General features: G+C 39.5%; 96 protein-coding genes, 5 tRNA genes, 1 other RNA gene and 1 pseudogene. 86 read left to right on the top strand and 17 right to left on the bottom strand.

What is annotated here, in order from left to right; genetic code table 11:
• Positions 1-155: 155 nt before the first annotated feature.
• The 3 genes from hisS (at position 156) to ssrS (ending at position 3,601) form a co-directional block, all read left to right on the top strand.
• Positions 156-1,424, top strand: a complete 1,269-nt coding sequence (hisS, locus tag JOD45_RS10190; RefSeq protein WP_205003780.1) for a histidine--tRNA ligase — start codon at positions 156-158, stop codon at positions 1,422-1,424.
• 2 nt (positions 1,425-1,426) lie between these two features.
• The gene (gene aspS, locus JOD45_RS10185; RefSeq protein ID WP_205003779.1) at positions 1,427-3,217 is read left to right on the top strand and encodes an aspartate--tRNA ligase; all 1,791 of its coding nucleotides are present in this window, start codon (positions 1,427-1,429) and stop codon (positions 3,215-3,217) included.
• A 197-nt stretch (positions 3,218-3,414) separates the two neighbouring features.
• Positions 3,415-3,601: non-coding RNA, 6S RNA (ssrS, locus tag JOD45_RS10180), on the top strand.
• A gap of 64 nt (positions 3,602-3,665) precedes the next feature.
• On the opposite strand, the gene JOD45_RS10175 is transcribed toward ssrS, so the two are convergent.
• Positions 3,666-4,319 carry an RsfA family transcriptional regulator gene (locus JOD45_RS10175; RefSeq protein ID WP_205003778.1) on the bottom strand — a complete coding sequence of 218 codons (654 nt, stop codon included), beginning with the start codon at positions 4,317-4,319 and terminating at the stop codon, positions 3,666-3,668.
• A 108-nt stretch (positions 4,320-4,427) separates the two neighbouring features.
• Positions 4,428-5,753, bottom strand: coding sequence for an AAA family ATPase (locus JOD45_RS10170; RefSeq protein ID WP_205003777.1), 1,326 nt, complete (start codon positions 5,751-5,753; stop codon positions 4,428-4,430).
• Positions 5,754-6,043: 290 nt separating this feature from the next.
• Between JOD45_RS10170 and cymR the strand changes: the two genes are divergently transcribed.
• The 15 genes from cymR (at position 6,044) to greA (ending at position 21,114) form a co-directional block, all read left to right on the top strand.
• Positions 6,044-6,466 carry a cysteine metabolism transcriptional regulator CymR gene (gene cymR / locus JOD45_RS10165; protein WP_205003776.1) on the top strand — a complete coding sequence of 141 codons (423 nt, stop codon included), beginning with the start codon at positions 6,044-6,046 and terminating at the stop codon, positions 6,464-6,466.
• A gap of 170 nt (positions 6,467-6,636) precedes the next feature.
• On the top strand, positions 6,637-7,782 hold the full coding sequence (locus tag JOD45_RS10160; protein WP_205003775.1) for a cysteine desulfurase family protein: 1,146 nt from the start codon (positions 6,637-6,639) through the stop codon (positions 7,780-7,782).
• Between the two features lie 166 nt (positions 7,783-7,948).
• On the top strand, positions 7,949-9,085 hold the full coding sequence (gene mnmA, locus JOD45_RS10155) for a tRNA 2-thiouridine(34) synthase MnmA (protein WP_205003774.1): 1,137 nt from the start codon (positions 7,949-7,951) through the stop codon (positions 9,083-9,085).
• 256 nt (positions 9,086-9,341) lie between these two features.
• Positions 9,342-10,010 (top strand): tetratricopeptide repeat protein, encoded by a 669-nt coding sequence (locus JOD45_RS10150; protein ID WP_205003773.1) that lies wholly within the window; start codon positions 9,342-9,344, stop codon positions 10,008-10,010.
• 17 nt (positions 10,011-10,027) lie between these two features.
• Positions 10,028-12,337: an SF1B family DNA helicase RecD2 gene (recD2, locus tag JOD45_RS10145; RefSeq protein ID WP_205003772.1), complete on the top strand. Its 2,310-nt coding sequence runs from the start codon at positions 10,028-10,030 to the stop codon at positions 12,335-12,337.
• A gap of 85 nt (positions 12,338-12,422) precedes the next feature.
• Entirely contained in the window at positions 12,423-12,620 is a 198-nt protein-coding gene (locus JOD45_RS10140) for a hypothetical protein (RefSeq protein ID WP_205003771.1), read from the top strand.
• 115 nt (positions 12,621-12,735) lie between these two features.
• Positions 12,736-13,815, top strand: a complete 1,080-nt coding sequence (locus JOD45_RS10135; protein WP_205003770.1) for an AI-2E family transporter — start codon at positions 12,736-12,738, stop codon at positions 13,813-13,815.
• A 298-nt stretch (positions 13,816-14,113) separates the two neighbouring features.
• Positions 14,114-16,750, top strand: a complete 2,637-nt coding sequence (alaS, locus tag JOD45_RS10130; RefSeq protein ID WP_205003769.1) for an alanine--tRNA ligase — start codon at positions 14,114-14,116, stop codon at positions 16,748-16,750.
• Between the two features lie 110 nt (positions 16,751-16,860).
• Complete coding sequence (locus JOD45_RS10125; protein ID WP_205003787.1) at positions 16,861-17,112, top strand: IreB family regulatory phosphoprotein; 252 nt, start codon at positions 16,861-16,863, stop codon at positions 17,110-17,112.
• Positions 17,109-17,534 (top strand): Holliday junction resolvase RuvX, encoded by a 426-nt coding sequence (ruvX, locus tag JOD45_RS10120; RefSeq protein WP_205003768.1) that lies wholly within the window; start codon positions 17,109-17,111, stop codon positions 17,532-17,534. Before JOD45_RS10125 ends, ruvX begins: the two co-directional genes overlap by 4 nt.
• Positions 17,535-17,537: 3 nt before the next feature.
• The gene (locus JOD45_RS10115; RefSeq protein WP_205003767.1) at positions 17,538-17,816 is read left to right on the top strand and encodes a DUF1292 domain-containing protein; all 279 of its coding nucleotides are present in this window, start codon (positions 17,538-17,540) and stop codon (positions 17,814-17,816) included.
• Positions 17,817-17,961: 145 nt separating this feature from the next.
• Positions 17,962-19,086 carry an endolytic transglycosylase MltG gene (gene mltG / locus JOD45_RS10110; protein ID WP_205003766.1) on the top strand — a complete coding sequence of 375 codons (1,125 nt, stop codon included), beginning with the start codon at positions 17,962-17,964 and terminating at the stop codon, positions 19,084-19,086.
• 50 nt (positions 19,087-19,136) lie between these two features.
• On the top strand, positions 19,137-19,778 hold the full coding sequence (locus JOD45_RS10105; protein WP_205003765.1) for an O-methyltransferase: 642 nt from the start codon (positions 19,137-19,139) through the stop codon (positions 19,776-19,778).
• Positions 19,779-19,893: 115 nt separating this feature from the next.
• Positions 19,894-20,532 carry a uridine kinase gene (gene udk, locus JOD45_RS10100; protein ID WP_205003764.1) on the top strand — a complete coding sequence of 213 codons (639 nt, stop codon included), beginning with the start codon at positions 19,894-19,896 and terminating at the stop codon, positions 20,530-20,532.
• 105 nt (positions 20,533-20,637) lie between these two features.
• The gene (greA, locus tag JOD45_RS10095) at positions 20,638-21,114 is read left to right on the top strand and encodes a transcription elongation factor GreA (protein WP_205003763.1); all 477 of its coding nucleotides are present in this window, start codon (positions 20,638-20,640) and stop codon (positions 21,112-21,114) included.
• A 45-nt stretch (positions 21,115-21,159) separates the two neighbouring features.
• Here the strand turns inward: greA and JOD45_RS16575 are convergent, their stop codons facing one another.
• Positions 21,160-21,402 (bottom strand): KTSC domain-containing protein, encoded by a 243-nt coding sequence (locus JOD45_RS16575; protein ID WP_205003762.1) that lies wholly within the window; start codon positions 21,400-21,402, stop codon positions 21,160-21,162.
• Between the two features lie 236 nt (positions 21,403-21,638).
• Between JOD45_RS16575 and JOD45_RS10085 the strand changes: the two genes are divergently transcribed.
• The 7 genes from JOD45_RS10085 to JOD45_RS10055 all read left to right on the top strand — a co-directional run bounded on the left by JOD45_RS10085 (position 21,639) and on the right by JOD45_RS10055 (position 26,450).
• Entirely contained in the window at positions 21,639-22,313 is a 675-nt protein-coding gene (locus JOD45_RS10085; protein WP_205003761.1) for a YrrS family protein, read from the top strand.
• 85 nt (positions 22,314-22,398) lie between these two features.
• Complete coding sequence (gene aroD / locus JOD45_RS10080; protein ID WP_205003760.1) at positions 22,399-23,172, top strand: type I 3-dehydroquinate dehydratase; 774 nt, start codon at positions 22,399-22,401, stop codon at positions 23,170-23,172.
• Positions 23,173-23,417: 245 nt separating this feature from the next.
• On the top strand, positions 23,418-24,122 hold the full coding sequence (mtnN, locus tag JOD45_RS10075; RefSeq protein WP_205003759.1) for a 5'-methylthioadenosine/S-adenosylhomocysteine nucleosidase: 705 nt from the start codon (positions 23,418-23,420) through the stop codon (positions 24,120-24,122).
• Complete coding sequence (locus JOD45_RS10070; RefSeq protein WP_338056074.1) at positions 24,115-24,579, top strand: S-ribosylhomocysteine lyase; 465 nt, start codon at positions 24,115-24,117, stop codon at positions 24,577-24,579. Before mtnN ends, JOD45_RS10070 begins: the two co-directional genes overlap by 8 nt.
• A 142-nt stretch (positions 24,580-24,721) precedes the next feature.
• On the top strand, positions 24,722-24,955 hold the full coding sequence (locus JOD45_RS10065; RefSeq protein WP_205003758.1) for a YrhC family protein: 234 nt from the start codon (positions 24,722-24,724) through the stop codon (positions 24,953-24,955).
• A gap of 164 nt (positions 24,956-25,119) precedes the next feature.
• Positions 25,120-25,908: an SDR family oxidoreductase gene (locus JOD45_RS10060; protein ID WP_205003757.1), complete on the top strand. Its 789-nt coding sequence runs from the start codon at positions 25,120-25,122 to the stop codon at positions 25,906-25,908.
• A 392-nt stretch (positions 25,909-26,300) separates the two neighbouring features.
• The gene (locus JOD45_RS10055) at positions 26,301-26,450 is read left to right on the top strand and encodes a YrzI family small protein (protein WP_205003756.1); all 150 of its coding nucleotides are present in this window, start codon (positions 26,301-26,303) and stop codon (positions 26,448-26,450) included.
• 53 nt (positions 26,451-26,503) lie between these two features.
• Here the strand turns inward: JOD45_RS10055 and JOD45_RS10050 are convergent, their stop codons facing one another.
• Positions 26,504-27,064, bottom strand: coding sequence for an NAD(P)/FAD-dependent oxidoreductase (locus JOD45_RS10050; protein ID WP_205003755.1), 561 nt, complete (start codon positions 27,062-27,064; stop codon positions 26,504-26,506).
• Between the two features lie 251 nt (positions 27,065-27,315).
• A complete protein-coding gene (gene hmpA, locus JOD45_RS10045) occupies positions 27,316-28,548 on the bottom strand; it encodes an NO-inducible flavohemoprotein (RefSeq protein ID WP_205003754.1) in 1,233 nt (410 codons plus the stop codon).
• 254 nt (positions 28,549-28,802) lie between these two features.
• Here hmpA and JOD45_RS10040 point away from each other — a divergent pair, with 254 nt between their 5' ends.
• The 4 genes from JOD45_RS10040 to JOD45_RS10030 all read left to right on the top strand — a co-directional run bounded on the left by JOD45_RS10040 (position 28,803) and on the right by JOD45_RS10030 (position 31,156).
• A complete protein-coding gene (locus JOD45_RS10040; protein WP_205003753.1) occupies positions 28,803-29,237 on the top strand; it encodes an RrF2 family transcriptional regulator in 435 nt (144 codons plus the stop codon).
• 101 nt (positions 29,238-29,338) lie between these two features.
• Positions 29,339-30,055, top strand: coding sequence for an RNA polymerase sporulation sigma factor SigK (gene sigK / locus JOD45_RS10035; RefSeq protein ID WP_205003752.1), 717 nt, complete (start codon positions 29,339-29,341; stop codon positions 30,053-30,055).
• A gap of 269 nt (positions 30,056-30,324) precedes the next feature.
• The gene (locus JOD45_RS16765; protein WP_275583950.1) at positions 30,325-30,456 is read left to right on the top strand and encodes a hypothetical protein; all 132 of its coding nucleotides are present in this window, start codon (positions 30,325-30,327) and stop codon (positions 30,454-30,456) included.
• Between the two features lie 598 nt (positions 30,457-31,054).
• Positions 31,055-31,156 carry a YjcZ family sporulation protein gene (locus JOD45_RS10030; RefSeq protein ID WP_205003751.1) on the top strand — a complete coding sequence of 34 codons (102 nt, stop codon included), beginning with the start codon at positions 31,055-31,057 and terminating at the stop codon, positions 31,154-31,156.
• 71 nt (positions 31,157-31,227) lie between these two features.
• On the opposite strand, the gene JOD45_RS10025 is transcribed toward JOD45_RS10030, so the two are convergent.
• The 3 genes from JOD45_RS10025 to sda form a co-directional block, all read right to left on the bottom strand.
• Entirely contained in the window at positions 31,228-32,535 is a 1,308-nt protein-coding gene (locus JOD45_RS10025; RefSeq protein ID WP_205003750.1) for an ArsB/NhaD family transporter, read from the bottom strand.
• Positions 32,536-32,594: 59 nt separating this feature from the next.
• Positions 32,595-33,065, bottom strand: coding sequence for a hypothetical protein (locus JOD45_RS10020; RefSeq protein ID WP_205003749.1), 471 nt, complete (start codon positions 33,063-33,065; stop codon positions 32,595-32,597).
• Positions 33,066-33,189: 124 nt separating this feature from the next.
• Entirely contained in the window at positions 33,190-33,330 is a 141-nt protein-coding gene (gene sda / locus JOD45_RS10015) for a sporulation histidine kinase inhibitor Sda (protein WP_205003748.1), read from the bottom strand.
• A gap of 504 nt (positions 33,331-33,834) precedes the next feature.
• Here sda and JOD45_RS10010 point away from each other — a divergent pair.
• The 8 genes from JOD45_RS10010 to JOD45_RS09975 are packed head-to-tail and all read left to right on the top strand — an operon-like array spanning position 33,835 to position 38,861.
• Positions 33,835-34,350: a YqeG family HAD IIIA-type phosphatase gene (locus tag JOD45_RS10010; RefSeq protein WP_205003747.1), complete on the top strand. Its 516-nt coding sequence runs from the start codon at positions 33,835-33,837 to the stop codon at positions 34,348-34,350.
• 2 nt (positions 34,351-34,352) lie between these two features.
• Positions 34,353-35,459, top strand: coding sequence for a ribosome biogenesis GTPase YqeH (gene yqeH, locus JOD45_RS10005; RefSeq protein ID WP_205003746.1), 1,107 nt, complete (start codon positions 34,353-34,355; stop codon positions 35,457-35,459).
• A 6-nt stretch (positions 35,460-35,465) separates the two neighbouring features.
• Positions 35,466-36,305, top strand: a complete 840-nt coding sequence (gene aroE / locus JOD45_RS10000) for a shikimate dehydrogenase (RefSeq protein ID WP_205003745.1) — start codon at positions 35,466-35,468, stop codon at positions 36,303-36,305.
• 1 nt (position 36,306) lies between these two features.
• Positions 36,307-36,603 carry a ribosome assembly RNA-binding protein YhbY gene (gene yhbY / locus JOD45_RS09995; RefSeq protein ID WP_205003744.1) on the top strand — a complete coding sequence of 99 codons (297 nt, stop codon included), beginning with the start codon at positions 36,307-36,309 and terminating at the stop codon, positions 36,601-36,603.
• A 10-nt stretch (positions 36,604-36,613) separates the two neighbouring features.
• Positions 36,614-37,186: a nicotinate-nucleotide adenylyltransferase gene (locus JOD45_RS09990; RefSeq protein ID WP_205003743.1), complete on the top strand. Its 573-nt coding sequence runs from the start codon at positions 36,614-36,616 to the stop codon at positions 37,184-37,186.
• A complete protein-coding gene (yqeK, locus tag JOD45_RS09985; protein WP_205003742.1) occupies positions 37,176-37,757 on the top strand; it encodes a bis(5'-nucleosyl)-tetraphosphatase (symmetrical) YqeK in 582 nt (193 codons plus the stop codon). Before JOD45_RS09990 ends, yqeK begins: the two co-directional genes overlap by 11 nt.
• A complete protein-coding gene (gene rsfS / locus JOD45_RS09980; protein WP_205003741.1) occupies positions 37,754-38,107 on the top strand; it encodes a ribosome silencing factor in 354 nt (117 codons plus the stop codon). Before yqeK ends, rsfS begins: the two co-directional genes overlap by 4 nt.
• A complete protein-coding gene (locus tag JOD45_RS09975) occupies positions 38,070-38,861 on the top strand; it encodes a class I SAM-dependent DNA methyltransferase (RefSeq protein WP_338056073.1) in 792 nt (263 codons plus the stop codon). Before rsfS ends, JOD45_RS09975 begins: the two co-directional genes overlap by 38 nt.
• A gap of 42 nt (positions 38,862-38,903) precedes the next feature.
• On the opposite strand, the gene comER is transcribed toward JOD45_RS09975, so the two are convergent.
• Positions 38,904-39,740: a late competence protein ComER gene (gene comER, locus JOD45_RS09970; RefSeq protein WP_205003739.1), complete on the bottom strand. Its 837-nt coding sequence runs from the start codon at positions 39,738-39,740 to the stop codon at positions 38,904-38,906.
• A gap of 134 nt (positions 39,741-39,874) precedes the next feature.
• Here comER and JOD45_RS09965 point away from each other — a divergent pair, with 134 nt between their 5' ends.
• The 3 genes from JOD45_RS09965 (at position 39,875) to JOD45_RS09955 (ending at position 43,494) form a co-directional block, all read left to right on the top strand.
• Complete coding sequence (locus JOD45_RS09965; RefSeq protein ID WP_205003738.1) at positions 39,875-40,516, top strand: helix-hairpin-helix domain-containing protein; 642 nt, start codon at positions 39,875-39,877, stop codon at positions 40,514-40,516.
• A 79-nt stretch (positions 40,517-40,595) separates the two neighbouring features.
• A complete protein-coding gene (locus JOD45_RS09960; RefSeq protein ID WP_205003737.1) occupies positions 40,596-41,165 on the top strand; it encodes a ComE operon protein 2 in 570 nt (189 codons plus the stop codon).
• A complete protein-coding gene (locus tag JOD45_RS09955) occupies positions 41,128-43,494 on the top strand; it encodes a DNA internalization-related competence protein ComEC/Rec2 (RefSeq protein WP_205003736.1) in 2,367 nt (788 codons plus the stop codon). The genes JOD45_RS09960 and JOD45_RS09955 overlap by 38 nt, the downstream gene beginning before the upstream one ends.
• 41 nt (positions 43,495-43,535) lie before the next feature.
• Here the strand turns inward: JOD45_RS09955 and JOD45_RS09950 are convergent, their stop codons facing one another.
• Entirely contained in the window at positions 43,536-43,670 is a 135-nt protein-coding gene (locus JOD45_RS09950; RefSeq protein ID WP_205003735.1) for a YqzM family protein, read from the bottom strand.
• A 418-nt stretch (positions 43,671-44,088) separates the two neighbouring features.
• Here JOD45_RS09950 and holA point away from each other — a divergent pair, with 418 nt between their 5' ends.
• Positions 44,089-45,111: a DNA polymerase III subunit delta gene (gene holA, locus JOD45_RS09945; RefSeq protein WP_205003734.1), complete on the top strand. Its 1,023-nt coding sequence runs from the start codon at positions 44,089-44,091 to the stop codon at positions 45,109-45,111.
• Positions 45,112-45,150: 39 nt separating this feature from the next.
• Here holA and rpsT read toward each other — a convergent pair whose 3' ends face one another.
• On the bottom strand, positions 45,151-45,417 hold the full coding sequence (rpsT, locus tag JOD45_RS09940; RefSeq protein ID WP_205003785.1) for a 30S ribosomal protein S20: 267 nt from the start codon (positions 45,415-45,417) through the stop codon (positions 45,151-45,153).
• 180 nt (positions 45,418-45,597) lie between these two features.
• Between rpsT and gpr the strand changes: the two genes are divergently transcribed.
• The 34 genes and pseudogenes from gpr (at position 45,598) to JOD45_RS09770 (ending at position 78,498) form a co-directional block, all read left to right on the top strand.
• A complete protein-coding gene (gene gpr, locus JOD45_RS09935) occupies positions 45,598-46,707 on the top strand; it encodes a GPR endopeptidase (protein WP_205003733.1) in 1,110 nt (369 codons plus the stop codon).
• Positions 46,708-46,815: 108 nt separating this feature from the next.
• Positions 46,816-47,166 carry a DUF3679 domain-containing protein gene (locus JOD45_RS09930; RefSeq protein WP_205003732.1) on the top strand — a complete coding sequence of 117 codons (351 nt, stop codon included), beginning with the start codon at positions 46,816-46,818 and terminating at the stop codon, positions 47,164-47,166.
• A 175-nt stretch (positions 47,167-47,341) separates the two neighbouring features.
• The gene (gene lepA / locus JOD45_RS09925; protein ID WP_239549201.1) at positions 47,342-49,165 is read left to right on the top strand and encodes a translation elongation factor 4; all 1,824 of its coding nucleotides are present in this window, start codon (positions 47,342-47,344) and stop codon (positions 49,163-49,165) included.
• Positions 49,166-49,182: 17 nt separating this feature from the next.
• Complete coding sequence (hemW, locus tag JOD45_RS09920; RefSeq protein WP_205003784.1) at positions 49,183-50,310, top strand: radical SAM family heme chaperone HemW; 1,128 nt, start codon at positions 49,183-49,185, stop codon at positions 50,308-50,310.
• Between the two features lie 89 nt (positions 50,311-50,399).
• Positions 50,400-51,422, top strand: a complete 1,023-nt coding sequence (gene hrcA, locus JOD45_RS09915) for a heat-inducible transcriptional repressor HrcA (RefSeq protein WP_205003730.1) — start codon at positions 50,400-50,402, stop codon at positions 51,420-51,422.
• A gap of 76 nt (positions 51,423-51,498) precedes the next feature.
• Positions 51,499-52,140: a nucleotide exchange factor GrpE gene (gene grpE, locus JOD45_RS09910; RefSeq protein WP_205003729.1), complete on the top strand. Its 642-nt coding sequence runs from the start codon at positions 51,499-51,501 to the stop codon at positions 52,138-52,140.
• Between the two features lie 86 nt (positions 52,141-52,226).
• A complete protein-coding gene (gene dnaK / locus JOD45_RS09905) occupies positions 52,227-54,059 on the top strand; it encodes a molecular chaperone DnaK (RefSeq protein WP_205003728.1) in 1,833 nt (610 codons plus the stop codon).
• Between the two features lie 216 nt (positions 54,060-54,275).
• Complete coding sequence (gene dnaJ / locus JOD45_RS09900; protein WP_205003727.1) at positions 54,276-55,406, top strand: molecular chaperone DnaJ; 1,131 nt, start codon at positions 54,276-54,278, stop codon at positions 55,404-55,406.
• A 21-nt stretch (positions 55,407-55,427) separates the two neighbouring features.
• Positions 55,428-56,369: a 50S ribosomal protein L11 methyltransferase gene (gene prmA / locus JOD45_RS09895; RefSeq protein ID WP_205003783.1), complete on the top strand. Its 942-nt coding sequence runs from the start codon at positions 55,428-55,430 to the stop codon at positions 56,367-56,369.
• A gap of 15 nt (positions 56,370-56,384) precedes the next feature.
• Complete coding sequence (locus tag JOD45_RS09890; protein WP_205003726.1) at positions 56,385-57,146, top strand: 16S rRNA (uracil(1498)-N(3))-methyltransferase; 762 nt, start codon at positions 56,385-56,387, stop codon at positions 57,144-57,146.
• 2 nt (positions 57,147-57,148) lie between these two features.
• Complete coding sequence (mtaB, locus tag JOD45_RS09885; protein ID WP_205003725.1) at positions 57,149-58,498, top strand: tRNA (N(6)-L-threonylcarbamoyladenosine(37)-C(2))-methylthiotransferase MtaB; 1,350 nt, start codon at positions 57,149-57,151, stop codon at positions 58,496-58,498.
• A 97-nt stretch (positions 58,499-58,595) separates the two neighbouring features.
• The gene (rpsU, locus tag JOD45_RS09880) at positions 58,596-58,772 is read left to right on the top strand and encodes a 30S ribosomal protein S21 (protein WP_132742901.1); all 177 of its coding nucleotides are present in this window, start codon (positions 58,596-58,598) and stop codon (positions 58,770-58,772) included.
• Positions 58,773-58,785: 13 nt separating this feature from the next.
• Positions 58,786-59,229 carry a GatB/YqeY domain-containing protein gene (locus JOD45_RS09875; protein WP_205003724.1) on the top strand — a complete coding sequence of 148 codons (444 nt, stop codon included), beginning with the start codon at positions 58,786-58,788 and terminating at the stop codon, positions 59,227-59,229.
• Positions 59,230-59,599: 370 nt separating this feature from the next.
• Positions 59,600-60,586 carry a flotillin-like protein FloA gene (gene floA / locus JOD45_RS09870; protein WP_380898193.1) on the top strand — a complete coding sequence of 329 codons (987 nt, stop codon included), beginning with the start codon at positions 59,600-59,602 and terminating at the stop codon, positions 60,584-60,586.
• Positions 60,587-60,591: 5 nt separating this feature from the next.
• Positions 60,592-61,038 (top strand): hypothetical protein, encoded by a 447-nt coding sequence (locus JOD45_RS09865; RefSeq protein ID WP_205003722.1) that lies wholly within the window; start codon positions 60,592-60,594, stop codon positions 61,036-61,038.
• 94 nt (positions 61,039-61,132) lie between these two features.
• Positions 61,133-61,429: a sporulation protein YqfC gene (yqfC, locus tag JOD45_RS09860; RefSeq protein WP_205003721.1), complete on the top strand. Its 297-nt coding sequence runs from the start codon at positions 61,133-61,135 to the stop codon at positions 61,427-61,429.
• Positions 61,430-61,546: 117 nt separating this feature from the next.
• Positions 61,547-62,782, top strand: a complete 1,236-nt coding sequence (yqfD, locus tag JOD45_RS09855; protein WP_205003720.1) for a sporulation protein YqfD — start codon at positions 61,547-61,549, stop codon at positions 62,780-62,782.
• A gap of 190 nt (positions 62,783-62,972) precedes the next feature.
• Positions 62,973-63,929, top strand: a complete 957-nt coding sequence (locus tag JOD45_RS09850; protein ID WP_205003719.1) for a PhoH family protein — start codon at positions 62,973-62,975, stop codon at positions 63,927-63,929.
• A gap of 67 nt (positions 63,930-63,996) precedes the next feature.
• Positions 63,997-66,129: an HD family phosphohydrolase gene (locus JOD45_RS09845; protein WP_205003718.1), complete on the top strand. Its 2,133-nt coding sequence runs from the start codon at positions 63,997-63,999 to the stop codon at positions 66,127-66,129.
• Positions 66,126-66,605, top strand: coding sequence for an rRNA maturation RNase YbeY (gene ybeY, locus JOD45_RS09840; RefSeq protein WP_205003717.1), 480 nt, complete (start codon positions 66,126-66,128; stop codon positions 66,603-66,605). The genes JOD45_RS09845 and ybeY overlap by 4 nt, the downstream gene beginning before the upstream one ends.
• Positions 66,606-66,971 (top strand): diacylglycerol kinase family protein, encoded by a 366-nt coding sequence (locus tag JOD45_RS09835; protein WP_338056072.1) that lies wholly within the window; start codon positions 66,606-66,608, stop codon positions 66,969-66,971.
• 36 nt (positions 66,972-67,007) lie between these two features.
• Positions 67,008-67,406 carry a cytidine deaminase gene (locus tag JOD45_RS09830; protein WP_205003716.1) on the top strand — a complete coding sequence of 133 codons (399 nt, stop codon included), beginning with the start codon at positions 67,008-67,010 and terminating at the stop codon, positions 67,404-67,406.
• Entirely contained in the window at positions 67,403-68,308 is a 906-nt protein-coding gene (gene era / locus JOD45_RS09825; RefSeq protein ID WP_205003715.1) for a GTPase Era, read from the top strand. Before JOD45_RS09830 ends, era begins: the two co-directional genes overlap by 4 nt.
• A gap of 156 nt (positions 68,309-68,464) precedes the next feature.
• Positions 68,465-68,605 (top strand): YqzL family protein, encoded by a 141-nt coding sequence (locus JOD45_RS09820; protein ID WP_205003714.1) that lies wholly within the window; start codon positions 68,465-68,467, stop codon positions 68,603-68,605.
• A 24-nt stretch (positions 68,606-68,629) separates the two neighbouring features.
• Entirely contained in the window at positions 68,630-69,397 is a 768-nt protein-coding gene (gene recO, locus JOD45_RS09815) for a DNA repair protein RecO (RefSeq protein ID WP_205003713.1), read from the top strand.
• Positions 69,398-69,532: 135 nt separating this feature from the next.
• Positions 69,533-70,162: a transcriptional regulator CcpN gene (ccpN, locus tag JOD45_RS09810; protein WP_205003712.1), complete on the top strand. Its 630-nt coding sequence runs from the start codon at positions 69,533-69,535 to the stop codon at positions 70,160-70,162.
• 19 nt (positions 70,163-70,181) lie between these two features.
• Entirely contained in the window at positions 70,182-70,994 is an 813-nt protein-coding gene (locus tag JOD45_RS09805) for a pyruvate, water dikinase regulatory protein (RefSeq protein ID WP_205003711.1), read from the top strand.
• 211 nt (positions 70,995-71,205) lie between these two features.
• Complete coding sequence (locus JOD45_RS09800) at positions 71,206-71,655, top strand: YaiI/YqxD family protein (protein ID WP_205003710.1); 450 nt, start codon at positions 71,206-71,208, stop codon at positions 71,653-71,655.
• Between the two features lie 55 nt (positions 71,656-71,710).
• Positions 71,711-73,513 carry a DNA primase gene (dnaG, locus tag JOD45_RS09795; protein ID WP_205003709.1) on the top strand — a complete coding sequence of 601 codons (1,803 nt, stop codon included), beginning with the start codon at positions 71,711-71,713 and terminating at the stop codon, positions 73,511-73,513.
• 35 nt (positions 73,514-73,548) lie between these two features.
• Positions 73,549-74,652 (top strand): RNA polymerase sigma factor RpoD, encoded by a 1,104-nt coding sequence (gene rpoD / locus JOD45_RS09790; protein WP_205003708.1) that lies wholly within the window; start codon positions 73,549-73,551, stop codon positions 74,650-74,652.
• Positions 74,653-74,938: 286 nt separating this feature from the next.
• Positions 74,939-76,079 (top strand): annotated as a pseudogene (locus JOD45_RS09785) (acyl-CoA dehydrogenase family protein).
• A 129-nt stretch (positions 76,080-76,208) separates the two neighbouring features.
• Positions 76,209-76,562 (top strand): cytochrome c550, encoded by a 354-nt coding sequence (cccA, locus tag JOD45_RS09780; protein WP_205003707.1) that lies wholly within the window; start codon positions 76,209-76,211, stop codon positions 76,560-76,562.
• 113 nt (positions 76,563-76,675) lie between these two features.
• On the top strand, positions 76,676-77,404 hold the full coding sequence (locus JOD45_RS09775; RefSeq protein ID WP_205003706.1) for a tRNA (adenine(22)-N(1))-methyltransferase: 729 nt from the start codon (positions 76,676-76,678) through the stop codon (positions 77,402-77,404).
• Positions 77,374-78,498 carry a Nif3-like dinuclear metal center hexameric protein gene (locus JOD45_RS09770; RefSeq protein WP_205003705.1) on the top strand — a complete coding sequence of 375 codons (1,125 nt, stop codon included), beginning with the start codon at positions 77,374-77,376 and terminating at the stop codon, positions 78,496-78,498. The genes JOD45_RS09775 and JOD45_RS09770 overlap by 31 nt, the downstream gene beginning before the upstream one ends.
• Positions 78,499-78,529: 31 nt before the next feature.
• Here JOD45_RS09770 and JOD45_RS09765 read toward each other — a convergent pair whose 3' ends face one another.
• On the bottom strand, positions 78,530-79,495 hold the full coding sequence (locus JOD45_RS09765; RefSeq protein WP_205003704.1) for a 4-hydroxy-3-methylbut-2-enyl diphosphate reductase: 966 nt from the start codon (positions 79,493-79,495) through the stop codon (positions 78,530-78,532).
• 107 nt (positions 79,496-79,602) lie between these two features.
• Entirely contained in the window at positions 79,603-80,337 is a 735-nt protein-coding gene (vrrA, locus tag JOD45_RS09760) for a VrrA/YqfQ family protein (protein ID WP_205003703.1), read from the bottom strand.
• Between the two features lie 289 nt (positions 80,338-80,626).
• Between vrrA and JOD45_RS09755 the strand changes: the two genes are divergently transcribed.
• Positions 80,627-81,520: a deoxyribonuclease IV gene (locus JOD45_RS09755; RefSeq protein ID WP_205003702.1), complete on the top strand. Its 894-nt coding sequence runs from the start codon at positions 80,627-80,629 to the stop codon at positions 81,518-81,520.
• Between the two features lie 43 nt (positions 81,521-81,563).
• On the opposite strand, the gene JOD45_RS09750 is transcribed toward JOD45_RS09755, so the two are convergent.
• Positions 81,564-81,809 carry a DUF2624 domain-containing protein gene (locus tag JOD45_RS09750; protein WP_239549203.1) on the bottom strand — a complete coding sequence of 82 codons (246 nt, stop codon included), beginning with the start codon at positions 81,807-81,809 and terminating at the stop codon, positions 81,564-81,566.
• Between the two features lie 205 nt (positions 81,810-82,014).
• Here JOD45_RS09750 and JOD45_RS16885 point away from each other — a divergent pair, with 205 nt between their 5' ends.
• The 3 genes from JOD45_RS16885 to JOD45_RS09735 all read left to right on the top strand — a co-directional run bounded on the left by JOD45_RS16885 (position 82,015) and on the right by JOD45_RS09735 (position 84,547).
• On the top strand, positions 82,015-83,391 hold the full coding sequence (locus JOD45_RS16885) for an ATP-binding protein (protein ID WP_205003700.1): 1,377 nt from the start codon (positions 82,015-82,017) through the stop codon (positions 83,389-83,391).
• Positions 83,392-83,493: 102 nt separating this feature from the next.
• Positions 83,494-83,844, top strand: coding sequence for a DUF4190 domain-containing protein (locus JOD45_RS09740; RefSeq protein WP_205003699.1), 351 nt, complete (start codon positions 83,494-83,496; stop codon positions 83,842-83,844).
• A gap of 130 nt (positions 83,845-83,974) precedes the next feature.
• Positions 83,975-84,547 carry a nitroreductase family protein gene (locus JOD45_RS09735; RefSeq protein WP_205003698.1) on the top strand — a complete coding sequence of 191 codons (573 nt, stop codon included), beginning with the start codon at positions 83,975-83,977 and terminating at the stop codon, positions 84,545-84,547.
• 56 nt (positions 84,548-84,603) lie between these two features.
• On the opposite strand, the gene ispG is transcribed toward JOD45_RS09735, so the two are convergent.
• Both ispG and JOD45_RS09725 read right to left on the bottom strand, forming a co-directional pair.
• Complete coding sequence (gene ispG / locus JOD45_RS09730; RefSeq protein WP_205003697.1) at positions 84,604-85,701, bottom strand: flavodoxin-dependent (E)-4-hydroxy-3-methylbut-2-enyl-diphosphate synthase; 1,098 nt, start codon at positions 85,699-85,701, stop codon at positions 84,604-84,606.
• Positions 85,702-85,818: 117 nt separating this feature from the next.
• Positions 85,819-86,121, bottom strand: a complete 303-nt coding sequence (locus JOD45_RS09725; RefSeq protein WP_205003696.1) for a hypothetical protein — start codon at positions 86,119-86,121, stop codon at positions 85,819-85,821.
• Between the two features lie 205 nt (positions 86,122-86,326).
• Here JOD45_RS09725 and JOD45_RS09720 point away from each other — a divergent pair, with 205 nt between their 5' ends.
• The gene (locus JOD45_RS09720; protein WP_239549200.1) at positions 86,327-86,965 is read left to right on the top strand and encodes an NfeD family protein; all 639 of its coding nucleotides are present in this window, start codon (positions 86,327-86,329) and stop codon (positions 86,963-86,965) included.
• Here the strand turns inward: JOD45_RS09720 and JOD45_RS09715 are convergent.
• Positions 86,962-87,465: a DUF1189 family protein gene (locus JOD45_RS09715; RefSeq protein ID WP_205003695.1), complete on the bottom strand. Its 504-nt coding sequence runs from the start codon at positions 87,463-87,465 to the stop codon at positions 86,962-86,964. The two genes, JOD45_RS09720 and JOD45_RS09715, sit on opposite strands and share 4 nt — an antisense overlap.
• Positions 87,466-87,758: 293 nt before the next feature.
• On the opposite strand from JOD45_RS09715, the gene JOD45_RS09710 reads away from it, so the two are divergent.
• From JOD45_RS09710 to JOD45_RS09685, 6 genes are all read left to right on the top strand, one after another.
• A tRNA-Asn gene (locus JOD45_RS09710) sits at positions 87,759-87,833 on the top strand.
• 7 nt (positions 87,834-87,840) lie between these two features.
• Positions 87,841-87,917: transfer RNA gene (locus tag JOD45_RS09705), tRNA-Met, on the top strand.
• A 5-nt stretch (positions 87,918-87,922) separates the two neighbouring features.
• A tRNA-His gene (locus JOD45_RS09700) sits at positions 87,923-87,998 on the top strand.
• A 2-nt stretch (positions 87,999-88,000) separates the two neighbouring features.
• Positions 88,001-88,077 (top strand) — tRNA-Ile (locus tag JOD45_RS09695).
• Positions 88,078-88,123: 46 nt separating this feature from the next.
• A tRNA-Ser gene (locus JOD45_RS09690) sits at positions 88,124-88,216 on the top strand.
• 229 nt (positions 88,217-88,445) lie between these two features.
• Positions 88,446-89,057: a superoxide dismutase gene (locus JOD45_RS09685; protein ID WP_205003694.1), complete on the top strand. Its 612-nt coding sequence runs from the start codon at positions 88,446-88,448 to the stop codon at positions 89,055-89,057.
• Positions 89,058-89,169 lie beyond the last annotated feature (112 nt).

The raw sequence follows: 89,169 nt of genomic DNA, 5'->3' as shown, positions 1-89,169 counted from the left end.
AGAAAAACATGAAGAAGTAGAGGTAGTCTGTCCTTTTTGTGAAGGTACTATGCGACGAGCAAAAAAGAATCCCAAGTGAAAAGGCTACACTTGGGGAGTAATTAAGTCGCGCTAGCGATTTTGTTCTTTCGATAAAAACGATAAGGAGGCTTATGATGAGCATTAAAATTCCAAGAGGGACACAAGATATTCTTCCTAATGATATTAGTATATGGCAGTATATTGAAGAACAAGCAAGGCTGGTATTCAAACAATTTAATTATCAAGAGATACGCACCCCTATTTTTGAGTCGACTGAACTCTTTCAGAGAGGTGTCGGCGATTCTACAGATATTGTCCAAAAAGAAATGTACACTTTTGAAGATCGCGGCGGCAGAAGTTTAACATTACGGCCGGAAGGGACCGCATCTATTGTCCGGTCATTTGTAGAAAATAAAATGTTTGGTTTGCCTAATCAGCCTGTTAAACTTTATTATATTGGACCGATGTTTCGATATGAGCGTCCGCAGTCAGGACGGTCACGGCAATTTACGCAAATCGGCGTTGAAGCCATTGGCAGCAGTGATCCGGCGATTGATGCTGAAGTGATTGCGTTAGCCATGACATTTTACCGTAATCTAGGGTTGAAGAAGCTGACATTAGTGCTCAACAGCCTTGGAGACCCTGAGAGCCGGCAAACTTACCGCCAAGCTCTAATCGATCATTTTAAACCGTCTATCGATGAATTTTGTCCGGACTGTCAAAAGCGTCTGGAACAAAATCCGCTGAGAATTTTGGATTGTAAAGTAGACCGGGAGCATCCCGCGATGAAAACTGCGCCATCAATCTTAGACTTTTTAAACAGCGAATCAAAGGCTTATTTCGATCAAGTCAAAAAAATGCTTGACGATATGGGAATTGATTATGTGGTCGACCCTAACCTTGTTCGCGGGCTTGATTATTATAATCACACGACCTTTGAAATTATGGGTGAAGGGTTTGGCGCTATTACAACTTTGCTCGGCGGCGGCCGCTATAACGGATTAGTCAGTGAACTAGGCGGTCCGGAAGTGCCTGGAGTCGGATTTGCATTTGGCGCAGAAAGGTTGCTGCTCGCTCTTCAAGCAGAAAATGTCAAACTTCCTGTTAACGAGACATTAGATTGCTTTCTCGTGGCGATTGGCGATAAGGCAAAGGAAAGAACCGTTCCGATTCTGTTTAACTTAAGAAAGGCCGGCTTATCTGCTGATAAAGATTACATGGATAGAAAAGTAAAAGGTCAATTCAAACAGGCAGACAGGCTGAATGCACGTTTTGTTGCCACTCTGGGTGAAACGGAATTAGAACAGAACGTCATTAATGTAAAAAATATGGCAACAGGTGAAGAAGCTCAAATCGCGATTAATGAACTGGAAGCATACTTACAAAAACATTTGAAGAGGTGACAATGATGTATCGAACTGAACATTGCGGTCAATTAAGCGAAGATCATGTCGGCAAACAGGTGAAATTGGCAGGTTGGGTGCAAAAAAGAAGAGATTTAGGCGGATTAATTTTTATTGATTTAAGGGACCGGTCAGGGCTTGTACAAATCGTTTTCAATCCTGAAGTATCAAAAGAAGCGCTTGAAATCGCTGAAAAAATTAGAAGCGAATATGTCATTGAAGCTGAAGGAAAAATTGTGTTTCGCGACAAACAGTCAATAAACGAAAATATGGCGACCGGCTCAATTGAAATGGTTGTGCAAAACGTTGCAATTATTAATAAATCAAAAACACCGCCGTTTGAAATCAAAAATAAAACAGATGTTTCAGAAGATATTCGTTTGAAATATCGTTATTTAGATTTAAGGCGGCCAGAGATGCTTGAAACATTTAAAATGCGCCATAAAATCACTAAGAAAATTCGTGATTTTCTTGATGTGCAAGGCTATCTCGAAATTGAAACCCCAATGTTGACAAAAAGCACACCGGAAGGCGCACGGGATTATCTGGTGCCAAGCCGGGTGCATCCAGGAGAATTTTACGCACTGCCGCAATCGCCGCAAATTTTCAAACAATTATTAATGGTTGCGGGCATGGAGAAATATTATCAAATTGTTCGCTGTTTCAGGGATGAGGATCTCCGGGCAGACCGCCAGCCGGAATTTACACAAGTTGATATTGAAATGTCCTTTTTTGAACAAGAACCGTTCATGCAAATGATGGAACAAATGATGGTTGAACTGGTTAAAGAAATTAAAGGTGTCGAGATCAGCCAACCGTTTGAACGGATGCCATACAGCGAAGCAATGGCCAGATATGGCAGCGATAAGCCGGATACACGTTTTGGCATGGAACTCATTGATTTATCTGCTGCAGTGAAGGAGTGCGGATTTAAAGTATTCAGCCAAGCTGTTGCTGATGGCGGCCAAGTCAAGGCAATTAATGTTGAAGGACAGGCGGCCAATTATTCTAGGAAGATGATTGATGCATGCGCTGATTTTGTTTCAACACACGGTGCTAAAGGATTAGCCTGGTTAAAGGTTGAAGATGACGGTTTAAAAGGTCCTATTGCAAAATTCATTGATGAAACAACGGCGGCCAATATTATAGGAAAGGCTAATGCCAAATCAGGCGATTTGCTCTTATTCGTTGCAGATACACCGAAAGTTGTAGCAGACAGCCTAGGCGCCCTTCGCTTGAAACTAGGCAAAGAACTTGGCCTTATTGATCAGACGGCCTTAAAATTCCTTTGGGTTACAGAATTTCCGCTTCTTTCGTATGATGAGGACGCGGGCCGCTATGTGGCTGAACATCATCCGTTTACGATGCCAATGGCAGAAGATGTTGATTTACTTGAGACTGATCCGGGCCAAGTAAGAGCTCAAGCTTATGATCTCGTTCTTAATGGATATGAGTTGGGCGGCGGTTCTCAGCGTATTCATCAAAGAGATATTCAAGAAAAAATGTTTAAGGCGCTCGGATTTTCAATGGATGAAGCCAAAAAACAATTTGGCTTTCTAATGGAAGCCTTTGAATACGGGGCCCCTCCACATGGCGGCATCGCATTAGGGCTTGACCGGCTTATTATGATTCTTGCGGGACGGACTAATTTAAGGGATACGATCGCTTTCCCAAAAACAGCAAGTGCGTCATGTCTATTAACAGAGGCGCCGAGCCCTGTAAGTCAAGATCAGCTAAAAGAATTGCACTTGAATGTCTCCGGCAAAACATCGGAAATGAATTCGACTGTATAATATCATTGGCTTTTCGTAAAGCGGGAATAGCGCTATACGTCATCTTCAGCAGAGAATGATGGTTTGTTTTCGGGGCTTATTTACCGGATTTTTTGGTAACCGCCTTAAGAAAAAACACCAAAAAATATAAAAATTGGGTTAGCCGTTTTATTGCTTCTCAATCAAACATGTGCTATCATGTTTATACAAAGTTATAGAGAGTCCTGAAGTGTTCGTGGATAACCGAATGTTTTGACCGAACATCGAAAGATAGGGAGCTTGTCGTTTTCATCCGGAGTGAATGCCTCATAACGTACCGAGGACTCATGAAAGGTGAAGCAGGGCACCCACCTGCCAGAGCGCGGGTTTCAAAACTAAGGTTTAGACGGCACTATTGGGGCTCTCTTGTTTTTTATGTATTTAAAATACAAATAAAAATAACAGTCGATATCGCATCGACTGTTATTTTTTATTTTGCGATTTTTTCCAAATTGCCATTCTTGTCCATTTTGAATGTCGGCCCTGCAGGCTCTTCTTGATCTTGGAAAGCTACCATCCGTCTGGCCCGATCCATTATGCTCATTAAAGATTGATAATCTTCCTCAATGATTTTGTGATTTTTCTCCAGTTTATCAAGCTGTTTTTCAAGTTCATTGACTTTTGAGCGCAGCTCTTCATTTTCTTGGCGCAATCTTTCATTTTCTTTGATCACTTTTTGATTCGTTCTATCATGGTTTTGTAAGTTTTCTAGAAAGCTAATAACGTCATCCAATGTTAATGGTTTTGTTTGTGAAGGCGAAGCTGGCAATGAACTGTCAAAATCTGCAGAAGGATGAACCATGGTTGTACCCATTTGTGGTTTTTGCCAGTTTCTAACCCGTTGCTGTTCAGCTCGTTTTCTTTGCTTTCGCTGCTTTTTAGCGATTTCGATAGCTTGTTCATATTTCTTTCGTACGATAGCGTTCCATCTAAAACCGCAAGCCGCGCCGGTGCGATTTAATTTATCTCCAACTTCTTCAAATGCATCTAATTGAGTGCTGCCTTCGCGAATGTGCCGCAAAACGGTTTCTGCCAATAACAAATCATCCTCATGAGACCATGCGTCTTGTCTAACTTTTGTCATGATGACCTCTCCTTAGAATATTATTCTTTATAAAAAATGATTGACAAAAGTTAATCATTTTATACGCAAGAAAATATTTTTCTATGGATGATTTACTAGATTATACTATTAAGATTTTCTTTTGCTAAAGTAATCCAATCTTTTTTGTATGCTTTTCTCATAACCTCTTGGGGAAGGGTTGTACAGCTTTAAATTTTCCAGATGTTCCGGCAGGTAGTTTTGCGGTGTATACCCATCTTCATAATCATGAGGGTATTTGTAACCGATGCCGTGTCCGAGTTTTGCTGCGCCTTTGTAATGAGCATCCCTGAGATGTATCGGCACTTGGCCTGAGGTTTCATTTCTGACGGCATCTATCGCTTTGTCGATGCTTTTAAGAACAGAGTTGCTTTTAGGAGCAGTAGCTATATACAATGCTGCTTCAGCGAGCGGGATGCGCGCTTCGGGCATGCCGATGAAGGTTACAGCATGAGCAGCAGCCTGTGCAATCAGCAGTGCGTTTGGATCGGCTAAGCCGACATCTTCAGCTGCGTGGATGTAAATTCTTCTCGCGATAAATTTAGGATCTTCGCCGGCCTCTATCATTTTTGCCAACCAATACAGCGTTGCATCCGGATCAGATCCGCGCATGCTTTTGATAAAAGCCGACGTTGTATCATAATGATTGTCGCCAGATTTATCATATTGGAGGACGCGTTGCTGAATGGATTCTTCAGCAACACCCAAATCGATATGAATGGTACCGTGCTGATCGGGATCTGTTGTTAAAACAGCCAGCTCCAGTGCATGTAAGGCGGTTCTGGCGTCCCCGTTTGATACTTGAACAAGATGTTGAAGCGCGTCTTTGTCTATTTCAATAGGGTATTTGCCGTATCCGCGTTCTTCGTCGTTAAGTGCTTGTATTAATATCTTTTCAATATCTTTATGAGTCAGCGGGGTAAACCTGAATAACCTGGAACGCGAAAGCAGAGCCGGATTAATTTCAAACATTGGGCTTTCTGTTGTAGCGCCTATAAGGATAATGGTTCCATCTTCGACTGACGGAAGCAAGGCATCTTGCTGGCTTTTGTTAAATCGATGTATCTCATCAATAAATAGAACAGTTTTCTGATCATCGTATTTAAGCCTGTCTCCAGCTTGAGAAATAACGTTTCTAATGTCGCTCACGCCGCTGGTAACCGCATTCAGCTGTTGAAAATGTGCCGAAGTATTGTTGGCAATAATTCTTGCCAGTGTTGTTTTTCCTGTACCGGGCGGACCAAAAAAAATCATCGGCGTTAACTTATCCGCTTGAATGGCTCTTCTTAATAAACGTCCGGAACCTGCAATATGTTCTTGACCGATAAAATCTTCTATTGATCTCGGACGCATTCGTTCAGCTAAAGGTTTGCCAATGCTTTTTTGTTTATCATCGGAAAAGTCGAATAGATCCATTCTATTATTCCTTTCTTTTATATTCTTAAGGTCTAGAAATGCCAGTATGTTTACAGACTTCTATAGGCGAAAATACTACAGGCGGCTGACGAATGCAAGGATGAGCCTTTTCGTGCTATAATATTTACGGTTTGCTTTCTTTTGATTTAATAAAAATGCGATTGACATCTTTCGAATACCTTTAATCATACATGTATCTAAAAACTATGGATCATTCATGTTTTTAAGGGTAAAATGATTCTATTATAAAAGGGCGATTAAATAAAACGAACGGAAAGAGGTGTTTGGCATTGAAAATTTCCACAAAAGGACGGTACGGGCTGACCATTATGATGGCTCTTGGCAAAAACAGTGGAAATGGGCCAATGTCTTTAAAAGCAATTGCCAAAGAACATGATCTATCAGAGCATTATCTTGAACAACTTATTGCTCCTTTAAGAAACGCTGGTCTAGTTAACAGTATAAGAGGGGCCTATGGAGGTTATGTACTGGCAAAAAATCCAAAAGACATTACAGCTGCGGATATTATTAGAGTTTTGGAAGGGCCGATTCGGCCGGTTGAGGTTATGGATGATGATGACCCGGCCAAGCGGGCGCTTTGGATAAAAATTAAAGATGCTGTAAAGGATGTATTAGAAAGCACTTCACTCGATGATCTCATTCATTTTGAGGAAGATCATCTTGTACAAGATCCGTATATGTTTTATATTTAAAATAATTTTAATGAAAGGTCGTGTTCAAGCAGACACGGCCCTTACATCTTAAATTATTCCAAGGCTGCGGCAGGAAGCGGCAGTACTCCTGTGATTAATCATTGGTGAAGACGCCGTTCCATTACGTTTCATGTGCCCGTACTTTTTGAACTTTTAAAGGATGTGTCATAATGAAATCGATTTATTTAGATCATGCGGCGACAACCCCTATTCATCCGGACGTTGTGAGTGCAATGGTTGAAGTATATCAAAATGCTTTCGGCAACCCTTCAAGCATTCATCAATATGGGCGCGCTGCAAGAAAATATTTGGATAATGCAAGAGAAACGGTCAGCAGAATGATTGGCTCAAAGCCAAATGAAATTGTGTTTACGAGCGGCGGAACGGAATCTGACAATATGGCTGTTCTAGGTGCCGCGTTTGCTCGAAAAGACCATGGCAAACATATCATTACAACGAAAATTGAACATCATGCGGTTTTAAATGCATGCCGTTATCTTGAGAGCGTTGGATTTGATGTCACTTATTTAGATGTCAACCAAAACGGAATGATTGATCTCAGCCAATTAGAGCGCGCTTTGCGAAAAGATACGATTCTGGTCACGATCATGTATGCGAATAATGAAGTCGGCACGGTGCAGCCGATTAGGGAAATCGCAGCGCTTTTAGAGAATCATCAAGCGCTGTTTCATACTGACGCTGTCCAAGCTTTCGGAATGATTGATTTGGATGTTTGCGAAACAGCTATTGATCTTTTGTCAATGACTGCGCATAAAATAAATGGTCCCAAGGGTGTCGGCTTTTTATATATCCGTGAGGGGGTTCAGTTAGTTTCTCGTGCTCACGGAGGCGAACAAGAGAGAAAGCGGCGTGCCGGGACGCAGAATGTTCCGGGTATTGTCGGCCTGGAAAAAGCGGTAGCCATCGCCTCAGAACAATTTCTAACAAAAATTGATAAATATATAGGCTATCGCAAAACTCTATGTCATGTTTTAGATCAACACCATGTCAAATATGAAATTAATGGAGACCCTGAACACTATCTTCCGCATATCTTAAACCTCTATTTTCCGGGAATACAAGTGGAAACTCTGTTAATGAACTTGGATTTGGCGGGTGTCGCTGTGTCCAGCGGTTCAGCGTGCACGGCTGGTTCTGTTGAGCCTTCCCATGTACTGACCGCCATGTTCGGCAAGGATTCCGATCGCGCTTATAGTTCTATCCGGATTAGTTTTGGCTATGGATTAACAGAAGAAACTGTTGAAGAAGCCGGGAAGATTATTGCGGAAACTGTCAATCGGTTAACTCAGTCTTAATAATGTCTTAGAAGCTAAAAGTTGAATGGTGTTCTTGAGACTGATATTGTTATATAAAATCATAAATATTAAACAACAAGATGAGTAACTGTTCAGATAGGGCGGCTTTGACTTGACCTTTTGAACAGTTAATTAAGCATAAAATACGCCAAAGGGTGATGAAAGCATGGATAAAGCACCCGGAGACACACGGGTTGTAGTAGGCATGTCCGGCGGGGTTGATTCCTCGGTTACAGCGCTGTTACTTAAACAACATGGTTATGATGTTGTCGGGATCTTTATGAAAAACTGGGACGATACTGATGAAAATGGCATTTGTACAGCAACAGAAGATTATGAGGATGTTGCCAGAGTAGCAGGGCAAATTGATATCCCTTATTATGCAGTCAATTTCGAAAAGGAATATTGGGATAAAGTGTTCACCTACTTTTTGACAGAATATAAAGCGGGCCGGACGCCAAATCCCGATGTCATGTGCAATAAGGAAATTAAGTTTAAAGCCTTTCTTGAGCATGCACTGGCGCTTGGTGCAGACTATGTTGCGACCGGCCATTACGCACGGGTCGAAAGAATTGACGGGCATGTTCGGATGCTTCGAGGTTTAGACAAAAACAAAGATCAAACCTATTTTTTGAATCAATTAACAGAAGCACAGCTTGAAAAGGTAATGTTTCCGCTCGGCGAACTGACAAAGCCGGAAGTAAGAGAAATTGCGAAAGAACACAATTTAGCAACCGCCGGAAAGAAGGACAGCACAGGCATTTGTTTTATAGGCGAAAGGAATTTCAAAGAATTTCTAAGCAGCTATCTCCCTGCACAAAAAGGGGAAATTAGAACGATTAATGGTGAATTTAAGGGCTACCATGACGGTTTAATGTATTATACAAATGGTCAGCGCCAAGGTTTAGGGATTGGCGGTCCAGGCGGCCCTTGGTTTGTTTGCGGAAAGGATCTTAAGAAGAATATTCTGTATGTTGCTGAAGGATTCCATAATAAAGCTTTGTATTCAGAAGGCTTGATTGCGGCAAACGTCAACTGGATTAATGGATTGCCTGAGGATAAGTCCCTGAAATGTACAGCCAAGTTTCGTTATCGTCAAGATGACCGGCCTGTAACGGTTCACATTAAAACGAAAGATAAAGTTAAGGTCATTTTTGATAAACCTGAAAGGGCGATTACGCCAGGTCAATCTGTTGTATTCTATGATGGGGATATTTGCCTGGGCGGCGGAACAATTGACCTTATATTGAACCAGCCAGAAGGCGATCATTTTGATTTTGTAGACTCAACCTTATCATCATAAGGTTGAGTTTTTAATTTAAAAAAATTCTTTCAGAAAAATGTGCTGCCGGATTTCTCCGGCACCCAGCATCATCTCTTATCTCAAAAATTAACTGTGTTGCTCTAGAACTTCCGATACAGAACATGCTGGTATTGGCGCTGTCGCATGGATGTGATGTTTTTAGCCTTATCGTCCCTTTTTTCCCTTTTTTGAACATGTCCTTGAAACTCTGATATACTACGGATAGAATGCTCTGTCTGAATGGAGAGATCGGAAAGTGGAAGATAAATTACAGCAAGGTATAGAAGCTATGAACAAAGGGCAGTTTGAAACGGCTGCAAAATTTTTTAACGATGCGATTGAAGAGGACCCCAAGGATCCAAACGGGTACACTCATTTCGGACATTTACTTGTTACATTAGGGCAACCTGAAAAAGCGCTGTCTTTTTATGAAAAGGCAATAAGTCTAAAAGAAGATCACCTTCCAGCCATTTATGGTTTAGGAAATGCATTTTACAATCTTCAGGAATATAAGCAAGCCTTGAAAAAGTATCAATTAGCGCTGACAGCAGATGATCAAAGCTCAGATGTTTATTATATGATGGGGCTGAGTTACCTTCGCCTCAATCAGACGGGATCGGCGCTTGCATCCTTTCAAAGGGCGGTCGAACTTAATCATGAGGATATTGATGCCCGATTTCAATATGGATTATTACTGGCGCATATTGGACAAATAGAATTGGCTGAAGAACAGTTCAAAAAAGTCATTAGCCAGGATCCTGAGCATGCAGACGCCTATTATAATCTTGGCGTTTCGGCTATGTACCATGATGAGGTTGAATTAGCAAAACAGTATTTTGAAAAGGCGCTTGCTGTTCAAAAGGATCATCTGCTGGCAGCTAACGGACTTAAGAAAATCGAAGAACGTTTAAATGAACCGAAGTAAGAAAGAGGGTCAGTTTTATGGCGGACCAGTCTTCATTAGATCTTTTTCAAGGAGAACAAAAATATATTAAAGGCGTTCCTTTACATATTATTTTTCAAAATGATGCAAATGCCTACACAGTGATGCGGGTTAAAATTAATGAGACTAACGAACCCATTGATGAGAAGGAAATTATCGTCATCGGGTATTTTCCAATCATTCATCTGCACGAAGTCTATCAATTTACAGGTTCAATTAAAATTCATCCTAAATATGGAAAGCAATATGAAGTTTATCAATATCGAAAATTACTGCCGCACTCAAAAGCAGGCATGATTCAATATTTGTCCGGGGATTTATTTCCCGGCATTGGTGAAAAAACAGCTGAACGAATCATTGAAACACTAGGAGAAAATGCCATATCGAAAATTCTCGAAGATCCCAAATGCTTAGAAAATGTACCTAAATTAAGTGAAGAAAAGGCGCAGCTTCTCTATGAGACGCTCGTTCAACATCAAGGGTTAGAGAAGATTATGGTTGCTTTATCAGACTACGGATTTGGTCCGCAGCTTTCTATGAAGATATATCAAACGTATGGAGATATGACGCTGGATATTATTCAAAATAATCCTTATCAGCTCGTTAATGACGTTGAAGGCATTGGATTTCATAGAGCCGATGAATTAGGAAAAGTGTTAGGGATTTCAGGAAATCACCCCGACCGTATCCGAGCGGCTTGCTTGTATTGGCTCAATCAAAAAGCTCTGGATGAGGGGCACGTCTTTATGCCTTATGAAGAAACCCTTTGCGAAGTTCAACAGTTAATCACAACGTCTGAAGAGCCGGTTGATGAAATGGATATTATCCGGGAAATAGACAGCTTGGAGGAAGAAGGGAAATTAATATTAGAAGAAAACGAAGTATATTTGCCTTCTTTGTATTTTGCGGAAAAAGGGATTGTGACAAGCATCAAAAAATTAATGGAGCAGACAGATTTTCACGATGAATTTTCTGAATCTGAATTTCTCAGCGCTCTAGGTGATCTCGAAGAACGCTTAAATATACAATATTCCATCACACAAAGAGAAGCGATTAGACAAGCCATACACTCTCCTGTCATGTTGCTGACCGGCGGCCCCGGAACCGGCAAAACGACCGTTATTAAAGGAATAGTGGAAGTTTACGCTGAACTTCACGGCGTTTCGCTTAACCCTAAAGATTATAAAGATGACCCTTTTCCGGTTCTGCTTGTTGCGCCGACAGGCCGGGCGGCGAAACGAATGAGCGAATCAACGGGTCTTCCGGCCGTTACCATTCACCGGCTGCTGGGCTGGAAGGGCGGCGGTTCCGGTTATGAACATGATGAAGAAAATCCAATAGAAGGCAAACTTCTAATTATTGACGAAATGTCAATGGTTGATATTTGGCTCGCAAATCAGTTATTTAAATCACTCCCTGAAAAAATCCAGGTCATTATAGTCGGGGATGAAGATCAATTGCCTTCGGTAGGCCCCGGACAAGTTTTAAAAGATCTTCTCAGTTCTGAGGTTATCCCCACCATTGAGCTTCAAAATATTTACCGGCAGTCTGAGGGCTCTTCAATTATTGATTTAGCTCATACGATTAAAGAAGGAGAAATTCCTGAAGATCTTCAAAGCGCTAAAGATGACCGCCGCTTTTTTGATTGCCGCCAGAACCAGATCATTGATGTCATCTGTCAAGTTTGCGAAAATGCTCGAAAAAAAGGCTATGCAACAAAAGACATTCAGGTTCTTGCACCGATATATCGAGGCAGTGCCGGAATTGAAGCCATTAATGAATCCCTTCAAAATCTCTTTAATCCGCCGTCAGATCAGAAACGTTCATTAACATTCGGCGACCGTGTTTACCGTGTCGGCGATAAAGTGCTCCAACTTGTTAACAATCCTGAAGAGCATGTATTTAATGGTGATATTGGTGAAATTGTTGCCGTTATTTTTGCGAAGGAAACGGCTGATCACGAGGATATGGTTGTTGTCTCATTTGAAGGAACAGAAGTCACTTATTTAAAGCGTGACCTTAACCAAATTACGTTAGCTTATTGTTGTTCGATTCATAAATCTCAGGGCAGTGAATTTCCGATTGTCGTTCTGCCGATTGTTAAGGGGTATCATCGGATGCTGCGCCGGAACCTTATATATACTGCGATTACAAGAAGTAAATCTTTTCTTATTATGTGCGGGGATAAGAAGGCATTTAATGAAGCGGTTCAACGCTCTGATGTCGATTTAAGGCATTCAAAGCTATCTGAAAAGCTCAGGGAGAGGATAAATCCAGAATCCAATGAGGCAATCAATGATATCATATAGTATGAATTAACGATTAAGTGGACATGATGCTAGTAGCCTATTTTTTAAAATTGTTCAGTTTTAAATGAAATAGAGGTGAACGCAGATGAAATGTCCAAACTGTCATAATAAAAATCTAGGAAAAATTGGTGTTAACCTATATTATTGTTGGGATTGTTTTATTGAACTTGCATTAATAGACGGCAGGCTTTCCCTCAGCCAAGTTGAAGAAGACGGCAGTTTAACGACTCTCGACGATTTATTTGAAGAGCATGAACTGAAAACTGAATCAGGCGGCTTTTAAAACCGGCATGTATCTTTAAGATGTGCCGGTTTTAGCTATTAAAAAATAGCAAAACAACATCGATGCGAAATATTAGAAGGATTTCTGCGCAAACTATTTGCGTGGAGGGATATCGATGTCACAATGGTCGGCTATTGATTGGCTTAAAAGGTTAACGATATTATTGCTCGTTTTTTTAAACGGTTATTTGTTTTATAAATTGCTCCCGTTTCTCAATCAAGTTTTTGATTTTATAGCAGCCGTGCTGTTTCCTTTTGTCAGTGCAGCCCTGATTGCTTATTTGCTTCACCCCCTTATTGAAAAAGCGCATAGCAAAGGGCTTCCCCGGACACTGGCTATCCTTATCGTTTACCTTGTGTTTTTTGTGTTGACAGGTTACGGATTGGTTAAGGGGATGCCGGCAATGATTGATGAATTAAAAGACTTTGGCGACCAAATACCTAAATACGTGGCCTTCTATCATGAACGGATCAATGATGTATATCATTCCACCCCTGAAGCGGTCCACGATCATTTTAACGGGGTCCTGAATTTGCTGGAAAGGCGCATGAATCGTTTAGTAAAAGGGGTTATCGGAAGCATTACGTGGGTTTTTCAATCGTTCTTTTCTTTATTAATGATTCCCCTATTAGCTTTTTATTTTTTAAAAGATTTCGAAGGCATCAAAAAAGGTCTTTGGATACTTACGCCAAGAAAATGGAGAGTGCCGGGAAGAACATTATTATTTGCGATTGATGACCAACTCGGCAAGTATATTCGCGGCCAGTTATATGTTTGTGCCATTCTGGCTGTTATCGCCTTTGTCGGATTGTCATTTTTAAAGGTCAAGTATGCCCTTCTGTTAAGCATTTTTGTCGGATTAACGGATATCATTCCTTACTTCGGTCCGATTATCGGCGCCATTCCGGCTGTATTTATGGCAACGACTGTATCTGTCAAAACAACAATCTTTGTTTTAGTGTTAATTTTGCTTTTGCAGTTTCTTGAAGGACATATTATCGGCCCTTTGATCGTCGGAAAAAGCGTGGACATTCATCCTGCTTATATTATGTTTTCGATTATTATTGGCGGCGAAATAGCGGGTGTTGCAGGGATGTTATTTGCCGTCCCGATTTTTGTAACAATTAGAGTAATAATTAGATATATTCGGAACCGCCATCAAGAAATTGACAAGGAGAGCGGTTCTCATCTATAATATCGACATACATAATGTGATATTTTAAAACCCGTTATATAGAAAAATTGTTGAAAGAGCTTGCCGTTATGGATCATTTCTAGAGAGGATTTTCCTTGGCTGAAAGAAAATCCAATGAGGAGTAACGGTTGCTACTCTGGAGAGCAGCTAATCCCTGCCGGAGAGATCCGTTAAATCTGAACAAGGTGGCAGACTATCGAGGTCTGCAACTAGGGTGGTACCGCGTGAGATCTAACTCTCGTCCCTGATTGGGATGGGAGTTTTTTATTTAAATAAAGAATTACAGGAGGTTATGAATATGAAAAAATTAACTTCTCGAGAAGTTCGGCAGATGTTTCTTGATTTTTTCAAAGAAAAAAATCATAAAGTTGAACCGAGTGCATCTCTTATTCCGCATGATGATCCTTCGTTGCTTTGGATTAACAGCGGCGTAGCCACATTAAAAAAATATTTTGATGGGCGCGTTGTTCCAGAAAATCCGCGGATTGTTAATGCTCAAAAAGCCATTAGAACAAATGATATTGAAAATGTCGGTTATACAGCCCGCCATCATACTTTCTTTGAAATGCTCGGAAACTTTTCAGTTGGCGATTATTTCAAAGAAGAAGCTATCCGTTGGGCATGGGAATTCCTAACAAGTCCGAAGTGGATAGGTTTTGATGAGGACAAATTATCAGTTACCATCCATCCGGAAGATGATGAAGCTTATAAAATTTGGCATGAGGTCATCGGTCTGCCGGAGGAACGTATTATTCGGTTAAAAGAAAATTTCTGGGATATTGGGGAAGGCCCAAGCGGTCCAAATACAGAAATTTTCTATGACCGAGGTGAGGCTTACGGAAATGATCCGAACGACCCTGAATTATATCCGGGCGGAGAAAATGAAAGGTATTTAGAAATTTGGAACCTCGTGTTTTCACAATTTAACCATAATCCTGACGGCAGCTATACTCCGCTTCCAAAGAAGAATATTGATACAGGCATGGGGCTCGAACGAATGGTTTCGGTCATACAAGATGCAAAAACGAATTTTGATACCGATTTGTTCTTGCCTATCATTCATAAAATTGAACAAATCTCCGGACAAACATACGGTGAAACAAAAGAAAAAGACACGGCATTTAAGGTTATTGCAGATCATGTCAGAGCGGTTACTTTTGCAGTTAGTGATGGAGCATTGCCTTCTAATGAAGGCCGCGGCTATGTGCTTCGCCGTCTCATCAGACGGGCTGTCCGGTTTGCGATGGATCTCGATATCAACAAACCGTTTATGTTCGAACTTGTGCCGATCGTTGTTGATATTATGAAAGACTTCTATGATAACGTCGTTGAAAAATCAGCCTTTGTTCAGAAAGTGATTCGTCACGAGGAAGAGCGTTTTCACGAAACGATTCACGAAGGCTTGGACATATTAAAAGATGTGATTGCTGAAGCAAAAGCTAACGGCGAGAAAATGATATCAGGAGCCGATGTTTTTAAACTTTATGATACTTTCGGATTTCCTTTTGAATTAACGGAAGAATACGCACAAAATGAAGGATTGTCTATAGATAAAGACGGTTTTGAAAAAGAATTAGAAGCACAAAGAGAACGGGCGCGCGCTGCTCGCCAAGATACAGATTCAATGCAAGTTCAAAGCGAAACATTGCGCAATATCAATGTCGAAAGCCGGTTTGTCGGTTATACTGAACACGAAGTCTCTTCGGAAGTCGTTGCCATTATTAAAGATAACAGCATTGCCAGCGCGGCAAAGCAAGGTGATGAGGTTCAAATTATTCTTAATGTGACTCCTTTTTATGCTGAAAGCGGCGGGCAAATAGCTGATCAGGGCTATTTGGTTAACGAGAAAACAAAGCTTATGGTTAAAGATGTGCAAAAAGCGCCAAATGGACAGCATTTGCATACAGTTATCGTCGAGGAAGGCGACCTTCAGAACGGAGATTCATTGAAGGCAGAAATTAATGAAACAAACCGCTCTGCTATCGAAAAAAACCATACAGCCACACACTTGCTTCATCAGACATTGAAAGATGTCCTTGGCAAACATGTCAATCAAGCAGGGTCGCTTGTTGCACCTGAACGGTTAAGGTTTGACTTTTCGCATTTTGGCCAAGTGACAGAAGAAGAGCTTAAGAAAATTGAACAAATCGTAAACGAAAAGATTTGGGAAAATATTTCTGTTGAAACAGCGGAAATGCCGATTAACGAAGCTAAAGCCATGGGGGCTATGGCATTATTTGGAGAAAAGTACGGCGATGTTGTTAGAGTTGTTAAAGTCGGCGATTACAGCTTGGAGTTGTGCGGCGGTTGCCATGTCAATAATACAGCGGAAATCGGCTTATTTAAGATTATCGCTGAAACTGGCATAGGTGCCGGCACAAGAAGAATTGAAGCAGTGACAGGCCGGTATGCTTATGAACGGATGAACCATTTTGTTCAAGAGCTGCAAGAAGCTGCTCATTTGCTGAAAACGAATGTTGAACTTGTACCTGATCGTATTAAAAGTCTTCAAAAACAAATCAAAGACTTGGAAAAGGAAAATGAATCGCTGACATCGAAGTTAGGTAATGCTGAGGCTAATGATTTGCTTCAATCTGTTCAAAAAGCTGATGGAATCCCTTATATTTCTAAAAAAGTGAATGTATCAGACATGAACAGTTTACGCTCGATGGTTGACCACCTTAAAAACCAACTGGAGACAGGTATTATTGTTCTGGCAGCAGTCAATGATGGAAAGGTAAACATTGCCAGTGGTGTGACAAAAGATCTGGTTTCAAAAGGATACCATGCCGGGAAACTTATAAAGGAAGTTGCATCAAGATGCGGCGGCGGAGGAGGAGGCCGTCCGGATATGGCTCAAGCCGGCGGGAAAAATCCTGCTCAAGTGGAAGATGCTCTGTCTTGTGTAGCCGATTGGATTAAAAGCTTTTCATAGATACTTCATAGATGTTCAAAAAGCCGGCTAACAGTTTTTTTGTCCTGTAGGCCGCTTTTTGGACACATATCATTTTCAGATGAGGGGGAAGGATACATTTGGACAAAACAATGAAGTTTAGCATTAATGAAGAGCCGGATAATCGTGATGCGAGAGATACCCTGCTTAAGGTATACAATGCTTTAAAAGATAAAGGGTACAATCCGATCAATCAAATCGTCGGTTATTTATTGTCAGGAGATCCCGCTTATATTCCCCGCCATCGAGATGCCAGAAATATTATTCGTCGAATTGAACGCGATGAATTAATTGAGGAATTGGTCACCACTTATCTTAAGCAGCACCGTGATGGCCGGCTATGAGAATCATGGGATTAGATTACGGCAGCAAAACTGTCGGCGTTGCAATAAGTGATTTGCTTGGTTTTACCGCCCAAGGTATAGAAACCATCCATTATACAGAGAATAAAAGACATCTCATTTATGACCGTATCAAAGAATTAATTGAGGCATACGGTGTCGAGAAAATAGTTGTCGGACTTCCGAAAAACATGAATGGAACAATTGGTGAATCGGGGGAAGCTTGCCAAGCCTTTGCAAAAAGTTTAAAGAAAAAATTTCAATTGCCTGTAGAGATGTGGGATGAACGGCTAACAACGATGGCAGCGGAACGAATGTTAATTACGGCTGATGTCAGCCGGAAAAAGCGAAAGAAAGTCATTGATAAGATGGCTGCGGTGATGATTCTTCAAAGCTATCTAGATCACAATGGAAATGGAGTGTAGAAAATGAACGAAGAACAAGATCGTATCATTATCCCTGATGAGAATGGTGAAGAGCATCTGTTTGATGTGATTTTTACATTTGATGTTGATGAGACACAAAAATCTTACATGGTTGTTAAACCCGTAGAATCAAGCGATGATGAAGAAGAGATGCAGGAAGTGTATGGTTTCCGCTATGAAGATAAGGACGGAGAATTTAATCTCTATCCGATAGAAACCGATAAAGAATGGGATATGGTCGAAGAAATGTTTAATACATTTCTAGCGGAATCTGATCTCTAATGAAAGGTCTCAGCCTCCTTTTTTAAATAAGGAGGCTTTGCTCTATACAATTTGAAATGTGGTTTCGACAATTTTTAAAACAAATGATGACATTTTTTTATCATAGTGTATAATGGACTAGGTACCTTGAAAGGGGAGTCCTTTTGTGTCGAAATCTGATGACCAAATTAAATTTTTAAATGGCAAAAGAAAAAGCAATCGTCTGCGCCGTTTTGGGATCATCGCTGTTATTGTTTTAGCTGTACTGGCTATCATCGCCGGCGGCGGTATTTTTTATGTAAAAAAAGCGTTAGCGCCAGTCGATAAGACAAGTGCAAAACAGGTAACCATTAATATTCCAAACGGTACATCAAGCGCTGAAATTAGCCAAATGCTTGAAGATAAAGGCGTTATTAACAATGCATCAGTCTTCAGATACTATGCAAAATATAAAAATGAAAGCAACTTTAAAGCGGGTACGTACCTTTTTTCACCATCTATGTCAACTGAAGAAATTATTCAATCCCTCAACACTGGGAAAAACCAATCAGCCGCTTTTCAGATAACGGTACCGGAAGGCTGGTGGGTTAAAGATATTGCTCACCGGATTGCTGAGAATACGAACCTTAATGAAAAAGACATTCTAAGTAAAATGCAGGACCGGAATTATATCAAGAAACACTATATGAAAGATTATCCGTTTCTGACCGATGATATATTAAATAAAAAAATAAAATATCCGCTTGAAGGCTACTTATATCCTGCGACTTATCGTTTTCAAGAGAAAGACCCTTCGTTGGATGCGATTGTTAAAGCTATGTTAAATAAAACGCAGGAAGTTTTAAATAAATATCAAAAGCAAATAAATAACAATCAGCTTGGGTCTGTTCATAAGATTTTAACTATGGCATCCTTATTAGAAGGAGAAGCCCAAAATATAAACGATCTTAAGAAAATTTCCGGCGTCTTCTATAATCGGTTAGATAAAGGAATGCCTTTGCAAACAGATCCAACGATCGCTTATGCTAAACAAAAGCATTTGTATCGTACAACATATAAAGATTTAGATATTAAATCACCGTATAATACTTATAAAAATAAGGGAATGCCGGTTGGCCCTATTAATAATCCGGGCGAAGAGGCCATTAAAGCCGTTTTATGGCCGATTAAGAGCGATGATCTTTATTTCTTTGCAAGACCTAACGGCGAAGTCATTTTTACAAAAACATTAAAAGAGCATGACGCAGTCGTGAAGAAATATGGACATGAATGGGATAAGGTAAAAAGTTAAGAGGGGTATGACACTCCTCTTATTCTGTATGTTTGATAGAGGTGTACTGGATGGAGGATCAAAGCTTATCACGATATACCGCAGCGCTTGCGCCAAAAAATATACCTATGCTTGATAAACTTGAAAAAGATGCAAGAGACAGGAAAATTCCAATTATGCAGCCGGACGGGATGGCACTCGTCCAGCACTATATTAAGCTGATCAAGCCTAAGCGGATCTTAGAAATTGGAACGGCTATAGGGTATTCGGCAATTAAAATGGCGTTAGCTTCTGAGTCTGCACAGATATTTACAATAGAACGTCAAGAAGAGATGTATAAGGAAGCATTAAAAAACATTCAATCATTTGGTTTGGATAGACGGATTCAAGTCATCAAAGGGGATGCAGCAGAAACAGCTGAAGAAATCAGGCAATATGCGCCGTTTGATTTTATCTTTATAGATGCTGCCAAAGGGCAATACCGGTTGTTTTTCGAATTGTATTCGCCGCTTTTATCCCAGAACGGATTAATCATTACAGATAATGTTTTGTTTCGAGGCCTGGCTGCTCATCCGGAACGTGCGGAGAGCAAACGCCTTAGGAAACTAGCGGAAAAAATTAATCGTTATAATGAATGGCTCTCATCCCACCCCGATTTTGATAGTGTGTTTTTAACTGTCGGTGACGGGATAGCAGTGTCAGCAAAAAAATGAGCTCTGCATGATTGAGTGCTGCACGAAAAAAATATCTTTATTGCTTTTTAAATGCCTTTTATAGGGTAAACATCATTCATTTTGGCTAAGATAGAAGGAAAGGACAAGTATTATCATGAACAGAAAACCAATCATTATAGGTGTTGCCGGAGGAACGGGTTCAGGCAAGACAACGGTAGCAAAGGAAATTTACCGGAATTTTCCTGATCAATCGATTGCAATTATTGAACAAGATGCATATTATAAGGCGCAGGGTCATAAAACAATGGAAGAACGGTTATTAACCAATTATGATCATCCTCTGGCTTTTGATCATGATCTTCTTATCGAACATTTAAATCAACTTCTCCAATTTAAACCTATTGAAAAACCAGTATACGACTATACAGCACATACAAGATCTGATAAAATAATTCCTGTCGAGCCAAAAGATGTTATCATCTTAGAAGGCATTCTCATACTAGAAGACGAAAGACTTCGCAACTTAATGGATATAAAGGTTTTTGTCGATACTGATTCTGATCTTCGAATTATCAGAAGGCTCTTAAGAGATACGCAAGAAAGGGGCCGCTCTGTTGAATCAGTGATTAATCAGTATATTACTGTTGTCAGGCCAATGCATCTGCAATTTATTGAGCCTACAAAGCGATATGCTGATATCATTATTCCTGAAGGCGGGCAAAATGCTGTTGCCATTGATTTAATGGTTACTAAAATCCATTCTATTTTAGAAAAGAATAACTCATTAGCTTAGTTATTGTGTTCAAAAAAAGGACAAACAACGAAAAATTTTTTGAACATCCTTTAAAAGCTTGGCATCAGCCAAGTTTTCTTATGATAAAAAAAGGGAGTGGACCGAATGGCTGAAGAGAAAAAGCATTATATGACAGCTGAGGGTAAAAAGAAGCTTGAGGAAGAACTTGAATATTTAAAAACTGAAAAGAGAAAAGAAGTTGTTGAGAGAATTAAAATTGCCCGCAGTTTTGGCGATCTCTCCGAAAACTCTGAATATGATGCTGCAAAGGATGAGCAAGCTTTTGTTGAATCGCGGATTCAACAACTGGAGCAAATGATCCGCAATGCCGTTATCATTGAAGATGATGGGGCAAATACAGACACTGTTAACATTGGTAAATCAGTGACTTTTAAAGAACTTCCTGACGGTGAAGAGGAAACATATACAATTGTCGGCAGCGCAGAATCAGATCCTTTTGAAGGAAAGATTTCTAATGATTCGCCGATGGCCAAAAGCCTTATCGGACGTTCTGTAGGCGAGGAAGTAACAGTTCCGACGCCAGGCGGAGATTTACTCGTTAAAATTTTAGAAGTTAAATAATAGAACCCGCCGTCAGACGGGTTCAATTTAACAAAAAAGCGCGAACTAATTGGTATAAGTTCGGGCTTTTTTGTCATCTTTAAATTTGTCGTCGATAACGTTTTCATAATAGGCTTCTTTATTTTCTGATAAGAGAAAGCGGAAGACGGTCTGTTCAGATACATGGAAGTAAGTTTTTTTGGACCCGTCAAAAAATATAATTTGTAAGGTTTCTGTCTGACGATCGTAGCCAATCGTATCAAAACTCTCAAGGCGGGAGAAATCTTTATTAAACGTTGTAAAATTCACTTTGACAACCTCCTTACTCCATATCTATTTGCGTTTTATAAAAAATATTCCTTCCTTTTGTCAAAACTAGTGGTAATCTGACAATGTTTCCCTCTTTAATAAAGGAGAAACTGTTATTATGATAGAAATGATCTTTTCTTTCTAACTTTTATATGACGGTTAATATAATTTAATACCCAACGAAACTTATAAAGATGTTACAATGTAATTATATCTATAAAAGGAGGAACATGAGAATGAGACAGGACAATAACTCTCCTTCACGTTCTTCAAGAAAACGAAAGAAGGCTGACCGTATATTAAACTGGGCGATCGGAATAGTCGCTGCACTTATATTAGTTATTGGGGGAGTCATATTAGTGTCTCTCTTCCATTCGCCTGAGCAGAAGTCAGCTGATACAGGAGCGCCTACTTATAAAAAGAATAGCGAAAAAACGAGTGCTCAAGAAGACAACAATAGCGGCGATATGCAAAAGAATGATGACAAACATCAATCTTCAGCGCATAAAGATGACACTAAGTCTGAAAAGGACAAGCAAAAAGAGGATAAGTCCAATCATAAGTCCGACAAAAATCAGAATGATAAAGAAAAGAAAAAAGAAGACAGCAATAAAAAAGATGATAAAAATCATCAGCTAAACAATCAAGCGGCTGCAACGGCAAATGAAGAAAATCATACAGCTTCTTATGATAAAGGCTCAAAAGACTGGGATGCCCAAATAGCAGCTGTATCGTTAGCAACTGGTATACCACAAGATCAAATAGTCGTCTATTGGCTTGGTAACGGAGGCGATTCAAACAGTTCATTGGCTCGCGTTGCCCCAAAAGGCAGTGCTGATCAAAAATACGTTGTTCATCTTACATGGAAACAAGGTGAAGGATGGAAAGCGGACAGCGTAAAAAAACCATAACTTAAGGAGACCTCTACTTGGTCTCCTTATTTCTTTAACACTATTGGCAAGAGACGCTATTTTAAACGATACAAGGAGGATAAACATGGAAAAACGTATTCAACTAAGGGGCAAAACGTTAGGAGATCCAGCCCAACCGCTTATATGTACACCAATTATCGGGCGCACTCAAAAAGAAATTTTACAAGAATTAACTCATGTGACAGCTAAAAAGCCGGATTTAATTGAATGGCGCGCTGATTTTTTTGATAAAATTGAAAATACTGATGAAGTCATTGCACTAGCGAAGAGAATACGTGAAAATGCAGGAGATATTCCGGTTATTTTTACTAACCGTTCCCAAAGAGAAGGGGGACAGCCGATACCATTATCAGAAAAAGAAATTCTTGAAATGTATATAGAAATTTGTAAAAACACCGCGGCGGATATCATAGATTTTGAATTAAGCAACCGTTTGGAACATCTGCGTTATTTGCGAAAAGTCTCTCATGACGCAGGTTTAAAAATGATCATGTCTTATCATCATTTTGAATCTACGCCATCCCAAGACGTTTTAATGAAGAAATTATTGGAGGCTGAAGCCTGCGGCGCTGATATTGCCAAAGCTGCTGTTATGCCCAAAACACTGAAAGATGTCTTAACTCTATTAAATGTAACATATGAAGGAAACAAAAAGTTGAACATACCGTTAATCACAATATCAATGGGCGGTTATGGAACCTTAACGCGCATGTTCGGGGGTGTTTTTGGTTCTTGTGTAACCTTTGCGGTCGGTGAAAATAGTTCAGCACCCGGACAAATCCCTATTGAAGATTTGAAAACGGTTCTCAATATTGTTCAAAAGTCAATGATTGATTGAAGGGTAAAGTAAAAAACATAAGACCTCCTCTGTCCAAAGAAATGAAAAAGATCCATGATATTGTAATGATCATCCTAATGACCGTGCGTGTAAACAATCAAGCGGTTGAAATGGATTTCTCTTGAAGTTTCGGCAAGATGAGAATAAAAGTAAGAATTTGTTTTTAAACGTCATCCCGATATGTAGAAACAGAGGCAGAACGATGTTAAAATAATCTTACTAACACATTTAGAAGGAGAAGTTCCATGAAAATAGGTTTAATTGGTGCAATGGACGAAGAAGTTGAATTACTAAAAGGACATATTCAAAACCTTGCAGAAAAGGAAGTTGCAGGGTGCCGCTTTTACAGCGGGAAGCTGGGGCCGTTCGATGTTGTGCTGCTGCAATCGGGTATTGGAAAAGTAAATGCTGCTTTGGGAACGTCAATTTTAATCCATGATTATAAACCTGACTATGTAATTAATACAGGATCTGCCGGCGGGTTTGATCAAGATCTTCAAGTGGGGGATGTAGTAATTTCCACTGAAGTCCGTCATCATGATGTCGATGCAACTGTATTTGATTATGAATACGGTCAAGTGCCGGGAATGCCTGCTTTCTATCAACCAGATGCATTTTTGGTAGAGGTTGCAGAAAGGGCAGCCGAAGAGACGGCCGATATCAAAGCCGTAAAAGGCTTGATTGCCACAGGCGATTCCTTTATGTCTGACGCGGAAAGAGTGGCATCGGTCAAAGAGAAGTTTCCCAATCTAAAAGCAGGGGAGATGGAAGCGGCAGCGATTGCTCAAGTGTGTTATCAATTCAAGACACCGTTTGTTATCATCCGTTCCCTTTCGGATATTGCCGGCAAGGAAGCGGGTATTTCATTCGAACAGTTTTTAGAAGTTGCTGCTAAAAACTCTGCTAACCTGATTTTAAATATGTTAAAGGGGTTGGAAAAACGTGGTTAAAAAAATGAATGTTGAAAGTTTTAATCTTGACCATACGAAGGTTAAGGCGCCCTATGTGAGATTAGTCGGTGTTACTGAAGGAATGCACGGTGATAAAGTTTATAAGTATGATATCCGTTTTTGTCAGCCAAATAAAGAACACATGGATATGCCAGGGCTTCACTCGTTAGAGCATCTTATGGCAGAAAATATTCGCAACCATATGGATAATGTTCTGGACATTGGTCCAATGGGCTGCCAAACAGGCTTCTATCTTTCTATCATGAACAATGACAGCTATGACAGTGTCCTTCAAGCACTTGAGGAAACATTGAATGATGTCTTAAAAGCGACGGAAGTTCCCGCTTGCAATGAAGTTCAATGCGGATGGGCAGCGAGCCACAGTCTTGAAGGCGCTAAGAAGATTGCCGCAAAAATGCTTGAAGGCAAGGATGGATGGACGGAAGTCTTTGCATAACCGGGTAAGAGACGGTAAGAAACTAAGCGTTATTTCTCCAATCTTACTCAAAAAGTTTCAAACGCTTATTCCCTCTTTTTACAGGCATGCATGTCAGATTTTACTTATCCATGTTAAAAGTAAATTTAGGGAGGCGTGATGTATGAGTGAACGAGAGTTGAAGGATCTTAAACTCAAAGTCATTGATTATCGGCGTTTCAGTTTTATATTTATGATTTTGAGTATGTTTTTATATATAGGTACATTAATTCCTTTTCAGGGAAAGACGGTTGAAAAAACTGAGATTCTCACTTGCAGCTGTTTAGGAGTCATGATCATCGCCTTGCTCTTTTTCTGGAGAATGCAAGTAGCAAAGAAAAAATTAGAAAAGCATTAACCATAGACCAATGTTTATTGGACTATGGTTTTTTTTGATTGGTATGTCTTTTTTATAAGTTCAATGCTGTGTTGTTTGGGCGGACGTACTCGGTTAAAGGATATGATAACATAAGCATCGAAATATAAAAGGGTTAAAATGCCATCGTACAGGAGGTAAGGGTCATGGATCTAGAATTAAAAGGGAAAAATGCGCTCGTTATGGCTTCAAGTCAAGGATTAGGCAGAGCGATTGCTGAACAGCTTGTTCGGGAAGGCGTGAATGTCATGATCGCGAGCCGTGATGAAGAAAAGCTGAAAAAGGTTTCTAGGGAGCTATCAGCGATTGGGGCAGGAGAAGCCGCTTACATAAAAGCTGATGTCACTAGGACGGAAGATATAAATTCAGCGGTTCAAAAAGCAGTTGATCAATTTGGCGGTTTTGATATTCTTGTCAATAATGCCGGCGGTCCGCCAAGCGGCAGTTTTCTTGACACGAGTGATGAAGATTGGCACCATGCTTTTACACTTAATCTTTTAAGCTATGTTCGCTTAATACGTCAAGCCATCCCTGTCATGGAAAAAAGAGGAGGCGGACGTATCATTAATATCGCTTCCTCATCCATTAAGCAGCCGATACCTAACCTTGTTTTGTCTAATACCTTTCGGCTCGGGATCGTCGGATTGACGAAAACATTAGCAGAAGAGCTTGCGCCTAAAAACATTTTAATCCATACAGTTGCGCCGGGGAGGATTGACACTGACCGCGTTGAATACCTCGATAGGGCGCGGGCTGAACAAACTGGGCAATCATTTGAAGAAGTAAGACAACAAGCGGAAGCCAGCATACCTTTAGGCCGATATGGTCAACCTGATGAATTAGCAAAAGTGGTTGCATTTCTCGTTTCTGGTGCATGCACCTATATGACAGGCAGTTCAATTTTGGTTGACGGCGGTTCGATTACAAGCATTTAAAGGTGAAGATGGAAAAAAGATTTTTTATTTACAATTCTAAAGAATCCGTATATAATGACATTATCAATAAAAAAGGAGGTTGAGCATAATGTTAATGATGAGACAATATGAATTAACGGTAACTGAATATAAATATGTATGCTCGGCCTTAAGCTTAAGACGGACTTTTCGATAATCGCATCCTATTTCTTTAGGAGATAACCGTGCCGCGGGTCGAGCTGCCTGCGGTCTTTTTATGCCTTTTTCCTTTTGATTAAAAAAGGACGAATCGTTTGTTAGTAAAAAAGGAGTTGAAGAATTATGCCTGCATTTTTACTAAATATGACGGCTTGGTTTGAGGAGAATACGGGATTTTTATGAAACCTTATTTTTAGAAGAGGGGAGGGAAGCTTATGCTAAAGATCAACCTCTTTACTATTACGCTTACTATGAGCATCAAAAGAAAAAGAATGACTGATCAGGAATATGAAGATCAAAAAAGAATTAAAAAAATTAATGAAGAACTTTTAAATAAAAGGCTGGAATATATCCGCTATATATAAATAATGGCATCATAAACCCTCTTGGCAATTAAACCAAGAGGGTTAATCATTAATTACAGTGCATCATGATCGACATAACGTTCACCTTTAAGGTCGCTTAATAAGTTAACAGCAACTTTCGCGCCGTCCCCGCTTGTAATAATGGTATGGACACTGACTCCGGCAGCTGTACCGGCTGCCCAAATGCCTTCAATATTGGTACGGCCGGCGGCATCAACATCAACAACATGTTTAACGTAAGGCTCGCTGCTCGGTTTAGTATTTAAACCGATTGTTTCAGCAAGTTTTGAATTGGCGCCGGTTGCTAAAATAATTTGCTTACCTTCATAGGTATCCCCTTCTTCAGTTTCAATGGTAAAACCTTCGTCTTTTTTTATAACGTTCGTAACATTCGCTTTATTAAATTCAGTTCCAAATTTCTCTGCCTGCTTGCGTCCAACCGCAACAAGTTCACCGCCGGGGACATCATCGGCGCCATAATGATTCCGGATTAAAGCTCGTTGGGTTAATCCCTTCTCATTATCCAATAGCAATGTCTTTAATTGGCCTTTGCTTGTGAATAACGCTGCGCTTTGACCTGCAGGGCCTCCACCAATGATAACCACATCATACATAGCCTATCTCTCCTTTTTTTAATATGTAGTTTTTTATTAATAAAAAATATTCAATATAATCATATCATAGCTGGAATGTATAATGGCAATTCTTCAACTTTGTAAGCATTATTTTCCCTCTTTAATTTTTTCTGAAGATCCGAGGACATCTGCCGCTTTCAAATTCATTTGCTTTACTTAATACCCAATATCACAAAAGTCCAAACTTAAAAGTTGCCAAGGAAACCCCAGGCAACTTTTTTCGATAATAATTATACTGTTATAGCTTGCTCTTCAAGCAGTTCATCTTGAGGGCCGAAAAATTCATAATGGATGTCCGTATCATTAATTTCCCATTGCTTTAAGATTTTATAAATGGCTGCCATGAATGGTTTAGGCCCGCAGAAATAATATGAAGCATGTCTATATTCAATGATTTCCGACAGCCATTGTTCATCAATGTAACCAACTTTTTTAATATCTTTCTTTTCTAAGTCATCGCTTGAAGGGTCATTATAACAAATAAATGTTTTAAGATTTTTATGTTTTTTTGCCGCTTTTTTAACCTCTTCTTTGAACGCATGGCAGTTGCCGTTTTTTGCGGCGTGTATCCATGTGATAGGGCGTTCAGGCTGTTTTTCAATAACAGTTTTCAACATGCTCATTAATGGTGTTTGACCGACGCCGCCGCTTATGAACACTAAAGGTTGATAAGATGACATATCGAGGGTGAAATCTCCGGCCGGCGCACTGACAAACATTCGGTCGCCTTCTTTCATTGATTCATGCAAATAATGGCTGACGACGCCTTCAGGGTACATGGCCTTTTCATCCTCACGTTTAACACTAATTCGGAAATAGTTTTTTCCAGGTGCATCAGATAAGCTGTACTGGCGGATATGTGTGTATGCCTCACCAGGAATATTGAGCTTGAGACTGATGTACTGGCCTGGAAGATATTCAGGAAGCGCCTGGCCGTTAGCTGGTTTTAAATAAAAGGATGTAATCACATCGCTTTCTTTAACCTTTTTGTCAATGATAAACGGCATATAATCATTCCAGCCGTTGTTTTCTTTAACGTCTTCGCGCAATTCATTTTCTAACTGTATAAAGGCGTCGGCGATGACTCCGTAAGCCGTTTCCCATGCTTTCATAATCTCGTCTGTGGCTTGATCGCCAAGTACATGTTTGATGGCCCAAAGCAAATGTTCGCCGACGATAGGATATTGCTCGGGTTTGATGCCAATACTGCGGTGTTTATGGGCAACCACTTTAACAGCCGGCAACAGTTCTTCTAACCGATCAATGTGAGCCGCTGCTTGATAAACCAGTTTCGCCAATGCTCTTGGCTGTTTTCCTTCTTTTTGATGGGTTTGATTAAATACATGATTAAGTTCAGGATGTTCGCTAAACAGATGTTTATAAAAAGCTTTTGTTATTTCATTTCCTTTTTCTTCTAAAACGGGTACGGTTGCTTTGATGATATCAATGGTTTTTTGATCCATTTTATATTCCCCCTTGTTCTTTGCAATTCCATTATAATCCTTAAAGATGTATTTTAAATACATCTTTTGTGACAGAACGTTGACACATAAATAATGGCACAAAGAAGACTCTCGAATTAAAGGGAAGCAAGAGATTATTTAAAAAGGTTCTTCAACGATACTTTTACCGTACGTTTTGGATAATATCGTAATAGTCATTGGTTTAGAAATCGGTTATAATGGCTTAAAGCTATCATTAAAAGCGAGGGAAATATATGAGACTGACAAGCTACACAGATTATTCGATTCGTGTTCTTATCTCGCTTGCAGCACAGCCAAAGGATAAACTAGTCAGCATTAAAGACATAGCTGATGCCTATAAAATATCGAAAAACCATTTAATGAAAGTCGTTCATCAGCTGGGACAATTAGGGTTGGTCGATACGTTAAGGGGAAGGGGCGGCGGCATCCGTTTAGCTAAATCGCCGGAGGAGATTAATTTAGGCTGGGTTGTTCGGCACACAGAAGACGATTTTTATATGGTTGAATGCTTTGATCCGGAAAAAAGCGCCTGTATTATCAGCCCCGTTTGCCGCGCGAAAAGTATTTTGCAAGAAGCAACAGAGGCATATTTAGCTGTTCTTGATAAGTATACTTTAGCGGATATTATTGAAAATAAGCACGAACTCAAAAAAGCTTTTAATTTTTAAAACAGAGCTTACCCTAATGCAGAATTTCCACCGGACAGACACGAAAAAACATTAGCTCACATAACAATAAAAATAGGTGTGAGTCTAATGGAGGTGGAAAAATGCTGTCATTGTTGGTGGGGAGCGCAGCATACTTATTTAAAGAATTTTGGATTTTTGTATCATATGTTAAGAATAATGCTTTTCCGCAGCCGCTTCCGGAAGATGAAGAACGAAAATGCCTTGAGCTTATGGCCCAGGGAAACCAGGAAGCCCGCAATCGCCTTATCGAACACAACCTCCGTTTAGTTGCCCATATTGTAAAAAAATTCGAGAATACAAAAGAGGACAGTGAAGATCTTATTTCGATCGGAACCATTGGGCTGATTAAAGCCATTGAAAGCTACTCACCGGGTAAAGGGACCAAACTTGCCACATACGCGGCCAGGTGTATTGAGAATGAAATACTCATGCATTTACGAGGATTGAAAAAGACTAGAAAAGATGTTTCTTTGAATGATCCTATTGGTCAGGACAAAGAGGGCAATGAAATTTCATTGATAGATGTTCTTAAGTCAAAAAACAAAGACGTTATTGATGAAATCACTTTGAATATGGAGAAAAAGAAAGTATACGAATACTTGCATATTCTCGATGATAGAGAAAAAGAAGTTGTCATTGCCAGATTTGGCCTTGATAACCGCAAAGAATTAACCCAAAGGGAAATAGCTAAAAAATTAAATATATCAAGAAGCTATGTTTCAAGAATCGAAAAAAGAGCCTTAATGAAACTTTTTAATGAGTTTTACAGACAGCCCCATAAGAATAAATCTAGATAAAAAGAGTGCATGATTTAAGCTGACGCCTATGTCAAGGACACAAAAAAGAGATTAAGCAGCCAGAAGATGATTCCTATATTGAATAGGAGTCATTTTTTATGACGATGACCTATTACTTTTTTGATAAGGAAACAGGTAAACCAAAAGTAAATGGCAAAATTAACTTAATGTCAATAAAAGATGTTGAATAAATGAAGAGTAAAAAGAAGCTATGGATAACTATCGGTATTATTATTTAAGTTTTTATAATTATTATCGGAGGCGTTGATTTGAAATTTAAGCATGAGGAAGAAGAATTAGTCAAACAAGCTCAAAAAGCGGAGGAGAAATATATGATGAAGGAGGAACACTCTGATGATCACCTTAAGGCATATCTTCTCATCGCAAGAAATAATGGTTAATTTATACTTCATATTACGAAAAACAAGAGATTTTTTGATTAAAGACTTGATAGGGGATAGAGCTTTTTCCTTTCACTAGTTTTTTAAGTTAAATCATTAAAACAGATAACAGGTGAAGGGCAGCAAAAATTTCATTGATAGATGTTCCTCAAGTCATAAAACAAAGACGTTATTGATGAAATTACTTTAAATATGAAGAAAAGAAGATATACGAATACTTGTACATTCCCAATGATAGGTAAAAAGATATATACGAATACTTGCATATTATCAATGATAGAGAAAAAGGAGTTTTTATTGACGGATTCGGTCTTAATAGCCGCAAATAATGAACCCGATGAAAATATATCGAGAAGCTATGTTTTAAGAATCGAAAAAAGAGCCTTAATGAAACTTTTTAATCGCCGAAGCTTTCAAACTGCTGACAGCTTGCACCTTATAGATTGATGCTGATACAGATTTTCTTTATTATCCAGGGGTGTTTATTTATGCCCAAAATGAAGATAAAGCAAAGGACTTCCGCATTCGCCCTAACAAGTTTTCAACGGTATCATATATTAATCATGTAACTGATACTAACGGAAAAGGAGATGAGAGAATGAGCTACGGAGCTGGCGGTTACGGATTAGGCGCAGGCTTTGCGTTAATCGTTGTCTTGTTCATCTTGTTAATTATTGTTGGTGCTGCATACGTTTATTAATAAAATAGATTCAGCTTATTGCTTAATCTAAATAACCTGCAAAAAACCCTGCCGAATGGGCAGGGTTTGAGTTATGATATTGGCAGCAAGTATCTAAAGTAAATATAAATGGTTGAAATGATTAATGCAATGAATGTAAGGGGTGCTCCTATTTTTAAGAAATCCATGTAAGAAAAGCCATGGCCTTCTTTGTCGGCGATGCCGGCAACAACAACATTGGCTGAAGCGCCGATTAAGGTCATATTACCGCCCAGGCAAGCCCCGAGTGACAATGCCCACCAGAGAGCATTGATTTCCGGCGAATGAACAGAAAAGCCCATCCCTTTAGCCATATCTTGTATAAGTGGAATAAGGGTAGCCACATAAGGAATGTTATCGATTGTTCCTGAAGCAATACCGGAAATCCAAAGAATTAACAACGCCGTAAGAGTGAGGTTGCCGTTTGTAAGATCAAGTGCTTTGGAGGATAAATATTTAACAACGCCAACATCTACGAGTCCGCCGACTAATACAAATAAGCCGCCAAAAAAGAAAATAGTCACCCATTCGACAGATTGAAAGGCTTCATCAATATGATTTTCCTTTACACCAATAAGCAATAGCAGACTGGCCCCTGTCATAGCTACGGTAGCGGGCTCAAGGCTATTTATAAAGGAATGGAGAATAAATCCGACGACGGTCAGAAGTAAGATCACACATGCTTTAATCATAAGCTTGCGGTCTTTGATAAAGTCATTTTCATTCAGATTTAACAGCTGCTGCTTTTTCTCATTTGAAACATTTAATTGCTTTCGGTATATAAAATACAAAATAATAAGTGTAACCGCAGCGATAATCAAAATAACCGGCGCAAGATTAAGCAAAAAGACATTAAAGGTTAGATGCTTATTTGCCGACCCTATCATAATATTAGGCGGGTCGCCGATAAGCGTCGCTGTTCCGCCAATATTGGAAAATAAAACTTCCGATATTAAGAAAGGAAACGGTTTAACGCCTAAAATCCTGGTAATAGAGAAAGTGACTGGTACAACTAACAGAACAGTGGTGACATTGTCCAAAAATGCGGAGCCGACAGCAGTTAGTATGGAAAGAGCAATCAATATTTTGACCGGTTCGCCTTTAACAGCTTTTGCGGCTTTAACTGCAACGTACTGAAAGACGCCTGTTTTATTTGTTATTCCTACAAGTATCATCATTCCGATAAGCAGCGTTATTGTATCCCATTCAATGTGCTTAGTAAAGGCTGTGTGAAGATCAACAATTCCGAAAATAATCATCACAGCCGCACCAAGAAGGGCAATAACGGCCCGGTTTACTTTTTCTGTAATAATAATCGCATATATTAATAGAAAAATGATAACGGCGACAGTTACCTGCATAAAGGTTGTTCATCTCCTTGTTTATACGTTAAACGTGAAATTGGGCAGCAAAGCGCATCTTATTTTTTATCCTGGTTGACTGATTTTATGGTTATTTCTCCTGATTCCACAGGTCCGCCATCATTAGGACATGACAACTTGTCCAAATCCGCCTTTAAATCATCTATGTAAAAGGAAAATCCGCATTTTTTGCAATGGACACGCTGCATGCGATCAATGAAAACTTCACTAAGAGATGATGAGTCATTCTTTGAAGTATCAATGAGTTCAATATGCATGACCGGGTCGGAATCATCTTCAGCTATCAGTTCTCCAGAAGCATCCAATGCTGTTCTCCACGTCGAATCAATGGAAAGCTCTTCAAGCTCGCTGTGTGAAGCGGAAAGAAATATCTTCTTGGCTAAAAGCATGAGTTGTTCATCTTCCAAGTCATCAATATCAGAGCGCTTTGTTGACTTTTTCCATTCTCCTCTTAATTGATCTTCAGTAATAACATATTTTTGTATTTTATGTATGATGACGTTTTTCACAACCAGCCCTCCATTTTAAATGATTCAACTTAATTCTACAATATTTTTTCCATAAAACAAAAGAAAAAGACGAACTGATGCAGCTCGTCCTATAAAAAATGCCTGTGTTGTATTTGAACATGCTTTAATTATATTGATTGACCATTCCGTCTAAGGATCGCCGGTGAATTTCTTCTTCAATTAAATCAATAAACTCTTTGCTTAATTCTAATTCTTTTGCTTTAAAATAAGACTCAATAAGGAGATCATCGGACAACTTTTCCATTCTATTAGCCGAACAGGCTGACACCTCCCTTTACTCTTACGCAGCATCAATTATAAAATAATGACATTTCACTTGAATAAATGTTATCATGAAATAAAATTGAGAACAACCGTTCTGATATCCACAGCTTTTAGTGGATAAGTTGTGGGCAGCTTGTTCATAACCAATAAAAAAGTAATAACAACAATTATGGATATGTTAATAAAGTTATCCACATTTTAGAAGAATGTCAGAAATTGTCGAAATGTTTTTGGACTTATTTTCTTTTATGTTCATATAATCGGCTGCTTTTTTTCCAGGGTAATGGTCTCATAAAAATAGACATTTTTTTATATAGAAAAAAGAATACACTAATGATATGAATATCATCTTTAATGAAATAAAACATGTTATGATAAAATGAAAGCTTGTGCAGCTTGAAAGAGTGAAAATGGTTGTGAATAAACGCATCATTGGTAAAATATACGTGTGACTTGAAAATGCCACAGATTTGAGGTGTATTGATTGTTAAAGCATTTTTTGCCTGACGAACATGTGAAAAGTATTTATGAAATCAAACCTGACGATTTAAAAAGCAAAGGAATAAAAGGTATTATCACTGACCTTGACAATACATTAGTGGCTTGGGATAATCCTAAAGCCACCCCGGAGTTAATTGAATGGCTCGAATTGATGAAGCAGGCAGGGATTAAGGTAACGATTGTTTCTAATAATAAGGAAGTCAGGGTCAAAGCGTTTTCAGATCCGATAAAAATCCCTTTTATTTACAGTGCGAAAAAACCGTTAGTCCGAGCATTTAAGCGGGCTATTAAAGATATGGGATTACAGCCCGATGACGTGGTTGTTATCGGTGATCAGTTATTAACAGATGTATTGGGCGGAAACCGCTTAGGCGTTCATACGATTTTAGTTGTTCCTGTGTCAATGTCAGATGGATGGATGACTCGCTTCAACCGTAAAATGGAACGGCGCATCCTTTCATCTATGAGAAAAAGGGGATTGATCGATTGGGAGGATTAGAAATGAAAGAGACATACACATGCGCAGGGTGCGGGGTGCCTGTTCAAACGGAAGATAAGCAAGCTTTAGGCTATGTTCCAAAATCGGCGCTCAACAGGGATGTTATCATATGTCAACGTTGTTTTCGCTTAAAGCATTACAATGAGATACCGGATGTTTCATTATCAGATGATGACTTTCTAAAACTTTTGTCTCAAATCGGACAAACAGATGCCTTAGTCGTAAAAATTGTTGATATATTTGATTTTAATGGAAGCTGGGTTCCGGGACTTCAGCGTTTCGTTGGCCAGAATGATATTTTGTTAGTCGGGAATAAAGTAGATCTCTTGCCTAAATCAACAAATCAAAATAAATTAAAAAATTGGATGCGCCACTCAGCAAAAGAACTCGGATTAAGACCCATTGACGTGTTATTAATGAGTGCTGAAAAATCCATCGGGATTTCTGAGGTGGCAAATGCCATTGAACGGTACAGCGATGGCAGAGATGTCTATATTGTCGGCAGCACAAATGTTGGAAAATCGACTTTTATTAATCAGTTGATTAAGCATTTTGGCGATGATGAAGGCATTACAATTACGACTTCGCAGTTTCCGGGCACGACTTTGAATTTTATTGATATTCCGCTTAACGAAGATCAAACGCTTTATGATACGCCTGGGGTTGTCAATCAGCATCAAGCGGCGCATTTTATCAGTCCCGATGACTATAAAAAGGTTTTCCCTAAAAAAGAAATTAAACCAAAAGTGTTTCAATTAAATGAGGAGCAGACATTATTTTTAGGCGGGCTGGCAAGATTTGATTATATATCAGGCGGACGGCGGTCAGTTGTTTGTTATGTATCTAACGAAATGTATATACACCGGACTAAATCCGAAAACGCCGATCAATTATTTGAAAGTCAATATGGGAAGCTTCTGTCTCCACCAAGCGATCCAAAGGGTTTGCCGGAGCTTCGCCGCTACGATTTTACAGTCAAGGAAAACGATATGGATATTGTCTTTTCTGGACTTGGATGGGTTACTGTGAAAGGAACAGGAGCCAAAATCCAAGCCTATGCACCAGAAGGCATTGGTGTGTTAATTCGTCCGTCGATTATTAAAGGGTGAGGAGTTATGAGTGAATTATATGCTGTTATTGGGGATCCAATAGGACACAGCCTGTCCCCGGCTATGCACCAATTCTGGTATAAAAACAATCATATGGCCTGCCATTATCATGCTTTTAAGGTATCCGCTGATGATCTTGCTGATGCTGTTAAAGGGTTAAAGGCCATTGGCATTAAAGGATTTAATGTCACTATTCCCCACAAGATTAACATCATGCCGCTGTTAGATCACATTGACGAGGAAGCGAAGATGTTAGGTGCTGTTAACACCGTTGTTAACAGGGGCGGAGAGCTATACGGCTATAATACAGATGGTTTGGGGTTCCTATTAAGTTTAGAAAAGGAAGTTCCAGAAATCTTAAAACAAAATCCTAAAGTACTGATCATCGGTGCCGGGGGTGCCGCCAGGGCGGTTGGCTTAACGCTTGCCAAACACGCAGAGTTAAAGCAATTAGATATTAGCAATAGGACAATCGACAAAGCCAAACGGTTAAGTTCCGAATGTGAGCCTTTGACAAAAACCCGAGCGCTCAGCTTAGAAGAAGCAAAAGGCCGCCTGCCGGATTATGATTTGATCATTAACGGCACGTCACTGGGCATGGCGCCTCATACAGATCAAACACCGATAGCCATAATGCCGAGCGAACGGCGCCAAGTCTTTGTCGACCTGATTTATCGTCCGCTAAAAACAGCGTGGTTAAGGCAAGCCGAAGCAGAAGGACACACTGTATTAAACGGGCTGCCTATGTTAATTTATCAAGGGGCGCTTGCATTTAACCATTGGTTTGGCTTTATGCCGGATACAAAGGGTATGCAAATGTTTTTGGAAAGGAAATTGGAGGATTAGCATGCTTACAAATAAACAAAAAAGATTTTTGCAAAAGAAAGCTCATCATCTTAAGCCGATATTTCAGATTGGCAAATCAGGGATTCATCATAAAATGACGAATGAAATTGCCAGCGCGCTTGAGGCTAGGGAATTAATAAAAATAAATTTGCTGCAAAATACTTTAGAAGATGTTCATGATGCGGGGGTTCAATTAGCCGAAGAAACCGGGGCTGAACTCGTTCAAATTATCGGTCATACAATTATTTTGTATAAAGAATCTAAAGAAAACAAGCAGATTGAATTACCCAAGGCATAGGAGTATGGCCATGAGAAAAATTGGATTAATCGGCGGAACGTTCGATCCTCCGCATCTTGGGCATTTAGTCATTGCTGAAGAAGCACGGGAAGCTTGTCATCTTGATGAAGTATGGTTCCTGCCAAGTTATATACCGCCGCATAAAGACAGATTAGTGACTGACTCGGATCATAGGATTGCGATGGTCGACCGTGCGATTAAAGGGAATCCCTTGTTTAAACTGTCATTAATTGAAATCAAGCGGAAGGGCCGCTCCTATACTTACGATACATTATACGAGCTTAAACGCAGGTATCCTGAAGACGAATTTTATTTTATTCTTGGTGCGGATATGGTTAATGATTTGCCGAATTGGTACAAAATTGATGAACTTGCCAAACTAACTTCTTTTATTGGCTTTAAGCGGCCGGGTTATACTTTCAAACAGCCGGAAGAAGTGACTATCATTCCGGTTGACATGCCGCAAATTGATATATCATCCAGTATGATAAGAAAAAGGATAAATCAACATCGTTCAGTTCGTTATTTTTTATGTGAAAGTGTAAAAGAATATATTGAGGAGAAGGGTTTATATGAAGATTGAAGAGGCCATGCGTGAAGTTGAACACATTTTACCTCGAAAAAGATACGAGCATACCCTTGGTGTTGTTCAATCAGCAAAATATTTGGCTGAAAAGTATCATGGCAATGTTGAAAAGGCAGAGCTTGCGGCTATGCTTCATGATATTGCAAAATACTTTAATAAAAACGATATGGCAGCGATGATTAAAAAGGTTCCGGACATACCTGATGATTTATTGGAATACCATGTATCCTTATGGCATGCGCCGGTTGGGGCCGCTTATGTCAAAGAAAAATACGACATTAATGACAACGACATTTTAAATGCGATTTTCTACCATACAACCGGAAGAAAAGGCATGACACTTCTTGAGAAAATTGTTTTTTTGGCGGATTACATTGAACCGGGAAGAAGATTTCCAGGTGTCGAAGAGGTCCGAAGGCTTGCAGAGATTGATCTTGATACAGCTGTGGCTAAGGCTTTGGAAAATACAATTATTTTTTTGGCTTCCCGTCATCAGCAAATTTACCCGGATACGATCAGTGCATATAATGATTTGATCAATCAAGCAGGGAGGAATCTTAAATCATGAACAACGAAAAATTGGCATATTTTCTTGCAGACGTTATAGATGATAAAAAAGGGCATGATATCGTTATTTTAAATATGCAGGGCATATCGGTTATGGCCGATTACTTTGTGATTTGCCACGGCAATTCAGAAAAACAAGTTCAAGCCATTGCTAGGGATCTTAAAGATAAAGCGGAAGAACAGCAAATCGACGTTAAAAGAGTGGAAGGCTTTGATGAAGCGAGATGGGTGCTTGTCGATTTAGGTGATATTATTGTCCACATTTTCCATAAAGATGAAAGAGAATATTATAAACTCGAAAAGCTTTGGGGAGATGCACCGAGACTTACACTTGAAAGTAAACCGTCTTAACTGGGTGATCAAGATGGCTTATGAACATTTTGCGCTAATATATGATCAGCTTATGAGTGAAGCACCTTACGGAAAATGGGTTAACTGGATTAAGCAAACAGCTGAAAAATATCATTGCCCAGGGCGTAAGGTGCTTGAACTTGGATGCGGCACTGGAGAAATTAGTTTGCTGCTGACAAAGGAAGGATACGATGTAACCGGCCTTGATTTATCAGAGGATATGCTTAGTATTGCGCAAGAGAAAATCATCCGAAACGATTGCTGCATTCAGCTTTATCAACAAGATATGCGGGATTTTTGTTTATCTGATAAATTCGATATGGTTATTGTTTGCTGTGATTCATTAAATTATCTTAAGAACATGGATGAAGTAAAATCAACGTTCAAAAATGTTTTTGACCATTTAAATGATGAAGGTTTATTTTTGTTTGATGTCCATTCTTTACATAAGATAAACAATATTTTTCAAAACCAGCAATTCTCTTTGGCTGAAGAAGAAATATCCTATATTTGGGGATGTTATCCAGGTGAAGAGCCTCACAGTGTTTTCCATGAACTAACTTTTTTTCAGAGAAAACCTTCAGGATTATACGAACGTTTTGACGAAACACACTATGAGCGGAGCTTTTCCGTTGATGAATATAGCCAAGCATTAAAGGATTCAGGTTTTGATATTCTTGATATTACCGCTGACTTCACTCATCGAAAACCTCAGCCGGACTCAGAAAGAATTTTTTTTAGTGTAAAAAAATAAAAGGGTTTTTTATCTTAAAGAGAGAAATCATTAAAGGCGGGATCATTTCCCGTCTTTAATGATGCCAAACTGTTTATCCACATAGAGATGATCTTCTTTGAATTTCTCCTGCGTTTTTTGAAAGAGGTGTTCGAAAACCTCCCCGATCCCGCTTTCAAGCACATTCAATCCAACCCCTGTTACACCGCCTTTGACAGTCACTTTTTCTTTTAGTCCCGATAAAGTATAAATATTTTTCTCCAATAACTTCCCTAGACCAATAATCATATCACTTGTCAGTTGTGTTGCTTGTTCTCTCGAGATTTCCGTTTCTTGAACAGCCCCTTGGATAAAACGTTCAAGCAAATAACTGAAAAACGCCGGTCCGCAGCTGCAAATATCTGAAGCTACCCTCGTGACATTTTCTTCAATACAAACCGGTGTTGAAAATTTTTTAAGAATATCAAGCAATTGTTTTTTCTTTTGTTCCCCGCACCTTTTCCCAAAAGTCACTAATGTTGATCCCGATAATGATCGATTAACAATGCTCGGAATCACTCTTATCACATGGCAAGGAACGACAGACTCAATTTGTTCGACTGTAACGGGACTCGTAATTGATACAAGACATTGATCCGGTGACAATTCATCTTTCAGATCTTCAAGTAATGGATATATATCTAAAGGCTTAATGCAGACAAAAATAATATCGGTATTTTTGGTGACTTCAACGGCTGTTCGAACAATATGAACCTCCGGATATTCCGCTTTGAGCTTAAAAGCTTTTTCAATTGTTCGATTTGTTATCAATAAATCTTCGGGTGAAACAGCAGCTCCTTCAATGAGAGATTGTATTAAAATAGTGCCCATATTACCGGTGCCGATAATGCCTAGTTTCATATTTTCCCCCCTCCCGCGCGGCTTTTCCTCTACACTGTATGCGAAGCTTAAGGCAGTTATTCATAGCCGCGAGCCGCTTCCCTGCATAAGAGGTGTCCCTTTATTTGATTATAAAATTCCAAGAGGTGAGTATTTTGTTTCGGAAAGATAAGATTCCTTACGTTGCAGCTGCTGTTTTATTAGTCATTTTGGTGTATGTGTCTTTTTTTAAATCTAAAACGCCAGAGCCGGTTTTGCCCAATAAGGAGAAAAATGAAGTTTTTGTTCAAAAAGACAACAAGATTGAAGCTGGCGATCATCTGAAAAAGGATGAAAACAAGGCGGAACAACGGGAGGTCGTCGTCGATGTTAAAGGAGCGGTAAAGAAACCCGGCGTCTATCATATGGAAAATGATGCGAGAATAATGGAAGTGATATCAAAAGCGGGTGGTTTAAATAGCGATGCTGATCAAAAACAAATTAATATGGCCCAAAAATTAACAGATGAAATGGTCGTCTATATCCCGCACAAAGGTGAGAACATCGAACAAGCAAACGGTGCGGCCGGTTCTCAAGGATTATCGGTTAATAGCAGCAAGGATGATAAGGTCAATATTAATACCGCAACCGATGAAGAGCTGCAGAAATTGCCGGGAATAGGTCCGGCCAAGTCAGCCGCTATTATGACATACCGTGAAAAAAGCGGCCCCTTTAAAACGGTTGATGATCTTACAAATGTTCCGGGCATCGGTGAAAAATCATTGGAGCAGATCAAGCCGCAAGCAACTGTAGATTAAAGTTTATGTTAAAATGTGAATGGGCTGACAAGGTTTTTTTACTGTTAGACATGACCTTTTTAAAAGGAGAATGATATAAATGAAAAGACTGTCATGGGATCAATATTTTATGGCGCAAAGCCATCTGTTGGCAAATAGAAGCACTTGTCCAAGACTTGCGGTCGGTGCAACGATTGTCAGAGACAAACGCATTATTGCCGGAGGCTATAATGGCTCGATATCCGGAGGCATCCACTGTATTGATGAAGGGTGCTACATGATTGACGGCCATTGCGTAAGGACAATTCATGCTGAAATGAATGCGATTTTGCAATGTGCAAAGTTTGGGGTTCCCACGCAAGGAGCAGAAATATATGTTACGCATTTTCCATGTTTGCAATGCTGTAAAGCAATAATCCAGAGCGGCATTAAAACAGTCTATTATGCAGCCGATTACAAAAATCACCCGTATGCCATCGAACTTTTTGAAAGTGCCAAAGTTAAAACTATAAAGGTGCCATTTGATAACTTCTTTGAACAGAATAACCAACAAGAAAAACTTGAATTATTCGCCGATGTTCTGAAAAAGTTAGAAAACGCCGGTGTTGATGAAAAAGAAATCAGAGCATTTTATGAAAAAGCTCAAAGTATTTTTTCTAATGGCGTCTGAAGAAGGGCTTTTTAAAAAGAATGGCATCTCGGGGAAATTTTACTTCCTTGCAATATCAATGGTGCTGGCTATTTGGTTTTCTCTTGGCGAATGGCAATGGCTTGCGCTGGCATTATTAATAGGACTGGTCATTTTGCTATCAAGAAAACAATTGTTTATGGCCGTTCTAGCGATGATGACGGCCGTCTTTTCAATTGTTAACAGCCTCTATATATCCCCGAATCATTCGATATTTAAGGAGCCTTTTCAAGGGACATTTGAAGGGAAAATCATCGATCTGCCCAAATTCGATGGTGACCGGCTTACTTTTACAATGAAACTTCACGAAGGTGAGAAACTGGCTGTTCATCACCGGATAAAACATTCTGACGAAAAACAGTCTCTTATGTCACACTTAAAAACTGGATTGACTTGTACAATAAATGGACAATTGCAGCAACCGCCCGCAAAAGATAATTTTCATGCCTTTAATTATCAAAAATATTTGTTTCATCAGGGGATTCATTGGTTGCTGCAAACTGAAACCGATTTTACATGTGGAGATCAAACACTAACTCTTTTAGACCGATTGCATCGGCTGAGAGAACAGAAGATAAATGAAGTTGAAAAACACTTCCCGAAGCCTTCCAGTGATATGATTAATGCTTTAGTCTTCGGTTATCGCGACAATATCAATCAAGAGATTCTCAATGCTTATCAGATGTTAGGTATTATCCATTTATTAGCGGTTTCAGGGCTGCATATTAGTGTTGTCATCGGATCGCTGTATTATTTGGGACGGCGCCTAGGCTTTATCAGGGAACATGTTATTTTTTTAATGATTATCCTTATTCCCCTTTATATATGTTTAACAGGAGCAAGTCCTTCAGTAGTAAGGGCAGGGCTCATGGCATTATCTGTCTTTTGCGCCCAATTATTTAAATCCAAAATCTCCGCATTGGACAGCATCAGCATAACGTGTATGTCAATGCTGGTTTATCAGCCTCATTTACTATTTAACTTAGGATTTGAATTATCATTTTTAGTGACCTTTTTTATTTTGCTTTCTTCCCCTTTTATTGATAAGAAATATAATTCCTTCCTTCTCAAGCTCATCGCTGTTACTTCAATAGCCCAGCTTGCTTCTTTTCCAATTATCGTCTATCACTTTTATGATTTTTCTCTAATGAGTTTCCTCGTCAATTTATTTTTTATTCCATTCATTACTTTCTGTATTTTACCTTTTTGTTTTATAGCCTTTTTCGTATTTTGGTTATTTCCCTTTCTGCTGCCTTATGTGATAAATCCTCTGCAAGCTGCATTAATATACAGCGATAAATGGCTTTTGCTGCTGTATCGCTGTCATTTCTTAAATTTGCGCTTTGGCCAGCCGTCTATACTCTTTTTAATTTTCACGTGCATATGCATTGCGTCTGTTTGTTATTGGTGGGAAGCTTCAAAGAGAAAATCAGCCATCATGGGCCCTGTGATATTGATCATTGCTTTATATTTTTGCCAAAGTTGTCTAGGGTATTTAAATCCCTGCGGCAAAGTGACTTTCTTAAATGTAGGGCAAGGAGACAGCATATTGATTCAATTGCCGCATCGGAAAGGAAATATCTTGATTGATGCGGGAGGATATTTGCCTTTTCAAAAGCAAAAGTGGCAAAAAAGGAAAAATCCTTTCGAACCAGGCAGGGATGTTGTGTTAAATGAGCTTAAAGGATACGGAGTTAAACGATTAGATGCGGTTATTTTAACGCATGAAGATTATGATCATATAGGCGGATTGAAAGATATAGCCGGGAAAATGCCTATAAAGAATTTAATTGTAAGTCCTTATTTTCCAATAGAGGGCAGTAAAAAAGCGCTCATAATAAAATGCTTAAAAGAAGGAACAGCTATTAAAACAGTAGAAGCAAATGATACCTTAAAATTTGGCCATTATTTTTTTCGCGTGCTTTCACCTGCTTCAAAGATGAGCTCATCCAACGGCAATTCAGTTGTTTTAGCAGCCAGATTAGGCGGGGAAATGTGGCTGTTTACCGGCGACGGCGATAAGGAGGCAGAACAAGATTTATTAAACCGATATACACACTTAAATATCGATATATTAAAGGCGGGACATCATGGAAGCAAAACATCAACCAGTGAGCGATTTATTAAAAAGATTAAGCCAAAAGCAGCTATTATCTCGGCTGGAAAAAATAACAGATACGGCCACCCGCATTCTGAAGTTTTAGAAAGGCTTAAAAAGCAAAGGGTGAAAATCTTTCGTACCGATGAACGAGGAGCTGTGGAAGTCACGTTTAAAGGCCATCATATAGCTAAATTAATAACGGCTGAATAAAACCCGAAATAAAGAAAGCTTGGCGAGGGGCCAAGCTTCTTTTACGTCATAAGCTGTTGGATGACAATGCCGATAATGAAAATGATAGCAAAAAAGAGAAATGAAAAGTTAAAGCCGTTTAAAGAGTCGATAAAATCATTTCTTTTGCTTTGAACATCTTTTTCAAACTCGTTCATATGCATCCCTCCTATTATTTCAAATCATAGCATAAGTCTAAATAAATTGAAAACTTATCTTCCAGAATTTTTTATCATTTGCTAAGTGTTGTCACCCATACTTTGGCGAGGCATAGGATATCATAAAAATATAATCAGAATATCGTCGCACAGCAAATGTCCTAGGCTTTGCTGTGCGGCGTTTATATAAAATAGAAGGATGAGCTTTGGGGGGCTGATCCTTCTTCTATTATAAATATGCAGGCGTTTATCTTTAAGAAGAACCTTTCGCTGCGGCAGGCACGGTTCTGAAGGGATTTCCCTTTGTTGCCGGTTCAAATTTATCGCTGCTTCCATTCGATCGTAGTGTTTACTTAAGTTAACAGCCTTGCTGCTTCAGTCATTCTGGGTTAAAGTTATATTGAAAAGAGGGATGGTAATGGCGTTAACCCAGAAAGATTTAACAATAAGCAAACCGCTTTCTCCTGTATATGTATTATTTGGAAAACAAAGCTATCTTATACAATTAATTAAAGATAAAATCATTAATCAAGCTTTGACTCAGGAAGAAAAGGAATTTAATTTATCTTCTTATAATATGGAAGAAACACCAATTGAAGCGGCGATTGAAGATGCAGAAACTTTGCCGTTTATCGGGGAAAAGCGTGTTGTTGTCATTGAAAATCCATATTTTTTGACATCTGAGCGTACAAAATCCAAGGTTGAGCATGATTTGAAACAGTTAGGAAGGTATCTTGAGGCGCCTTCACCAGATGCTGTTTTGATTTTTATAGCTTTTTACGAAAAGCTTGATCAGCGAAAAAAAGTCGTCAAACAATTAACAAAGATTGGAACAACATATGAATTATCACAGCTGAGCGATGACTTATTGTTTAAATTATTGGAAAATATCGCTTTGGAATACGATGCGAATTATACAAAAGAAGGCCATGAACAGCTGTTAGCGTTAGTTGGTCCGCAATTATCATATCTTGCTAATGAGGTGAAAAAGTTTGCGCTTTATTGCGGGAAAGACCGTCCAATAGATAAGCATATTGTCAATGAGCTGGGGGCACGGTCGCTTGAAAACAATGTTTTTTCATTGGTTGATATGGTCATGAAACAACAAACAGCCAATGCTTATCAGTTATTAAATGATCTTCTTAAACAAAAGGAAGAGCCGGTTAAGATCTTGGCTTTAATTGCAAGGCAGATAAGAATCGTTTATCAGGTAAGCTTATATCAAAATGAGGGGTATACGCAAAAGCAAATGGCCGCCAAGCTTAAATTGCATCCATATGCGGTTAAGATTGCAGCGGGACAAGCAAAGACCTTTAAACGCCAAGACTTAGAGAGAGCACTCAGCCAATGCACCGAGGCTGATTATCAAATGAAAAAAGGTTCTATGGAGAAAACGCTCGTTCTTGAATTATTAATCCATAAAATCGCCTGCCATAAATAAAAAAAGAGGTTTCCAACTATGTGGACCTCTTTTTTTATATTATACTGACAAACCATTCAATTTTTGAGAAAGGCGTGATTTTTCACGAGCAGCTTTATTTTTGTGGATTAATCCTTTAGTTGCCGCTTTGTCAATTTTTTTAGTAGCTACGATAAATGCTTCTTTTGCACCTTCAACGTCGTTATTTTCAACTTTTTGATTAAAGTTTTTAATAGATGTACGCAATGCTGATTTTAACATTACATTATGTTGACGGTTAGATTCATTTTTCTTAACGCGTTTAATCGCAGATTTAATATTAGGCATACTTTCACCTCCTTGAGGCTCTTCATTGACAAATTGTATTGTATCAAAGCATAGATGCGTTTGCAAGGCTTCTTCCTGAATAATCTTCATTTGAAGATTTGCGGCGAGAAGCGTGAATGAAAAACCGTAAAACAGGCTATCATGAATAATAATGATCGGTTGGAAAGGAGCTCTTTTCGAATGACTGAAAACCTAGATATAAATGCATTTAAAGTGAGAACAGACCTGGCCATTGAAGCTCATGAAATGGTTATAGATGAGCAAGAGCAGCAAAAGAGAAAACCTATCGCAGGCGTTGAATTGGAAGAGCAAAATATTGACGGCGTTAAGTTGACAAAAATGATTATTAATGAAGAAGCTGCTGAACGGTTAGGAAAAAAAGCCGGCAAATATTTAACTTATGAGGTTCAAGGGATTCGCAGACAAGATACTGCTCTTCAAGAGACCGTTGAACGGGTGTTTGCCAAAACCTTTGCAAACTTTTTAAAAGAGCTCAATATATCAAAGGATGCCAGCTGTTTAGTTGTTGGCTTGGGGAATTGGAATGTCACCCCTGATGCTCTAGGCCCGAATACAATCCAAAATCTTTTAATCACAAAACATTTATTTGCCTTGCAGCCTGAGCAAGTGCAGGAAGGTTTTCGTTCGGTCAGTGCCGTTTCCCCCGGTGTTATGGGATTGACCGGCATCGAAACAAGCGACATTATTTTCGGTATCATAGAAAAAACAAAACCTGATTTTGTTATTGTGATTGATGCCCTGGCTGCAAGGGCTCTTGAGAGGGTTAATACCACCATTCAAGTCGCAGATACAGGCATACATCCCGGCTCTGGAGTCGGCAATAATCGAAAAGAAATAAGCGAGAGCACTTTGGGTATTCCTGTCATCGCTATAGGGGTTCCCACAGTTGTAGACGCTGTAACCATCACAAGCGATACTTTAGATATGGTATTAAAACATTTCGGGAGAGAAATGCGTGAAAGAAATAAACCTTCAAAAGCTTTAACGCCTGCATGGTTATCATTTGGCGAAAAGAAACGATATACTGAAGAAGATTTGCCCGATCCGGAAAAAAGGTCGTCGTTTTTAGGTTTAATAGGCACATTATCTGAAGACGAAAAAAAGCAGCTGATTAGAGAAGTTCTGGGACCGGCCGGCCATAATTTAATGGTCACTCCTAAAGAAGTGGATACTTTTATAGAGGATATGGCAAATGTCTTGGCAGGAGGGCTGAACACAGCGCTTCATAGCCAAATTGATCAGGATAATTTAGGACACTATACTCATTAAGGAAATAAAGCTGTTCTATTTATGTATTAAGCGGCATAAATAATAAATGTAAAGAATGGATTTGGACAAGCTATTTTTTTAAAAGCCTTCAATAAGGTGTGAGTAATAATGAAAAAATTTTTTATAAAAACAGCGATATTAATGTTCTTGTTATTCTTTTCTGTTATATATGGCATGGTTGCGGCTAACCATGGGGCATCTGATATTAAAGGATTAAACGTGCCAAAAGATAATGTTCAGCCTTTAAGTTTAAATATTGCATGGCCAAAAACGGTGAATAAAACTGCGCAAAAATTACCAACCATTGAAGAACGTGCTGCTCAACTAAAGCATCGCAAGGCATTTAATCCGTACTCGAGTATAAGCGATACGATGTCTAATGGCCTGTCAGATGCTTTTCGAAAAGGGATGTCAATAACTGCAAACCTATTTGATCAGATGGTGCATGCTGTACTATGAGGCCTTTTGCGGGTCTCTTTTTTTGTAAGAGGATGCTTTTTTCAGCGTTTTACTCGCCGAAGCGCGGTGAAGAAGTGTTTCCGGTTCGCAAAAGAGAACAAAGATGTTTATTCGGGTAGTTGCTTTTGCTATAATCAATCTAGTGTGTTTTTGTATATTGGTAGGAGTGAGTGATATGTCTAGGAATAATGAGAGTCGTCAGTCGCGGATAAGGAACTTTTCAATTATTGCTCATATAGATCACGGGAAGTCAACGCTTGCGGATCGTATATTAGAGGAGACGGCTGCGCTGACTAAGCGAGAAATGAAGGAACAAATGCTTGACGCTATGGATTTAGAGCGTGAGCGCGGCATAACGATAAAATTAAATGCTGTCCAATTGACATATAAAGCTGATGATGGAAATGAATATATTTTTCATCTGATAGATACACCGGGGCACGTCGATTTTTCTTATGAGGTTTCCAGAAGCCTTGCCGCTTGTGAGGGCGCTCTGCTTATTGTTGACGCCGCCCAAGGCATTGAGGCGCAGACTTTGGCTAATGTTTACTTGGCCATTGAAAATGATTTAGAGATTATTCCGGTGATTAATAAAATTGATTTGCCAAGCGCAGAGCCTGAGCGTGTAAGAAAAGAAGTTGAGGATGTTATTGGGCTTGATGCCTCTGATGCTGTATTAGCTTCAGCAAAAGCGGGGATAGGCATTAGAGACATTCTCGAGCAAATAGTTAAAAAGGTGCCGGCCCCTGCCGGTGATCCCGAAGCGCCGCTAAAAGCGCTGATTTTCGATTCTGTTTACGATTCGTATAGGGGAGTCATTACGTATATACGGATTGTGGAAGGTTCTGTAAAAGTTGGCGATAAAATCAAGATGATGGCTACTGACAAAACATTCGAAGTGGCCGAATTAGGTGTGTTTACGCCAAAGCCCGTTGCAAAAGACGAATTAACAGTAGGCGATGTCGGATTTCTGACCGCTTCAATTAAAAATGTCAGTGATACTCGTGTGGGCGATACCATTACCAGTGCAGAAAAACCTGCAGATGAGCCTTTGCCGGGTTATCGCCGGATGAACCCGATGGTATATTGCGGCCTTTATCCTATTGATTCAAGTCAATATAATGATTTGCGCGAGGCTTTGGAGCGTCTTGAATTAAATGATTCCTCACTTCAATATGAACCTGAAACATCCGATGCCCTTGGCTTTGGCTTTAGATGCGGCTTTTTAGGTTTGCTCCATATGGAAATCATTCAAGAACGGATTGAGCGGGAATTTAATATCGATTTAATTACAACAGCGCCTAGCGTTATTTATCATGTTCAACGCACAAACGGCGATATTGAACAAGTCGATAACCCATCTAAGATGCCTGATAAGAAGGATATTGATACAATTGAAGAGCCGTTTGTGAAAGCAACCATTATGACGCCGAACGATTATGTCGGTCAAGTGATGGAGCTTTGCCAAAAGAAACGCGGTGATTTTATTGACATGGTTTACCTTAATGAAAATCGCGTCAATGTTATTTATCATTTGCCGTTATCTGAAATTGTTTATGATTTCTTTGACCAATTAAAATCACAAACAAAAGGATATGCCTCACTGGATTATGAGTTTTTAGGGTATAAGCCTTCTAATCTCGTTAAAATGGATATTCTTCTCAATGGCGAGAAGGTTGATGCTTTATCTGTTATTGTTCACCGCGATTTCGCGTATGAACGAGGCAAAGCAATTGTAGAAAAATTAAAGGAATTGATTCCGAGACAGCAATTTGAAGTCCCGGTTCAAGCTGCTCTAGGGCAAAAAGTCATCGCGCGCTCAACCATCAAAGCGCTGAGAAAGAATGTTCTTGCTAAATGTTACGGCGGGGATATCAGCCGTAAAAGAAAGCTTCTGGAAAAACAAAAAGAAGGCAAGAAACGAATGAAGACTGTCGGAAAAGTGGAAGTGCCGCAAGAAGCGTTTATGGCCGTCTTAAGAATGGATCAAGATAAATAAAGGCTGTGATTTCTATGATTAAAGGTGCTTATGTGCACATACCATTTTGTGAACATATTTGTTATTATTGTGATTTTAATAAAGTCTTTATTCAGAAACAGCCGGTTGATGATTATTTGAATGCTTTGGACAAAGAAATCAGTGAAGGATTATCGCGCGCGGAGTCTGATTTAGAAACAGTCTTTATTGGAGGCGGCACACCGACTGCATTAGACAATCAACAATTTCATAAGCTATTAAAGATCATTGACCGGCATCTCATAACACCTAAAATTAAGGAATATACCATTGAAGCCAATCCGGAAAATCTTAATGAAACAAAGTTTAAATTAATGAAAGATTACGGCGTAACCCGCTTAAGTTTGGGAGTTCAAACCTTTCAAAACGACCTGCTCAAAGAAATCGGCCGCCCGCACAGCTGTGACGATGTGATTGATATTTTTCAGGAAGCGAGGCTTTCGGGCTTTGATAATATATCTATCGACTTAATGTTTGGCTTGCCTAACCAAACTGAAAAGATGTTAAAAGAATCGATTGAAAAGGCAATGATCCTTGAGCCTGATCACATCTCTATTTATTCATTGCAAGTCGAGCCGAAGACGATTTTTTATAATCGAATGAAAAAGGGCAAACTGCATCTTCCCGGGCAGGATGTAGAAGCAAATATGTATGAATTGGTCATATCCGAATTAGACAAACACGGATATATACATTATGAGATCAGCAATTTTGCCAAAAAAGGCTTTGAAAGCCGGCATAACTTATTATATTGGAGCAATGAACAATACTTCGGCTTCGGTGCAGGATCACACGGTTACGTCCAAAATAGCCGTGTCGTCAATGCGGGTCCGGTAAAAAATTACATCCAGCTTGTTGAGGAGACAGGCAGCGGGCAATTTGCTTCGCATACAGTAACCCGGAAAGAGAAAATAGAAGAGGAGCTATTTTTAGGGCTCAGAAAATTATCAGGGGTAAAAAAGAAAAGATTTTATGAAAAATTTCACTGTCAAATAAATGATCTCTACGGTGAAGAAATTGAGCGGTTAAAGCAGCAAGGTTTATTATATGAAGATGAGGAGAAAATTGCTTTAACCCGGAAAGGCGTCTTTTTAGGAAATAGTGTGTTTGAAGCATTCTTGGCTTAGCGGATGCGTTGACAAATCACCTAATCATTGATAAATTTTAGAGTAGAATTAGCACTCATTAAACCAGAGTGCTAACAGAGGTGATGGGGATGTTAACAGAACGTCAACTGTTTTTACTTAGGGCTCTCGTTGACGATTATATTAGCACTGCAGAACCTGTTGGCTCTCGCGCAATAGCCAAGCGCGAAGATGTTAATTATAGTCCGGCCACAATCAGGAATGATTTAGCGGATCTTGAAGAAATGGGTTTTTTGGAAAAAACCCACACTTCTTCGGGGCGCATTCCTTCTGAAAAAGGCTATCGCTTCTATGTTGACCATCTTGTATCACCGGTGCTTTTAACGGCTCGGGAAATGCAAAGCATCAAAAAAGCATTTACGGACATGTATTATGAGGTTGAAAAAGTCATTCAGGAAACAGCAAAGATTATGTCCGATTTTACCAATTACACCGCGATAGCGATGGGCCCGGAATTAAATGATACAAAGTTGAAGCATATCCAAATCATTCAATTAAACGCTGAAAAAGCGATCATGATAATCGTTACGGATACAGGTCATGTCGAAAGCCGGACGATCTCATTGCCAAAGAAAGTATCAGCTCGAGATATTGAAAAGCTCATTAATATTTTGAATCAAAAATTAAAAAATGTGCCCGTTTTTCAATTGAAAACAAAAATTGAAAAAGAAATTAAGAAAGTGCTGAATAAGCACATCGAAAATTACGAACAAATATTGTCAATTCTAGACGAGGCCTTAAGCTATCATCCATTAGATCAAATTTATTACGGCGGCAAAAATAATATATTAGCTCAACCTGAGTTTCGGGATGTCGATAAATTTTTACCGCTTTTAAACGCTTTAGAAGAAAAAGAAACTATTTACGAATTGCTCCGTTCACCATCTAGCGGCATTAATATAAAAATTGGGCATGAGAACAATTTGGTAGCTATCAAAGACTGCAGCGTTATTACAGCAAGTTACTCAATGGGCGGTGAACATATGGGGACTGTAGCGGTGATCGGTCCGACGAGAATGGCTTATCCCCGTGTTATTACATTAATGGAAGTTATCTCTAGAAAATTGACTCATTTATTAACAGAGCTGTATTAATGCATTCTTTAAAATGAGTGGAAGAGTTATCTTCCACCCTTTGTAATGGGTAGAATATATCAGGAGGTGAGTCTAAATGACAAAATTTAAAGCAAAAGAGAAGGAAAAAAATTTAGAGCATGAACAAGAAGAGCAAGCTGAAGAACTAAATCATGAAAATCAAGACAATGAACAATTAGATAATAAAGAGACGGCTGATTCAAATTCAGCTGAGGAAGAACACACTGAACAGACAGAAGACAATGAAGCAGACATTCTTAAAGTTAAAGAAGAAGAAATTGAACAGTTTAAAAAAGAGCAAGAAGAATTAAAAAACCGTCTGCTAAGAGTTCAAGCCGATTATGAAAATTATAAACGGCGTACCAATGAAGAAAAAATCAAAGAAAGAAAGTTCCGGGCACAAAGTTTGGTGGAAGAAATTCTTCCGGTACTAGATAACTTTAAAAGGGCGTTAGATGTGAAGACAGAATCTGAGGAAGCCGGCTCTCTTAAGAAAGGCATGGAAATGGTTTACCGCCAATTAACAGCTGCATTAGAAAAAGAAGGCGTTAAAGAAATTGAGGCTGTCGGCAAACCGTTTGATCCTCACATGCACCAAGCCGTTATGCAAGTTGAACATGATGAATATGACGAAAATACTGTCGTTGAAGTCTTGCAAGCCGGTTTTACATTAAATGATCGGGTTGTTCGGCCTGCAATGGTAAAAGTGAGCTCTTAAAGTATCATACAGCTGGATAGAATCAAAGCAATATTGGTTCCATGTTTAGGTACAAACTTACATAGAATGTTTAGGAGGTTTTCTTAATGAGCAAGATCATTGGTATTGACTTAGGAACAACAAACTCATGTGTTGCTGTTATGGAAGGCGGAGAAGCTACGGTTATTCCTAATGCTGAAGGAAATAGAACAACGCCTTCTGCTGTTGCTTTTAAAAACGGCGAACGCCAAGTTGGCGAAGTGGCTAAGCGGCAAGCCATCACTAACCCAAATACGATAATCTCCATCAAAAGACACATGGGTACAGATTATAAAGTAGATATTGAAGGCAAAAAATATACACCGCAAGAAATATCTGCTATTATTTTGCAAAAATTAAAAGCTGATGCCGAAAGTTATCTTGGTGAAAAGGTAGATAAGGCTGTTATTACTGTTCCGGCATACTTCAACGATGCCGAAAGACAAGCAACCAAAGATGCTGGTAAAATTGCCGGCTTGGAAGTATTGAGAATCATTAACGAACCAACTGCCGCATCGCTGGCTTACGGATTGGATAAAGGCGAAGATCAAACCATTCTAGTTTACGACCTTGGCGGCGGTACATTCGACGTATCCATTCTTGAACTTGGCGACGGTATCTTTGAAGTTAAAGCAACTGCCGGCGATAACCGTTTGGGCGGCGATGATTTCGACCAAGTGATCATTGACTATCTCATCGAAGAATTTAAAAAGGAAAACGGCATTGACTTGTCCAATGACAAAATGGCATTGCAACGCTTAAAAGACGCTGCCGAAAAAGCCAAAAAAGATCTTTCAGGCGTGTCCCAAACGCAAATTTCTCTGCCTTTTATCACTGCAGATGCCACAGGACCAAAGCATCTTGAAGTTAATTTAACAAGAGCTAAATTTGAAGAATTATCTGCAGATCTTATAGAAAGAACAATGGGACCGACACGTCAGGCGCTTAATGATTCAGGCTTGTCTGCAAGCGAAATTGATAAAGTAATTCTTGTCGGCGGTTCAACAAGAATTCCTGCAGTACAAGAAGCCATAAAAAATCTTACAGGCAAAGACCCTCATAAAGGCGTTAACCCTGATGAAGTTGTTGCTCTTGGCGCTGCAATTCAAGGCGGAGTGTTGTCCGGCGATGTTAAAGATGTTGTTCTTTTAGACGTGACACCTCTGTCATTAGGTATTGAAACAATGGGCGGTGTATTCACGAAGCTTATCGAAAGAAATACAACCATCCCTACAAGCAAATCGCAAATTTTCTCAACAGCTGCCGATAACCAAACATCTGTAGACATTCATGTTCTGCAAGGTGAACGAGAAATGGCGGCTGACAATAAGACGCTAGGACGATTCCAATTAACGGACATCCCGCCTGCACCACGCGGTGTTCCGCAAATTGAAGTGACTTTCGAGATTGACGCAAATGGTATTGTTCATGTTAAAGCAAAAGATAAAGGCACAAACAAAGAACAATCTATCACAATCCAATCTTCTTCAGGCTTAAGCGATGAAGAAATTGAAAAAATGGTAAAAGATGCTGAAGAAAATGCTGAAGCTGATAAAAAGCGCCGTGAAGAAGTAGATCTTCGCAATGAAGCGGATCAAATGGTATTCACAACAGAAAAAACATTAAAAGACCTTGGCGATAAAGTTGAGGAAGCTGAAAAAACGAAAGCTAACGAAGCAAAAGATAAATTGAAAAAAGCTCTTGAAGGATCAGATCTTGAAGAAATCCGCAAGGCTAAAGATGAACTTCAAGAAATTGTACAACAATTATCTGTTAAACTTTATCAACAAGCAGCAGATCAAGCCCAAGCAAATCAAGCTAACCAAGGAGACGATAAGGGCAAAGATAATGTTGTCGATGCTGATTATGAAGAAGTTAACGATGATGATAATAAGAAATAATCAACATTAGCGATTTAATTGAAAAGTCAAAGCTGGACATAGGTCTTGGCTTTGACTTTTTCCATTAAAGAAGATGTCCGGAAGCACTTATAACGATTCAATTAAATATTTTATTATTGGTAAATTTAAACGGCTTACAATTAAATTATTGGCTTGCTTCTTTAATTGCAATGGTGATATGATTTAATCTATGTGATGTCATTCGGGAGTGATTTCATGAGTAAACGGGATTATTATGAAGTACTCGGGGTGGACCGAAATGCATCTAAGGATGAGATAAAGAAAGCTTATAGGAAGCTTGCTCGGAAATACCATCCTGATGTTAATAAAGATCCTGATGCCCCTGAGAAGTTTAAAGAGGTTAAAGAGGCTTATGAAACATTAAGCGATCCTCAAAAGAAAGCCCATTACGATCAATTTGGACATACAGACCCTAATCAAGCAGGCTTTGGAGGCGCCCAAGGCTTCGGCGCCGGCGATTTTGGCGGTTTTGGAGATATTTTTGATATGTTTTTCGGCGGCGGCGGGCGCAGGCGCGATCCTAATGCGCCAAAACAAGGTGCTGATCTGCAGTATACAATGACAATAACCTTTGAAGAGGCTGCCTTTGGCAAAGAAACAGACATTCAAATACCTCGGGAAGAATCATGCGGCACTTGTAAAGGATCAGGCGCGAAGCCTGGTAGCAAACCGGAAACATGCCCGCACTGCCAAGGGGCTGGTCAAATTAATGTTGAACAAAGCACACCTTTTGGCAAAGTTGTGAACAGGCGTGTATGTCATTATTGTCAAGGTACAGGGAAATTTATTAAAGATAAATGTACGACATGCGGCGGCAGCGGCCGTGTGAAAAAACAAAAGAAAATCCATGTGAAAATACCTGCAGGCGTTGATGATGGGCAGCAAGTCCGCTTATCAGGCCAAGGAGAAGCAGGGATTAACGGCGGACCGCCTGGAGATCTTTATGTTGTCTTTAATGTTAAGCCTCATAAATTTTTTGAGCGCATGGGAGACGACGTCTATTGTGAAGTGCCTCTTAATTTTGCTCAAGTCACTTTGGGCGATGAAATTGAAGTTCCAACATTATATGGGAAGGTCAAACTGAAAATACCTGCTGGCACACAAACCGGAACAAAATTCCGATTGAAAGGAAAAGGCATCAAAAATGTCCGCGGATATGGCCAAGGTGATCAGCATGTAACCGTACGCGTCATCACACCGAAAAATCTTTCTGAACGGGAAAGAGAATTATATAAAGAATTAGCGGAAATTAGCGGAAAACCTATTAATGATGAACAAAATGAAAACTTCTTTTCAAAGGTCAAACGCGCTTTTAAATCCGATTAAAAGAAATGGAGCTTGATGGAGTTGAAATGGTCGGAAATTTGTATTCACACAACCCAAGAGGCAGTTGAGCCAATCGCTAATATTTTACATGAAGCTGGATCAAGCGGTGTTGTTATTGAAGACCCTACAGACCTTCAAAAGGATTGGTCGAGCGTCTATGGTGAAATCTATGATCTTAATCCGGATGATTATCCTATGGAAGGTGTCTTGGTCAAAGCTTACCTGCCTGTTAATAGCTTTTTAGGCGAGACTGTTGACGGAATCAAAGAAGCGATTAATAATCTTATCACACACCAGATTGACCTAGGCGAAAATACGATAACAATCAGCGAAGTTAATGAGGAAGAATGGGCTACCGCATGGAAAAAATACTATAAACCTGTTAGAATAACAAAACGTATTACAATAACCCCGACATGGGAAGAATATAAACCGAATAGTAAAAACGAACTAGTTATTGAACTTGATCCAGGAATGGCTTTTGGGACTGGAACACATCCAACGACTATTTTATGTATCCAAGCTCTAGAAAAAGTCCTTAAACGTGGAGATAAAGTTATTGACGTAGGAACAGGAACGGGTGTATTGAGCATAGCAGCGGCCAAACTCGGCGCGGAGTCAGTCTTTGCTTTCGACTTGGATGATGTTGCCGTGCAGTCCGCTAGAATCAATATAAAGCTCAACAAAGTCAATGACAAAGTGACGGTCAAACAGAATAATCTGCTTGATCATTATCAAGGCCCGGCACCTCGTGTGATTGTTGCCAACTTGCTAGCTGAAATCGTGGTCCGATTATCAGATGATGCAGCAAAGGTAATCAGTTCAGATGGTTATTTTATTACATCCGGCATCATTAAAAATAAAAAATATGAGGTCATAGAGAAATTAAAGTCATCCGGGTTTATGATTTTTGAAATCTTAGAGCAAGAAGACTGGGTAGCGATTATCGCAAAAAAAGCTTAACGGAGAACGAAAAGAATGCAGCGATATTTTGTCAATAAGGAGCAAATTAGCGAACAAACGATAACGCTGTTGGCTGATGATGCCAAACATATACAAAAAGTGATGAGAATGAACCCCGGGGATCGTTTAATCTGTGCTGACAATGAGGGCAATGTTTATTTATGCGAGATACAATCCCTGGAATCTGACTGTATCACAGCCGTTATTAAAAAACAGCTGGAAGAAAATGCAGAGCTTCCGATACATGTCACGATAGTACAGGGGCTCCCTAAAGGTGATAAGCTAGAATTTATCGTCCAAAAAGGTACAGAATGCGGCGCTAGGGCTTTTATTCCTCTTAAAGCAGAACGGTCGATCAGTAAGTGGGCGGTAAATAAGGTAGACAAAAAGCTGTCGAGACTTAAAAAAATCGCCAAAGAAGCGGCTGAGCAGTCCCATCGAACGTATATACCGGAAATCGGGAGACCCGTATCTATAGATCAGCTTATTAAAATGAGTGATCACTACCATAAAAAAATTGTTGCATATGAAGAAACAGCAAAAGCTGGAGAGCAGCATGCTCTCCCAAAAATTTTAAATGAAATAAAAGCAAACGAAAGACTTATAGCGGTTATTGGTCCAGAAGGCGGCTTTTCTCCGGAGGAAGTTCAAAAACTCGAGCAAGCGGGGTTTACTTCCTGCGGATTAGGCAATCGAATTTTAAGGACTGAGACAGCGCCGCTCTATGTTTTATCAGCTGCTTCCTATCACTTTGAATTATTGAAGAGGGGTGAATGAATATGCCTTCTGTTGCCTTTCATACACTAGGTTGTAAAGTCAATCATTATGAAACGGAAGCTATATGGCAATTGTTTCAAAAGAACGGCTACGAACGAAAAGATTTTGAGTCCACAGCTGATGTTTATGTCATCAATACATGCACCGTTACGAATACGGGAGATAAGAAAAGCCGGCAAGTGATTCGGCGGGCAATTCGTCAGAACCCAAACGCCGTCATATGTGTCACGGGATGCTATGCGCAAACTTCGCCAGCTGAAGTCATGGCCATACCAGGCGTCGATATCGTTGTAGGTACACAAGACCGCGAGAAAATGCTTGGATATATCGAGCAGTATAAAAAAGAACGAGAACCGATTAACGGCGTCAGCAATATTATGAAAGCCCGTGTCTATGAGGAACTTGAAGTACCTGCTTTTACTGATAGAACCAGGGCATCCCTTAAAATTCAAGAAGGATGCAACAACTTCTGCACTTTCTGTATTATTCCTTGGGCAAGGGGGCTTCTAAGATCCCGGAAACCGGAGTCTGTGATTGCACAAGCGCAAAAACTTGTCGATGCAGGCTATAAAGAGATTGTATTAACGGGCATTCATACTGCCGGATACGGTGAAGATATGAAAGACTACAATTTTGCTCAGCTTTTACGTGATCTTGAAGCTAAAGTTAACGGGATTAACAGGATTAGAATCTCATCAATTGAAGCCAGTCAAGTCACTGATGAAGTGATTGAAGTCATTGATAAATCCAATATCGTTGCCCGTCATTTGCACATTCCGCTGCAATCTGGGTCTAATTCTGTCCTGAAGAGGATGAGAAGAAAGTATACTGCAGAATTTTTCGCTGAAAAAATTAATAATCTGCGTCGTGCATTGCCTGATTTTGCTTTAACATCTGATGTCATTGTCGGATTTCCGGGAGAAACTGAAGAAGAATTTAATGAAACCTATGAATTTATTAGGGATCTCAAATTTGCTGAGCTTCACGTTTTCCCTTATTCGCAGCGAACAGGCACACCGGCAGCACGCATGGACAACCAAGTTCCGGATGATGTCAAACATGAGCGTGTTACACGGCTGATCTCCCTTTCAAATCAATTAGCGAAAGAATATGCTTCAAAATATGAAAATGAGGTATTAGAAGTTATTCCAGAAGAGCCGTATAAAAAAGACCCATCGACAGGTTATTATGTCGGTTATACAGATAATTATCTTAAAGTGAAATTTCCTGCAGCTCCAGATATGGAAGGAAAGCTGGTTCGCGTTAAGATCACTAAAGCGGGCTATCCTTATAATGAAGGACAATTTGTCAGAGTCATTGAAGCCGACCAAAAAACAGCGGCTAGTTTATAAAGCGGAAGTTGACCAATTATTGCTATTCGTATATAATTACAAAAGACATGATATTTATGTCCCTTAGCGGTGCGATTTGGAGGGAGGGAAACACAAGATGGTTGAAACTAAAGTACGCAAGAATGAATCTATTGAAGACGCGCTTCGCCGTTTTAAACGTTCTGTGTCTAAATCCGGTACATTAGCAGAAGTAAAAAAACGCAAGCATTATGAAAAGCCAAGTGTTCGCCGTAAGAAAAAATCTGAGGCGGCACGCAAGAAACGTAAGTTCTAGGAAGGGTGTTCTGATGAGCTTTGTTGATCGTCTTACTGAAGATATGAAGCAGGCGATGAAAGATAAGGATAAAGTCAAATTATCCGTTATTCGCATGATCAAGTCATCGCTGCAAAATGAATCGATCAAGCTCGGAAAGGAACTATCGGAAGACGAAGCGTTAACTGTCTTATCCCGAGAACTCAAACAGAGGAAAGACTCCCTCCAAGAGTTTGAGAATGCAGGACGCCAAGATTTAGTCGATGGTATAAAAAAAGAAATTGCTGTGATCGATTTATATATGCCTGAACAGCTTTCTGAACAAGAACTTCAGGACATTATAGATGAAACGATTAAAGAGACCGGCGCCTCATCAAAAGCCGATATGGGTAAAGTAATGAGCGCCATTATGCCTAAAATTAAAGGACGCGCTGACGGCAGTCAAGTCAGCAAAATCGTCCAAAATAAGCTATCATAAAAATACCTTGCAGATTGCAAGGTATTTTTTATACATACGAAAAATATAATTTAACGATTTTATAAAAGAGAGCTTGTGAAAAGGTTTAGCAAAAGTGACATAATCGAAAAGGATAAATGGGTGAGGGACATTAATTTCAGAAAGATGGTGTTGTTGATCCGTTGCCAGGAAAAAAACAAGGGTTAATTCTGATTAGCGCTTGATTTTTTATTGGTTATGATTATCGCAAACGCCATATATGAATAGCGCAAGGAATTGATTTAAACCGATGTAAATAATTGAACATTCAGAATTAACTATACTTATAACTTTGACCTATTTATACCGTATAATGAATGTTAATAAATTTTTAAAAAAGGGGGGTACCATGATGGCTACCATTTCTATTCTTATTATCGCAGTGATTATTATTGTTGCGTTAGCCATCTTTTTTACTTTTGTTCCAATTATGCTTTGGATTTCTGCCCTGGCTGCCGGCGTAAAAATTGGCATTTTCACTTTAGTCGGCATGAGACTGCGGCGGGTTACCCCGAGTCGTGTTGTTAATCCTTTGATTAAAGCGGTAAAGGCCGGCATGCAGCTAAGCACAAACCAGCTTGAAGGTCATTACCTGGCCGGAGGAAACGTTGACCGGGTTGTCAATGCCTTGATTGCAGCGCATCGGGCAAATATTGAATTGAGCTTTGAAAGGTGTGCAGCGATTGATTTAGCTGGACGGAATGTTTTAGAAGCCGTGCAAATGAGCGTCAATCCAAAAGTTATCGAAACGCCTTTTATTGCAGGCGTTGCTATGGATGGCATTGAAGTTAAGGTAAAAGCAAGAATTACAGTAAGAGCGAATATTGACCGCCTTGTCGGAGGGGCCGGTGAGGAAACGGTTATCGCCAGAGTCGGGGAGGGGATTGTCAGTACCCTTGGCTCTTCAGACAGCCATAAAAAAGTGCTTGAGAATCCTGACCTTATTTCGCAAACAGTGTTATCTAAAGGTCTCGATGCCGGAACGGCTTTTGAGATTCTATCGATCGATATTGCCGATGTAGATATCGGCAAAAATATTGGGGCGCATTTGCAAACAGAGCAAGCTGAGGCTGATAAAAACATTGCCCAAGCGAAAGCTGAAGAGCGCAGGGCCATGGCTGTAGCAAAAGAGCAAGAAATGAAAGCAAGGGTTGAAGAAATGCGTGCTAAAGTTGTTGAATCAGAGGCTGAAGTGCCGCTTGCAATGGCAAAAGCTTTAAGAGAAGGACATATCGGTGTGATGGATTATATGAATTATAATAACATTAAGGCGGATACCGAAATGCGCCATGCCGTTGGAGACATTAACCAAGAAACCAAAGATGACAGAAAAGGATAAGTCAGATGGCTTCGGTTATTATAACGATCCTCATTATTATCATTGCCGGCGCCTTTACAAAAAGCTCTAAAGATAGAAGCGGCAAAAGTAAAAAAGCAATTAAAAAGCCTCAAACCAAATATCGTTCAAATGCTAATAAGTATAGAGAGCAGCCTCATCAGCCTCATGCGGCGCCTGATCATCTTCACCTGGAAAAAAAACAGTCTCAGGTTGAAAAAAAGCCTCTTTCATCAAGCCCTGTCTCTTTAAAAAGACATCAATCACAGGAGTCCCGTTCCTCAAAAGCGCCTGTGATTTCAAAGAAAAGTTTTCAAGAAGCCTTTATTTTATCTGAATGCCTTGACAAACCGAGAGCATTTCGCCCGCACCCTTCCATACGAAAGTATCAACATTTGCAGCACTTAAATCCGTCGAATCACTTAATGAATCAATCAAATGATTATAAGGAGTAAGCATCTTAGCCGGTGCTTGCTTTTTTTGTGCTGTAATCAGTGATAGTCATACAGGTTCTTTCATAAAAATGAATAAAGAGGTGGGTGAACGGAGATGAAGAAGTGGCGCGACAATTTCAAAAAATGGTTTATTAACCATTCCGATATGCCCGCAGATGTGATCATGGACTTGCCCAGAATAACAATGGTTGGACAATTACATATATACATAGAAAATCATAAAGGCGTTATTTCATTTTCAAATGAGGAACTTCGGTTATCCATGAAACAAGGACAGCTGCAAATCATCGGGAAAGATTTTGTTCTTAAAGCGATTTTGCCTGAAGAAATACTTCTGGAAGGCTTCATTCAGAAAGTTCAATTTCTAGAAGATAAAAGGGAACTGATTTGACGGCAAGCCTAAGGGCGTAGACAGGTACATACATTACATCTTCCTATCTTGCTTTCTACGCCGAACCCACTTCTATCTTTGGGATAAATATTGATAGCATATATTGGAGGAGATGGCATGAAAAAAAACTGGAATGACAAAGTCTATGGCCATGTCAGAGTATCGGTTGCCGGGCGGCTAACAGAACAATTTATCAATCGCTGCGTTCGCGAAGAAATCACAATATGGAACATACAGCGAATTGATAAGACAACGATAACTTGTTGCATCCTCCTCAAAGATATAAAAAAAATAAAGCCTGTTTTAAAAGCGACAGATTGCCGGATTCACTTCATTGAAAGGGCCGGCCTGCCGTTTCTTTATAAAAAATTAATGTCGCGTTCAGGAATTATAAGCGGTTTTATTTTATTTTTTCTTGCTTTATTCTTCTTATCAAATATAGTTTGGCGCATTGATATAAATGGTGCTGATCCAAAGCTTGAAGCAGAAATTAAAGCCATTCTTAACAAAATGGACGTTCATGTCGGAGCATTTGAATTTTTTCTGCCGTCGACAGAAAAAATTGAAAGCGAATTATCAAGCCGCCTTAATAAAGTCACTTGGCTTGGTGTGTCGAAAGATGGGACAACTTATCACATTGATTTGGTTCAAAAGGAGTTGCCGAAAAAGGACAAAGCGCCTGGTCCAAGGCATCTGGTAGCAACAAAAAAAGCGATTATCCATAAAATATTTGCCGAAAAAGGACAACCATTAGTTGAACAAGATCAATTTGTAAAACCGGGTCAAATCTTAATTTCTGGATTAATCGGAAAAGAATCTGCTCCGGCGCCGATTGCGGCTAAGGGCAAGGTTATCGGAGAAACCTGGTATCAGTCGGAAACAACCATTCCTTTACAATCAAACGTCAAAACTTACACAGGGAAAACTTATACCAAACGCCAACTTCAACTTTTCGGATGGAATTGCCCTTTATGGGGTTTAAAAAAGAAGCCTTTTAAGCATTATGATCGGGAAGTGACGAAAAAACCAGTTCATTTTCTATTTTGGGACTTGCCTATTGCTTACAAGCGTATTATTTACCGGGAAGATGATGAAAATGAACGGAAGCTCACGGAATCACAAGCCATACAAGAAGCCAAACAAGCTTCCTATAAAAAGTTAAAATCACAACTGCCGCTGAAGTCGAAGGTTGTCTCGCAAAATATTGATAAAAGGATTATAAAAAATGGCAAGATGAAGCTCTATATGCATTATATTGTCTACGAAAACATTGCAAAGCCGGAAGCGATTGATCCAGTCAAAGTAAAAGAGCAAATAGAAAAGCATAAAAAGGAAAAGAAGGACGGCGGTTAATACCTGCCGCCTTTTTATATTTTGGATAAGAAAATGGGGGAGACGCTAAAAGTTTTTACAAGATTGTCTTGTCTTCGTTTTTTCTGAACTTCCCATCAGCAAGTTTTCTTTATTCGGGTTGGAATTGGGGGCTTCTTATATGGTAAACTAAGGTAAACATGATGATATTGATTCAAGGAGACTGAGTAGATTGTCAGAACAACAATTATATACAATTGATTTAGAAATAAACCAAGCTAATGATGCCATCGCCTTGTTTGGTCCAAGAGATGCCAACTTAAAGGTCATTGAAGAAACATTGGACTTGTCTATCGTGACAAGGGGAGGCGCCCTTAATATATCCGGCCGGCATGAAGAGGTCCAAACAGCTGAGGACGTATTAAAAGCTTTATTAGGCCTTATTAGACAGGGCAAGTCTATCACCGAGAGGGATGTTGTCTATGCTGTTCAATTAGCCAAAGAAGGCGCGATTGAAGAGTTGCATGATATTTATAATGAAGAAATAACGGTTAACGCCAAGGGCAAATCTATACGCGTGAAAACACTTGGACAGAAAAGATACATAAATGCGATAAAAAAAAATGATATGGTTTTTGCGATCGGGCCAGCCGGAACAGGAAAAACTTATTTAGCTGTTGTTATGGCTGTTACCGCTCTTAAGTCAGGTAATATCAAACGAATCGTCCTTACGCGTCCGGCAGTAGAGGCCGGAGAAAGCCTCGGCTTTCTTCCAGGCGACCTGAAGGAAAAGGTTGATCCCTATCTGAGGCCCTTATATGATGCGCTCCATGATGTCTTAGGGGCGGAACATACCTTGCGTTTAATTGATCGCGGAACAATTGAAATTGCGCCGCTGGCTTATATGAGGGGAAGAACGCTCGATGATGCTTATGTCATTCTTGATGAAGCGCAAAACACGACAAACGAACAAATGAAGATGTTTTTAACCCGCCTTGGCTTCGGTTCCAAAATGATTATTACGGGCGATATTACCCAAGTGGATCTTCCTAAAGGGAAATCATCCGGGCTAAGTACAGCAAGCCAAGTTTTAAAGGATGTTAAAGGTATTTCTTTTGTAAAGCTTTCAAGTGTAGATGTTGTTCGTCATCCATTAGTCCAAAAGATCATTAAAGCATATGAAAGTTAATCAGCTAATAAACGAATTTTAGAAGAAACTTATCCAAAATTCGTCTTACCCAGGCAGGAGGAAAATCATGAAGCATAAAGATTCAGGAAAAGATTGGAGGCAATTTGCAAGCAAAGCCTATTTTATTTGGGGAATTTATGCGCTCCTGGGGATTGCGATGTATATCGCGATGATTAATACTGCAATACCAAAAAAGCTTAACGTCCATCTTCACGAAATTGCTAAACATGATATTCAATCCCCAATTGAAACCATTGATAAAGAAGCGACTAAGGTCAAACAGCAAGAAGCAGTAGAATCGGCGCCGTCGACTTATGTTTATAAGAAAGATGCCGCCCTTATGCAAGTTGAAAAAGCCGGCGATATCTTTGATGTCATTAATGAAGTTAAAACGGACTCCGATAAGCACAGCTCAATGGATGATAAGATTAAGAAGGTAAGAGACAAGCTCTCTGATTCAACAAATGATGAGCTTTCAGACAAAACCGTTGAGACGCTTCTAAAGGCTTCGGACAGTGAATTATCCGTGGCGCAAGATATGGTTAATACAGCGATCTATGAAACGATGAATAACAAAATTAAATGGAGCGACCTTGAACGCGTTCAAAAGAATGCTTCGAATATGATCCCTTCTTCAGTAACATCAAAAGCAATGCGTCAAGCGATGATCAACATTTTGAAAGATTCTATTGTCCCGAATTATATGTTTGACGCTAATGCGACAAAAAGAAATAAGGAAGAGGCAGCAAGACAGGTGGATAATGTCGTGATCCACCAGGGAGAAGTCATTGTCAAAAAAGGCGAGCTGATTACCCGCGATGTTATGCACAAATTAAAAGTTGTCGGGTTGTTGGACAACCATCTTAAAGTTCTGCCTTTTATAGGGCTTGCCATTTTTGTTTTGTTTTTAACCAGTTTGCTTATTATGGAATGCCAGCATTTTAAAACAAAACAAGGCGCTCCAGATGTCACGCGCTTGTTAACTTTTTTGGTTATATTTATTTTTATATTATTATTGATTAAATTGGACAGCATATTGGAAAATACGCATACCGTTGGGATTAATTATCTTGTGCCTATCGCGACAGGAGCTTGGCTGATCCGCATGCTCCTTAGCAAACGGCTGGCGATTGTCTCAAGCGCTGTATTCAGTTTATGCGGCAGTTTAATATTCGGCGAATCGTCATCAGCCAGTGTGTTTGACATGCAGATGGGCGTCTATTTATTATTGTCGTCGCTGGCAGGCGTTTTTGCGCTTAAAGGACATGGCACGCGCTTTAAATTGCTGCAAACCGGTTTTATTATATCGGTGATTAATGTTTTTATTGTAGCAGGATTAATATTTATTCAAAATGGGACGCTTCATCTCTATGAAACCGGCCTAACCCTTGGTTTTGCTTTTCTTTCCGGACTCCTGTCTACTATTTTGACATTCGGGCTTATGCCGTTTTTTGAGGCAACATTTGGCATTTTATCGCCGATAAAACTCATTGAATTATCAAATCCTAATCATCCTTTATTACGTAAAATTTTAATGGAAGCGCCCGGAACTTATCATCACAGTGTTATGGTTGCTAATCTTGCCGAAAGAGCTTGTGATGTTATAGGTGCGAACGGACTTCTGGCCAGAGTGGCTGCATATTATCATGATATTGGCAAAACAAAACGGCCGCGGTTCTTTGTCGAAAATCAATTTAATCATGAGAATCCGCACGAGAAAATATCTCCGCAGCTCAGCCGGACGATTATTATTTCACACCCTTATGACGGCGCTGATATTTTGCGTAAGCATCATATGCCTAAGGAAATCATTGATATTGCCGAGCAGCATCACGGGACAACCCTGCTTAAGTATTTTTATCATAAAGCGAAAGAAGTTTCGGATCAGGAAGTTCTTGAAAGCGAATTTCGTTATCCCGGGCCAAAGGCGCAAACAAAAGAAGCCGCCGTCGTTGAGTTGGCTGACAGTATAGAAGCGGCTGTCAGGTCAATGGCCAAACCGACCCCTATGAAAATTGAATCATTGGTTCAGAAAATATTTAATGAACGGTTGGAGGACGGTCAGTTTGACGAGTGTGACATTACGTTAAATGAACTGCGGATGGTTAAAGAATCAATCTGCGAAACTCTAAATGGCGTCTTCCATTCCCGCATTGAATATCCAGAGGAATCAGATCATAAGAAGGTGAACAACAAGTGAATTTAACGATCGATATGTACGATGAAACAGGAGAACTAAAAAAAGAAGATCAGCATCTCATCATCGATTTATTGGAGCATGCTGCCGGCCGATTAAAAATAGAAGAGGAAGCAGAGTTATCTGTCACTTTTGTCGATAATAAACGCATTCAGGAAATTAATGCTGAATACCGTCATAAAGATCAGCCGACAGATGTTATTTCCTTTGCGCTTGAAGAGCAGGGGGAGAATGAAGTTAATATCATTGATGAGGGGACTGCTCCCAGAGTTCTGGGAGATATTATAGTATCTTTGCCAAAGGCGCATGAACAGGCGGAATATTATGGCCATTCCTTTCAAAGAGAGCTGGGATTTCTTGTTGTCCATGGTTTCCTCCATCTGCTTGGGTATGATCATATGACTGAAGAGGACGAAAAGGAAATGTTTTCTCTTCAGGATGATATTTTGGAGTCCTATGGTCTCTCGAGGTTCAGCTAAGTGTTGAAACGTGAAGCTTCAAACTTCTTAAGAAGATTAAATTGTGCCATTTCAGGCATTATTTCGGCGTTTAAGCGGGAAAGGAATTTGCACATACAATCAATCGTGGCCATCCTTGTTATCATCATTGCGATTTTGATCCATGTCTCTTATACAGACTTTATGATTATTTTAATTTTAATCGGCGGTGTGATAAGTCTAGAGATGGCCAATACCGCTGTTGAAAGAACGGTTGATTTAATAACGGAAAAAAAGCCCCATCCGCTGGCAAAAGCAGCAAAAGATATTGCTGCAGGCGCAGTTTTATGTTTTTCGATAATTTCAGCTATAATTGGTTTTATGATATTATATAAAACGCTCTTATAGCAGATGTTGAATGGTTTTGTAAAGGGGAGTATTCATATGGATGATAAACAGCTCATCACTTTGGCCAAAAAAGCACGCGAAGATGCTTATGTGCCTTATTCCAAATATAAAGTGGGCGCTGCCTTACTTACAAAGAGCGGGCAAGTGTTCACAGGATTTAACATCGAAAACGCTGCTTATTCTTTATGCAACTGTGCAGAAAGAACAGCGCTCTTCAAAGCTTTTTCTGAAGGTGAAAAGGAATATTCAGCTCTTGCTGTCATTGCCGATGCAAAGAGGCCTGTACCGCCGTGCGGTGCATGCCGGCAAGTTTTGGCAGAATTATGCCCGCCTGATATGAAGGTCATTTTAACTAACCTTTCGGGGGATACACAATATACAACAGTAGAAAAACTTTTGCCTGGAGCATTTTTAGCGGAGGACTTAAGCTCATGACACAAGAACCATACAAATCAGGTTTTGTTGCTCTCATCGGCCGGCCGAATGTAGGCAAATCAACGCTTTTAAATCAAGTGCTCGGCCAAAAAATAGCGATAATGAGCGATAAAGCCCAAACAACAAGAAATAAAATTCACGGCGTTTATACATCTGACAAGGCGCAAATTGTTTTTATCGATACACCCGGCATTCATAAACCTAAGCATAAGCTTGGAGAATTTATGACGAGGATTGCCCAAAATACACTGAATGAAGTGGATTTAGTCGTCTTTATGATTGATGTTGAACAGGGTTATGGAAAAGGCGACCAATATATTATCGATTTGCTCGAAAAAGCGAAAACACCTGTATTTTTAATCTTAAATAAAATTGATAAAGTTCATCCGGACGAGCTGCTGCCGCTTATTGAAGAATACAGAAGCAAATACGCTTTTGACGAAGTGATTCCGATCTCGGCACTTCAAGGAAATAATGTGAATACATTAATAGAACTGATTACTTCATATCTGGACGAAGGTCCAAAGTATTATCCTGATGAACAAGTGACGGACCATCCGGAACGTTTTATTGCAGCGGAACTCATCAGGGAAAAAATTCTCCATTTGACAAGAGAAGAAGTCCCGCATTCTATAGCAGTTGTCATCGATGACATGAAACGGGAAGAAAATGATGTTGTATATATTCAAGCAGCTGTTGTTGTTGAACGGCCCTCACAGAAAGGTATCATTATCGGCAAACAAGGCGCCATGCTGAAAAAAATTGGAACGCTGGCGCGAAAAGATATTGAAGCATTGCTTGGGTCGAAAGTGTTTTTGGAGCTGTGGGTCAAGGTGCAAAAAAATTGGCGCGATAAAGAATCGCAGCTGCGGGATTTCGGTTTTAGCGAAGATGAATATTAACGTCAAAATCTGAGGAAAGAAATCTCAGTTCAGTGCGTTTTAATGCTGGATAAAGCTCCATCCCATTTAAATTAGCAAAATTTCCTTATCATGTTTTTGCTGGTTTTACAAAACCTATATTATAGAGGTTTTTAATATATGAAAGGTGGTTTAATCATGTTAGACTTTACTTGGAAGGTCTTTTGCATGACTGGCAACATCGACACCTATCTAATAATGAAAGAAATGGAAAAAGAACATGATGATGTTGAGGAAATAAATGAATGGGAGAAGATTGAGGATCAGCCGATACAATAAAAATTGTAAGCAGGTGATTATTCCTTGATGGAGAAAGCCGAAGGAATCATTATAAAAACAATTAATTATGGGGAAACAAATAAAGTCATCACTTTATTTACAAGAGAACACGGCAAGATCGGCTTGATGGCCCGGGGAGCAAAAAAAGCAAAAAGCAAGCTCGCTGCGGCAAGCCAGCTGCTCATGTACGGCCAGTTTTTATTTAAAAGAGGCAAAGGGTTAGGTGTACTGTATCAAGGTGAACCTATTCTTTCTTTTCGAAGCTTAAAAACAGACTTAAACAAAATGGCGTACGCTGCTTATATCGTTGAAATGTTAGATAAGTTAACTGATTCAAACATTAAAAACCCTTATTTATTTGAACTTTTGCTGCAAATATTATCTTACATTGATGAAGGCGTAGATCCGGATGTCTTAACAAGGATTTTTGAAGTGAAAATGCTTAAGACAGCGGGGATAGAACCAGAATTAAATGCTTGTGTACATTGCGGTTCAAATGATGGGCCATTTTCTTTTTCTATGAGCAGCGGTGGGCTGATTTGCCGCCGATGTTCCCGAAATGATCAATACGTGATGCCGATCTCACAGACTTCAGTAAAACTGCTTCGCCTATTTAAATATTTTGACTTAAAAAGGTTGGGTGAAGTTAATCTAAAAAAAGAAACAAAAGATGAATTAAAACATATCTTATCTGCTTATTATGATCATTATTCAGGTCTGAATCTTAAGTCAAAACGTTTTTTGGACCAGCTTGATGCTTTTGAGAAAAATCTTGCATCGCCTAAGCGCTGACTCCTATTTCTTTTTATAAAGAAATAGGAGTTTCTCTGTTTTTTAAAATTTATGGAATGAATTCATTAAAACCCATTCGTTTTTAGATTATAATAAGTAATTGGATATGTTCCGAAAAGAAGGGCGGTGAAACGAATGGAATTAAATGAACGGCAAAAAAAAATTATTGAAATTACTAAAGAAAATGGCCCGATTACCGGTGAACAAATTGCTGAGAAATTAAACTTAACGAGAGCAACGTTAAGGCCGGATTTGGCGATTCTGACGATGTCAGGCTTTTTAGAAGCGCGTCCAAGAGTCGGCTATTTTTATACTGGCAAAACGCAGTCGCAGCTCCTTACAGACAAAGTGAAAAAAATGACGGTGAAATCCTATCAATCTATACCTGTCGTCGTTGAAGAATCTGCCTCCGCTTATGATGCCATCTGCACGATGTTTTTAGAAGATGTCGGCACCCTTTTTGTAGTTAATAAAGACGGTGTTTTAATTGGTGCGCTGTCACGAAAGGATCTGCTTCGAGCAAGCCTCGGAAATCAGGATCTCTCCGCAATACCCATCAGTGTGATTATGTCGCGGATGCCTAACATTACTTATTGCCATAGCCATGACCTGATTATCGACGTTGCCAAACTGCTTATCGAACGGCAAATTGACGGAATGCCGGTTGTAAAAGAGACAGACAAAGGATTGGAAGTTACCGGCAGACTGACAAAAACAAATGTGACACGGGCTTTTGTCGAACTGGCGGAAGGCCAATTTGATTAACCTCATAGGGGGATGCAAAATGAAAAGTACAAATCATGATGTGAAAAAAGTATATATTGTTTCCGATTCTGTTGGGGAAACTGCCGAATCAGTGATCAAAGCGGCAGCGATACAATTTAAAGACTGCGAGATTGAAGTTGAAAAGTTTCCATTTGTGAATGATCTTGACACAATTAATGAAATTATTTTTTCGGCAAAAGAGAACAATGCTTTAATCGCTTTTACGCTTGTTGTTCCAGAAATGAAAGATCATTTAGTCAAATCAGCTGAAGAAAATAATGTTGAAATTATTGATATTATTACACCAACCATTCATAAACTGACATCAATCTTTCAACAAGAGCCAAGTTATAAACCGGGCCTCATTCATAAGCTTGATGAAGATTACTTTAAGAGAGTGGAAGCGATTGAATTTGCGGTTAAATACGATGACGGAAGAGACCCGAGAGGCATTTTAAAAGCGGACATCGTGTTAATTGGCGTATCCCGAACATCGAAAACGCCTTTGTCGCAGTATCTTGCATTAAAGCGTTACAAAGTAGCCAATGTGCCGCTCGTTCCTGAAGTGGACCCGCCGGAGGAATTGTTTAAAATAAACCCTGATAAATGTTTCGGCTTGCGCATTTCACCGGAACAGCTCAATCATATCAGAATAGAAAGGCTAACAGCCCTCGGTCTTGATTCTAACGCTAACTATGCTAAGATCAATCGCATTAAAGAAGAGTTGGATCATTTTGAAAATGTCATGAATAAAATCGGCTGCAGAGTGATTGATGTTTCAAACCGGGCAGTTGAAGAGACCGCGAATAGAATCCTTGCATTAGTTAAATAGGATAAATTGATATTTAATACACCGAATGGAGGCGGTGTATTAAATTTTTTTCTTTTTATCTTGAAGTTTGTATTTTAAATGTATTATAATACATATTTGTGATTAAAATAACAAATAAAGCTCTATTTCACCTCTATTCGACAAATTTCGCAAAATTTAAACATGATCCTTCATGAAGGATTTTAATGAGAGGATATAGAATTTAAAATATATGCTTAAGAAGAGAAGGCTTTTCGTCGATGCAGATGCTTGTCCTGTCAAAAAGGAGATCGAGCAAGTAGCAGCGCATTATCCTGTTTCGTTAATTTTTGTTGCTTCTTATTCCCATTATTCAATTGACAGTGCACCCGGATGGATATACGTTGATCCAGACAAAGAAGCCGCCGATATATATATTGTTAATCACGCCGAAGAGGGGGATATTGTCGTTACGCAGGATATGGGGCTTTCAAGCCTGTTAACGCACAAACATGTTTATGTATTAACTCCGGGTGGAAATTTAGTTAAAGAGAAGGACATGCCCAATATTTTGCACAGGAGATACATGTCCTACAAACAATTGGCCCAAGGAAATAGGATTAAGGGTCCTAAGCCCTTCAGCCTTAAAGATCGACAACGTTTTTGCCGTTCCTTGGAAAATTTATTGAGCCAGTTATCATAAAGCAGCAAAAAAAGCAAAGTTTTCTTTAGAGTAGACACTGGTGGTGTATGCAAACATGCGGATACAGGAGGAAACGATCGAAAAAATACGAACGTCTTTGGACATTGTTGATATCATTGGTGAATATGTTCAATTAAAGAAGCAAGGAAAGAGCTATACCGCTCTCTGCCCTTTCCATAATGAACGAACACCATCCTTTTCTGTATCGCCTGATAAACAAATTTTTCACTGCTTCGGCTGCGGTGCCGGGGGAAACATATTTACGTTTGTCATGGAGATTGAAGGTTTTTCTTTTCCGGAAGCTGTTCAGTTTCTAGCCGAAAAAGCTCATATTGAAATCTCCGAAAAATATACTCAAGACAAACAGCGCAATCATAAAGGCTATCAAGAACAGCAAACCTTATATCAAGCGCTTGAGCTTTTGACAAAATTTTACCATTATATGCTATGCGAATCAAATTACGGCGAAAAGGGAAGAGATTATCTTAAAAGGCGAGGTTTCTCTCAAGAAACGATCGAGAAATTCCAAATAGGATTTGCCGTGGATTCATGGGAGGCGGCAACAAACTTTTTGCAAAAGAGGGGCTTTTCGCTTCCGCTTTTGGAAAAGGCCGGCATACTGTCAAGGCGGCATTTCGACGATAAATTTTTTGATCGGTTTAGAAACCGCATTATATTTCCGATTTGGGATCGCAGAGGAAAAGCGGTTGCCTTCGGCGGACGGATATTAACAAATGAAAAACCAAAGTATATAAATACACCGGAGTCTAATATATTTCATAAGGGGAATATTCTTTATGGATATCATTTGGCCCGCTCTTCCATTAAACAAGAAAATCAAGTTGTTTTATTAGAAGGCTATGTGGATGTTATTAAGGCTCATCAAGCCGGCATTACCAACGCTGTCGCTTCCATGGGGACATCTTTAACCGAAGAGCAAGCAGGACTTTTAACAAGAAACGCTGAAACTATTATAATATGCTATGACTCCGATCAAGCCGGCATCGATGCGGCTTTCCGTGCTGCAGAAATGTTAAAAGACCGCGGCAGAACGGTGAAAATAGCGAAAATGCCTGAAAACCTGGACCCCGATGACTACATTAGCAAATTAGGCGGTGAACGTTTTCGGAACGATGTAATAGGGGCTGGCCAAACGCTTATGGCTTTTAAAATGGATTACTTGCGGTCAGGACGAAATCTTTATGATGAAGGAGATCGGATGCGCTATATCGAAGATGTACTACATGAAATAGCCGGACTCAAAAAAGCAGTTGAGCGGGATCATTATCTGAGGCAATTGGCCGATGAATTTTCAATATCGCTTGATGCTCTGAAACAGCAGCAATATCAAATGTACCGGCAATTGAAGAAGCATGGGAAAGAGCGCATAACCGCTTCCGCATCCAAGATGGTTAAACAAAATAAGCTGTATCCTGCTTACCATGCGGCTGAAAGACAATTAATTGCCCACATGATGAGAAGCGCAGAAATTACTGAACTTGTAAAAGAAAAAATAGGCGGTTCATTTAATATTGATATTCATCAAGCTTTGGCTGCACATTTATACGGTTTTTATGAAGATGGCGCACCGCCTGATATTAGTTTATTTATACAGCGGCTGAATGATCCAGAGCTGCAAAATGCTGCTACAGATCTTGCGATGATGCAGATTAACGAATCAGCATCTGACAAAGAAATCCAAGATTATATTGATCAGGTTATAAAACATGGCAAAGCTGAAGCCATTAAAGTTAAAGAAGAACAAAGAAGAAAAGCCGAACAAAATCAAAATGTAGAATTGGCAGCTAATCTCTTGGCTGAGATTATCTCAATGAAGAAAGAAATTAAAGGCATGTAAAATTAGAATTAAGAGTATTGGAAGGAGGGGATCAAATGGCTGAGAAACAAAGCAAGACCGATCACGAGACAACCATTGATCAAGTGAAAGAACAGCTTGTTGAGCTGGGGAAAAAACGAGGTGCTCTTTCTTATAGTGAGGTATCAGAACGTCTTGCGCCATTTGATCAAGACTCAGAGCAAATGGATGAGTTTTATGAATATCTTGAAGATCAAGGTGTTGACGTTCTTGAAGATATTCACAACACTGACAATATCGTAAGTAAAGAAGAGGAATTTGATCTCAATGATCTCAGTGTTCCGCCGGGTGTAAAAATAAATGACCCTGTGAGAATGTACTTAAAAGAGATCGGGCGGGTTGATTTATTGTCAGCCGAAGATGAGATTAATCTTGCCAAAAGAATAGAGCAAGGCGATGAAGAAGCAAAACGGCGCCTTGCAGAAGCGAATTTGCGTCTGGTTGTCAGTATTGCTAAGCGCTATGTGGGCAGAGGCATGCTATTCCTTGACCTCATCCAAGAAGGCAATATGGGTCTTATAAAAGCCGTTGAGAAATTTGATTATAGAAAAGGCTACAAGTTCAGCACATATGCAACTTGGTGGATCAGACAAGCAATTACAAGAGCGATTGCCGATCAGGCAAGAACGATTAGAATTCCCGTGCATATGGTTGAGACCATTAATAAGCTGATTAGGGTACAGCGTCAAATGCTGCAAGATTTAGGCCGTGAACCTACACCTGAAGAAATTGGAAAAGAAATGGAATTACCCCCTGATAAAGTAAGAGAAATACTTAAAATAGCTCAAGAACCTGTATCATTGGAAACACCGATTGGTGAAGAAGATGATTCGCACCTTGGCGATTTTATCGAAGACCAAGATGCTCAAGCGCCGTCAGATGCTGCAGCTTACGAATTGCTGAAAGAACAGCTTGAAGATGTGCTCGATACGCTTACAGACAGAGAAGAAAATGTCCTTCGTCTGAGATTTGGTTTAGACGACGGCAGAACAAGAACTTTAGAAGAAGTTGGGAAAGTTTTCGGCGTAACAAGAGAGCGTATTAGACAAATAGAAGCTAAAGCTCTTAGAAAGCTGCGTCATCCAAGCCGTAGTAAACAACTTAAAGACTTTTTAGAATAAGATGTAACAGTTAAAGTTTACTTCATTTGTGTGAAGTAAACTTTTTTTGTATTCTTGTCATTTATTTTACTGACTTTTTTTATGATTTGCAAATACATCTTTTATCGAGATTTGTAAATTAATATTTATTGACGCGGAATACACACATAAAAAGCTTTTAAACCAATACTTATAAACAATTTTTTAGAGCGAAAACAGATATTTAATTTTTTAGATAATTGAAATAACAGATGCGGGTATTTTATAATGTATGTAAGCGTATCCATAATGCGGGAGGAGAAAACTCATGGATTTCCATTTAACACACGAACAAATGATGATAAAAAAGATGATGAAAGAGTTTGCGGATGAGGTGGTAGCACCCGGAGCAACAGAAAGAGACAGAAATAAAGCGTTTCCGAAAGATATTTTTGATCAACTTGGTCAACTTGGCATATTAGGGCTGCCTTTTCCTGAAGAATATGGCGGCGGTGGAGCGGATACCATATGCTTTGCCATCGCTGTTGAAGAATTAAGCCGAGCGTGCGGCTCTACCGGTATCACTTATTCAGCCCATGTTTCGCTTGGGGGAGCGCCTTTAAACTTATTCGGAACAGAAGCGCAAAAAAGGGAATATTTAGTGCCGATATGCAACGGGGATGCCTTAGGGGCTTTTGGTCTGACTGAAGCAAACGCCGGCTCAGATGCAGGCGGTACAGAAACGGAAGCAAGACTAGAAGAAGGGGAATGGGTTATTAACGGCAGCAAATGCTTTATAACAAATGCATCATACGCCAAAGTGATTCCCATTACGGCCGTTACTTCCCGCATTAATGGAGAAAAGGAAATAAGTGCGATTATTGTTCCTGCGGATGCTCAAGGATTTTCTATAACAGAACCATATGAAAAAATGGGTTTAAATGCTTCAAATACTACAGAACTATTTCTTGAAAATGTTCGCGTGCCGGAGGAAAATATTTTAGGCAAAAGAGGAGAGGGCTTTAAGCAATTTCTGATTACTTTGGACGGCGGAAGAATTGGAATAGGGGCCATGGCTGTCGGCATCGCGCAAGCCGCCTACGAAGATGCTCTTAACTATGCAAAGCAGAGAACGCAATTCGGCAGGGCTATTTCTAAGTTTCAAGCCATTCAATTTAAATTGGCAGATATGGCATTAAAAATAGAGCTTGCCCGTCAAATGGTATATAAAGCGGCTTGGTTAAAAGATCAAGGAAAGAAATTTACAAAAGAAGCTTCCAATGTGCAAATTATACGCATCGGAAATTTGCATGGAGGTTTGTACCGAAGCCATTCAGATTCATGGCGGGAACGGTTATATGCGCGAATATCAGGTTGAACGTTACCTGAGGGACGCTAAATTGCTTGAAATAGGGGAAGGCACCTCTGAGGTTCAAAGGATGGTCATTGCAAGGGAAATCGGCTGCTAAAAAAGATTCAGTTCATGACTTTCTGATCTGGTCTTTCATTCATTTAGAATATAAAGTAAAATATAATAAGGGGAAATATTCAGCAAACGGCTTTGATTGATCCAAAAATATACATAGGGGGATTGTTATATGAAGCGGAATCCGCTTGTGCCTTTTGGCATCATTGCTGTATTAGGTATTATATTTGTTATTGTATTATCTGTTTGGGGCGGCAATATTGTACAAGATCGTCAAGCGGCAAAAGCTGGAAAGACGAGTACAGCAAATGTAAAACCTGAAGCTATCTTTAAGCAAAATTGCGCTTCTTGTCATGGGCAAAATCTAGAAGGCGGTGCGGGACCAAATCTGCAGCATATTGGAAGCAAAATTTCAAAAGATAGAATTCTAAAACAAATTAAAAATGGCGGCGGCGGAATGCCGGCAAATGTCATTCAAGGCGATGAGGCCCAAAAAGTTGCTGATTGGCTGTCTAAAAAGAAATAAGGAAAAAGGAAAAAGCGATCTGTTGAGATCGCTTTTTTTATTTGCGGCTAATTTGGATATAGAGTGGGGTATGGTATGATAAGTAATGTAAATAAAATATAGACGGTGGTTATATGGAACAGATTCAGTTATCAAAGCGTTTACTGCGCTTAATTTCGTACATACCGGCACATGCAAAGACGTTAAGTGATATTGGTTCTGATCATGCTTACCTTCCTTGTTACGCTTATCAAAAAGGATTGATTAGCCAGGCTGTTGCCGGAGAAGTTAATGAAGGGCCATACCAATCCGCGCTGCGAACTGTCCAATCGCTCGGTTTAGAGAAAGTCATTTCTGTACGCTTGGGTGATGGCTTAAAGGTTATTAAACGAGGCGAGACAGACGTCGTCGTTATCGCAGGGATGGGAGGCAGTTTAATTAGAAAAATTCTTGATGAAGGGTCGGATAAGCTGACGAGTGAAACAACGCTCATTCTGCAGCCGAATGTCGCTTCAGATACAGTTCGGGACTGGCTTAGTTCTCATGGATGGTCAATTTTTAATGAAGACATTCTTGAAGAAGACGGCCATATTTATGAGATGCTTGCGGCTCATCAAACCGCTGAACCGATTCAGCTGACTGAAATAGAACGCTTAATGGGCCCGTACTTGATCAAAAAGAAAGATAAAGTCTTTGAAAAGAAATGGAGAATGGAACTTCATAAGATTGAAAATATCATTCAATCGCTTAGCAATACTGAACAAACTGATGACATAGTTCAAAAAAAACAGCAGTTCATAAAAAAGGCGGAGATTATAGAAAGGGGATTAAATTGGGACAATATATTCACGGACAAACCTTGATTCAAGCTTTTGAAAATTGGGCGCCTAAAAAATTAGCTTTCGAAAATGATAAGATTGGTTTGCAAATAGGGACTTTAAATAAAAAAGTAAAAAAAGTCATGGTGACTTTAGATGTTTTAGAAAATGTTGCTGACGAAGCCATTGAGAAAAATGTTGATCTCATTTTTGCTCATCATGCTGTTATTTTCAGGCCTTTAAAAGATATTCGTGCAGATTCAGGACAAGGCAAAATAATATCTAAACTGATTCAGAACGATATTGCTGTCTATGTTGCCCATACAAATCTTGATGTGGCAGAAGGCGGCATTAATGATATGCTGGCCCAAAAGCTTGGTCTGACGAATTCGCAAATTTTAAAGCCAACATATACAGAACCATTATATAAATTATCTGTGTTTGTGCCTGAGAGTCATGCCGCTCAAGTTCGTGAAGCGTTGGGTTCGGCAGGTGCAGGAGCAATCGGGAATTACAGCCACTGTACTTTTAATATTCAGGGAACCGGGACATTTTTGCCTGAAGAAGGAACAAATCCTTATATAGGAGAAAAGGGCAAGCTGGAGCAAGTCTCGGAAGTTAGGGTCGAAACAATTGTTCCAGAATCACTGCTAAACCGTACAGTTAATAAAATGATTTCAAGCCATCCTTATGAGGAAGTGGCCTATGACGTGTATCCGCTTGATAATCAAGGCAAAACATTCGGGTTAGGAAGAATTGGCGAATTGCCTGAAGCGGTCACATTGAAAGAGTTGGCAGAGAATGTTAAAGAACGTCTGGATCTTGACGGCGTTCGTGTTACAGGAGATTTGGATTCAAAAGTAAAAAAAATAGCCGTCTCAGGCGGTGATGGAAATAGTCTTATACCATTCGCTAAATATAAAGGCGCTGATGTCATCATCACCGGTGATGTTTATTACCATACAGCACATGATGCCCTTCTTCATCAACTGAATGTCATCGATGCCGGCCACCATATAGAAAAGGTTGTCAAAGAGGGCGCCAAACAATACTTTGAAGAAGTTATTCAATCATCGGGCTGTTATGATACAACTGTCATTGCATCCAGCGCTAATACAAACCCATTTATATTTATATAAAAAACGGTCGATCAATATCGACCGTTTTTTATTATTCTTTAACTGTCTTTGGCTTCTTTTTGATTTTAATTTTTGGCAAAATATCTTTGCTGTGGGCTTTTGATTGAGTGTGCCAAGTGGCTGGATCATTTGGGTCATACTGATCAAGAAAAAGAATGACTTCTTTAGTCAACTGTGTCGGTGTTGAAGCTCCCGCTGTAACAGCCACTTTATTGACGCCTTTTAGCCAATCTAAATGAAGTTCAGAGAGATCAGCGATTCTGTAAGCTTTGGTTCCGGCAATTTCTTCGGATACTTGGGCCAGGCGGTTTGAATTATTGCTCCTTGGATCGCCTACAACTAAGAGCAGGTCAGCTTCCTTTGCTTGTTCTGCGACAGCCTCCTGTCTCGTTTGGGTTGCCAAACAAATTTCATTATGAATTTTGGCATGCGGATATTTTTCTTTAATATGATTCATCAGTTCGCGGACATCCCATTGGCTCATGGTTGTTTGGTTGGTAATGATGATCTTGTCAGTATCTAAAGCTAACTGGTCAACATCATCATGAGTTTCAACAAGGTGGACAATATCCGGCGCGACGCCGACAGCACCTTCCGGTTCAGGGTGACCCTTTTTTCCGATATAAATAACATGATAGCCTTCTTTTTTCTTTTCTTCTATAAGCTCATGCGTTTTGGTTACATCCGGACATGTTGCATCAATGGTTGTCAGTCCTTTTTCCTCAGCCAATTTGCGAACTTCCGGCGAAACGCCGTGAGCGGTAAAAATGACTGTTCCGCGATCTATATCCTTTAATAGTTCAATTCTTTCTTTTCCATCTAGAGTAATGATGCCTTCTTCTTTAAAGGCTTCAGTGACGTGCCTGTTATGAACAATCATGCCAAGTATATAAATAGGCCTTGGCAGGTCTTTATTCATTGCCGCTTTCCTTGCAATAACCATTGCATCGACAACACCATAACAATATCCTCTCGGTGATACTTTAATGACATCCATAAAAAATAGCCTCCTTATTGAAGCTGACCATAAAATAAGTGATTTATCCCTCTTATTATAAAGGAGGCGCCATGATAAGACAAACCATCTAAGACAAGCATCGTTGATTATATATAAAGTTTTGGCGAGGATGTTTTTTTATCTGTTTTTTTTCTTGAAGGTTGTTTCTTTTCTATTTTGCTATTCTTATCTTGTTCTGATCCCTTTTGGGTTGTACGTTGAGATTTGGATTCTTTATTTTTGTTTGATGTATGGCCTGATACTTGCTGTTCCGATGTTTGTTGACCAGATGTTTGACCTGATGTTTGTTGATCTGATGTTTGCTGATTGGTTGTTTCTGAATTTTGTTCTTCTGTTCCGGAGCCTTGGTTATTATCGGTGCTGTCTCCAGCTTTATTAATTTCCCTGAATGTTTTCATCATATTAAAGAGCGCAGGTGCGTTTTTGACGATAGGTCCAAATCGCTGAACCATAGGAATAACAGTTTGTGCTGTTTTTACCGCTTTCTGCAGATTAGAAAACACGCCCATTAAACCGCCGCCGGTTCCGGGCATTCCTGTACCCAGTGCTTGACCCGCGCTGCTGAGTGTATTTCCTGCTCCCAGTGCTTGGCCGGCTCCAAATGCTTGGCTGGTGCCAAGGCCGTTTCCTGGGTTCAATAATCTGGTGAGGCCGCGCAGTCCGCCCGTAATCCCCTGTGTGCCTGTTTGCATTCCAGCTGCTTGAGGAAACCCTGCTGCCGCTCGGCCCGGAAAACCGCCCATAAATGGCGGCATCATATTTTGCGGGATCATATTCGTCGGCTGTACCGGCATTTGCGGTGTTTGTCTAAAGGGAAACATATCGTCACTCCTTCCGTGCTAGAAGTTGTCGGTTAGAAGCAAGAAGTCAGAAAAAATGAGCTCGGTCTCGAAACAATAAAATTCCAACATTTCATGTCTAACCCTCTAGTATCTATGTTATATTATGCTATTGCCAAGGGATGAGTGTTGTCTGTTTGAGAAGTTAGAGGGTGAAAGTCATAAGTTGGATAGAAAGCCTAGTTTTGGGCAATGACGGCATACTGGCGTTAATATCTGATTTCTAACCGGTAAGGATTGTGTTAGAATGGTCGTGAGAGGAGTGTTTATTTTGTTGAAAATTGGTTCTCACGTGTCTATGAGCGGTGATAAAATGCTTTTGGGTGCAAGTGAAGAAGCTGTATCCTACGGTTCATCAACATTTATGATATATACCGGCGCGCCGCAAAATACACGAAGAAAAGCTATCGAAAAACTTAATATTGACGCCGGCCGTGAGCATATGAAACGCCATGGTATTGAGGATATTGTCGTTCACGCGCCGTATATTATAAATATCGCAAATACAGTCAAACCTGAGACTTTTGAAATAGGGGTATCTTTCTTGCGAAAAGAGATAGATCGGACTGAAGCGATAGGAGCGAAGCAAATTGTGCTGCATCCTGGTTCTCATGTCGGTGAAGGAGAAGAAGCAGGAATTAAAAAAATCATCGAAGGGCTTAATGAGGTCTTAAGTAAAGACGATAAAGTGCAAATTGCTCTTGAGACGATGGCAGGAAAGGGTTCAGAGTGCGGCTATCGGTTTGAGCATTTGGCAGAAATTATTAGCGGTGTTTCTCATAATGATAAGCTGTCAGTATGTTTTGATACATGTCATACTCATGATGCAGGCTACGACATTGTTAATGATTTTGATGGTGTATTAGAAGAATTTGATAAAATCGTCGGTTTAGACAGGATTAAAGTTGTCCATGTTAATGACAGCAAAAATGAACGCGGCGCCCGTAAAGACCGTCATGAAAACATTGGATTGGGTCATATCGGCTTTGACGCTCTTAATTATATTGTACATCATGATCAATTGAAGGGCTTGCCTAAAATTCTGGAGACGCCGTACGTCGGCCACGACAAAAAAAGCAAAAAGCCCCCATATAAATTTGAAATTGATATGTTTAAGAGTGGAACATTTAATGATCATTTATTAGACGATATAGCGCATCAATAACACGAAGATATCTTCGTGTTATTGATGACTGCTCACTTATGTTTTACATAAACTCATTAAACATGCGGTTGATTTCGGATGCAAGACGCCTATCGATATTAACCGATATATTTTGCAGCACTTGACGCCTGTCTTGGTCATTAAATATATCAATATTCTTTCCTCTTAACATTTTTGAGATCTTATCAGCTTGGGCTCTTGAAAGATCAAAACCGTACTGTTGGCTTAGCTTAAGCAATTCTTGGGGTGTGACATTATTGATTTTTTGATTTACAAGCTGTCTGATCATTTGATTCACTCAGTTCACTCTCCAATCGCAAGAATACTCATGTATATGTTATGAAGGCGAACCCAATGTGTGAATCAACAAGAAATGATCGAAATCGAAATGAAGTGACAAGACACTTGCAAACATTGTCTATAAGTACTTGCGTTTAATCCTATGTAAAGTCAAATTGTTTCTGTATAATTATTGTTATAGTTATTTTATTGATGTGTTTTGTCAGAGGGGAGGGATTATTATTCGGCGCAATTCTGAATCTTGTGTTTCTGCCCTGAAAGATCAATGGTTTGAAAATGAATTGTCTTTTGAGATTCGCTTTTGCGTGGCTTTAAACGGCAGCATTATCGAAAGCAATGCGAATGGCGATCGATTAATTAAAGAAAACGGCAGGCAATTTTTCGATCATTTATCAAAACATTCAAAGCAAGAAGCGTTGCTGTTTTTTCGAGAATTAACTGAAACTGGGAAGGTTTTGTCTAAAAATTTATATCAAAAAGTAAATGGTGATTATAAAAAATATTTATATAAAGGGAAGTTTTTTAAAAATGACATTTATCTTGCTGGCCAGGAATATCTTTATGACCAAAAACACGAACAGCACCATTTACATACGCCACATATCATATTAAACGCATTAGATATTATTATCGTTGAGCTAAACGAAAAGGATGAGGTTTATTATTGCAATAAAGAGGCTATACCTCAGAAATATTATAATAAAAATTATGATAAAAACCATCCAATCATCGAGACAATGGGCTTTTTAGCAAAAGAGATCCGCAGTTCCCGCAAAAATTTGCAAAGGTTTCATGTCTATAAAGATGTTCTATACCATATCAAAGGCATCTATATAGAAGAAAATGACCATATTATTTTTATAATAGATAATCGGACTTCAGCTGATGAATTTAACAGTTTAATGAAACATAAGCAGCAAATGGAATCTGTTTCTCATCTTGCTGCCGGATTTGCCCATGAGCTTCGAAATCCATTATCAGTTATTAGAGGTTTTATTCAATTGTCTGGCCTTACAAACAATATAGAGAAATATTATAAGACCATTTTATCAGAAATTGATCGAATGAATGAAATTATTGAGGACTTTTTATCTCTTTCTCGCAACAACTCCAGAAAGCAGGTTCAGGAGCCAAATGAGCTTTTCCATTCTTTAATCCCATTAATTCGCTCAGAGTGCATACTAAGAAACATTACTTTCGATTATCAATTTGAAAAAACAAATCGCCGGATTTATTTTGATAAATCGATGATTAAACAAATTATTTTAAATCTTCTTCGCAATGCAGTTGAAGCTTTTGAAGAAAAGCAAAATGACAAAAGGTTTGAAATTCGCACGAAAGCATTAAAGGATGTTTATCAGGTAACGGTTTCTGACAACGGACCGGGAATGGAGAAATCTGTACTGGAAAAGTTAGGGAAACCGTTTTTTACTACAAAAGAAAATGGCACTGGCATTGGTTTGCCTCTCTGCAAAAAAATTATAAAAGATCATGAGGGCGAATTTTATATTGACAGCAAGTTAGGAGAAGGAACGACAATTACTTTTACGCTTCCTTTTGTCAATGATTGATGGCATAAACGGCAAAAAAGAAATGGTATCTTTTACATTAATGAAAAGTCAGCCAACGTGTCAAACTATAATTGATCCTTAAATAGAAAGTGAGGGATCACGATGGCTGACAAGGATCGTTTTAAGGATTATGATGATGATTCTTCGTTAAACAAAATATACCATTTAGATGACGAAGATGATTTCGGCGAAGAGTTTGCTGCCGAAGCCGCTGTTGACAGGGATATTTATGCAGATGATGCTGATGAAGAAGCCGAGGGAACTGGATTAGGCTGGCTTGCCATTGTTCTTTCTGTTATTGGCTTATTCTTCTTGCCGATTATCATGGGAGCAGCGGGAATTATTGTTGGCATTATAGCCAGAAGGCAAGGCGCAAAAACTTTAGGTGCATGGGCAATCGGTGTTGGAATAGCAGCTATCGTTATTGCATTGTTTGCTAGACCGTTCTTCTAAATGGATAGGAACATTCCGCAAGCGGAATGTTCCTTTTCATTTTCCAAAAGCGGTAAGCTGCCTTTATAGAAATATGAATTAAATATTGTTATGATATAAAGGTTAAAAAATAAGGAAAGGGGAATTTTGTATGAATGTGATTGAAGCGATTAAGACAAGGAGATCAATCGGCAAAGTGACCGATGAAATGCCTCCTCGTGAAAAAATTGAAAAAATCTTGGAATCAGCGATTTGGGCGCCTAATCACTTCAAAACAGAGCCTTGGCGATTTACTGTATTAACCGGCGAAGGGCGAAACAAGCTTGGCGATGTTTACGGCAAAATTAATGTTGAAAAGTTAGTTCATCCAACAGACGATGAAAAAAAAGAAGCTTACGAAAAAGGCATAAAAAAAGCGCTTCGGGCGCCGGTAGTTATTGTTATTGCCGTTGAACCAAGCGATAAAGAGAAAGTGGAATATATAGAAGAAATAGAAGCCGCGGCATGCGCTGTACAAAATATGATGTTGACTGCCCATGCTTTAGGATTGGCATCTATTTGGCGTACTGGAAAGCCGGCATATACTCAAGCAATGAAAGATGCTTTTAATGTTTCAGACAAGGGAATGGTTTTAGGTTATTTATACATAGGTTATCCGCAAGAAACAAAACTTGAGCCGCCGAAGAAAAAGCCGGTTCATGAAATAGCTGAATGGGTCGAATAAACATCATTCAACTAAAAAAACAGCCTGGTTAAACCACAGGCTGTTTTTTATATTGACTATGAATTCACTTTTTGTTTCTCTGCATATTCTTCTGCGAGTTTGTCAATTTCTTTTTTCAATTCTTCTACCATGATGTCTTCAGGCACTTTTCTTATAATTTCTCCGTGACGGAATAACAGGCCTTCACCGTTGCCGCCGGCGATTCCTATATCAGCCTCGCGGGCTTCACCAGGTCCGTTTACAGCACAGCCAAGAACGGCAACTTTTATCGGCGCTTTAATTTTTGCAATATAATCTTCAACTTCTTCAGCGATTTTAATAAGATCGATTTGAATGCGGCCGCAAGTCGGACATGAAATTAAAGTGGCGGCATTTGAAGCAAGTCCGAACGTTTTTAAGAGTTCTCTGCAGACTTTTACTTCATAGACAGGGTCGGTGGATAAAGAAATTCTTAGTGTATTGCCTATGCCTTTATGAAGAAGGATGCCAAGACCTGCAGCGCTTTTTATAGAACCGGAAAATTTCGTTCCTGATTCAGTGATCCCAAGATGAAGCGGATAATCAAAAGCTTGCGCCGCTTTTTCATAGGCTTCTACGGCTAAGTTAACATCTGAAGCTTTTAGTGACACAACAATGTCATGGAAGTCCAGATCCTCTAAAATTTTGATATGATACAGTGCGCTTTCAACCATGCCATCCGCAGTTGGGTAGCCGTATTTTTCAAGAATGCGTTTTTCTAATGATCCAGCGTTAACACCGATTCGGATCGGAATGCCTTTTTCTTTACATGCTTTGACAACGGCTTCAACGTTTTCGCGTTTTCCGATGTTTCCTGGATTAATGCGAATTTTATCGGCGCCGCCTTCAATGGCTTTAAGCGCCAGCTTGTAATTAAAGTGAATATCAACAACAAGCGGTATATTTATTCTTTTTTTAATCTCAGGTATTGCTTCTGCCGCACGCATGTCGGGGCAAGCTACCCGAACGACTTGGCAGCCGGCTTCTTCAAGGCGGTGGATTTCTGCAACAGTCGCCTCTACATCATGCGTTTTAGTTGTCGTCATGCTTTGGATAATCAATTCATTCGAACCGCCGATAGTTAACGGGCCTACCTTAACTTTTCTTGTTTGTGTTCGATGGGTTATTTTAGCCATACCCGATCGCTCCTTTTATATAAGAAAAATAACAAAATACAATCCATTAAATTAAATAACATTTTTTATTTTATCAGTACCTTATTTATTTTGGCAAGGAGAACCCATTATTAATAATCAATATTGAGGAAAATTATAACTTTGTCCGATTTCTATTTTGTTCGGTTTGCATCCGGGATTGAGCTTTTTAAAATCTGACATCACTTTTTCGATTGACAGGGATTTATGGGGATTAATTTTTTCAACTATAGACAGAACCGTATCTCCCGGGTTAACAGTGATTCTCTTATAATTTATATTTAATTGACTTTGACTGTTATCTTGTGTTTTATATACAGAAGGAAGTGTACCATTTGTGATGTCTGAATAACTTGTCCATGAAATAATTCCAATAACGCTTAATAGTAATAATTTTTTCATCATCAGCATCCTTATAAATGGTTTTATATCATATATATGATAGATTTTATTTATTATGACGTTTTTTGGTTTTTAGAAGGAACTTTTGTACATAGAAGACGTATATATGATGAGAAGGCTGGCCCCTGGATGTTGTAAGGGAGAGATTGGCTGCGGCTAATGTGTGAAGCAAGATTTGACTTCTAAAAATGGGGGGAGCGAAGAATTGGCTGTTCTAAATTCGCCTTTTATCGGATTTATTGTCATTTTTATAGCGGCTTTACTACTATTTGGTGAAATGCTTGTAAAAAGCAAAGGGATTTTTGGATTGCTTGGCGCTGGGCTGTTTCTATTATATTTTATTTATCATTTGCATCGCGGTTCACCGCTGTTAATGTTGGGACTCTTAATATTTGGCCTTGTATTAATCATTATTGACAGCAAGCTGATTACGAATGGCTCGGTAGCGCTGATAGGTGTTACATTAATGATTTTAGCTTGTGTGCTGCCAACGCCGTCAGCATTGTACGGTTTGGCCGTTGCAGCTGCCTTTATTCTGGGAACGTCTTGTTCATTCTTATTTCTAAAGATTTTTCCTGCACGCTCTTATTGGTCTAAACTGACTTTTTCCGATCAATTATCAAGCGAAGCGGGATACAATGCAATGAATGAATCGCATAAAGCGTTAGTCGGGAAAGACGGTACGACTGAAACATCGTTCCGCCCCGTCGGCATTGTCGAAATTGAAGGCAAACGATACAGCGCCATCACAGATGGTATATGGCTAAAAAAAGGTGAGGCTGTTTCAGTTATATCTGTTGACGGGACTAAGATTGTTGTTCAGAAGAAAGCAGCGGGGACCTAAAGGAAGCGGCCGCTGCTTTTATTTGGCGCTGATTTTGAGCCGGGTACAGCATAAATCATCACAAACAGCATGATTAAACTAAATAAAATAAAAGGAAAAATCATTATTTCAGGCAGAGTGTAAAAAATTTGCCCAATAGAGAACACAAGTGCCGGCCAAGTGATTGCATTGGCACTGAGAGACCATGTTTGTTGATAGTTCAAGCGTTTGTGAAGAAGTTCTTTTAATAGCAGCCCCATAAAAGCTAACATAGAGACACCGATAAAAAAAGCAAATGATGCAATAGCATAATAAAATATGAAAAAAATCGGAATAAAAATGAACGATAAAGCAGGGTTCTGGGAAAAGAGCTGTTTGATATCGGCCGGTGCTAAAAAAACGGTCGCCGCTAATGCCAAAAGAAAGGTGTAACTTATGGTTTTTCCTATTCGCTGAAACCGAAACATGGAAGCCTTTTTAGGGTGGGTTAAATTTGTCATCAACTGTTTAAAAATTGACATTATTCATCACCTATTTGAATTTTACAAAAATAACAACCGATAAACAAGGGATTTATTTTGCAAAGATTTGTCTATAAAAACATTGCATAAAATTAAAGTATATGATATATTTCTACATGTCGTGTCATATTAATGAATCCAACGACATTGATGATCATATTAAAAAGCGCTTGACATCATTACATACATCATTTAAAATGAATTTTGTCGCGTCATTATTATTATTATGTGATAACTCTCCTAAAATTAGTATTTTGCAAGTCTTCTATAAATGTTTTAAGAAACATAGTTATTCCACAGTAGCTCAGTGGTAGAGCAATCGGCTGTTAACCGATCGGTCGTAGGTTCGAATCCTACCTGTGGAGCCATTATAACGGCGGCGTAGCTCAGCTGGCTAGAGCGTACGGTTCATACCCGTGAGGTCGGGGGTTCGATTCCCTCCGCCGCTACCAATACGGCGATTGTGGTGAAGTGGTTAACACACCGGATTGTGGTTCCGGCATGCGTGGGTTCGATCCCCATCAATCGCCCCATTGGACCCTTAGCTCAGTTGGTTAGAGCAGACGGCTCATAACCGTCCGGTCGTAGGTTCGAGTCCTACAGGGTCCACCATGCAGAATTTTAGAACTTAGATTGAAAGCAATGTTTCATCCGGAACGGAGGAATACCCAAGTCTGGCTGAAGGGATCGGTCTTGAAAACCGACAGGGGCTTAACGGCTCGCGGGGGTTCGAATCCCTCTTCCTCCGCCATAATTATTTAAAGGCAGTTAATGATGATTGTATCAAAAGGTGATACGGTCTTTTTTTATATTTAAAAACTTAACAGCGAAAAGTTTAAGTTCTTTCATAAAGTTGTGAAAGGGCTTTTTTATGTGTTTATTATTTGCAGTTAGGCAGTAATTTTGATAATGTAAAAATGGAAGAGAAAACAATGCGAGTTTTCTTCCAAATAAAAAAGTTTACATAGGAGGAGAATACAATGGCAAATCATCAACTCCCAGATTTACCTTATGATTATAACGCGCTTGAACCACATATCGATGAACAAACAATGCGTATTCACCATGATAAACACCATGGCACATATGTAAGCAAACTTAACGCAGCTCTTGATGGAAAGGACAATCTTGCAAGTCAATCTGTTGAAGACCTGTTAAGAAATATTAATGACGTTCCTGAAGATATCCGTACAGCGGTTCGCAACAATGGCGGGGGTCATGCAAACCACACCTTCTTCTGGCAAATTCTTTCCCCGAACGGCGGCGGCAATCCTACCGGCGCTATAGCAGACGCTATTAATGCTAAATTCGGCAGCTTCGAGGATTTTAAAGCGAAATTTGCTGAAGTTGCTGCGGGACGTTTCGGTTCAGGCTGGGCTTGGCTTGCAGTCAACAATGGCGAGCTTGAGCTTTACAGCACACCAAACCAAGACTCTCCATTAATGGAAGGGAAAACGCCGGTTCTTGGTCTTGACGTTTGGGAACATGCTTATTACCTAAAATACCAAAACAAACGTCCAGACTACATTAACGCATTTTGGAATGTTGTTAATTGGGATGAAGTAAATAAACGATATGAAGCAGCAAAGTAATATAAAGTCCGCATAATGGTACTGCACCCCGGAAGTTAGAGTAAAAAATCTAACTTCCGGGGTGTTTTTATATGGCAAAGTACAGCGATGAATTTAAACTAATGATAGTGAA

Origin of the sequence: Scopulibacillus daqui (genome assembly GCF_016908855.1) — a bacterium.
Classification (GTDB): domain Bacteria; phylum Bacillota; class Bacilli; order Bacillales; family Sporolactobacillaceae; genus Scopulibacillus_A; species Scopulibacillus_A daqui.
This window is presented reverse-complemented; position numbering and strand designations above follow the sequence as displayed.

Excerpts from the sequence above, each read along its gene's own strand:
- hisS (WP_205003780.1), top strand. The coding sequence starts at position 156 with ATGAGCATTAAAATTCCAAGAGGGACACAAGATATTCTTCCTAATGAT.
- aspS (WP_205003779.1), top strand. The coding sequence starts at position 1,427 with ATGATGTATCGAACTGAACATTGCGGTCAATTAAGCGAAGATCATGTC.
- JOD45_RS10175 (WP_205003778.1), bottom strand. The coding sequence starts at position 4,319 with ATGACAAAAGTTAGACAAGACGCATGGTCTCATGAGGATGATTTGTTA.
- JOD45_RS10170 (WP_205003777.1), bottom strand. The coding sequence starts at position 5,753 with ATGGATCTATTCGACTTTTCCGATGATAAACAAAAAAGCATTGGCAAA.
- JOD45_RS10160 (WP_205003775.1), top strand. The coding sequence starts at position 6,637 with ATGAAATCGATTTATTTAGATCATGCGGCGACAACCCCTATTCATCCG.
- mnmA (WP_205003774.1), top strand. The coding sequence starts at position 7,949 with ATGGATAAAGCACCCGGAGACACACGGGTTGTAGTAGGCATGTCCGGC.
- recD2 (WP_205003772.1), top strand. The coding sequence starts at position 10,028 with ATGGCGGACCAGTCTTCATTAGATCTTTTTCAAGGAGAACAAAAATAT.
- JOD45_RS10140 (WP_205003771.1), top strand. The coding sequence starts at position 12,423 with ATGAAATGTCCAAACTGTCATAATAAAAATCTAGGAAAAATTGGTGTT.
- JOD45_RS10135 (WP_205003770.1), top strand. The coding sequence starts at position 12,736 with ATGTCACAATGGTCGGCTATTGATTGGCTTAAAAGGTTAACGATATTA.
- alaS (WP_205003769.1), top strand. The coding sequence starts at position 14,114 with ATGAAAAAATTAACTTCTCGAGAAGTTCGGCAGATGTTTCTTGATTTT.
- JOD45_RS10125 (WP_205003787.1), top strand. The coding sequence starts at position 16,861 with ATGAAGTTTAGCATTAATGAAGAGCCGGATAATCGTGATGCGAGAGAT.
- ruvX (WP_205003768.1), top strand. The coding sequence starts at position 17,109 with ATGAGAATCATGGGATTAGATTACGGCAGCAAAACTGTCGGCGTTGCA.
- JOD45_RS10115 (WP_205003767.1), top strand. The coding sequence starts at position 17,538 with ATGAACGAAGAACAAGATCGTATCATTATCCCTGATGAGAATGGTGAA.
- JOD45_RS10105 (WP_205003765.1), top strand. The coding sequence starts at position 19,137 with ATGGAGGATCAAAGCTTATCACGATATACCGCAGCGCTTGCGCCAAAA.
- udk (WP_205003764.1), top strand. The coding sequence starts at position 19,894 with ATGAACAGAAAACCAATCATTATAGGTGTTGCCGGAGGAACGGGTTCA.
- greA (WP_205003763.1), top strand. The coding sequence starts at position 20,638 with ATGGCTGAAGAGAAAAAGCATTATATGACAGCTGAGGGTAAAAAGAAG.
- JOD45_RS10085 (WP_205003761.1), top strand. The coding sequence starts at position 21,639 with ATGAGACAGGACAATAACTCTCCTTCACGTTCTTCAAGAAAACGAAAG.
- aroD (WP_205003760.1), top strand. The coding sequence starts at position 22,399 with ATGGAAAAACGTATTCAACTAAGGGGCAAAACGTTAGGAGATCCAGCC.
- mtnN (WP_205003759.1), top strand. The coding sequence starts at position 23,418 with ATGAAAATAGGTTTAATTGGTGCAATGGACGAAGAAGTTGAATTACTA.
- JOD45_RS10065 (WP_205003758.1), top strand. The coding sequence starts at position 24,722 with ATGAGTGAACGAGAGTTGAAGGATCTTAAACTCAAAGTCATTGATTAT.
- JOD45_RS10060 (WP_205003757.1), top strand. The coding sequence starts at position 25,120 with ATGGATCTAGAATTAAAAGGGAAAAATGCGCTCGTTATGGCTTCAAGT.
- JOD45_RS10055 (WP_205003756.1), top strand. The coding sequence starts at position 26,301 with ATGCTAAAGATCAACCTCTTTACTATTACGCTTACTATGAGCATCAAA.
- JOD45_RS10050 (WP_205003755.1), bottom strand. The coding sequence starts at position 27,064 with ATGTATGATGTGGTTATCATTGGTGGAGGCCCTGCAGGTCAAAGCGCA.
- hmpA (WP_205003754.1), bottom strand. The coding sequence starts at position 28,548 with ATGGATCAAAAAACCATTGATATCATCAAAGCAACCGTACCCGTTTTA.
- JOD45_RS10040 (WP_205003753.1), top strand. The coding sequence starts at position 28,803 with ATGAGACTGACAAGCTACACAGATTATTCGATTCGTGTTCTTATCTCG.
- sigK (WP_205003752.1), top strand. The coding sequence starts at position 29,339 with ATGCTGTCATTGTTGGTGGGGAGCGCAGCATACTTATTTAAAGAATTT.
- JOD45_RS10030 (WP_205003751.1), top strand. The coding sequence starts at position 31,055 with ATGAGCTACGGAGCTGGCGGTTACGGATTAGGCGCAGGCTTTGCGTTA.
- JOD45_RS10025 (WP_205003750.1), bottom strand. The coding sequence starts at position 32,535 with ATGCAGGTAACTGTCGCCGTTATCATTTTTCTATTAATATATGCGATT.
- sda (WP_205003748.1), bottom strand. The coding sequence starts at position 33,330 with ATGGAAAAGTTGTCCGATGATCTCCTTATTGAGTCTTATTTTAAAGCA.
- yqeH (WP_205003746.1), top strand. The coding sequence starts at position 34,353 with ATGAAAGAGACATACACATGCGCAGGGTGCGGGGTGCCTGTTCAAACG.
- aroE (WP_205003745.1), top strand. The coding sequence starts at position 35,466 with ATGAGTGAATTATATGCTGTTATTGGGGATCCAATAGGACACAGCCTG.
- yhbY (WP_205003744.1), top strand. The coding sequence starts at position 36,307 with ATGCTTACAAATAAACAAAAAAGATTTTTGCAAAAGAAAGCTCATCAT.
- JOD45_RS09990 (WP_205003743.1), top strand. The coding sequence starts at position 36,614 with ATGAGAAAAATTGGATTAATCGGCGGAACGTTCGATCCTCCGCATCTT.
- yqeK (WP_205003742.1), top strand. The coding sequence starts at position 37,176 with ATGAAGATTGAAGAGGCCATGCGTGAAGTTGAACACATTTTACCTCGA.
- rsfS (WP_205003741.1), top strand. The coding sequence starts at position 37,754 with ATGAACAACGAAAAATTGGCATATTTTCTTGCAGACGTTATAGATGAT.
- JOD45_RS09975 (WP_338056073.1), top strand. The coding sequence starts at position 38,070 with ATGCACCGAGACTTACACTTGAAAGTAAACCGTCTTAACTGGGTGATC.
- comER (WP_205003739.1), bottom strand. The coding sequence starts at position 39,740 with ATGAAACTAGGCATTATCGGCACCGGTAATATGGGCACTATTTTAATA.
- JOD45_RS09960 (WP_205003737.1), top strand. The coding sequence starts at position 40,596 with ATGAAAAGACTGTCATGGGATCAATATTTTATGGCGCAAAGCCATCTG.
- JOD45_RS09955 (WP_205003736.1), top strand. The coding sequence starts at position 41,128 with ATGAAAAAGCTCAAAGTATTTTTTCTAATGGCGTCTGAAGAAGGGCTT.
- JOD45_RS09950 (WP_205003735.1), bottom strand. The coding sequence starts at position 43,670 with ATGAACGAGTTTGAAAAAGATGTTCAAAGCAAAAGAAATGATTTTATC.
- holA (WP_205003734.1), top strand. The coding sequence starts at position 44,089 with ATGGCGTTAACCCAGAAAGATTTAACAATAAGCAAACCGCTTTCTCCT.
- rpsT (WP_205003785.1), bottom strand. The coding sequence starts at position 45,417 with ATGCCTAATATTAAATCTGCGATTAAACGCGTTAAGAAAAATGAATCT.
- gpr (WP_205003733.1), top strand. The coding sequence starts at position 45,598 with ATGACTGAAAACCTAGATATAAATGCATTTAAAGTGAGAACAGACCTG.
- JOD45_RS09930 (WP_205003732.1), top strand. The coding sequence starts at position 46,816 with ATGAAAAAATTTTTTATAAAAACAGCGATATTAATGTTCTTGTTATTC.
- lepA (WP_239549201.1), top strand. The coding sequence starts at position 47,342 with ATGTCTAGGAATAATGAGAGTCGTCAGTCGCGGATAAGGAACTTTTCA.
- hrcA (WP_205003730.1), top strand. The coding sequence starts at position 50,400 with ATGTTAACAGAACGTCAACTGTTTTTACTTAGGGCTCTCGTTGACGAT.
- grpE (WP_205003729.1), top strand. The coding sequence starts at position 51,499 with ATGACAAAATTTAAAGCAAAAGAGAAGGAAAAAAATTTAGAGCATGAA.
- dnaK (WP_205003728.1), top strand. The coding sequence starts at position 52,227 with ATGAGCAAGATCATTGGTATTGACTTAGGAACAACAAACTCATGTGTT.
- dnaJ (WP_205003727.1), top strand. The coding sequence starts at position 54,276 with ATGAGTAAACGGGATTATTATGAAGTACTCGGGGTGGACCGAAATGCA.
- JOD45_RS09890 (WP_205003726.1), top strand. The coding sequence starts at position 56,385 with ATGCAGCGATATTTTGTCAATAAGGAGCAAATTAGCGAACAAACGATA.
- mtaB (WP_205003725.1), top strand. The coding sequence starts at position 57,149 with ATGCCTTCTGTTGCCTTTCATACACTAGGTTGTAAAGTCAATCATTAT.
- rpsU (WP_132742901.1), top strand. The coding sequence starts at position 58,596 with ATGGTTGAAACTAAAGTACGCAAGAATGAATCTATTGAAGACGCGCTT.
- JOD45_RS09875 (WP_205003724.1), top strand. The coding sequence starts at position 58,786 with ATGAGCTTTGTTGATCGTCTTACTGAAGATATGAAGCAGGCGATGAAA.
- floA (WP_380898193.1), top strand. The coding sequence starts at position 59,600 with ATGGCTACCATTTCTATTCTTATTATCGCAGTGATTATTATTGTTGCG.
- JOD45_RS09865 (WP_205003722.1), top strand. The coding sequence starts at position 60,592 with ATGGCTTCGGTTATTATAACGATCCTCATTATTATCATTGCCGGCGCC.
- yqfC (WP_205003721.1), top strand. The coding sequence starts at position 61,133 with ATGAAGAAGTGGCGCGACAATTTCAAAAAATGGTTTATTAACCATTCC.
- yqfD (WP_205003720.1), top strand. The coding sequence starts at position 61,547 with ATGAAAAAAAACTGGAATGACAAAGTCTATGGCCATGTCAGAGTATCG.
- JOD45_RS09845 (WP_205003718.1), top strand. The coding sequence starts at position 63,997 with ATGAAGCATAAAGATTCAGGAAAAGATTGGAGGCAATTTGCAAGCAAA.
- JOD45_RS09830 (WP_205003716.1), top strand. The coding sequence starts at position 67,008 with ATGGATGATAAACAGCTCATCACTTTGGCCAAAAAAGCACGCGAAGAT.
- era (WP_205003715.1), top strand. The coding sequence starts at position 67,403 with ATGACACAAGAACCATACAAATCAGGTTTTGTTGCTCTCATCGGCCGG.
- JOD45_RS09820 (WP_205003714.1), top strand. The coding sequence starts at position 68,465 with ATGTTAGACTTTACTTGGAAGGTCTTTTGCATGACTGGCAACATCGAC.
- ccpN (WP_205003712.1), top strand. The coding sequence starts at position 69,533 with ATGGAATTAAATGAACGGCAAAAAAAAATTATTGAAATTACTAAAGAA.
- JOD45_RS09805 (WP_205003711.1), top strand. The coding sequence starts at position 70,182 with ATGAAAAGTACAAATCATGATGTGAAAAAAGTATATATTGTTTCCGAT.
- JOD45_RS09800 (WP_205003710.1), top strand. The coding sequence starts at position 71,206 with ATGCTTAAGAAGAGAAGGCTTTTCGTCGATGCAGATGCTTGTCCTGTC.
- dnaG (WP_205003709.1), top strand. The coding sequence starts at position 71,711 with ATGCGGATACAGGAGGAAACGATCGAAAAAATACGAACGTCTTTGGAC.
- rpoD (WP_205003708.1), top strand. The coding sequence starts at position 73,549 with ATGGCTGAGAAACAAAGCAAGACCGATCACGAGACAACCATTGATCAA.
- cccA (WP_205003707.1), top strand. The coding sequence starts at position 76,209 with ATGAAGCGGAATCCGCTTGTGCCTTTTGGCATCATTGCTGTATTAGGT.
- JOD45_RS09775 (WP_205003706.1), top strand. The coding sequence starts at position 76,676 with ATGGAACAGATTCAGTTATCAAAGCGTTTACTGCGCTTAATTTCGTAC.
- JOD45_RS09765 (WP_205003704.1), bottom strand. The coding sequence starts at position 79,495 with ATGGATGTCATTAAAGTATCACCGAGAGGATATTGTTATGGTGTTGTC.
- vrrA (WP_205003703.1), bottom strand. The coding sequence starts at position 80,337 with ATGTTTCCCTTTAGACAAACACCGCAAATGCCGGTACAGCCGACGAAT.
- JOD45_RS09750 (WP_239549203.1), bottom strand. The coding sequence starts at position 81,809 with ATGATCAGACAGCTTGTAAATCAAAAAATCAATAATGTCACACCCCAA.
- JOD45_RS09740 (WP_205003699.1), top strand. The coding sequence starts at position 83,494 with ATGGCTGACAAGGATCGTTTTAAGGATTATGATGATGATTCTTCGTTA.
- JOD45_RS09735 (WP_205003698.1), top strand. The coding sequence starts at position 83,975 with ATGAATGTGATTGAAGCGATTAAGACAAGGAGATCAATCGGCAAAGTG.
- ispG (WP_205003697.1), bottom strand. The coding sequence starts at position 85,701 with ATGGCTAAAATAACCCATCGAACACAAACAAGAAAAGTTAAGGTAGGC.
- JOD45_RS09725 (WP_205003696.1), bottom strand. The coding sequence starts at position 86,121 with ATGAAAAAATTATTACTATTAAGCGTTATTGGAATTATTTCATGGACA.
- JOD45_RS09715 (WP_205003695.1), bottom strand. The coding sequence starts at position 87,465 with ATGTCAATTTTTAAACAGTTGATGACAAATTTAACCCACCCTAAAAAG.
- JOD45_RS09685 (WP_205003694.1), top strand. The coding sequence starts at position 88,446 with ATGGCAAATCATCAACTCCCAGATTTACCTTATGATTATAACGCGCTT.